This window comes from Glycomyces lechevalierae, assembly GCF_027622945.1.
Lineage (GTDB): Bacteria > Actinomycetota > Actinomycetes > Mycobacteriales > Micromonosporaceae > Glycomyces > Glycomyces rutgersensis.
The window spans coordinates 142603-257945 of the sequence record NZ_JAPZVQ010000006.1; the positions used below are offsets into that span (position 1 = coordinate 142603).

Genomic DNA, 115343 nt, shown 5'->3' on the forward strand with positions numbered 1-115343 from the left:
CCCCCCCCCCCGGGCGGGGGGCGCCGCCCCGGGGGGGGGGGGGGGGGGGGCCCGCCCCCCCCCCCCCCCCCGCCGGGTGTTGTGGAATCAAGCGTTACTTGCGGTTGTAGGCCCTGATCGTCAGGAATCCGAAGACCGCGATGAAACCGGCCGACCAGATCAGCGTCGTGGCGACGGAACCGGAGTCCACGTTCCCGTCGAACAGGCCACGCACGCCGTCGACCAGCTGGCTGATCGGCGTGTTCTCGACGACCGGCTGCAGCCAGCCCGGCATCGTCGACGGGTCCACCATGATGTTCGACAGGAACGTCAGCGGGAACATGATCGACATCGAGATCGACATGACGGTCTTCTCCGACCGCGTGATCAGGCCCAGCCAGGTCCACAGCCACGAGAACGCGAAGCAGAACACCAGCAGCAGCCCCACGCCCAGCAGCACGCCCGCCGCGCCGCCCTCGGGCCGGTAGCCCATCACCAGGCCCGTGCCGAACATGACCGCTCCCGCTGCGGCGTAACGGAACACGTCCGCCAGCAGGTACCCGACCATCGGCGCGGCCCGCCAGATCGGCAGCGTCCGGAACCGGTCCGAGACGCCCTTGTTGATGTCGATGTTCACGCTCATGCCCGTGTACATCGTGGTCATCACGATGCTCATCACCATGATCCCCGGCAGCAGGAACTGCAGGTAGTCGCCGGTGCCGCCCGCGATCGCGCCGCCGAACAGGTACGTGAACATCAGCAGCATCATGATCGGGAACAGCAGGATGTCGAAGGCCTGCTCCGGCACGTGCTTGATCTTCAGCATCGAGCGCCAGGCGAACGCCCGCGCGGAGGTGAACGCGCTCGGCGGCGCCGGGCGCTCCCCGGTCGCCAGCAGGCGCCGCAGGTGCTCCCGCTCGACCGGCGCCGGAGCGTCGGCATCGGACTTCGTCGTGGTCTGGGTGACGGTCATGTGCTTCTTCCTTCCTTCGAGTCGTGGGAGCTAGGCGTCGACGCGGCCGGTGAGCGCGAGGAACACCTCGTCGAGGCTCGGCTGGCCGAGCGAGAAGTCGTCCACGAGGACGCCCGCGCGGGCCAGCTCGCCGAGCGCGTGCGAACCCTGCACGGCCGTGTCCTGCCCCGGGGCCAGGCGCGCGGTGAGCGCCACCGGGTCGTCGTCGAGCGCGACCTCCCCGGCCAGCGCCTCCACGAGGACCTGCCGCGCGTGGTCGCGCTGGTCGGCGTGGTGCAGCCGCACCCGGATCGAGCCCGCGCCCACCGAGGACTTGAGCTGGCCGGGCGTGCCCTCGGCGATGACCCTGCCGGTGTCGATGACCGCGATGCGGCTCGCCAACTGGTCCGCCTCCTCGAGGTACTGGGTCGTGAGCAGCACCGTGGTGCCCTCGCCGACGATCGTGCGCACCACGTCCCACACCTGGTTGCGGCTGCGCGGGTCCAGGCCCGTCGTCGGCTCGTCCAGGAAGAGGAGCTTCGGGGTGACGATGATCGACGCGGCGATGTCCAGGCGCCGGCGCATGCCGCCGGAGTAGGCCTTGACCTGCTTGCCGCCCGCGTTGCTCAATCCGAACGCCTCCAGCAGGTCCCCAGCGCGGTCGCGCGACGCCGGCTTCGCGTACCCGTACAGCCGCGAGAGGAGCACCAGGTTCTCGAACCCGGTCAGATCCTCGTCCAGCGACGCGTACTGGCCGGTCAGGCTCACCTGGGACCGCACCGAGGCGGCGTCACCCACGAGGTCGCGGCCGAACACGGTCGCGCTCCCCGCGTCCGGACGCAGCAGGGTGGCCAGCATCCGAACCGTGGTGGTCTTCCCGGCCCCGTTCGGGCCGAGCACGCCGTACACCGTGCCCGCCGGGACCTCCAGGTCCACGCCGTCCACGGCCTTGACGTCCTTGAAGTGCTTGACGAGCCCTTCGGCTCGGATCGCGAGTTCGCGCTGCGACATGTCCGCCTCCTTTAGGTCAGCTGCTCTCACCCAGAAGGCGCTACGGACACGCCACGGCCCCCGCTACATCCGATGTAGCGGGGGCCGAAACAATGGTCAGTCCTTGAGGTGCTTGGGCCGCACGACCAGCCAGAACAGCAGCGCCGCCACACCCGAGCCGACGCCGATCGCCGCCACCGTGGTGTTCCACACGCCCGGCAGCTCCAGCTCGTAGAAGTCCGCGAGCGGCGGGATCGACACCACGGCCACGAACGACGCCGCGCAGACCCCGACCAGCAGGAACTTCCACCACACGTACGGGCGCGCCACGATCGCGAGCGCCGTCAGCGCCAGGCAGAACAGCGTGATCGCCGCGGTCGTCTGCGGCAGTTGCGAATCGGTGCCGTCGTGCGCGAGCGACAGCAGGTACACGATGAACGTCGGCACCGCGCAGCAGATCCCGGCCGGGATCGCGAACTTGAGCACGCGCCGCACGAAGTTCGGCTTGGCCCGCTCGAACGTGGGCGCGAGCGCCAGGAAGAACGCCGGGAGCCCGATCGTGAACAGGTTGATCAGCGACTGGTGGATCGGCAGGAACGGGTACGGCAGCGGGTCGTTGCCCAGCATCCACGCCGAGATCGCGCCCACGGCGATGAACAGCGCCAGCGAGATCGCGTACACGGTCTTCGTGAGGAACAGGTTCGAGACCCGGCCGATGTTGCCGAGCACGCGGCGGCCCTCGTCGACCACGTGCGGGAGTGTCGCGAACTCGTCGTCGAGCAGCACCACCTGCGCGACCGAGCGCGCCGCCGCCGAACCCGAGCCCATGGCGATGCCGAGGTCGGCGTCCTTGAGTGCGAGCACGTCGTTGACGCCGTCGCCGGTCATCGCGACCGTGTGGCCGCGCGACTGGAGCGCCTTCACGAACGCCTGCTTCTGGTGCGGCTTCACCCGGCCGAAGATCGTGGCCCGCTCGAGCAGGTCCGCGAGCTCCTCGGGGTCCTCGGGCAGGCGGCGCGCGTCGACCGTGTCGGCCGCGCCGTCCACGCCGAGCTGCGCGGCGACGGCGCCGACGGCGGCGGGGGAGTCGCCCGAGATGATCTTGACCTTGACGCCCTGCTCCTTGAAGTAGGCGAGGGTCGCGGCGGCCGTGCCGCGCAGGCGCTGGCGCAGGACGACGAGCGCCTGCGGCTTGACGCCGGTGACGCCGCCCGTGGTGGACGCGGACTCGGCGGTGACGAGCGCGAGCACCCGCAGGCCCTGGGCGGCGAGCACGTCCGCTTCGAGGGCCACGGGGTCGCCGTGCTCGAGGAGGATGTCCGGCGCGCCGAGGAGCCAGGTGCCGTTGTCGGTGAAGCGGGTGCCGCTCCATTTGCGAGCGGAGGAGAACGGCATGACGTCGATGACGCGCCAGCTCGGGTCGGCGACGCCGCGCTCCTCGAGGTGCGCGGCGACGGCCTGCATGGTCGGGTTCGGGCTGTCGTCGGCGGCCCGGAGCGCGGCGAGCGCGACCCACACGGCCGCGTTGTCCGAGCCGTTGATCGGCCGGATCTCGTCGACGTCCATGCCGCCCTCGGTGAGGGTGCCGGTCTTGTCGAGGCACAGCACGTCGGTGCGGGCGAGCCCTTCGATGGCGGGCAGTTCCTGGACGAGGACGTGGCGGGCGCCGAGGCGGATGACGCCCACGGCGAACGCGACGGAGGTGAGGAGCACGAGGCCCTCGGGGATCATCGGCACGATGCCGGCGACGGTGCGGACGATGATCTGGCGCCAGTTGGCGGCGTCGGCGAGCTGGCTGATGATGAGCAGCAGCGCGATCGGGACGATGAGCCAGTTGATGAGCTTGATGAAGCGGTTGATGCCCTCGCGCAGCTCCGAGCGGGCCAGCGCGAACTTGCTGGCCTCTTCGACGAGCTTGGCGGCGTAGGAGTCCGCGCCGATCTGCTCGGCCCGGAAGAGCCCGGTGCCGGCGACGGCGAACGAGCCGGAGCGGACCTCGTCGCCGGGGGCCTTCGCGACCGGGTCGGCCTCGCCGGTGAGCAGGGACTCGTCGATCTCGAGGTTGCGGGATTCGACGACGGGCCCGTCGACGACGATGCGGTCGCCCGGCTCGACGTAGACGAGGTCGTCGCGGACGATGCGGGCCGGGTCGATCTCCTGGACCTCGCCGTCGCGCAGGACCTTCGCGTTCGACCGGTTCATCAGCGAGAGCTTGTCGAGGGTGCGCTTGGCGCGCAGTTCCTGGATCGTGCCGATGGCGATGTTGGCGATGATGACGCCCGCGAAGAGGCCCTGCTTCAGGCCCTCGAGGAAGCCTTCCTCTACTGCGGTGAAGCCGATCGCGATCGCGGCGAGCACGGCGATCACGGCGTTCAGGGGCGTGAAGAAGTTCGCGCGGAGAATCGCGGAGAGCGGTCGACTGGTGTGGCGCTTCGCCTCGTTGACGGCTCCGGCCTCGACGCGTTCGGCCACCTCGGCGGCAGTCAGGCCGCGGTCACCTGCCAGCATGGGTGTTGTCACGTCGACAGCTTATGCGACAGCCGCCCTGATTTATCACCGCAGAAGGACCGAAGCCCCGATTCGCGCCTCGGTCCTTCGGCCGAGGAGACGCGGCCCGCACGCGCCTTATCCGATTGCGGCCCCATAGGGCCCGACCTCTAGAATCGCTGATTATGGCCAATGTACTCACACCGCAGGGCGAGGACTTCCCTCGCTGGTACCAGGACGTCATCGCCAAGGCCCAGCTGGCCGAGAACGGCCCGGCGAAGGGCTCGCAGGTGATCCGACCGACCGGTTTCGCCCTGTGGGAGCGCATGGTCGACGAGATGGACGCCCGCATCAAGGAGACCGGCACGGAGAACGCGTCGTTCCCCCTGCTCATCCCCGAGTCCTACTTCACCCGCGAGGCCGACCACGTCGAGGGCTTCGCCCCCGAGCTGTGGATGGTCACCCACGGCGGCGGCAAGGAGCTCGAGGAGAAGCTGGCGATCCGGCCCACCTCCGAGACCATCATCGGCGAGTACATGTCGAAGTGGGTCAACTCCTACCGCGACCTGCCCCTCCAGCTCAACCAGTGGTGCAACGTCATGCGCTACGAGCTGCGCACCCGCCTGTTCCTGCGCTCCTCGGAGTTCCTCTGGCAGGAGGGCCACACGGTCCACGACTCCTATGAGGACGCCCACGCGTTCACCCTGCGCATCCTCCACGAGGTCTACGCCGACTTCATGGAGAACGTGCTGGCGCTGCCGGTGCTGCGCGGCATCAAGACCGAGGCCCAGCGCTTCGCCGGGGCCCTCAACACCTTCGCGGTCGAGGCCCTGATGCGCGACGGCAAGGCGCTCCAGATGGGCACCTCGCACGAGCTCGGCCAGAAGTTCGCGAAGGCCTTCGACATCCAGTTCCAGGGCAAGGACGGCAAGCAGGCCTTCGGCTGGACCACCTCCTGGGGCACCTCGACCCGCATGGTCGGCGGCCTCATCATGGGCCACGGCGACGACGCGGGCCTCCGCGTGCCGCCGAAGCTCGCGCCCGTGCAGGCCCTCGTCATGGTCGTCAAGGACACCGACGAGGTCCAAGCCGCCGCGCGCAAGGTCTACGACGAGCTCAAGGACGACGGCGTGCGCGTCAAGCTCGACGACCGCGGCGACGTGGCCTTCGGCCGCCGCGCCGTCGACGCCGAGCTCAAGGGCTACCCCGTGCGCATCGAGATCGGCCCCCGCGACCTCAAGAACGGCGAGGCGACCATCGCCAACCGCGTCGAGGGCACGAAGCAGACCGTCCCGATCGGGATGCTCGCCGAGGCCGTCGCCGCCGCCCTCCAGGAGGCCCAGGACCAGCTCTGGGACGAGGCCGTGGCCTTCCGCGAGGAGCACACCGTCGACACCTCCACGGTCGAAGAGGCGATCGAAGCCGCCCAGACCGGTTACGCCCGCCTCCCCTGGGACGCCTGCGGCCTCGAGGGCGAGGCGAAGGCCGGCGAGTCCGCGGTGTTCGTGCGCGTGCTCCAACGCGAGGACGGCTCGGTCCCGGACTCCCTGGATGAGTCCGGTCTCATCGCCTACCTCGCCCGTCAGTACTAGGCACCTGGTGCGCTAGACTCGGTCGCTGTACATGAGCTTTGGGACGGAAGCCCTCTCAACTACCGTGACGCAAGGCCAAGTTTCAGCGCGAGCGAAATCCGGAGTAATTCCCCTGGACGTCGTGCGCGCTAACGTGATCCTTACTACAGGAGTAACAAAACGTGGCAGTTAAGATTCGCCTCACGCGAATGGGGAAGATCCGTACTCCCCAGTACCGTATCGTCATCGCCGACTCGCGCGTCAAGCGCGACGGCAAGGTGATCGAGAACGTCGGGATCTACCACCCGAAGGAGAACCCGTCCCGGATCGAGGTCAAGTCCGACCGCATCCAGCACTGGCTCTCGGTGGGCGCCCAGCCGTCCGACACCGTCAAGGCCATCCTCCGCAAGACCGGCGACTGGCAGCAGTTCAAGGGCCTGCCGGCCCCGGCTCCGCTGAAGGTCGCCGAGCCCAAGCCGGAGAAGGAATCCCTGTACGTGGCCGCCCTCAAGGAGTCGGGTATCGACCCCTCGAAGGCGTACGTCTCGGAAGAGGCCGCCAAGGCCGCGCCGAAGTCGAAGAAGTCCGCCGCCAAGGCCGACGAATCGGCTAAGACTGAAGAGGTCGAGGCCGCTGCCGACGAGGCCTCTGAGACCAAAGGGGAGTAATCGTGCTGCGACCGGCGCTTGAACACCTTGTCAAAGGCATCGTCGACAATCCTGACGACGTCCGTGTCCGTCTGGTCGATTCCCGCCGCGGCAAGCGGCTCGAGGTCCGGGTCAACCCGGACGACCTCGGGACCGTGATCGGCCGCGGGGGTCGCACCGTCAACGCGCTGCGCCAGGTCATCGGCTCGATCGGCGGCAAAGGCATTCGTGTCGAGGTCGTCGATTCCTACTGAGTCTTTCGGAACGGCCCCGAGGTTCTCCTCGGGGCCGTTCCGGTGTTCTACTCTGCTGTTCTTAAAGAGGGATTTCTCTTGTCACAAGTGGTGGTCGGCCGGATCGTGCGCCCGCACGGGCTGCGCGGCGAGGTCGTCGTCGAGGTCCGCACCGACGATCCCGAACTGCGCTTCCAGCCCGGCGTCGAGTACCAGACCAAGGGCGGCCAGCTCAAGGGCGCGCCGCTCAAGGCCGTCACAGTGCGCTGGCACCAGGGCCGGCCGATGATCGGCTTCGAGGGCCACTCGGACCGCAACGCCTCCGAGCTGCTGCGCGGCGTCCTGCTCAGCGTCGAGGTCGACGAGGAGGAGCTGGTCGCGGAAGAGGACGAGGTCCACGACACGCTGCTCATGGGCCTCACCGTCGTCGACAAGGAAGCGGGGGAGGTCGGCACCGTCAGCCGCATCGACCACGGCGCCGCCTACGAGACCCTCGTCGTCAAGCGCAAGGGCCAGACGCCGGCGCTCATCCCGTTCGTGGCCGACATGGTCGTCGAGGTCGACCTCGAAGCCGGGGTCATCAACGTGGACCTGCCGCCGGGCCTGCTGGAGCTGTAATGAAGATCGACGTCGTCACGGTCTTCCCCGAATACCTGCAGCCGCTGGACCTCTCGCTCATCGGCCGCGCCCGCGAGCGCGGGATGCTCGACCTCAACGTCCACGACCTGCGCCGCTGGACCCACGACGTGCACCACTCGGTGGACGGCGCGCCCGCCGGCGGCGGGGCCGGGATGGTCATGAAGCCGCAGCCGTGGGGCGAGTGCTTCGACGAGCTCATCCCAGGCGAGGCGAAGCCGCGCCTGCTCGTGACGAGTCCCGCCGGGCGGCCCTTCACGCAGGCCATGGCGCACGAGCTGGCGGCCGAGCCCTGGCTCATGTTCGCTTGCGGCCGTTACGAAGGCATCGACCAGCGGGTGGTCGACTACGCGGCCGAGCGCATGGAGGTCACCGAGGTCTCCATCGGCGACTACGTGCTCTTCGGCGGCGAGGTCGCGGTCCTCGCGATCATCGAGGCCGTCACGCGGCTCGTGCCGGGCGTCCTCGGCAATGCCGCGTCGCTCGACGACGAGTCGCACAACGCCGGGGTCCTGGAGGCCCCCGCGTACACGCGCCCGGCCGAATGGCGCGGCCACGAGATCCCGCCCGTCCTCCTCTCGGGGGACCACGGCAAGGTCGACCGCTGGCGGCGTGAGCAGGCACTCCTGCGCACGGCGCAGGCCCGCCCGGATTTGCTGGAGCGGCTCGACCCGGGTAGCCTCGACAAACGTGACCGGCTCCTCCTCGAAGGGGCCGGGTTCAGCCTGCCCGGACCGGGTGTGGCAGAGTAGGTGAGTTCCCGTGACGTGCCGTTCGTTCAAGCGGTACCTCTCCCGGTAGAACTTCTGAGCGTTACCAACCTAGAGGACCCAAACCAATGAACATTCTGGATGAGCTGAACGCCGCCTCCATGCGCGCCGACGTGCCGGACTTCCGTCCCGGCGACACCGTCAAGGTGAACGTCCGAGTCCAGGAAGGCTCCCGGTCCCGTGTCCAGGTGTTCCAGGGCGTCGTCATTCGCCGCCACGGCGCCGGCCTCGGCGAGACCTTCACGGTCCGCAAGCTGAGCTACGGCATCGGCGTCGAGCGCACCTTCCCGGTGCACGGCCCCATGGTCGACTCGATCGAGATCGCCATGCGAGGCAAGGTCCGCCGCGCGAAGCTGTACTACCTGCGCGACCGCAAGGGCAAGGCCGCCAAGATCAAGGAGAAGCGCGAACTCTAAACCGCGCAACGAGTCTCCGAAAGACCCCGGGCATCGCCCGGGGTTTTTCGCTGCCCCCGCACTCGGCGAAGCTTGCGAGCCGGGCAGGAGCACTCGGCGAAGCTTGCGAGCCGAGCAGGGGCACGGTCGGATACCCTCGGCACATGAGTCCTGGTACCCCCGGCGGGGCGAAGGGCCCCCGCCGCATCGGTTGGGACCGCCTCCCCGGTCCCGGCGGCCCGGACGCCCCGCCCCCCGCAGCCCCGCCCCCTCCCGGCGCACCGCCGCCCGGCTCAGCAGCACCGTCGCACGGCCCAGCGGCACCGCCGCCAGGCCCGGCGGCGCCCCCTCCCGGTCCCGTCGCAGGCACCGGCCGCGGCGGCACCGACCAGACCCACCGCCTCCGCGACGACCCCGACGCGACCCGCACGTTCCGCCGCCCCGAGGGGCCCTCGGGCCCGCAGGACCGCGTGGCCGCCGAACGCGAGCGCGCGAGCGCGGCCGTCGAGCGGGCCAGCGGCGCCCACGACCAGGTCGACCCGCAGCCGAGCGGGAAGCACAAGGGCGGCAAGGGCGCCGAGAGCCGGCTCTCGCAGCCGCACAAGCGCCAGTACCTGTCGCTCTGGGTCGAGCTGCCGCTGCTGCTCGTCATCGCGTTTTCGGCGGCCGTGCTGCTGCGCACCTTCGCCGTGCAGCCCTTCTACATTCCGTCCGGGTCGATGGAGCAGACCCTCCAGGAGGGGGACAAGGTCCTCGTCCTCAAGCTCACCAGCACGCTGCGCACGCCGCAGCGGGGCGAGGTCGTGGTCTTCCGCGGCACCGACTCCTGGGACCCGGAGTACCGGCCTGCGACGGGCGACGACGGTGCGTTCTCGACCTTCACCACGGGCGTTCTCGATCTCATCGGCCTCGCGAAGCCCGACGAGAAGGACTTCATCAAACGGGTGGTCGCCGTCGGCGGCGACACCGTCTCCTGCTGCGACGCGGACGGCAACGTCGTCGTCAACGGCGTGTCCCTCCACGAGGAGGCGTACGTCTACGAGAACTCCCCGCTCGAGATCGAGCCCGGCGTGTGCGGCGCGCGGCGCTTCGAGGAGCTCACCGTGCCCGAAGGCGAGGTGTGGGTCATGGGCGACCACCGCGGCGACTCGTCCGACTCGCGGTGCTCCGGGACGGTGCCCGTGGAGAACATCATCGGCCGCGCGATCGCCCTCGTCTGGCCCACCGACCGCGCCCGCGAACTCGAGATCCCCGAGACCTTCGACGCCCTGGACGGGACCACCGGCAGCGCTTCCGACGAGGGCGAACCGTCCGCCGCGGGGACCGTGGGCGACGGCGTCCCGGCCGCCTGGAATACCGCCTGGCAGCAGCCGCCTTCCTTGCCCGGCACGGTGATGCTGGCACCTGGGGCCGGAGCGCGAGCGCGTAGACTCGGACCGTGATCGATGAAGGGCAAGCGCCCGGCGCTGAAGGCGAGAGCGCCGAGGAGACCTCCAAAGAACAGCAGCCCAAGAAGAAGGGATCGTTCTGGAAAGAACTGCCGATCCTGCTCGGCGTCGCCATTCTGGTGGCGATCGTGGTGCGGACCTGGGTCGTCCAGACCTACTACATCCCTTCCGGCTCGATGGAGAACACCCTCCTGATCAACGACCGGGTGCTCGTCAACAAGCTCGTCTACGACTTCTCCGAGCCCGAGCGCGGTGAGATCATCGTCTTCACCGCTCCGGAGTCCTGGCGTTCGGTCATGGAGGAGGACGAGTTCATCAAGCGGGTCATCGCCACGGGCGGCGACCATGTCGTGGCCGACGAAGAGGGCAACATCTCCGTCAACGGCGAGCCGCTCGAAGAAGAGTCCTATCTGTACACGAACCCGGTGACGGGCGAGCAGGACAAGTCCTCGCAGGACGCGTTCGACGTGATCGTGCCGGAGGGCCGCCTGTGGGTCATGGGCGACCACCGCTCGGCCTCGGGCGACTCGCGCGAGCGGTTCGTGCGCACGGGCGGCGACATCGAGGCCTCGACGATCTCGGTCGACGCGGTCATCGGCAAGGCCTTCGTGCTGTTCTGGCCCGTGGACGACTTCACCTGGTTCAAGATCCCCGAGACCTTCGACGACGTCCCGGCGCCGTCCTGATCCCATGCTCCGTCCAGTCCCCTCCCGCATCAGGCGCGACAGCGACCTGTACGCGCTGGAGGCCGCGCTCCATCGGCGCGGCCTCGGGCCGGTGGCCGGGGCGGACGAGGCGGGACGGGGCGCGTGCGCGGGGCCGCTGGTCGTGGCCGCGGTCCGGCTGCCGCCGAACGCGCGGTTCGAGGAGTTGAACGACTCGAAGCTGCTCACCGAGGCGGCGCGCGAGCGCGTCTTCGAACTGTTGCGCCGCTCGCAGGCCGACATCAGCGTCGTCGCCTACGGGCCCGACGAGATCGACCGGCGCGGCATCGCCGTCTGCAACCTCGAGGGCATGCGCGTCGCCGTGGCGCGCCTGCCCGAGCGGCCCGGATACGTCCTCACGGACGGCTTCCCGGTGCCGGGCCTGCCCGGCAGCCTCGGGGTCGTCAAGGGGGACAGGACGGCCGCGTGCGTCGCGGCGGCCGGCGTGGTCGCCAAGGTCACGCGCGACAGGATCATGACCGAACTCGACCGCGACCACCCCGAATACGGGTTCGCCGTCCACAAGGGATACAGCACGCCGATGCACGAGGCGGCCCTGGAGCGCTTCGGTCCGTGCGAGATGCATCGCAAGTCCTACGCGAACGTGGCCGCCCGAGCGGTCCCGGCCGCCCGGATTTGAGCGGGTTTGGCAACCCCGCCCAGGGTGAAACCCGGACAGCACGAGCAAGCCGCTAACGGGCCGGGGCACCCGCGCACTATCGTGGGAAGCGTCGTTGAGAAGGAGGAGCGTTGAGCGCCGAGGACCTCGAGAAGTACGAGACCGACATGGAGCTGCAGCTATACCGGGAGTACCGGGACATCGTGCGGCAGTTCACCTACGTCGTCGAGACCGAGCGGCGGTTCTACCTGGCCAACGCCGTCGAAGTCCACGTGCGGGGGACCGACGCCGAGACCTATTTCGAGGTCGAGATGAGCGACGCGTGGGTGTGGGACATGTACCGCCCGGCCCGCTTCGTGAAGCACGTGCGGGTATTGACCTTCAAGGACGTGAACGTCGAGGAGCTCGACAAGCCCGACATGACCTTGCCCTAGCCGCTCGGATCCGCCCCGCCCCTCAAGGCGGGGCTTTTTGCTTCCCGCCGTGACCTGCACCGGTGCCCGCTCGAGGACGGGGTCCGCCGCCCGGCCCGCCGCTAGTATTGGTCGGGTGTCCACTCTCCGCGACGTCATCAGCGCGCACACCGACCTGACCTCGAACTCCGCGGCCCACCTCCAGCGGCTCGTGGCCGAATGGCAGCTCCTCGCCGACCTCTCCTTCGCCGACTTCCTGCTCTGGGGCGCCGTCAAGGACCACCCGGGCCGGTACGTCTGCCTCGCGCAGGTCCGTCCCACCACGGGCCCGACCGCCTACGAGGAGGACCAGGTCGGCCGCATCCTCGAAGGCGAGGACGCCCAGCACCTCAACGTGGCCTTCACCGAGGGCCGGATCTTCCGCGAGGGCGACCCGGTCTGGCGCGGCGACGTCGCCGCCCGCCACGAGGCCATCCCGGTGCGCCGCCGCGACCGCCGCGAAGTGATCGCCGTGGCCGCCCGCGACACCAACCTCTCGGACACGCGCAGCCCCTCCCACCTCGAACTGAACTACCTCAAGACCGCCGACTACCTGGTGCAGATGCTCACCGACGGCGGCTTCCCGCCCCCGCTCCTGCCCGGCGAGCCGACCACCGCGCCGCGCATCGGCGACGGCCTCGTCCGCATCGGCTCCGACGGGCTCGTCCGCTACGCCTCGCCGAACGCGCTCTCCGCGTACCGCCGCATGGGCGTCACCGGCCACCTCCGCGACCGCGACCTCGCCGAGCTCACCCGCAGCCTGCCCTCCAACACCGACGTGGGCGCCGACGCGGCCCGCCGCATCGCCGACGCCCTCGCGGGAGGCACCCCGCGCCGCAAGGAGATCGAGTCGAAGGGCGCCACGGTCCTCATGCGCGCGCTGCCGCTGCGCCCGGGCGGCAAGGCCGCCGGCGCGCTCGTGCTCGTCCGCGACATCACCGAGGTCCGCCGCCTCGACCGCGAGCTGGTCACCAAGGACGCCACGATCCGCGAGATCCACCACCGCGTCAAGAACAACCTCCAGACCGTGGCCGCGCTGCTGCGCCTCCAGGCCCGCCGCGTCGGCTCCCCGCAGGCCCGGCAGTCCCTCGAGGAGTCCGTGCGCCGCGTCTCCTCGATCGCGCTCGTCCACGAGACCCTCTCCCAGTCCGGCGACGAGTCGGTCGGCTTCGACCAGATCGTCGACCGCGTCGCCTCCATGGCCGTCGAGGTCTCCGTCGCCGAGTCGAAGGTGACGCTCCGCCGCGAGGGCACCTTCGGAGTCCTGCCCAGCGAGTACGCGACCCCGCTCGTCATGGTCGTCAACGAGCTCATCCAGAACGCGGTCGAGCACGCCTACCCGCCCGGCCAGGACGGCGAGGTCGTCATCGGCGTCGAGCGCGCCGGCGACCACCTCCGCGTCACCGTCTCCGACCACGGCAAGGGCCTCCCCGAAGGCTTCCGCATCGCCGACTCCACCCGCCTCGGCCTCCAGATCGTCCACACCCTCGTCACCGGCGAACTGCGCGGCACGATCGACATGCGCCCCCGCACCGAAGGCGGCACCGAAGCCGTCGTCGACTTCGCCCTGCAGTGACGAAGGAACGGAACGGGCGAAGCGGGAAGCACTGCGCCCTGCAATAGCGACCACGACGCCGGGCCGGATCCCTCACCGGAGGGGTCCGGCCTTCGTGCGCTCCTGGCCTGTGACCGGGGAGTCCATGCAGCGGGACGACAGGTGTCATCGGCTGAGATGTGTGGCATGCTTGCAGGCATGTCTCGCGCACATGGGCTTCGACTGGTGGCACGCCGCCACGTCGACTTCTGCCGTGTGTTCAGCGCCGCCTGTCTGATGCGCCGCTAAATCCTTCCGGCTTTCTGCCGACGAACCACGCCACACCTGTGTCCGCATGAGGAGAACTGTGCCAACGCCAACGCGCAAACCGTCCCGCCCGAAGGGCCAAGGCCAGTGGGCCATGGGCCACCGGGAACCGCTCAACAAGAACGAGCAGTCCAAGAAGGACGACAACCCGCTCAACGTGCGGCAGCGCATCGAGGGTGTCTACGCCCACCGCGGCTTCGACTCGATCGACCCCGCCGACCTGCGCGGGCGCTTCCGCTGGTGGGGCCTGTACACCCAGCGCAAGCCCGGCATCGCCGGCGGCAAGACCGGCGTCCTCGAAGAGGAGGAGCTGGACGACAAGTACTTCATGATGCGCGTGCGCATGGACGGCGGCCAGCTCAACCTGGCGCAGCTGCGCACCATCGCCGGCATCTCCAAGGAGTTCGGGCGCGACACCGCCGACGTCACCGACCGCGAGAACGTCCAGTACCACTGGATCCGCGTCGAGGACGTCCCCGAGATCTGGCGCCGCCTCGAAGCGGTCGGGCTCGACACCCAGGAGGCCTGCGGCGACTGCCCGCGCGTCATCCTCGGCTCGCCCGTCGCCGGCGTCTCCACCGAAGAGGTCATCGACCCCACCCCGCAGATCCAGGAGATCTACGACCGCTTCATCGGCGACCGCAGCCTCTCCAACCTGCCGCGCAAGTTCAAGTCGACCATCGGCTGGCTGCCCGACAGCCCCTACGAGGTCAACGACATCTCGCTCATCGGCGCGCACCACCCCGAGCACGGCCCCGGCTTCGACCTCTACGTCGGCGGCGGCCTCTCCACCAACCCCATGTTCGCCCCCCGCCTCGGCGTCTGGGTCTCCCAGGACGACATCGTCGACGTGTGGGTCAACGTGGTCCGCATCTTCCGCGACTGGGGCTACCGCCGCCTGCGCACCCGCGCGCGCCTGAAGTTCCTCGTCAAGGACTGGGGCCCCGAGAAGTTCCGCGAGGTCCTCGAGTCCGACGCCTACCTCGGCCGCAAGCTCCCCGACCTCGAGCAGCCCCCGGTCCCCGAGAAGCTCCTCGACCACATCGGCGTCCACAAGCAGAACGACGGCAACTACTACATCGGCGTCGCCCCGGTCGCCGGCCGCGTCTCCGGCACGATCCTCGACCAGCTCGCGGACATCGCCGAGAAGTACGGCTCCGACCGCGTCCGCGCCACCCCGCTGCAGAAGCTCCTCGTCCTCGACATCCCCGAGAACAAGATCCGCGACGCCGTGGAGGACCTGCGCTCGATCGGCCTCGAGGCCGAACCGTCCCAGTGGCGGCGCAACACCATGGCGTGCACCGGCATCCAGTTCTGCAAGCTCGCCATCGTCGACACCAAGGACCGCGCCCGCGACCTCGTCGCCGAGCTCGAGAAGCGCGTCCCCGAACTCGACGTGCCGATCTCCATCCACGTCAACGGCTGCCCGAACGCCTGCGCCCGCACCCAGACCGGCGACATCGGCCTCAAGGGCCAGCTCGTCACCAACGCGGACGGCGAACAGGTCGAAGGCTTCCAGGTCCACCTCGGCGGCGGCCACGCCGCCGCGGCGAGCCTGGGCCGCAAGTCCCGCGGCCTCAAGGTCGCCTCGGCCGACCTCGGCGACTATGTGGAACGCCTCACCCGGCGCTACCTCGCCGCCAGGTCGGAAGGGGAGACCTTCGCCCAGTGGGTCCACCGCACCGAGGAATCGGAATTGCAGTGAGCGGCCGCGTCGTTCCCTACTACTGCCCCTACTGCGGCGAGGAGGACCTCACGCCGTACGAGCCCGAGGCCGACAGCGACGTCGACATCAAGGGCGGATGGCACTGCGCGGACTGCACCCGCGTCTTCGCCGTCAAATACCACGGGATGGAGGCCGCGACCACCTACGCGGCCCCGCCCACGGGCCGACAGCCCGAATGAAATACCCCCGATCGGAGTGAAGCAGCATGAGCAGCACAGGGAAAGAGAGAGACCCCTTCGAACTCCGTGACCTCGCGATGGCCGCGGGGGAGCGCCTGGAAGACGCCACGGCCCACCAGATCATCGAGTGGGCGGTCGGCGAGTTCGGCGAGCGCTTCTGTGTGACCTCCTCGATGGCCGACGCCGCCGTGGTCCACCTCGCCAGCGAGGTCGCCCCCGGCATCGACGTCGTCTTCCTCGACACCGGTCTGCACTTCCCCGAGACCCTCGAAGTCCGCGACTTCGTGGCCTCCACCATGAACGTCAACGTCCGCTCGATCCAGCCCGACCAGTCGGTGCTGGCCCAGGACGCGGAGTTCGGGCCGCGCCTCTTCGCGCGCTCCCCTGACGAATGCTGCTCCATGCGCAAGGTCCTGCCGCTCAACGCGGCCCTGGCCGACTACGACGGCTGGGCCACCGGCCTGCGCCGGGACGAGGGCCCGACCCGCGCCAACACGCGCGTCGTCGACTTCGACCTCTCCCGCCGCAAGGTCAAGGTCTCCCCGATCGCGAAGTGGACCGAGGCCGACCAGGAGGCGTACATCGAGCGCTACAACATCCCGGTCAACCCGCTGCTCAAGGACGGCTTCCGCTCGATCGGCTGCTGGCCCTGCACCCGGCGCACCGCGCCGGGCGAGGACCCGCGCGCCGGCCGCTGGGCCGCGTTCGACAAGACCGAGTGCGGACTGCATGTCTGACCAGCTCGACCCGGAACCCGACGCGGCCGCCGCGTCGGGTTCCGGCGTCTCACCCTCGGCGCGGCCCGTTGTGCTTGTCGCCCATGGCAGTCCCGACCCGCGCTCCCCGGAGGCCGTCCGCGAGATCGCGCTGGCGGCCGGGGCGCACGTGGGCTTCCTCGAGTTCAACGACCCGCACCCGGTCGAGGTCCTGACCGGCCTCGCCGATGCCGGCGTCGAGGACGCGGTCGCATTGCCGCTGCTGCTCACTGACGCCTACCACTCGCGCACGGACCTCCCCGAGGTCGCGAAGCGCGCGCAGGAAGGCCGACCGGGATTCGCCGTGCACGTGGGCCGCCCGGTGGGGGACCTGTCGCTGGCGCACGCCCTCATCCGAGATCTGCCCGACGACACCGACGGCCTGGTGGTCTGCGCTGCGGGCACCCGCGTCGACGAGGGCCGCGCGCATGTCGCGGCCGTCGCCGCCGAAGCCGGACGCCTGCTGGGAGTCCCGGCCGGACCGGGTTTCGCCTCGGGCCCCGGCCCGACCGCGGGCGAGACCGTCGCGGCATTGCAGGCCCAAGGCGCACAACGCGTGGCCGCCGTCTGCTACTTCATCGCTCCAGGTCTCTTGTGCGACAAGGCGATCGAGTCGGCCCGCGAGGCCGGAGCCGTCCACGTCGGCGAACCGCTCGGCACGGCACCGGAACTCATCGAGCTCATTCAAAAGCGCGCCGCCGCAGCGTGAAGCCGCTCAGCCGCAAAGGCGAGCGGCCGAGGTTCAGTCGCCCTGCCCGAACGGCTTGCGCTCGCCGAACCCGACGGCCCGCCGCGTCGGACCGCTGAGGACCAGCCCGATGATCGCCGCCGCGAGCGCCCAGGCCGCGATCCCGATGACCGGGTGGGCCGCCTCCCGGAGGTAGTAGCCGACCGGGAGCCAAAGGAGCCCTTGGAAGACCGTCTGCGCGATGGCGTCCTCCGCTCGCAGCAGCCGGCGGCCGAGGTACCAGTAGTAGAGCGCCCCGAGGAACGCGACGACGGCGACGCCGATGGCGCCGCCGACGGTGTCCACCTGGCCCATCACGATCTGTGCGAGGCCCCACACTCCGGCGGCCGCGAGTCCCGTTGCGAGGAGCCAGAACAGGATCGCCGCTGCGGTCAAGGTCCAAGGACGGTCACCGGAACCGGGGGTTTCGGTGACCGCGCCCATGTCGGGGTCGGTTTCGTTCACACGCCAACCGTATCCCGGGCTACGCTGCGCCTATGCGCGACCTGAAAGCAGCGCCACAGCGTGGTCTGCTCATCGTGAACCCGAAGGCCTCCACCGGCTCGCGCCGTCGCACGCGTTGGGTGAGGAAGAAGCTCGACGACGTGCTCGATCTCGACGTCGAGGTGACCCGCCGGCGCGACCACGGCGAGATCCTGGCGAAGCGCGGAGCGGACAAGGGTTACGACGTGGTCCTCAGCCTCGGCGGCGACGGCACCGTGAACGAGGTCGTCAACGGCCTGGTCGCCGACGGCCGACCCGCCGACGAGGCCCCCATCTTCGCGCCCATCCCGGCCGGCTCCACCAACGTCTTCGCACGGGCCCTCGGACTGCCTTGGGACCGCCGCAGGGCGTCGCTGGCGATCGTGTCCGCCATCGAGGAGCGGCGGGTGCGCACGGTGAGCCTGGGGCGGGCGACCGGCGACGACGTCGACCGGCTCTTCACGTTCTGCGCGGGACTCGGCTGGGACGCGTCGATCATCAAGAAGGTCGAGTCGTACCGGAAGAAGCGGAACCTCGGCGCGCACTACGCCCGCGCGGTGATGGCGGAGCTGAACGAGCATGGGGTGGAAGGCGACACGATTGAGGTGGAACTCTCCTCGGGTGAGGAGGACCTCTCCGAGGGGATGGTCGTGGTGCAGAACTGCGCACCGTGGACCTATCTCGGCACCCTTCCGGTGAATCTCAACGCGCGGGCATCCTTTAATGCTGGACTTGATGTCCTGATTCTGCGTAAACTTGGCCTGTCGGACGCCGCGATGACCGCCGCTTCACTGCTGGTCGGTCGGGACGGACCGGACGGCAAGCACGCGGTGACGCACCACGATCTCTCCAGGATCCGGCTGCGCGCCGCGCTGCCGCAGGCCTTCCAGCTCGACGGGGACTACCTCGGAGAGCGGACCGACATCGAACTCAGTTCGGTTCCGGAGGCGCTGCGGGTGGCCTGCTAACAACTTGGGAAAACCTCAAGGTGGGTGTTGACAAGTCGCCCGTGAGCAGGCAAGGTTGATTTCGCCATCCCTACCGGGACGGCACGAGACTTACAACCGAATATCGTATTTTCGGTGCGTATAGACCGGGCATTCGGTGGGTACCTCAGTCTTGGTGAAGCTTGCAAGCCGTAACTTAGCCAAGCCCTGGCGAGCTTCCCGACGTGGTAAGCAAGCCAACGTTGAGTACCAGTGTGTCAAACCGGTTCGACTCGCTGTCACCGACCCCGGTGTTTTCCGTTCGGGGGAGTGTGGCGGAGGCCGCCACGAGGATCCGCGGTAGGGATCCCGGCGGTGACATGGAACGTGTTCCATGAGTCTTCTTCGAGGTACAGCGCGGTGAGTTCACTCACTTCGGGCTGATTTCCGGAGTCGAACCCTTGACAAATCCCGAGCTTGTGAAAGTATTCACAAGATAGGTCGGGTCGAGGTGCGGACCTATTCAGTCGCCACTTGGGCGACCGACGCCGTAGGCGGGTGTGCTCCCCGATGCCCTGGCGTTCAGCAATGACGCTGATGCGAGAGTGCTCCGAACTCGCGGTGACAACGATTCCCTTTGCCGGGAAACGGGTTCCGTGCCGAGTACTCGCCGTGTCGCCCGCGAAGGTGCGACCGTCACACCGGTTTCCGTGACGGACGCGGTGCGACACTCGCGCGAAGCGACCTGAACGCCGCCGCGGTCCGCAACGGTCCGCAAGACGCCCGAACCGCAAGAGCTGTTCATAACACCGTGAAAGCGAAACGCTTGATGCTTAGCAAGGAGATGTTTTGATGGATTGGCGCCACGAGGCCATCTGCCGTGACGAGGACCCCGAGCTGTTCTTCCCGATCGGGGACACCGGACCGGCACTGACGCAGATCGAGCAGGCGAAGAACGTCTGCCGGCGCTGCCCTGTGACCGAGGAGTGCCTGCGGTGGGCGCTCGAGTCCGGTCAGGACGCGGGCGTGTGGGGTGGCATGAGCGAGATCGAGCGCCGCGAGCTGAAGCGTCGCTCGGGTGCGCTGCGCACCCTGGCGACCCAGGTCGTCGGCTAGCGGCAACGCGCAATCCCTTGATTTAGTCCATCCCTCGAATTTGTGACAACAGAAGCTTGGAAGGCCCGGCGGCCCCGCCGGGCCTTCAGGCTTGTCTGGATGTGAGAGCGCCTCGCGATTCGCGGCACCCCTTTCGAGCCAAACTATCCGAGGGGTACGACATTCTCCTCCGGCCCGATCCCAGGGCAGCACAACGCGACTCGCGCGGCGCTGGGAAGGGCCCCCGGTTGCAACGATGACGCGGGGGTACGACGATTCGGGCGGTTCCGCGGGGACCCGATCGGGTGAATTGCGGGGGATTGAGCGAGGCGAGCGGATCTGGTGGACGGCCGGGGACCGCGCCGGGGTCAGTAGATCTGGTGGCGCTGGGTGTCGGCGTCCGCCTCGGTGGGCGGGCGGCGCTGGGAGATCGTGATGGTGGTGGTCGAGCCCTCGACGTGGGCTTCGACCTCGTCAGTGAGGGCCCTGAGGACCTGCCACTGGTACGACCCGGAGTCGGGCAGGGGCTCGCCCTTGGGGCGGCTCAGCGCGATCTGGAGGGTCTCCTCGCCCACCGCGAGGCGGCAGTGCAGGGGCTGGTCGCTCGGCTTGCGGCGGAACGGACGCGAACGCCCGGGCTCGGCGGGGATGAGGAGCGCCACGGCGGCGTTCACCGCGGCCCGAAGGTCCTCGATCTCGTCGAGGGAGAACCCGAGTCTGGTCGCCACCGCGGCCGTCGCGGTCGGCAGGACCGACAGGTAGTCGCCCGTCGAGGGCACGTCGAGCAGCAGCACGTCCTCGCGCTCATCGCTCACCGGCATCGCCGCTTCCTGTGACTGAGGGGCCGAAGGACTTCCGCCCTCTCGCTGCAAAGGATAATCCGGTCGGCTGCGCAGCGAGGAACACCCCGCCTGAAATCCCGCTCAAGGGGACGCCGGAGACGTCTGAGCACCGGTGAGAGACGCCTGAGACGTCTGAGCACCCGTGAGGGACCGCCGGAGACGACGAAGCGCCCGCCGCCGCTGGTCGCGGTGGAGGGCGCTTGTCACGTGTGCGACCGCGGGCGCTCAGGCCTGCTTGGTCTCCCAGAAGATCTTGGCGATCTCGTCGATCTTCGCCAGCAGCTCCTCGGCGACCTTCGGGTCGGCGGAGCCCTTGGAGCCCGAGGCCCCGGCCAGCTTCGTCGCCTCGTTCACGAGACCGTGGAGCTGCGGGTACTTCTCGAAGTGCGGCGGCTTGAAGTAGTCGGTCCACAGCACCCACAGGTGCTCCTTGACCAGGTTCGAACGCTGCTCCTTGATGATCAGGGCGCGCGTGCGGAACTCCGGGTCCTCGTTGGCCTGGTACTTCTCGCAGATGGCCTTGACGGACTCCGCTTCAATGCGGGCCTGCGCCGGGTCGTAGACCCCGCACGGCAGGTCGCAGTGAGCCGAAGCCGAGATCTGCGGCATGAGCCGCTTGAACAGAGGCTTGAACATGTGCCCCTCCAGCTTCTTTCCAGTGGGTGTGATTCCATGCCGACCCTACCTCTCCTAGGGTCGATTTCGGCCCGGCCCCTACAGTTAGAGACGCACGACAGTCCCGCACGGAACACCATGTTGGACAGTGCAAACGCCGTCGGCACGACCCTCGGCCCGCCAAGCGCCGCAAAGATGGAGGTCAATCCAGATGCTCGCCGCCTACGCCAGTGGAGTGAACCCCGACGACCCGTTCGCCGCCCTCTCGGTGGGTGAGATCGACCCTCCGGCCGTTCCCGAGGAGTGGACGCGAGTCCCCCTCGTGGCGGCCTCGCTCAACCACCACGACCTGTGGTCGCTCGCCGGCGTCGGCCTGCGCGCCGACCAGTGCCCGATGATCCTCGGCACGGATGCCGTGGGGCGCACCGAGACCGGCGAGGAAGTCGTGATCTACCCGGTCATCGGGGACGCCTCGCTCGCCGACGAGACCCTGGATCCCAAGCGGACACTCCTCTCGGAGCTGTACCCGGGGACGCTCGCCGAGTCCGTCGCGGTGCCCGAGCGGAACCTCGTCCACGTCCCCAAGGGATGGACGGCCGCCGAGGCCGCCTGCCTGCCCACCGCGTTCCTCACGGCCTGGCGGATGCTCACCACCCGCGGCCGCCTCCCCGCCGAAGGGGTCGTGCTCGTGCAGGGCACCGGCGGCGGCGTGGCCACGGCCGCGATCGTGCTCGCCAAGGCCCTCGGGGCGCGCGTCTACGCCACCGGCCGCGACCCGGAGCGCCGCGAGAAGGCCGAGGCGATCGGCGCGATCCCGATCGAGGCGGGCGAGCGCCTGCCCGAGCGCGTCGACATCGTCATCGACTCCGTGGGCGCGCCGGTCATGGCCCACTCGATCAAGTCCCTCAAGCCCGGCGGGCGGCTCGTGAGCTGCGGCGTGACCGGCGGCCCGATCGCCGAGGTCGACATGCGGCACGTCTTCTTCAAGCAGCTCGAGATCCTCGGCTCGACCATGGGCACCCGGGATGAGCTGCTCGAGGTCATCCGCTTCTGCGCCGAGCGGGAGGTCAAGCCCGTCATCGACTCCACGTTCGCGCTCGCCGACGCCGAGCGGGCGCTGCGGCGCCTGCACTCGGGCGAGGCGTTCGGCAAGGTCGTCGTCACGATCGACTAGAACCCCAACGTCGTAAGTACGACAGTGGAGCCGCTTTCTGGCGGGTTCGCCCTACGGGCGGGCCCGCCTGCGTTCACCCTGTAATGGATGTCACCGCCGAAAAGGTTCGCGGTGCACAAGGGGGAGAGCGGCCATGTCAGTTATGGGTCGGGTCAAGGGCGGGTTCAAAGCCGCCGCCGGGAGCACGTGGGTCGTCACCAAGAAGCTCCTGATCAGAGTCGCGGTCGCGGCCGCCATCATGGTCGTCGCCATCGTCCTGGCGAGGCACGGGGAGAGCGCCGCGTCCGAGACCACCGGGGGCCTCGAGACCTCGAGCACCGACGCGCATCCGATCAGCGCGCAGCGGGCGATCCTCTCGGAAGGCTGGACCGACGAGCAGCTCTTCCTCTGCAATTACCGCGTGGACGCCACGTTCGGCGTCTCGATCTTCACGGACACCGACTGGAGCTCGCGCCGCCTCGCGCGCCTGCTCAACGGCACCGAGGTCGAAGGCTCCTGCACGTCCACCAAGGGCGAGAAGTCATTGGGCTGCCAGGGCCTGGAATGGGAGACCGAGTGGATCCACGTGCGCCACGGCGATACGGTCGGCTACGCGCCGGCCTCCTGCCTCGCCAGCGACGGGATCTTCTAGCGCCGCAGCGCGTCCGGGGGCGTGAAAAAGCGGGGCCCGGCTTCGGCCGGACCCCGCTTTCACGTGCAGCGGGCTACTTCAGGCCGACGCCGGCGACGCCCTTGACGATCTGCTTCTGGAAGATCAGGAAGACGATCAGCAGCGGCAGCGCGCCCAGGATCGCGGCGGCCATGTTCTGCGCGTAGAACAGGCCGTAACCGCCCGAGACGACGCCCAGGCCGACGGGCAGGGTCATCATCGACGGGTCGGTGGCGACCAGCAGCGGCCACAGGAAGTTGTTCCACGAGCCGATGAAGGTGAAGATCCCGACCGCGGCCATGATCGGGCCCGAGAGCGGCAGGATCACGTTCCACAGCACCCGCAGGTGCCCGGCGCCGTCAAGCTTCGCGGCCTCCTCGTAGTCGCGCGGGATCGCGTCGAAGAACCGCTTGAGGATGAACACCATCACCGGCGCGACCACCTGCGGCAGCGCCAGACCCCAGTAGGTGCCCGCCAGGTGCAGGTCGTTGACCAGGTCGAACAGCGGGATGATGAGCGCCTGCCCCGGCACCATCAGGCCGGCGATGATCGCGCCGAAGATGATCTTCTTGCCGGGGAACTCGAACCGGGAGAACCCGTAGGCGGCCGAGACGCACAGGACCAGCGTCAGGACGGTGACGATGGTCGAGACGATCGTCGAGTTGATCATCCACGTGAGGTGGTCGCCGCGTTCGAACAGCGTCTTGTAGCCCTCGAGCGACCAGTCCTGCGGGATCCAGTGGATGTCCTGGCCGAGGCTCGCCTCGGTCTCCACCTTGAAGGAGGTGGACAGCGCCCACAGCAGCGGCAGCAGCCAGAGCACGGCGAGCGCGGCGGCCGCGACGTACACGATGACGGCGCCCACGGACGGCTTCTTCAAGCGCCTGCGGCGGACCTCGGGGCGCGCCGACGGGGCGGCGGTCTGCTTCTCTTGCACTGCGGTCATGTCAGTCCTCCTTCCGGGAGAACAGCCGGAACTGGAAGATGGAGATGATCAGGATGAGGATGAACAGCACATAGGACAGCGCGGACGCGTAGCCGATGCGGTACCCCTCGAAGCCGGAGATGTAGATGTAGTGGATGGCGACCTCGGTGGCGCGGTCGGGACCGCCGCCGGTCATGAGGTACATCTGGTCGAAGATCCGCAGCGAGGCGATGAGCTGCAGGACGATCACCAGGGCCGTGGTGCGCTTGAGCAGGGGCAGGGTGAGGTGCCACAGCTGGCGCCACCAGCTCGCGCCGTCGATGCTCGCCGCCTCGTAGACGTTCGGGTCGATGGTCTGGAGCGCGGCGAGGTAGAGGAGGAAGTTGAAGCCCATCGTCCACCACACGGTGGTGACGACGACCGACCACATCGCGGTGTTCTTGTCCTGCAGCCAGAGTGTGGGCGCCGCGGCGTCCTGGATGCCGAGGAGCTGCAGGTAGTGGTTGAGCAGGCCGCCGTCGGGCTGGTAGATCCAGATCCAGATCATGGTGACGACGGAGACGGGCACGACGAACGGCGCGAAGAACGCCATGCGCAGGAACCAGCCGAGCTTGCGGGCCCGGTTCACCAGGAGCGCGAAGACGATCGCGAGGACGACCAGCGGCGGCGTCGAGTACAGGGTGAACTCGGCGGTGTTGCCGAGCGCGGCCCAGGCGCGCTCGTCGCCGAAGGCCTCGGCCCAGTTCTCGAGGCCGACCCAGCTCGCGGGGCGGCCGGTCAGGCTCTTGTCGGTGAAGGAGTAGTACAGGCCGAGGAAGGTCGGCCAGACCAGGAAGAGGGCGTAGAAGGCGGCGAAGGGGAGCACGAACCAGAGTCCGGCCCACTGCTGCTTCTTCGCCCCGTTGGGGGTCGGGGGCCGCGTCATCGCGGCCGGCGCTGCGGGCGCCTCGGTGTTCACAGTCATCGGGAGTCCTAATGCAACGTTTCAGTCGACCGGGTTGGGAAGGGCCAGAAGCGCCTCGATCCGCGTCTTGATCTCCGCGAGGGCGTCCTCGGGAGTCATCTGCAGACCGTAGACCTGGTTGAAGATCGCGCCGGTCTCGTCGAAGAGGCGGGCCGCGGACCCGGAGAACCACGCGTCGGGGTCGAACTGGACGTTCTCGACGACGCCGGAGTACTCGGCGTTGGGCTGGAGGGCCTGGTAGTCGGCGCCTTCGGTGACGGGCAGGTAGGCGGGGGTGTGGCCGCCGCCCTCGCCCCAGCGGAAGCTGTGCTGGAGCATCCAGGCCGCGTACTCGATCGTGGCGTCGCGGACGGCGGGGTCCCAGCTGTTGTGGTGGGGCAGGACGAACGAGTGGCAGTCGCCCTGGGTGCGGCGGTTGCCGAAGAAGTCGGGCATCTCGGTCATGGAGAACCACTCGGGGTTGTCGCCGCCGAAGAGCTTGAAGCGGTTGAGCTCCCAGTTGCCGACCTGCACGAACGCGGAGGCGGCGTTCTCGAAGTTGGCCGCGCACTGCCCGCCGTCGGCGAACTGCGGGCACAGTCCCTCCTCCGACATCTTGTACATGACCTCGATGGCCGCGAGCGCCTTGTCGTCGTCCATCTCGTAGTCGCCGTCGGTGAAGGTCATCTCGCCGTCGGCCTGGCGGTACCAGGCCCAGAACTGCCGCCAGCCGCCGAGCGTGTCGAGGGAGGTGCCGTACTGGCCGGTGATGGCCTTGGCCTCGCGGAGGATGTCGAGGTAGGCCTCGACGCCGCTGGTCTCGATGAGCCTGCCGTCGGCGTCGAGCACGCCGATCTGCGCGCACAGGTCCTTGTTGTAGTAGTTGACCAGGGCGTGCGTGTCGAGGGGGACCGCGTAGAGCTCGTCGTCGACGAAGCACTTCTCCCAGATCTTCTCGGGGAAGTCGGCCGGGTCGAGGCCGTGGGCCTGGAGCTCGTCGAGGGTGATGGGGTCGAGGAGCGTGGCGGGCGAGACGCTCTTGAGCCGCGAGAGGTGGATCGTGGCGATGTCCGAGGCGTTGCCGCCGGAGGCGCCCATGACCAGGCGGGTGTAGAACGGGGTGCCCCAGCCGAAGGTGGTGGCCTGCAGTTCGATGTCGGGGTGATCGGCCGAGAAGTCGTCGTGCATCTCGGTCATGACCGCGCCGTCGGCGCCGGCGAGGAGGTTCCACTGCTTGACGCGGGTCTTGCCGCTCAGGCCTCCGGCGACCGAGCCGCATCCGGCCAGTCCGAGACCGGCGGCCGCCGCGGTGCCGGTGAGGAGTGCCCTTCTGGAAACGGCTCCGAGAGGAGCGCCAGGGGGCGAGGGATGATTCGGCATCAATGCATCACTCCAATGTGATTCTTTGTCGGGGAGGCCGGTCGGGGGGTGGGCCGTGGAGCCATTGTTATCGTTCTCATCTGCACGGTCAAGGGCGGACATGCGAAGAAAACAATATTGCAATCTGCGTAAAGTTCCTTGGCGCCGAAACGTTATCGGTAAAGTTCCCCGGGAAACGGAAAGGGGAGGCCATGAGGCCTCCCCTTTCCCTTGCGTGCTCGCTACTGCGGCTGCGGGACCGCCACGTCGACCAGCGCCTGCTGCTCGACCTCGTGGACCTTCGGCGAGCCGGTGGACGGCGCGGCGGCGGCCGGGCGGGAGATGCGGCGCAGGTGGACCCCGCCGAGCTGCTCGAGCAGGTTGAGCGCGATGTGCGACCAGGCGCCCTGGTTCGCCGGCTCCTCCTGGACCCACGCGGTGTCGGTCGCGTTCGGGAACGCCTCGAGGGCGGCCCGCAGCTCTTCGGCCGGGAGCGGGTAGAGCTGCTCGACGCGCAGGATCGCGGTGTCGGTGACGCCGCGGTTCTCACGGGCCGCGGCCAGGTCGTAGTAGACCTTGCCGGAGCACAGGAGGACGCGCTTGACGTTCTCGGCCTTGATCTGGCCGCTCGCGACGGCCGTGTCGCGCAGGACCGGCTGGAAGCGGCCGGTGGTGAACTCCTCGAGCGGGCTGACGGCGGCCTTGTGGCGCAGGAGCGACTTCGGCGTGAAGACCACGAGGGGCTTCTTGACCGGGTCGAGGGACTGGCGGCGCAGCAGGTGGAAGTAGTTCGCCGGGCTCGTGGAGTTGACGACGCGCATGTTCTCGTCGGCGCAGAGCTGCAGGAACCGCTCGATGCGGCCCGAGGTGTGGTCGGGGCCCGCGCCCTCGTGGCCGTGGGGGAGCAGCAGGGTCACGCCGGAGTGCTGGCCCCACTTGGCCTCGCCGGAGGAGATGAACTCGTCCGTGATGGTCTGGGCGCCGTCGACGAAGTCGCCGAACTGGGCCTCCCAGAGGACCAGCATCTCGGGGTTCTCGACGGAGTAGCCGTACTCGAAGCCGAGGGCGGCGAACTCGGAGAGCAGCGAGTCGTAGACGAAGAACTTCGCGGCCTGCTCGCCGAGGTGCGCCAGCGGCGTGTACTCGGCGCCGGTGGCCTGGTCGACGACGACGGCGTGGCGCTGCACGAAGGTGCCGCGGCGCGAGTCCTGGCCGGCGAGGCGGATCGGCTTGCCCTGCATGAGGAGCGAGCCGAACGCGAGGGTCTCGGCGTAGGCCCAGTCGATGGCGCCCGAAGTGGACATCTCGCTGCGCTTCTCGAGGACCTTGCGCACCGCCTTGTGGGGGCCGAAGCCCTCGGGCAGGGTGGTGTGGGCCTTGCCGATCATCGCGATCGTCTCGGCGTCGACCGAGGTGTCGATGTCCGCGACCGGCTCGGGCTGGTGGCGCCACGGGAGCGGGCCGGTCTGCCCGGCCAGGGCCTCCTTGGTCTCGCGGAAGACCCGTTCGAGCTGGGCCTGGTAGTCCGCGAGGGCCTCCTCGGCGTCCTCCATCGTGATGTCGCCGCGGCCGATGAGCGCGCGGGTGTAGAGCTTGCGCACGGACTGCTTGCCGTCGATGACCTGGTACATCTGCGGGTTGGTCATCTTCGGGTCGTCGCCCTCGTTGTGGCCGCGGCGGCGGTAGCAGACCATGTCGATGACGACGTCCTTGTTGAACTGCTGCCGGTACGCGAAGGCGAGCTTCGCGACCTCGCACACGGCCTCGGGGTCGTCCCCGTTGACGTGGAAGATCGGCGCCTGGATCATCCGGGCGACGTCGGTGCAGTACAGCGACGAGCGCGAGTGCGCCGGCGCGGTGGTGAAGCCGACCTGGTTGTTGACGACCACGTGCACGGTGCCGCCGGTGCGGTAGCCGCGCAGCTGCGAGAGGTTCAGGGTCTCGGCGACGACGCCCTGGCCCGCGAAGGCCGCGTCGCCGTGGATCGCCACGGGCATGACGGTGAAGCCGTCCTCGCCCAGGTTGAGCCGGTCCTGCTTGGCGCGCACGATGCCCTCGAGCACCGGGTTCACGGCCTCCAGGTGCGACGGGTTCGCGGCGACGGACACGACGGTCTCGTTCTTCCCGTCCGGTGAGGTGAACTTGCCGGTCAGGCCCAGGTGGTACTTGACGTCGCCGGAGCCGCCGATGCTCTTGGGGTCGATGTGCCCCTCGAACTCGGTGAAGATCTTGGAGAGCTTCTTGCCGACGATGTTGGCGAGCACGTTGAGGCGGCCGCGGTGCGGCATGCCGATGACGACCTCGTCGATGTCCGCGCCGGCGGCCTCGTTGAGGACGCGGTCGAGCAGCGGGATGAGCGATTCGCCGCCTTCGAGGCTGAACCGCTTCTGGCCCACGAACTTCGTCTGCAGGAAGGTCTCGAAGGCCTCGGCGGCGTTGAGCCGCCCGAGGATGTGCTTCTGCTCCTCGACCTTCGGCTTCTCGAACGGGACCTCGATGCGGCGCTGGATCCACGCGCGCTCCTCGGGGTCCTGGATGTGCATGTACTCCACGCCGACGCGGCGGCAGTAGGAGTCGCGGAGCACGCCGAGGATGTCGCGCAGCTTCATGCGCTGCTGGCCCGCGAAGCCGCCCACCGGGAAGGTCCGGTCGAGGTCCCACAGGGTGAGGCCGTGCGACAGGATGTCGAGGTCGGGGTGGCGGCGGATCTCGTAGTGCAGCGGGTTCGTGTCCGCCATGAGGTGGCCGCGCACCCGGTACGCGTGGATGAGCTCGATGACGCGGGCGTTCTTGTCGATCTGGCCCTCGTGGGTCTTCGACACGTCGCGGACCCAGCGGACCGGCTCGTAGGGGATGAGCAGCGAGCGGAAGACCTCGTCGAAGAAGCCGTCGCCGAGCAGCAGCTGGTGCAGCGTCGCCAGGAACTGGCCGGACTCGGCGCCCTGGATGATGCGGTGGTCGTAGGTCGAGGTCACGGTCATGATCCGGGAGACGCCCAGGTCGGACAGGGTCTCGTCGGAGGCCCCGGCGAACTCGGCGGGCACCTCCATGGCGCCGACGCCGACGATGAGGCCCTGGCCCTTCATGAGGCGCGGCACGGAGTGGACGGTGCCGATCCCGCCGGGGTTCGTCAGCGTCAGGGTCGCCCCGGCGTGGTCCTCCATGGTGAGCTTGCCGTTGCGGGCCTTGCGGACCAGGTCCTCGTAGGCCTGCCAGAACTCGCGGAAGTCCATGGACTCGGTGTTCTTGATCGACGGCACGACGAGCGTGCGCGAGCCGTCGGGCCTGGCGAGGTCGATCGCGAGGCCGAGGTTGATGTGCTCCGGGGTGACGAGCTGCGGCTTGCCGTCTACGACCTTGTACGAGGCGTTCATGCCCGGGTGGGCCTTGACGGCCTGCACCAGCGCGTAGCCGATCAGGTGGGTGAAGGAGACCTTCCCGCCCTGGCCGCGCTTGAGGTGGTTGTTGATGACGATCCGGTTGTCGAACAGGAGCTTCGCGGGGACCGCGCGCACCGAGGTGGCGGTGGGGATCTCCAGGGACGCGTCCATGTTCTGGGCCACCTTGGCCGCGACGCCTTTGAGCGGCTTGGTGGTGCCGGGTTCGTTCACGACGGAGTCTGCCTTCTTCGCGGGTTCGGGGGTCGACGCAGCGGCGGGAGCCGGCTCGGGTGCCGGCACGACGGCCGGCTCCGGCTTCGCCTCGGCGACGGGAGCGGCCTGCACAACCGGCTCCGGCGCAGCGGCGGGCGCGGGTGCGGCCGGCTCGGCCTTGCGCTCGCCCTCGTCGGCGAAGGTCGCGCCCGTCGGATCGCCGCCGAAGAACTCGCGCCATCCGGCGCTGACACTGTCGGGGTTTTCGCGGTAACGCTCATACATCTCGTTGACCAGCCATTCATTGGCACCGAAATCGGTCAACGGATTGCCCGGAGTCGCACTCGACACGACTGAATCGCCTCTTCTTTGACGCTGCGTGGACGGGGACGGCAGTCCCCGGACTCAAGGGTAACCGGGGGGAGGAAAAAGTGTAGTACCGGTAACGCCGTTGCGGGGCCGGTCACTAGGGTCGTTGCGAATGTGCTGCGCAGCAGGCGGATACGCGTGCAAGTCTCGTTCGCCACACCGGCGTTTCGCACGAAGGCGGACGCCCGGTTGTGCGCGGAAAACCGGGTTTCCGGCCCGTCCCGGAACGCACGCGCGCCCCGGCGGGGCCGGGGCGCGGACGGTGAGAAAGCGTGATTCGCGAGCGGGCCTAGCCGGCCGCGCTGCGCTCCTTGCCCGAGAACGTCTCGGTCGGCTCCTCGAGCAACTCCTCGGCGCCGACGACGGTGAACAAGCGGGTGATGAAGCGGTTGGGGTTGACGACGGCCAGCGCGACGCCCATCTCGCGGGCGATCCGGTAGGCGACCACGATGGTGCCGATACCGGTGGAGTCGAGGACCGTCACCTTCGCGACGTCGACCCGGATGGCGGTGGCGCCGCCCGCCTCGAGAGCGTTGGTGATCGTCTCGCGGATCTGCGGCGCGGTCGCGTAGTCGACTTCGCCCGCCAGCTCGACGGTGACGACCCCGGCGTCGGTCGTGGCGGTCTCGATTGACAGCGTCATGAACTCACCTGATTCGGTAGGGTCCCGAGCGCATTACGTGCTCGGCTGCGACACAAAGTCTATCCGACCCGTACGACGGAAAACAGTTCGCGCGCGCCAGTTTCCCGCATAGCCCCACACTCCTCAGATAAAGGTCACTCGATCGTGTTCCGAGCGGGTGCGCAGCGTCACCGCCGGAGGCCGTGCCCGGCCGCGGACCGCTTGGCACGTCCTGGCCGCGGGCGTATGCTTCACAACCACCCGTGACCTGCGGACCGCTGACCCGCCGAAACCTGTGAGAGGCCCATGCCGCTTTCGACCAGCCAGCCGAACGCCGAGACCGAGGCCACCCTGCTCGTCGTCGAGGACGAGGAGAACATCTGCGAACTCCTGGCCACGTCGCTGCGGTACGCGGGATTCGCCGTCCACGCCGTCGGCACCGGTGACGAAGCCCTCCGCTCCATCGCCCGGCACCGCCCCGACCTGGTCGTCCTCGACGTCAACCTCCCCGACTTCGACGGATTCGAGGTCGTGCGCCGCATGCGCTCGGGCTCCGACCACACCCCCGTGCTCTTCCTCACCGCCCGCGACGACACCGCCGACACCGTCACCGGCCTCTCCGTGGGCGGCGACGACTACATCACCAAGCCCTTCGCGCTCGAAGAGGTCGTCGCCCGCATCCGCGCCGTCCTGCGCCGCTCCTCCGGCGAGCTGCCCCGCCCCTCCCGCCTGCAGTACGCCGACCTCGAACTCGACGAGGAGACCCACGAGGTGTGGCGCTCGGGCAAGGCCGTGCAGCTCTCGCCCACCGAGTTCAAGCTCCTGCGGTACTTCATGATCAACGCCGGGCGGGTGCTCTCCAAGGCCCAGATCCTCGACCACGTGTGGCGCTACGACTTCCGCGGCGACGACGGCATCGTCGAGTCCTACGTGTCCTATCTGCGCCGCAAGATCGACACGGGCGAGCCCAAACTCATCCAGACCCTCCGCGGCATCGGCTACGTCCTCCGGGAGCAGCCTCGTTGAGCGCCGTACTCGAAGGGGTCCGCGACAAGTGGGACCGGACGCCGCTGCGGGTCCGCCTCACGGCGGCCGTGCTCGTTCTGGTGGCGGGCTCCCTCAGCCTGATCAGCGTCTCCACGATCCTCGCGCTGCACTCCTACTTCCTCGGCACCGTCGACGACGAGCTGCAGACGCAGCTGACCGGCTGGAAGCCGGACACGTTCGGCCCCATGGGCGCCGAGGACGACGACGAGTCGCCCGGCCTGCGGCCCGAGCAGTACCTCCTCAGCGTCGTGTACCCGGACGGCACCCGCGAGGACCGCACGAGCTACCACGCCGACCTGCCGGCGTTCGACTACGAGCAGGTCGCGGCCTCCAACGGCGAGGCGTTCACCGCGCTCAGCGCGGACGGGGTGACGCGCTGGCGGGTCCTGGGCCTGCCCGGCTCCGAAGTGGGCAGCAAGGACCCCGACTACGTGCCCGAGGAGCACGACCTCGACCCTGACGCGTACTACGTGCTCTCCTACAAGCTCTCGCACTTCGACAAGACCGTGGCCGGGCTCGTGTGGGTGGACCTGCTCATCGGCGCGGGCGTGCTCGCGGGGCTGGCGGCGATCGGCGTGGGACTGGTGCGCGCGAGCCTCTCGCCGCTACGGCAGATCGAGAACACGGCGGCGATGATCGCGGCCGGGAACTACTCGCGGCGCGTGCCCGACCACGACCCGAACACCGAGGTCGGCCGGGTCGGGCGCGCCATCAACTCGATGCTGACCAAAGTAGAGGGTGCGATCCGCGCCCGGGAATGGTCCGAGCAGCGCGCGCACGACTCCGAGGAGCGCATGCGCGAGTTCATCGCGGACGCCTCGCACGAGCTGCGGACGCCGCTGACGAGCGTGCGCGGGTACGCGGAGCTGGTGCGCACCAACCCGCAGATGCCGGAGGCCGAACGGCAGCAGTACGTCGGCCAGATCGAGGAGGCCGCCAAGCGGATGGGCCTGCTCGTGGGCGACCTGCTGCACCTGGCCCGGCTCGGGCAGGAGCGGCCGGTCGAGACCGAGCCGGTCGACCTGGCCGTGCTCGGCCACGAGGCGGTCGCGGCGCACGCGGTGACGGCCGAGGACCACGAGTTCCGCTTCACCTGCGTCCCCGGGTCGTCCACTGTGGTCGCCGCGGACCGGGCCCGGATGCGGCAGGTCCTCGACAACCTCCTCTCGAACGCCGTGCGCCACACCCCGGCGGGCACGCACATCGACGTCGAGGTCGCCGCCGAGGACGCGTCCGTGCGGCTCACCGTCGCCGACGACGGCCCCGGCATGACCCCCGAGATCGCCGAACGCGTCTTCGAGCGGTTCTTCCGCTCCGCCTCCAACCCCGGTGTCTCCCACCCCGGCTCGGGGCTGGGCCTCGCGATCGTGGCCGCGATCGTCAAGGCCCACGGCGGGACCGTCCAGGTCGCCTCCGAGCCCGGCGAGGGCACGGCGTTCACCGTCGTCCTCACCGCCGAGCCGCCTGTGGACGAGCCCGCGACCGACGCCCCCGCCGACTAGGGAAGCTTGGAAAGCTTTAAAGACCGTCGATGCCTCACCCGCCCGCCGCGGCGGTCCCGACCCCGCTGACCAGTGCGCCCGCATCTGAAACCGTCGCGAAGCATTAAAGGGTTTTAAGGCGTTTTCGCAGCGGGCCGAGAGCTGGGCGCGGCATGCTGCCTTACATGAGCAGCACTGAGAGCACCAAGGGCCCCGAGGGGACCGAACCGCAGGGCCCCGACGGGCCTCGCACCCCCGACGCCGCACCCGAGCCGGTGGCCGACCCCGTCGCCCCGGCCGCCGAGCAGGCCGCGAGCCTGTCCCCGAGCACCACGCCCGCCGACGACACCGCCGTCCTCGGCACGCCCGGGCCCGAGCACCAGCCGCACCCGGCCGCACCGCACGCGGCGCCGCAGGCCGCACCGGCCTACCCGGGCGCAGCGCCGCAAGCCGCCGCACCGGGCTACCCGGCCGGCTCCGCATCGCAAACCGCTGCGCCGCACACCGGGCAGACCCAGGTGATCCAAGGCGCGCCCGCTCCGGCACCCGCCGGGGCCCCGCACATGTCCGCCCCCGCTTGGCAGCCCGGCGGCCCCGTCCCGCCCATGTACCACCAGCCCGGCGCACCCGTCGGCCCGCCGCCGCGGCCCCGCGGCCGCGGCAAGATCGTCGCCGGGGCGCTCGCCTTGGCGCTCATCGCAGGCGGCGCCGGCGGCATCGCCGGATGGTTCCTCAACGACGGCGACGGCGGCATCACCACCGTCCAGTCCGTCTCGATGGACGCCGGCCAGGGCATGACCTACACCGAGATCGTCAACAAGGTCAGCCCCTCGGTCGTCACCATCGTGACCGACGCGGCCGAAGGCTCCGGCGTCGTCTACTCCAAGGACGGCTACATCGTCACCAACAACCACGTCGTGGACGGCGCGCAGTCCGTCCAGGTCCGCTTCTCGGACGGCACCACCGCCGACGCGTCCATCGTGGCCACCGACGCCACCCAGGACCTCGCCGTCATCCAGGTCTCCGGCGTCGACGACCTCACGCCCATCACCTTCGCCGACTCCAGCGGCGTCCAGGTCGGCGACGTCGCCGTCGCGATCGGCTCGCCGCTCGGACTCGAAGGCACCGTCACCACCGGCATCGTCTCCGCCCTCGACCGGTCCATGACCGTCTCCGGCGAGCCGGGCGGGGGCCAGCAGTCCAGCTCGACCCTGAGCGGCCTGCTCCAGACCGACGCGGCCATCAACTCCGGCAACTCCGGCGGCGCGCTCGTCAACGGCGACGGCGAGCTCATCGGCATCAACACCGCCATCGCCACCACCGACTCGGGCTCGATCGGCCTCGGCTTCTCGATCCCGTCCAACACCGTCAAGGACACCGTCGAGCAGCTCATCAAGAACGGCTCCGTGGAGCGCGGCTACCTCGGCGTCTCCGTCAGCGACACCGACGGCAACGGCGCCATGGTCCTCAGCGTCGAACCCGACTCCCCGGCCGCCGAGGCCGGGCTCAAGGAAGGCGACGTGATCACCGCGATCGACGGGACCCCCGTCACCACCGCGTCCGAAGTGGTCGCCGCCGTCCAGGGCACCTCCTCGGGCACGGAGATCGCCATCACCTACACCCGCGACCAGCAGGAAGCCGAGACCACGGCGACCCTCGCCGCCTCATAATCGCGAGCACGAACGCGGCCCCGAGCCTCAGGCTCGGGGCCGCGGACGTGCTCAAGGGCCGTTGAGCACGCGTCTCAAATGCCATGGCGCCATGTCGCGATCACGGCGCCAGGCGATCGGGGATCACTGCGCGGCGGTCGTCGCGCTCGTCTCGAGCGCGGCCTGGACCGGACGCAGCTCCGGCGGGGCCACACCCGTGTCGATCCACTCCGCCAAGCGCTCGCGGTCGACGATGAGCACGCCGAGCTGCGCGGCCACGGCCTCATTGCGCGCGGCGTGGTGCATCCAGTGCAGGTTCGCGTTGGTGATGAGCACGCCCGCGTCGCAGTCCCAGCGGGCCTTGATCTCCCCGCCGAGGATCTGCACGTGGCGGTTGCCGTTGCGCCGCCGCATCGTCTTGTCGTCCTTCTTGGCGCGCACGATGATGCGCTGGCCGTTGTTGAAGGTGACCACGAAGTTGCAGCCGAGGTCGTTCTTGCGGTGGCCGAACTTCTTGACGCGCTTGGCGTCCAGACCGACCAGGAGCTGGCCGGCCATGGCGTCGAAGGCCGGGATGTTCATCTTGTCGACGCTGCGCATGAGGGCGTGCCGCTCGGCGGAGACCGCGCGGTCGCGGTGCTCGTGCCCGCGGCTGCGGAACAGGATCCAGCCCGCGAGTGCGGTGCCGCCCAACAGGATCGCTATGGACGCGAACCAGGCCCAGTGGTCCGCTATGAATCCGAGAACGAAGTAACCGAGGATGAGAACGGCGATTCCCGCTCCGACTCTGAGAATCACGGACAAGGCGGCCTCCACTGGGTTGAGAGGGCTCGACAGGTTCACGGCCCGCGGCGTCGCCGCGAGACGTCTAGCGTCTAGCTTTATGTCACCTGTGATGTCGCAGTGCAAATGTCACGGCTCGCAAGCGTCGCCTGCAGTGCCAATGCATGGCTCGCAAGCGTCGCCATGACGTGTCAGCTCATGGCTAGCAAGCTTCGCCATGACTATGAGTATCCGTTACCGTTCGCTCACGCGTAAGGTCACTGTCCGGTACCCGACAGCTTGGCCCGGCATCCTGCATGTGCGGCCCGTCCCGACACGGTCACCGAGCCGGTGCCCCGCCCTCGTTGGTGGGGGATACTGGCCGGATGTCGACATCTTCAACGGGCGTTTTGGTGCTTCTCGGTGCGCCCCTGGGAAATCCAGAGGACGCCTCGTCTCGGCTCCGGACCGAGCTGGCCCGCGCCGACGTCATCGCCGCAGAGGATACCCGGCGGCTGCGGCGGCTCCTCAGCGAACTGGATGTCGTTCCCACCGCGCAGATCACGTCGTATTTCGAGGCGAACGAGGCGGGGAAAACGTCAACCCTTCTCGAACAATTGTACGATGGAAAACGGGTCGCCGTCATCACCGACGGCGGCATGCCCTCGGTCTCCGACCCGGGTTTCCGCCTGGTGAAGGCCGCGATCGACGGCGGGGTGGCGGTGACCTGCGCGCCGGGCGCGAGCGCGGTGACGACGGCGCTGGCGCTCTCGGGGATGCCCTGCGACCGGTTCTGCTTCGAGGGGTTCGCGCCGCGCAAGGACGGCGAGCGGCGGCGCCTCTTCGGCGAACTCGCCGAGGAGAAGCGCACCATGGTCTTCTTCGAATCGCCGCGGCGCGTCGAGGACACCTTGCGCGCCATGGCCTCCGTCTTCGGCGGCGACCGGCCCGCGGCGCTCTGCCGCGAGCTCACCAAGACCCACGAGGAGATCCGCCGCGGCGGCCTCGCCGAACTCGCCGAGGGCGCGGCGGCCGACCCGCCGCGCGGCGAGATCACCCTGGTCGTCTCGGGCTGGACCGGCCCGGACGCGAGCGACGCCACCCCGGAGGCGATGGCCGCAGCGGTGGCCGCGCTCGAAGCGGCCGGCACCGACCGGAAACTCGCCATGAAAGAAGTCGCGGTCCGCTACGGCGTCAGCCGGCGGGACGTCTACGACGCGGTCCTGAAGGCGGACTGAGCGGCATCAAGCAGAAGCCATAAAGCCAAACAAGAGCTTCCGCCAGTAGGCGATCGGATGCGTGTGCGCGTTCGACCCCGGGAACGAGTGTCGGTGGGACCCCCTACTCTCCGGACTGACTGGTGATCAAGTGTGACCACCACTTCCGACTGAAGGGGCGCCCCAGCATGACCAGTATCTTCACCGTGTCCGTAGATTCGGTCGAAGGCTCGACACTCCGTGGGAGGGTGCACGTCATCAACCCCGACGTCCCATTTGTGCCACAGGAGACCGTCTTCCCCCTGTCTCTCCTGGTGGACGCCTGGTGGCACCTGGATAACGGGTTTCTGCACAACGAAGACGATGAGGAGGGCGGCGGAGAGCGATACCCCTTCACCGACGAGCAGGGCAAGGCCATCGCAGCAGGCATGCGGCTGAAGGACGAGTTCTGGAAGCTCTACGAATTCATCCTCGGTAAGGAGATAAGGGTTACCAAGGATGGGTACCTGCTCGCGGACGACGGCAAGACCATCCTCGAGCCCAGGCGCAAAGCGGAGGACGTGTACAAGCTGAGCGGGGGCAGCCGCCCCGGCTATTCCGTGTTTACTTCCGGCAACGCCGAGGAGTTCTCACAATGCGCCGCCGACATCGTGACCTCCTACGACATCAGCCCCTACCGGAACGCCCCGCACCTGAGCGAGGCCGCAGTGCTGGAGGATCCGGAGGAGCTGGACGTATGGGATGGGCTGGAGCTGGAGGAGGACTACTCCTTCGCTGAGATCCCTTACGCAGAGATTGTGGTGACCGTCAGCGACGCGGGCTACCTGGAACACATGGTCGCCGGCATGCGCTGGGACACGACCATGACAGGGCATGTGTGCTGAGAACTCGTAACATGATGGTTCCCACGCATTCGATGACCTACTGGCGGACGCTCTAAGCGGATATATGCCCCTAAGGGACCCCTGGCGCAAAAGTACCCGCATAGTCCGACGATCCGGCCTCGTGAGCGGGGCTCACAGCTCGTCGAACTTGAAGGTCTTCCACGAGACGAACGCGACCACCGCCGCGAAGGCGGCGAGGAAGCCGATCTGCGGCAGGACCGCCGACGGCGGCTCGCCGTAGACCACGACCGACTGCAGCGCCTCGTTCAGGTACCGCATCGGCGACGCGTACGAGATCCACTGCACCCACTGCGGCGACAGCGCCAGCGGGTAGAACGCGCCCGACACGAACGCCATCGGCATCGTCACCAGGTTGCTCAGCCCCGCCGCGGCCGGGCTCGTCTGCGCGATGCCGCCGATGACCACGCCGATCGCCAGGAACGCGAGCGTCCCCAGCAGCACCAGCGGCGCCGCGAACCACGTCCACGCCGAGAGCCGCAGCCCGAACCCCAAGGCCGCCACCGTCAGGAACACCGCGGTCTGCCCGAGCGCCACCACGAGGTTCACCGAGACCTTCGCACCCAGGAACGTGCGCACCGAAGCGGGCGTCAGGCGAAGCCGCCGCAGCAGCTTGTCGCGCTTCCAGTCCACGATCGTGCCGGCCGCGCCGAACACGCCCGAGATCGCCACGCCCCACGCCAGGATGCCCGGCGCGAGGTACTGGATCGGCTGCAGCGCACCGCCGTCGGCCTCCTCGACCTCGGTCGCCAGCACCGGCTCGCCCGGGGCCGCAGCCGAGAGGACCTCGACGTTCACGTCGTCGACCAGCGCCGAGAGCCGCCCCTCGGCGATCGCGCCCGACGTCGAGCTCGTCCCCGACGGGTAGATGCGCACCGTGGAGCCGTCCTGCACCACTGCGGCGTCCGCGTCGCCCTCGCGCAGCATCGCCAGCGCCGCGTCCAGGTCGGCCGCCTCGGTGACGGTGAACTCGCCTTCGTCCGCGCCCTCGAGCACCGCGACGTCGCCGACCGCGACGATCCGCGAGGCCGCGGTGTCGCCGGAGCCGAACACGCTCGCCAGCAGCACCATGAACATGAGCGGCAGCAGGATGGTGAAGAAGATCTGGCTGCGGTCGCGGATCCATCCGCGACCCAGCGCCTTGAACAGGCTCAGGTATGCGCGGCCCCCCGCACGCTCGGCGCGCTCGGTACGCGCTTCGGCCGTATCCAGGCTCATGCCCGCCACTCCCGTCCGGTCACGTGCAAGAACACGTCCTCGAGGTTCGCCGTGCGCACCGCCAGGCCGTCCAGGGCCCCGTCCGACGCCAGCTCGGTGAGCAGTTTCCGCGGGTCGCGGGTCTCGAAGACGACCGCGGCCTCGTCGGCGGTCCACGGCTCTCCGGCCGCGAGCGCCTGGACGCGCTCGCCGCTGAGCTGCCCGGCGGCCACGGTCACCTTGGTGGGCGCGTCGAGGCTCCGCACGAACCCGGCCGGCGAGTCGACGGCGCGGATCTTCCCGGCGTCCATGATCGCGACCCGGTCGCAGAGCGCCTCGGCCTCCTCCATGTAGTGCGTCGTCAGCACCACCGTGCGGCCCTCGGCGTTGATCGAGCGCATGAGGTCCCACAGGTTCCGCCGGGCCTGCGGGTCGAGCGCGGCGGTCGGCTCGTCGAGGAACACCAGCTCGGGGTCGCCCACGAGCGCGCACGCGATGGAGAGCCGCTGCTGCTGGCCGCCGGAGAGCTTCTCGCAGCGCACGTTCGCGTGCTCGGTGAGGCCCACGAGCTCCAGCATCTCGGCCGCGCGGGCCTTCGACGCCCCGTAGAGCTGCGCGAACGTCTCGATCTGCTCGCGGGCGGTCAGGAACTCGAAGAACGCGGACGCCTGGAGCTGCACGCCGAGGCGGCCGGTCAGCTCGGGGGAGTGCGGCCACGGCGAGAGGCCGAGGAGGCGCACCGTCCCGGAGTCGGGTTTGCGCAGGCCCTCGACGATCTCGAGGGTCGTGGTCTTCCCGGCCCCGTTCGGGCCGAGGATGCCGAAGAACTCGCCGCGCTCGACGCGGAAGCTCACGCCGTCGACCGCGCGGACCTCACCGGTCCCGCGGCCGCGGTAGGTCTTGCGGAGGTCGGCGACCTCGATGGCGGCGTCCATAGCCGTTAACGCTATGCCATGGGCCTCTGTGACTGGGTTCTCGCCTCACGGGTGTACGCGGACCGGGCTCGTACACCCGGGGTTGCAAGCAGGCCGGCAAGCGCTCCTTTCACACCCTCCGTAACAAGACCGTGAGCCGAACTTCATCGCACCGGCACAGGTGCCGCACAACCAGGCAACGACGCTCCGTGAATGTAGTGCCCATGACATCGACTCTGACGCAATCGACGGCTGAAAAGCCCACCGCTGCCCGCAAGGGCTGGATCGCCGACTGGCGCCCGGACGACGAGGCCTTCTGGAAGGCGACCGGCAAGTCGGTCGCCAGGCGCAACCTCATCTGGTCGGTCGTCGCCGAGCACCTGGGCTTCTCCGTATGGGTGATGTTCAGCATCATCACCCCCTACCTGGCCGCGGCAGGGTACGACTTCACCGTCAGCCAACTGTTCTGGCTCACCGCGGTGCCGAACCTCGTCGGCTCGTTCCTGCGCATCCCGTACACGGCCGCCGTGGCGATCTTCGGCGGACGCAACTGGACCATCATCACGGCGATGCTCCTGGTCATCCCGACCACGCTCCTGGCCTACTGCGTCATGACGCCCGGCACGCCGTACTGGCTGTTCATCGTCGCCGGCGTCACCGCCGGATTCGGCGGCGGCAACTTCGCCTCCTCGATGGCGAACATCTCCTACTTCTACCCGGAGCGCGCCCGCGGCACGGCCCTCGGCATCAACGCCGCGGGCGGCAACATCGGCGTCCCGGCCGTGCAGTTCATCGGCCCGTTCCTCATCGTCGCCGGCGTCGCCGGGACCTCCCAGGGCGTCAACGACGCGGGCAAGAGCATCTTCCTGCACAACGTGCCCATCCTCTGGATGCTCCTGGCCGTCTTCGCCGCGTTCATGGCCTGGCGCTTCATGGACAACCTCTCGGTGGCGCGCACTCCGATCAAGGAGCAGCTGCCCGCGCTGACACGCAGCCACACCTGGATCATGAGCCTCCTCTACATCGGGACGTTCGGTTCCTTCATCGGCTACTCCTTCGCGTTCCCCCTGGTCATCAAGCTTTCCTTCCCGGAGTTCAACGCTCTGTGGATCGCCGCCCTCGGCCCGCTCGTAGGCTCCGTCTTCCGCCCCTTCGGCGGCTGGCTCGCCGACAAGCGCGGCGGCGCCCCCATCACCAGCATCGCGTTGATCCTCATGGGCATCGGAGCGCTCGGCGCGATCTGGGGCATCAACAGCCACTCGTTCCCGCTGTTCTTCACCTCCTTCATGGTGCTGTTCCTGATGAGCGGCATCGCCAACGGCTCCACCTACCGGTCGATCCCGGCGATCTTCCAAGCCGAGGCCAACGCCGCGGCCGGGGGCCAGGCCAGCGAGGTCGAGATCGTCAAGGCCAAGAAGCTCACCGCCGCGGCCCTCGGGTGGATCGGCGCCATCGGCGCCTTCGGCGGGTTCCTCGTCAACCAGGGCTTCCGCATCGCCAACGAGGAGACCGGCTCGGTCGTCCCCGCCATGTGGGTCTTCGTGGGCGGCTACGCGGTCTTCCTGGTCATCAACTGGTGGTGCTACCAGCGCACGGTCTTCCTGGAGAAGGCCCCCAGCCTCGCCCACGCCAAAGTCTGACCCGCAACCTCGAACACGGCAGAGTCGCCGTCGAGCCCCACGGCCCGCAATCGTCTCCTACGGACGATTGCGGGCCACTTAGCATTCCGGAAACATTGCTCACGTGACGCCGAAACGACGCGCGGTCACACTCGCCGCATGACCGTTCGCGCCGCCCTCCCCGTCGTCCGCACCGCCGACACCCACTGCCCGTACTGCGCCCTGCAGTGCGGCATGCGGCTGGAAGAGGACACCGAAGGCAAGGTCACCGCCTCCCCGCGCGGTGGCGGCATGTGCAAGAAGGGCTGGACCTCGCCCGAGCTCCTCGACCACCCCGAGCGGCTGATGACCCCGCTGCTGCGCGGCGAGCCCGTCTCGTGGGAGACCGCCCTCGACCACGTCGCCGAGCGGATCCGCGCGGTCCAGGCCGAGCACGGGAAGGACGCCGTGGGCGTCTTCGGCGGCGGCGGCCTCACCAACGAGAAGGTCTACCAGCTCGGCAAGTGGACCCGCCTCGCCTTGGGCAGCAAGCACATCGACTACAACGGCCGGTTCTGCATGTCCTCGGCCGCCGGGGCCCTCAACCGCTCCTTCGGGATCGACCGCGGCCTGCCGTTCCCCAAGGAGGACCTGAAGGACGCGGACGTGATCGTCCTCGTCGGCGCCAACCCCGCCGAGACCATGCCGCCGCTCATGCGGTTCCTCACCGGCGCCGAACTCATCGTCATCGACCCCCGCCGCACCGCCACCGCCGAACAGGCCCAACTGCACCTCCAGCCCGCCCCCGGCACGGACCTGGCGCTGGCGAACGGCCTGCTGCACATCGCGATCGAGCAGGGCTACCTCGACCACGACTACATCAAGGCGCACACGAACGGCTTCGACGAGGTCCGCCAGACCGTCGCCGGCTACTGGCCCGCGTTCGTCGAGCGCATCACCGGCGTCTCCGTCCCCGACCTCTACGCCGCGGCTCGTCTGATGGCGGGTAGGAAAACCGCGATCCTCACCGCGCGCGGCTCCGAGCAGCACGCGAAGGGCGTCGACACGGTCACCGCCTGGATCAACCTCGCCCTCGCGCTCGGCCTGCCCGGCAAGCCCAGCTCCGGGTACGGCTGCATCACCGGCCAGGGCAACGGCCAGGGCGGGCGCGAGCACGGCCAGAAGGCCGACCAGCTCCCCGGCTACCGCATGATCACCGACCCGGCCGCCCGCGAGCACGTCGCCGCGGTGTGGGGCGTCGACCCCGAGATCCTGCCCGGCGCCGGCGTCTCCGCCGTCGAGCTGCTGCGCAAATGCGGCGACGAGGTGAAGATGCTGTTCGTGCTCGGCTCCAACCCGGTCGTCTCGGCCCCGCGCGCCGCGCGCGTCGCCGACCGCCTCAAGGACCTCGACTGCCTCGTCTCGTTCGACTTCGTCATGTCCGAGACCGCGCGCCTCGCCGAAGTCGTGCTGCCCGTGACGCAGTGGGCCGAGGAGGACGGCACCATGACCAACCTCGAAGGCCGCATCATCCGCCGCCGGTCCCTGCGCGGCGCCCCCGACGGCGTCCACTCAGACCTGTGGATCATGAAGGAGCTCGCCGCACGCCTCGACGCCCCCGGCGCCTACTCCACCGATCCCGAGGCGATCTTCGAGGAGCTCGGCCGCGCCTCCGCCGGCGGCAAGGCCGACTACTCCGGCGTCTCCTATGAGCGCCTTGAGGAGCAGACCTTCCAGTGGCCCGTCCCCGGCCCCGACCACGAGGGCACCCCGCGCATGTTCGCCGACTTCAAGTTCCCCACCCCGGACGGGCGCGCCAAGTTCATCGCCGTCGACCACCGCCACCCGGCCGAGCGCCGCGACCGCTCCTACCCGCTGTACCTCACCACCGGCCGCGTCCTCACCCAGTACCAGTCGGGCGCGCAGACCCGCCTCATCGCCTCCCTCGACGGCCCGGACGCGGAGCAGTTCCTGCAGATCCACCCGGACACCGCCGTGCGCCACGGCATCGGCGAAGGCGACTGGGTCCGCGTCACCTCCCGGCGCGGCTCCTACACCGCCCCCGCGCGCCTGACCGTCGACATCCGGCCGGACACGGTCTTCAGCCCGTTCCACTTCCCGGGCGCCGCGAACGCGAACGCCGCGGTCTCGGACGTGCTCGACCCGATCAGCCGCATGCCCGAGTTCAAGGTCTGCGCCGTCAAGATCGCCCCCGCCGCGAGGCCCTGAGCGCGCTTCGGCCCCAACGGCAACGAACTGGTGCATATCCGGTTACGGTGCTAGCTTTTCGAGGTGCCGACACTCTCCTCCCGGCTGCGGTCGCTCCTCCCCGATCCCGGACCCGCGCGAGCGCTCACGATCGCGTCGTTCCCCTCCTCGATCGGCCGGGGCCTGTTCATCACCGCCTCCGTCGTGTTCTTCACGAAGTCCGTGGGCCTGTCCCCGTTGCAGGTCGGCACCGGCCTGACGATCGCCGCGTGCATCGGCCTCCTCGCGGGCGTCCCCATGGGGCACCTGGCCGACCGGATCGGCCCGCGCACCATGACGATCGTCTTCGGCCTCGTCGTGGCCGGCGTCATCAACCTGTACTTCCTCGTCTCGACCTGGCCGCTCTTCGTGGCCGTCGCGAGCCTCGTCTCCGTGGGCCAGTCGGCGTTCCAGGCTTCGCGCGGCGCGCTCATCGCCGGCAGCGTCCCGTCCGAGCAGCGCGTCCGCACGCGCGCCTATCTGCGCGTGGTCACCAACGTCGGCTGGATGGTCGGCTCCCCGCTCGCGGGACTCGCCCTCTTCTTCGACACCCGCGCGGCCTACGCCTCCGTGATCGCGGCGACCGGCGCGGTCACCGCGCTCGGCGCGCTGCTCTACCTCCGCGTGCCGCCAGTGGTGCCCCAGCACGCCTCGAAGCGCGAATCGATCAGCGCGGCCCTGCGCGACCGCCCGTACGTCGCCCTCACCGTGCTGAACGCGGTCCTGACCATCCACTTCGGCATCACCAACGTCGCCATCCCGCTGTGGGTGCTCGAACGCACCGAGGCCCCGGCCTGGGTCGTCTCCGCCCTGTTCGTCGTCAACACCATCATGATCGTCACCCTCCAGGTACGCACCAGCCGCGGCAGCGCCACCGTCCCCGGAGCCGCACGCGCCCAACGAGTCGGCGGCCTCCTCCTCGCCGGCGCCTGCATGCTCTACGCCCTCAGCGCCGGCTGGCCCGCCTGGGCGGCCGCCGCGATCCTCGTCGCCGGCGCCGCCGTCCACGCCTTCGGCGAGCTCTACATGGCCGCCGGCGGCTGGGGCCTCTCCTACGAACTCGCCCCCGACCACGCCCAAGGCCAGTACCAAGGCCTGTACAACACCGGCTTCCAAGTGGCCGACATCGTCGCCCCCGCCGTCCTCTCCGTGGCCGTCATCGGACTCGGCTGGCCCGGCTGGGTCCTCATGGCCGCCTGCTTCGCCACCGCCGGACTCCTGGTCCCCGCGGCGGCCCGCTGGGCCGTCCGCACCAGGCCCGTCACCAGCGAACCCGTTCCCACACCCTGACTTTCGTCCGAAACACCGCCCGCGTATCTCGGTCCAAAGACGGAGACGGTTCGGACAGAAGACCCATGCGGCCGAGGCCTCCGCGTTTCTACCGTGGAATGGCGGCCCGGTCCCGCACAGCGACCGGGCCGACCACTCCCATTCGAGACCAGGAGCTTGACTTGCAGCGAACACTCAAACGCGCCCTGCTCGGCACGACCGCCGCGGCACTCGCCGCCGCCGGCGGCGTCTTCGCGATGACGACCGCGAACGCCGCGACCGAGGACCCGCAGCCCGCGCAGGAGGCGCTGGCCATCCCCGTGCCCGGCGGCGAGTTCGCCACCGGCACCACCCAACTCCACCTTGTCGACGAGGGCCGCCCCGATGTATGGGTGCCCGAACGGGACCGGGAGCTCATGGTCACCATGTGGTACCCGACCGACGAGACCGAAGGCGCGACCGCGCCGTACATGACCGCCGAGGAGGGCGAGCTGTTCGGCAAGCAGCTCAACCTGCCCGGCGAACTGCTCTCCACCGTCGAGACGAACTCGATCACCGACGCCGAGCCCCTGGCCGACGACGGCAGCCTGCCGCTCGTCGTCCTCTCGCCCGGCTTCTCGTTCCCGCGCGCCACGCTCACCGGCGCGGCCGAAGAGCTTGCGAGCCAGGGCTATGCGGTGGCCGCGGTCGGCCACACCTACGAAGCGCCGATCAGCTTCCCGGACGGCCGCACCACCGAGTGCCTGACCTGCCTCCAAGACGACCTCGACGACGAGACCCTGGTGCCGAACCGGGCCGCCGACCTCTCCTTCGTCCTCGACGAACTCACCGGAGACGACCCGGCCTGGGAGGACGCGGGCGTTCTGGACGATGATCGAATCCTGGTGGGCGGCCACTCCATCGGCGGCGCGAGCAGCCACCGCGCGATGCAGACCGACGACCGCTTCGACGCCGGCTTCAACCTCGACGGGACCTTCTTCGCCCTCGACCCGCACAAGCTCGACCGGCCCTTCCTCATGGTCGGCGGCGGCGACGACCACGGTTCCCCCGGCCAGGACGACACCTGGGACAAGGCCTGGAAGAAGCTCGACGGCTGGAAGCGCTGGATCTCCGTCACCGGCACCACCCACAGCTCCATGACCGACTTCGGCCCTCTGGGCGAGCAGGCCGGACTGAACCAGGACGACCTGGACGGCAACCGCAGCAACGAGATCGCCCGAACCCTCATCACGGCCTTCGCCGACACCCACCTCCGAGGCGAGGACGTGGCTCCGGCCCTCGACGGCCCGAACGAGGACTGGCCCGAGCTGGTCTTCCACAACCCGTAAGCACCAAGTGAAAAGGCCCGGCCGCGCGCAAGCGCGGCCGGGCCCGTAAGACTGGAGAGGAGCGAACGTGAGGTCAGGAGCCGTCGCGGAGGTCCGGCAGGGTCTCCTGCTTGAAGGCGATGTCGCTGAACCGGACCGTGCAGCCCTCGCCTTCGGGGGCCTGGACGCCGAAGCCGGCCTTGACCGGGCCTTCGACCCCGAAACCGAAGCAGCGCACGAACTCCCAGCGCTCGCCGTCGTTCGAGGAGTGGAAGGCGAAGCCCTCGCCGATGCGGCTGACGCGCATCCAGACCGAGTCGCCGTCCACGACCCAGGCGTTGGCGTCGTCGGAGACGTCGCGGGTGACGACCGAGACGACCATCGCCTGCCCGTCGGGCGAGTACTCGAAGCACAGCTTCGACCAGTGGCTTTCATCGGCGAAGAGGAAGAGGGTGCCGGCGTCGTACTTGCCGTTGAAGCCGACGGTGATCCGGGCGCTGAACTGCCAGTCGCCCTCCGGTGCCGGGCCGAGGAGGCGGGCCCCGTTGGCCGGGGCGTGGTTCACCGGGTCGGGGGCGTGGACGTACCAGTCGGTGCGGGCCGCGGCGGTCGCTTCGAGGCCGGTGTCGGTGACCTGCCAGCTCGGCGGTTCGACGGCGTCTTCCCAAGCGAGGGGGAAGGGAAGGGCGGGAATGTTCACGATCATGCGGTCAGCCTAGCGGCCGACGCGAGAGACGCAGCCGGCTTTATTCAATGGTTGAGAGAAGGGAGGGAACGCGCTTGGTGCTGACCGCGAGCCTTTCCTCGGCGGCGGCGGAAGGGGGAAGACCGAGCAGCCGCAGACCCGAGCGCCAGTGAGTGGGCGGTGAGGGAGCGAGTAGCCGCGAACCCGCCCGCCGGTAGACGGGCGTTGCGCGAGAGAGGAGCAGCGGGCCGTCAGCGAGGGCGGTTCGCCGCGGAAGGCCGGAGGCGTTGGGGGAGTAGGAACTCCTGGGTCTCGTGGGTGTGGACCCGTTCGACGATCTCGATCGGGCCCAGGGCCGCAAGGGACCGCACCACTTCGTCGACCAGTTGCGGCGGCGCGGAAGCCCCGGCCGTCACGGCCACGTTCGCGGCACCGGCCAACCAGGCCGGGTCGATCGCGGCGGCGTCCTCGATCAGATGTGCCGAGACGCCCGCGTTCCTGGCCAGCTCCACCAGGCGGTTCGAGTTGGAGGAGTTCGCGGAGCCGACCACGAGGACGAGGTCCGCTTCGTCCACGACCGCGGCGACCGCCGCTTGGCGGTTGCTCGTGGCGTAGCAGATGTCCTCGGCCCCTTGGCCTTTGATGTCCGGGAAGCGCCGCTTCAAGGCTTCGGCGATGGTCTCGACCTCGGTCACCGCGAGGGTCGTCTGGCTCAGGTAGGTGAGCCGCGCCGGGTCGGGGACGTCCAGTGCCGCGACCTCGTCGGTGCTCTCGACCAGCAGGGTCCGGTCCGGGGCGACGCCGATGGTGCCGACGACCTCCTCGTGGCCTTCGTGTCCGATGAGGATCACCGTGTCGCCGCCTTCGGCCGCCCGCTTGGCCTCGGCGTGCACCTTCGCGACGAGCGGGCAGGTCGCGTCGACCGCGTCGAGCCCGCGCGCGGCCGCCTCCCGCTCCACCGCCGGCGCCACGCCGTGGGCGCTGAAGACGACGAGCGCGTCGTCGGGGACCTCGTCGAGCTCGCCGACGAAGACCGCGCCCCGCGACTCCAGGTCCGCGACCACATGCGCGTTGTGCACGATCTGATTGCGCACGTAGACAGGCGGGCCGTGCTCCTCGAGCAGGCGCTCGACGATCTCGATCGCCCGCTCCACCCCGGCGCAGAACGACCGCGGCGCGGGGAGCAGCACACGGCGGGTCGCGGTCGCCTGTGGCTCCTGCATCATGAATCAGCCTTCCGGCAGCGTCGTTCGCGGGAGATCGGTCGGTGCATCCGATGCGGCTCAGGAGCGTCGAACGCGCCCGCCCGGCAATGCTTGCGGGCCGTCGGTCGGCCCTCTCGGCGGAGCTCGCGGGCCATCAGTTGGCTCGGTGGACCGTACTCGCGGCCAGGTCCGTCAGCTCTTCCACGGCCTCGGCCCGGAGACCTTCCACGCCAAGGCTGTCCGTCGCCGCCTCGGTGAGCATCTCGGCGGCCCGCCGGCTCGCCTGCCGTCCGCCGCAGGCCTCCACGAGATCGGCCGCGCGGCGCAGCTCCGCTTCCGTGAGCTGGCCGGTGGCGTTGTAGATCGCGGCGAGCTCGGGCGCGTCCGGGTGCCCTGAACCGAGCGCGGCGGTCACCGGGAGCGACTTCTTGCGGTTGCGCAGGTCCGAGTAGACGGCCTTGCCGGTGACGGCCGGGTCCCCCCAGATGCCCAGCAGGTCGTCCACGTGCTGGAACGCCAGCCCGAGCCGGAACCCGAAGTCCCGCAACGCGTCCACCTGCTGCGCCGTGCCGCCCCCGAAGAGCGCCCCGAGCGCGGTCGCGCAGCCCATGAGCGACGCGGTCTTCGCCTCGGACATCGCCACGCACTCGGCGAGCTCGACCTGCTCGCGCGTCTCGAACCGCGTGTCCGCTAGCTGCCCCTCGATGAGCGCCCGCACGGTCTGCGCGAGGAGGCTCGTGCCCGCCGGGACCCGGTCGCAGCCGGACTCGGCGATGACCTCGAACGCCAGCGCGTGCAGGGCGTCCCCGACGAGGATCGCGTCGTTCACGCCGTAGACCTTCCACGCGGTCGGGCGGTGCCGGCGCAGGCTGTCGCGGTCGATGATGTCGTCGTGGATGAGGGAGAAGTTGTGGACCATCTCGACGGCCACGGCCGCCGGGACGGCCTGCCGCCAGGCGTCCTCGCCGCCGACCGCCTTGGCGGCCAGCAGGGTCAGGAGCGGCCGGAGGGCCTTGCCGGAGTTGGCCTGGACGGGTGAGCCGGAGGCGTCGGTCCAGCCGAAGTGGTAGGCCGCGATGTGCGCGGCGGGTGCGGGGAGCCGGGCGGCGGCGGCGCGGAGTCCCGCGTCGACGGCCTCGCGGGCGGCGGTGTGGTCGGTCAGGACGGTCATGCGGGGCCTCCCTGGGCGCGGGGTCTGCGGGGTTCGGTTCGCTGCGGGTCGGGGCCCGGGCGGCCGCCTGAGTGCGAAGGCGGCCGCCCGGGGTTTCTCAGCGTCCGATCTCGACGTGCTCGAGGATGCCGAGCGCGTCGGGGACCAGGACCGCGACGGAGTAGTAGGCGCTCACGAGGTAGGACATGACGGCCTTCTCGTCGATGCCCATGAACCGCACGGAGAGCCCGGGCTCGTACTCGTCGGGCAGGCCGGTCTGGTGGAGGCCGACGACGCCCTGGTTGTCCTCGCCGAGGCGCATCGCCAGGATCGACGTCGTACCGGCGGAGGTGATCGGGATCTTGTTGCACGGCAGGACGGGTACGCCCCGCCACGCGACGGCCTCGCCGCCCTGGAAGGAAGTGAGCGGCGGGTAGAGGCCGCGCTTGTTGAGCTCGCGTCCGATCGCGGCGATCGCCTTGGGGTGCGCCAGGATCACGCGGGTGTCGCGGCGCCGGGAGATGAGCTCGTCGAGATCGTCCGGCGTGGGCGGGCCCGAGCGGGTCGGGATGCGCTGGTTGAGCGCGGCGTTGTGCAGGAGCCCGAACTCCTTGTTGTTGATCATCTGGTCCTCCTGCTGTTCGCGGAGGGCCTGGACCGTGAGGCGGAGCTGCTGCTCCATCTGGTTCATCGGCTGGTTGTACAGGTCGGCGACGCGGGTGTGCACGCGCAGCACCGTCTGCGCCACCGACAGTTCGTACTCGCGCGGCTTGAGCTCGTAGTCCACGAACGTCGTCGGCAGGTCCGGTTCGCCGACGTGGCCCACGGCGATGTCGATCGCGGACTCGCCGTGCTTGTTCGTCTTCGCCGAACGCCCGGCGCGGTACTGCGACAGGTGCGCCTCGAGCTCCGGGATGCGCTCGATGAGTTCGGCGACGGCCCCGGTCGGGAGCGTGAGCACCGTGACGGGGGTGGCGGCGATGACGTCGTTGCCCCAGACGGGCCCGGACTCGGTGAGGACTTCGTCGCCGAAGTGGTCGCCGTCGACCATGACGCCCAAGGAGAAGCGGTCGCCGAACTTGCCCTCGCCGAACCGCTCGACGCGGCCGTGCGCGATGAGGTACAGCCCGTCGATCGGGGCGCCCTGCTGCGCCAGGTGCTCCCCGGCTCGGACCTCGCGCTGCTCGAAGCGGTCGGCGAGCGCGGTCAGCACGTCCTCGTTTTTGATGCCGCGCAGGTGCGCGATCTCGCCGAGCTCGGTCGGGATGACGCGGACGGCGTCGCCCTCGGTGCTGAACTCGACGCGGCCGTCGCCGATCGTGTGGGTCAGGCGCCGGTTGACGCGGTAGGCGCCGCCCTGGGTCTGGACCCATGGCAGGACCTTGAGGAGCCACCGGGAGGTGATCTCCTGCATCTGCGGGGCGGATTTGGTGGTGGTGGCGAGGTTGCGGGCGGCGGCGGTGCTGAGGCTGGTCTGGGGTTGCTGTCCGTTAGCGGACTGCTGGGGGATGGCAGGGGTGCTGTCGACGACAGAGTCGGTCATACTCACACTTCCTCACGTTGAGGCGGTTAAGGCTCGAAGAGCATCTTATTGACATTCAAGGCACGAATGCCAATAATTCACTCAAAAGAGTTGTTCTTGATCATAGTTCGCATCGATCGCGTCGAATCGCTCGATCGCGATCTCGTACGCCACGGGGTCGGTCGCGCCGCTCCGGCTGAACGGGTACTCGAGCTGGTACGTGGCGAACAGCATCAGCGCGACCATCCCGGAGACGAGTCCCACCAGCACGAACTGGTACTTCCTGGTGGGCGTCCCGAGGGTCAGCATCACTGCGAAGACGAGGATCGCCCCCGGCACCAGCACCGTCCACATCGCCGCGCTCAGGCCGCTCTGGGCCGCGAACAGCCGCTCGGTCCGGTACTCCGAGACCGCCAGGACGCCGTCCTCGGTGGCGTCGAGCCGCGACTGGACCACGTCGTCATCGGTCCGGGCGCCGGCGACCGGCGCCCGCATCTCGTCGAGCAGCATCAGCCCCTCGGCGGTGACCGGCTCCTGGTCGCGCATCGCGGGCCACTCGGCGTCGATGACCTCGTTCGTGTAAGCCCGCACCGAGTCCCGCACCTGGTCGCGCTGCTCGGGGGCGAGCGCCGCCGCCGACCAGTACACGTCGACCAGCTCGTTCGCCTCCCGGTAGGTGACCTGCCCGGCCTCGTTCTTGTTCTCCCATGCGGTGATGAGCACGAACGCCAGCACGATCGCGTACAGGACCGTCAACAGCTCGAAGATCGTCGTGCCCAGCTCGTTGTTGTGGGCGCGGTCGGTCGGCGGCGCGAACTTCTGCAGCAGCGCGACGACCACGCATGCCAACGCGACTATCGAAAGAGTGAACAGCAGTCCTTGCAACCAGATGGGCATTGATCTCACCAGACTTCATGAAGCAGAATATGAGGTATGAATCGTGATGAACAACGCAAAACCCTGCGGAGGGATACGTGCGCCGCCTAGTGGCCTTGGTCATCGCGGCGGCGGCGCTGATCCTCTTCTCGGGCCTGGCGCTGGCCTCCGAGCCGCCGCCGGAGGCCGGTCCGGAGCGACTTTCGGTGCACGCGGCCCTGGGGGTCGAGATCTGCATCGAGCTCCCCGTGATCGACCTGCCGGACCTGCCGCCCCTGCTGCACTGCCCGGACCCCGAGCCGTCCGAGCCCCCGCCTTCGAGTCCCCCGCCTTCCCCGACGCCCCCCGAGCCCACGGACGCCACGTCGTCGCCCGAACCGTCGGCGGAGCCTGAGCCCACCGACCCCGCGCCGACGAACCCGGCGTCTCCCGCGCCCGCGCCCTCCGCCGCACCGTCCCCGACCGGGGAGCCGCCGGCCGAGGAGGCACCGAGCGAAGCACCGACGAGCGAGGCACTGTCGAGCGAGGCACTGCCGAGTGAGGAACTGTCGAGCGAGGCGCCGTCGAGCGCGGACGAGCCGCCTCCGGCCCCCGGCCCGCTGCCAGAGGCCTTCGAAGTCGAAGAGGCGGCCGCTGCCGCCGAAGCGGCCGACGACGACTCGGCGACGCTTAAGAAGCGGTTGATGGTCGTCATGTTCGCGTTCGCGCTCGCGATCGGCGGCGGAGCGGCGATCTCGGGCCGCGCGGGCAGGTAGTCCCGCCACGACGGCGGCCGCAGTCCAGCGGTCGCCGTCGCTGGCAGCGTGAACGCCTTCGGCTCCTCTGTGGTGGCGCCCGCTTCGAGGAACCGGCCGACGCCGTGGGGTGCGGTCGATCCGGGACCGAAGTCGTGCTGCCGGCGGAGGGTCGACGCGGCGTACCGGTCGGTCCCGTCCAGGTGCCACTTGTGGATCGCGGCGATCCAGTTCTTCAAATCCTCTACATAGGATTCGACGGCGGTCTTGGCGTCGGCGTCGAGCCCGTACTCTTCCGCGACGCCCGGCAGGTCGTTCGCCTCGACCGTCTCGAACTGCTCGATGCGCGCATTTGCGAGCGCCGCCGCGATCCGCACCGCTTCGGCCCGCTCGACGCCCAGGTACTCCTCGATCACGACCACGCCGTTGACGAGCTGGCCTTCGTACTCGATCTCCTTGTGGTACGAGACCACGTCGTTGAGCAGGCACACCGCGTCCATCGCCGCGGCCTCCATCCACTTGAGCGGCCGCGCGTTCCAGACCTCGTCCGGGACCGTCCGGCCCGCGCGCAGGCGCGCGAGCGACATCGTCAGGTCCGACCCGAACGCATCGCGGCGCATCTCGACGTAGTCGACCGGGTCGGGGACGCGGTTCTGCCCTTCGGTGTGCAGCTCCCACAGCCAGCCTTCGAGCATGCGCTCCACGGCGGTGCGGAACTCGGCGCGGGCCCGCTCGTCGAAGTTCGCGGCGGTCCGCCGCCACAGGTCGACCAGGCCCAGCTCCAGCGGGTTCACCGGCGGCGGCGCGGCGCCGAGTTCCAGCGGCATGCACTCGAGCAGCCTGCGGTGCTGCACGATCGCGGCGCTCAGATCCCTGCCCCGGCCGAACGCCGCGGGGTAGTAGTCGTCGCCGTACGTGCCCCACGCGAGCCAGTCGCTCGACGTGTCCAGCTCCGCTTTCGTGCCGACCGGGTCGATCCCGGCCGAGCACAGGGCGAAGTCGAAGCCGATGAACTGGCGGCGGTTCCACAGTCCCGAGCCCGGCAGCGCCGGGTCGGGCGCGAGGAAGCCCATGCGTTCGGCCCACTCGACCGCGTGCTCCCGGCTCGCGTCCAGATTCGGGTTCAGCCTGAGCTCGAACGGCTGGTGGAACACCGGCAGCGCGGTCGGCCCGACCTGCCGGAACGGCGTCCGGAGGTGCTGCTTCAGGCCCGACGCCGCGATGCGCGCCGCGCTCGTTCCGATCCCGTTGGGGCCGCCAAGGACCCGGTCCGCGGCGTCGTTCATGTACCGGCTCGACCGCATGTGCCATTCGTGCCCGCCGGCCTGCCAGTCCTGGAGGCCCTTGGCGTACAAGGCGATCGCGGTCTGCTCGACCGGGCCGAGCCCCTTGTCGGCGCACAGCACCGGCAGTTCGGTGAGCACCGTGTTCTCGAACTGGTGCAGCCGCGAGGTGAGCACGTCGTTGACGAGCTCGGCGCAGCGCTGCGTGTCGTAGCCCAGGAACCGCTCGAAGACGAGCACCGCGTTCGCGTTCTCGCCTTCATCCGTGACCTCCCGCTCGTACGAGAACAGGTCGTTGCGCAGGTGCACCGCGTCGCTGAACGTGTCGCGCAGGACCTTGAGGGGCCGCTCGTGGGCGACCTTGTCGGGCACTTCGGCGCCGACGGCGTACTCGACGATCCCCGCCGACCACGGCGCCCCGCCGACCTTGCGGCGCATCTCGATGTACTCGATCGGGTTCGCGACGCGGTCGGTGGTGATGTTCGTGAGCTCCCACAGGGACTCGAACAGCAGGTTGATCGTGCTCTGGAGGAACCGCTGCCGCCACCCCATCGACATCGCCGGGGCCGTGCGCTGCCACAGGTCCCTGAGCCCCAGTTCGACCGGGTTCTCCGGCTCCGGCATCGCCCCCAGGTCCAGGGGCATGAACAGCGGGATGCGGTCGAGGTACGCCTTGGCGCCCTTCATGTCCCGCGTGCGCTTGAACGCGTCGAGGAAGTGGTCGTCGAAGAAGAACACCCACACGTACCAGTCGGTGACCAGGTCGAGCGCGGGCGCGTCGCAGTCGGGGTGCGTGTACGCGCACAGCAGCCCGTAGTCGTGCCGATCCAACTCGGCCTCATCCCAGATGACCCCGCCCCCCTCGGCCGGGGCGTCGAGCATCCCCATCTCCTTCGCCCACACCCGCGCGTGCACGCGAGCGCCCTCGACATGCGGATTCAACCGCGCGGGGTACGGAAGATAGAAGACGGGCAACACGAACGGGTGATTTTCTGCCATATCACTCCTTGGGGTTGAAACCGGCGGTTTGCACCGCGACTCACTGTAAGCCTTTGGCTGCGAACCCGCTACCCCCAGACGGGTGGTGTTGGCGAACGGCCAGTGAATCCCGCGACCGCCGCTCGGGACGCGCGTACGGCAGATCGAATCGTTCGCTTCCGCCGATCGGCGGGACGGCGGGCCGCTACCTCGTGTGCGGCGGCGTTCACAAGCTGTCCAGTCGTAGGGGGCGAAGCGTGCGGACTACTTAGCACACGCGAAACATTGCCCGCTCGATCGCGTAACAGGTGCGGGTGAATCTAGACGCCAGTCGGGGACTGACAGCGTCGTCGCCCAGACAGCGCGCGGCGGGCGGGCTTGCGGGAACAACGCGAGTTTGTGAGCCCACCGCCGCCTACGCAGTCAGTCCAGTACCGGGAGGTCCAGCGCGTGAAGGTCGCGATCGTCGGTTACGGCATGGCCGGGGCCCGCATCGCCCGCGAGCTCGGGCGGCGCGGGGTCGACGTCACCGTCTTCGGTGACGAGCCCCAGGCCGCTTACAACCGCATCCTGCTCTCCAGCATGATCGCGGGCAAGCAGACCGAGGACGAGATCGCCCTGCCGGTCCCGCCCGAGCACGTCGAGCTCCGCCTCGGCGAAGCGGTGGAGACCGTGGACCTCGAGAAGAAGGTCGTCAACGGCGTCTCCTTCGACAAGCTGGTCCTCGCCACGGGCGCCGGCGCCTTCGTGCCCCCCATCCCCGGGCTGCTGCCGCTGCCCACCGGCGCTTATGTCCTCAGGACGATCGAGGACGCCCGCGCGATCCTCGACGAGGCCGCGAACCGCGCCAGCGCGATCGTGCTCGGCGGCGGGCTGCTCGGCCTGGAGGCCGCGCGCGGCCTCGCCAAGCGCGGCATGGACGTCACCGTGGTCCACGCGGCCGGGCATCTCATGGACCGGCAGCTCGACCCCCTGGGCGCCAAGGTCCTCGCGGACTCGTACGCCGAGGTCGGCGTCAACTCGATCGTGGACGCGCAGACCACCCGGGTCATCCACGGCGACGACGGCCTGACCCTCGTGCTCGCGGACGGTCGCACCATCACCGGCCAGCTCATGGTCGTCTCGTGCGGCATCCGCCCCAACATCGAACTGGCCCAGGCGATCGGCGTCGAGTGCGGGCGCGCGGTGAAGATCGACGACCAGTGCCGCACCTCCCACCCGGACGTGTTCGCGGTCGGCGACTGCGCCGAGCACCGCGGCATCCCCTACGGGCTCGTGGGCCCGGCCTGGGAGCAGTCCGACGTCGTGGTCGACCTGCTCTCCGGCGTGAACCCGGACGCGGCCTACGAGGGCTCGCGCCTGGTCACCCGCTTGAAGGCCTCGGGGATCGAGCTCGCCGCGATGGGCGAGGTCGAGGGCGACGAGGTCGTCTCGTTCGCGGACCCGACGCGGGGCACTTACGCCCGCTTGGTGATCGACGAGGAAGGCCGGCTCGCGGGCGCGGTCATGCTCGGCGACAACCCGATGGTGGGCCAGGTGGTCCAGTTGTTCGACACCGGCGACCCGGTGCCGCACGACCGCCGCACCCTCCTGATGGGCCGCCCCGGCGAATCCGTGTCGGTGGCCCCCAATACTCCGGCGTCCATGCCCGAAGAGGTCGTGGTCTGCCGCTGCAACAACGTCACGAAAGGGGCCCTCGGAAAAGCGTTCCTCAACGGCGCGCGCACCCCCGAGGCCCTGTCGGAGGCTACGCAGGCCTCGACCGGCTGCGGCACCTGTGCCGAGGACGTCGCGGGCCTGTGCAAGTGGCTGAACAGCACCGTCGCTGGAATCGGTCAGGCTGCCGAGCAATTGAATGAGGTGTCAGCATGAGCAAGTTGGTAGTCATCGGCGACGGCATGGTCGGCCGCCGGTTCCTGGAGGCGGTCACCCAGCGCGACCCGTCCTGGGAGGTCACGGTCCTCTGCGAGGAGCCGCGTCCCGCGTACGACCGGGTGCGCCTGTCGGCGTTCTTCGACGGGGTCAGCGCCGAGGAGCTGTCGCTCGCGTCGGAGCTGCCGAACGTCGAGGTGAAGCTCGGCGAGCCCGCGGTCTCGATCGCGCGTACCAGCAAGGTCGTGTACTCCGACAAGGGCGAGTACCCCTACGACAAGCTCGTGTTCGCCACCGGCTCTTACGCTTTCGTGCCCCCGATGGAGGGCGCGGACCTGGAGGGCGTGTTCGTCTACCGCACGATCGACGACCTCGAGGCGATCAAGGCCCACTCCGCGGGCAAGCGCCACGGCGTGGTCATCGGTGGCGGTCTGCTCGGCCTGGAGGCCGCGAACGCGTTGAAGCTCCTCGGTCTCGAGACGCAGATCGTCGAGTTCGCCCCTTGGCTCATGGCCCGCCAGCTCGACGAGGCCGGCGGCGGCATCCTCAAGCAGCACATCGAGAAGCTGGGCATCGGCGTCGACTGCGGCACCGGCGGCACCAAGATCGAAGCCGTCGACGGCCGCCTCCGCATGGAGACGAACCGCGAGGACATCGCCTACGACACCGACCTGATCATCTTCGCGGCGGGCGTGCGCCCCCGCGACCAGCTCGCCCGCGAATGCGGCATCGAGGTGGGCGAGCGCGGCGGCATCATCACCGACCTCTCCTGCGCCACTTCGGACCCGGACGTGTACGCGATCGGCGAGGTCGCGGCCATGGAGGGCATGTGCTACGGCCTCGTGGCCCCCGGCTACTCGATGGCCGAGGTCGTCGCGGACCGCCTCGCCGGCGGCGAGGCGACGTTCCCGGGCGCGGACATGTCGACGAAGCTGAAGCTCCTCGGCGTGGACGTGGCCCAGTTCGGCGCGATGGACGGCCCGCTCTCCACCACGTACCTGGACCCGGCGCACGGCACCTACGCCAAGCTGATCCTCTCGGACGACGCGCAGACGCTCCTGGGCGGCATGCTCGTGGGCGACGCGGAGGCCTACCCGCTGCTGCGCGCCTCCGTCGGCGGCAAGGTCCCGGGCAAGCTCGCGGACCTCCTCGGCGGCGGCGAGATCGAAGGCTCGCTCCCGGACGGCGCGCAGGTCTGCTCCTGCAACGCGGTCACCAAGGGCGACATCATGAGCGCCATCCACGAGGACGGCTGCTCCGACGTGCCGGCCCTCAAGGCCTGCACCAAGGCCGGCACCTCCTGCGGCTCGTGCGTCCCGATGCTCAAGCAGCTCTTGAAGGAAGGCGGCGTCGAGGTCTCGAACGCGGTCTGCGAGCACTTCACGCAGTCCCGCGCCGAACTCTTCGACATCGTCAAGGTCACCGGAATCACCACCTTCTCGGAGCTCATCGCCCGCCACGGCACCGGCGCCGGCTGCGACCTCTGCAAGCCCACGGTGGCCTCGATCCTCGCGAGCCTCTCGAACGGCCACATCCTCGAAGGCGAGCAGGCGTCCCTCCAGGACACCAACGACCACTTCCTGGCGAACATGCAGCGCAACGGCACCTACTCGGTCGTCCCGCGCATCCCCGGCGGCGAGATCACCCCGGACAAGCTCATCGTCATCGGCGAGGTCGCCAAGGAGTTCGACCTCTACACGAAGATCACGGGCGGCCAGCGCATCGACATGTTCGGCGCGCGCGTCGAGGACCTGCCGAAGATCTGGCGCAAGCTCGTGGACGCCGGCTTCGAGTCGGGCCACGCCTACGGCAAGGCCCTGCGCACCGTCAAGTCCTGCGTCGGCACCGACTGGTGCCGCTACGGCGTCCAGGACTCGGTGAAGATGGCCATCGACCTCGAACTGCGCTACCGCGGCCTCCGCAGCCCGCACAAGCTCAAGTCCGCCGTCTCCGGCTGCGCGCGCGAATGCGCCGAGGCCCGCGGCAAGGACTTCGGGATCATCGCGACCGAGCACGGCTGGAACCTCTACGTGGGCGGCAACGGCGGCTTCACGCCCCGCCACGCCGACCTGCTCCTGTCCGACGTGGACTCCGAGACGCTGGTGCGGACGATCGACCGGTTCCTGATGTTCTACATCTCGACCGCCGACCGGCTCCAGCGCACCTCGAAGTGGGTCGAAGGCCTCGAAGGCGGCATCGACTACCTCCGCGAGGTCATCGTGGACGACAAGCTCGGCATCTGCGGCGAGCTCGACGCGCTCATGGAGAAGCACGTCGAGAACTACGCGGACGAGTGGAAGGGCGTCATCGACGACCCCGAGAAGCTCGAGCGCTTCGTGTCCTTCGTCAACGCCCCCGAAGCCCCGGACCCGACGATCGAGTTCGAGGAGGTGCGCGGCCAGAAGTTCCCGGCCGGGACCACCGCGCGCTCGCACAGCACGCCCGTCGCACTCGGCACGCCCGTTAGCCTCCGCTCACAAGGGAAGTGATCAGCATGCAATCCATCTGCGCATTCGACCGGATCATCCCCGGCCGCGGTGTGGCCGCCCTCCTCGAGGACGGCACCCAGGTCGCCGTGTTCCGACTCCACGACGACAGCCTCTACGCGGTGTCCAACCTGGACCCGTTCATGGACGCGAACGTCATGAGCCGGGGCCTCGTGGGCGACCGCGGCGGCGAACCGATCGTCACCAGCCCGCTGCTCAAGCAGGCGTTCTCGCTCAAGACCGGCGCCTGCCTCGACGACGAGCTGGTCGCGCTGGAGGTCTTCGCCGTCGAAGTCCTCGACGGCGAGGTCCGCGTCGGCGTCAACTCGGAAGTGAAAGCGAGCGCCTGATGGTCGCAGCCCAAGCCCCTTCCCGTGAAGTCGCGGTCGCAGCTGATTCGGCGCTCGCTCCGCTGACCGGCTACACCGTGGCCGTGACCGCGCAGCGCCGCGCCGACGAGCTGGCGACCCTCCTCGAGCGCCGCGGCGCCCGCACGGTGGTCGCCCCGACGCTGCGCATCGTCCCCCTCCCGGACGACGAGGCGCTGCGAGCGGCCACAGTGGAGCTCATCCGCGAGGCCCCTGACCTCGTGGTGGCGACCACGGGCATCGGCTTCCGCGGCTGGCTCGAAGCGGCCGAGGGCTGGGGCATGGGCGACGACCTGCTCACCGTGATGGGCCGCGCGCGCATCCTGTGCCGCGGCCCCAAGGCCCTCGGCGCGGTGCGCGCGGCCGGGCTCACCGAGGAGTGGACCGCCCCGAGCGAGACCGGCGACGAGGTCGTCGAGTACCTGCGCGAACGCGGCGTCAACGGCCAGAGGGTCGCGATCCAGCTCCACGGCGACCCCGCCGAGGACTTCATCCAGACCGTGCGCGACGGCGGCGGCGCAGCGGTCGCCGTCCCGGTCTACCGCTGGACCCTGCCCACCGACATCACGCCGGTGCAGCGTCTCGTGGACGCCATCTGCGCACGCCGCATCGACGCGGTGACCTTCACCTCCGCGCCGGCCGCGAACGCGCTGCTGCGCATCGCGGGCGACCAGGCCGCCGACATGCTCGAGGCGTTCCGCGCCTCCGCGGAGGACAACGGCGTCCTCCCCGTCTCGGTCGGCCCGATCACGGCCGCGCCGCTCACGCGCCTCGGCGTCGAATCGGTGCAGCCGCAGCGCGCCCGCCTCGGCGCGCTCGTGCGCACCGTCGCCTCGGCCCTGCCGAAGCGCTCGCGCAAGCTCCAGCTCGCGACCGGGCACAGCATCGAACTGCGCGGCCACATGGTCCTCCTCGACGACCAGCCGTTCCAGCTCCCGCCGGCCCCGATGGCCGTGATCCGGGCGCTGGCCTCGGCGAACGGCAAGGTCCTCTCGCGCGCCGAGCTGCTCGGGCACCTGCCGCGCGGCGCGGACGGCCACGCCGTGGAGATGGCGGTGACGCGCCTGCGCGACGCCGTGCACCTCCGGTCCTGTGTGGAGACCGTGATCAAACGCGGCTACCGGTTGAACCTCGAAGTCTGATTTCCGCTGCTCGCGCCGCCCTGGTCCAAGGATCAGGGCGGCGTTCACCGTGGCTCGCAGCCTGCACCGGCCATTGAGGATGGGTGGCGGGACGGTTCCCGACTCCGTACGATGAGGGTCCTGAGACCGTTACGCCCGCTTGCTCGAGAATCGGAGGCCGCCATGGCATACCCGCCGGCGCCGCAGTATCCGCAGTCGCCCCCGCCGGGGCCGAAGACCAGGCCCGCGGTGGTCACCGCCGTGGTGTGGACCCAGATCCTCACCGCCGTGCTGCTCGTGGCCAGCGGCATCGCCATGTTCTCGGTGATGTCCTCGGTGGAGGACACCGTCAAGGACCAGCTGCTCAGCGACCCCGAGCTGGCGAACTCGGGCCTCACCGACGACAACGTCAACTCGCTCATCACCTTCACGTTCGCGCTCATCGCGGGCGTGTACGTGATCATGGCGATCTTCTACGTCGTCCTGGCCCTGCTGGTGAACAAGGGCAACCGGGCCGGGCGCATCCTGAGCTGGATCCTCTCCGGCATCGGCCTGCTGTGCTGCGGCATCGGCGGGCTCGTCGGCCAGGTCGGCTCGATGACCGCGAACGTGAACGGCCAGGAGTACCAGGACGAGGCGACGCAGGCGATCGAAGACGCCACGCCCGCCTGGGTGAACGCGATCGACTGGGCCACGCTCATCGTGCTCATCGTCGGCTCGCTGGTGATCATCATCCTGCTCGCCGTCCCGGCCGCGAACGAGTTCTTCCGCAAGGAGGAGCAGCCGATGGGCCCGTACATGGGCCAGCCGCCGTACGGGCAGCAGCCGGGCCAGCCGCCCTACGGCCAGCAGCCGCCGGGCGACCAGCCGCCCTACGGGCAGCAGCCGCCGCCTCCGCCGCAGCAGTAACGAGAGTTGAAGGGCCCCAACGCATCAGCGTTGGGGCCCTCGCCTTGTCCTCAGCCCTCGTATTTGAGGTTCCCCGGCTCCGGGACGGTGAAATGCCGCTCGCCCTCGTGGTGCGCGACCCGATCGGGATCGCGGTGCCAGGCGGCCAGCACGGCGTTCTCCTTCTCCCGGGTGAGTCCGGCCTTCAACTGCGGCGCTTCGGCGTTCGCGTCCCACCAGCGGTTCACGGTGACGTCCAGGGGCGACGCCCGGAAGCCGGCCGCGGCCGCCGGCCCGCCGGGGCGGCCCTGCATCCCGTCGTATTCGGGCGAAGGCACCCACATGCCGAGCGAGTCCGGCCCGGCCCAAGGGTTGACGCCGTGCTCGGCCAGGAACTCCTGCGGCACCCAGGTCAGGTTCGGGCGCTCGGCGATGACACCTCGCTCGATGAGCACATCGGCGACGCCGTCGAGGAAGGCCCCGAAGGCGAGCGGTTCGCCGATGGCGTCGATCGTCCCGGTGAGGCCCGTGTCGGCGGCATCGAGCAGCCAGGCCGCGTAGTCCTCGACGTCGATCCACTGGACCCGCCGTTCAGGCGTACCGGGGGCGAGTACTTCGCCCCCCTCAGCGAAACGCAGCGGCCAGTACCCGAGGCGGTCGTTTCGGTCCCGCGGACCGACGATGAGGCCGGGCCTGGTGATGAACCCCTTGTCTCCCATGCGGTCGCGCACGAGCTGCTCGCAGGCGACCTTGCTGGCGCCGTAGATCTCCCAGCCGGGGTCGGTCGAGTCGGGCGCGGTCGGCTCGTGGAGCTCGTCGCTCACGACGTCGTTTCGCGCGTAGACGGAGATCGTGGAGACGAGCGACCAGTGGCCGGCGTGATCGGCGAGGGCGTCGAGCACGGGGCCGATGTACCCGGGGACGCGCGCGACGTCGAAGACGGCGTCGAACTCCTCGCCGCGCAACGCGTCGAGGCCTTCACCGGTGGCGCGGTCGAGCTTGACGAACCCGGCGCCCTCCGGCGGTTCGCCGGTGGTGCCGCGGGAGGCGACGGTGACGCGGTGTCCGCGTGCGACGGCGTGCTTCGCGATGGCCTCGGACAGGAACACGGTCCCGCCGAGGACGAGGACGTTCTTCTCAGTGCTCATCACCCGAGCATGGACGCCTGCCGGCCGGCTGGCAAGAGCGGTTCGCCCTGAGCGGATCGGGTACCACTGTGCTTCGGGTACGACCGTGCTTCGGGTACCGCTGTGCTTCGGGTACGACCGTGCGGATGTGCAAGCCGCAGCGGCGCAATACGATGGAAGACCAGGGAGTGGAGGCGCGATGACCGACGACGGCAGCGAATTCGACGAGTCCTTCTTCGCGTCCCTCGAATCCGGGCCCGACGAGCCCGACGACGCGGCACCGGACGACACGCTCGACTTCGACCTCGAAGGCGACGGCGGCGTGGAGGAGTTCCTGTACGAGGCCGAGGGCGACGGCAGCTTCGAGACCGAGGCCGGCGAGGAGCCCGACCTCGACGGCGGCCAGAGCTCCTTCTACGGCTTCGACGGCGACTGAGCACCGTTCTCGTTCGTAGGTGCCCGCGACCGGTCCGCGGCTTTCGTTAGGCTTTCGGCGTGAGCGATCAACCCCGAGCCGCCTATGCCCGCCTGCCCCGCGACGAGGCCGAAGCGGTCGCCATGCAGACCGAGCTGGCCGGATGCGTGGTCGTCGCCGACGACGACACTCCTATAGAGACGATCGCCGGACTCGACATCGCCTACGACAAGGACAGCGACACCGCCGTCGCGACCGCCGTCGTCATGCGCCGCGCCGACCTCGAAGTGCTCGACGAGACGATCGTGCACGGCGCCTCCGACTTCCCGTACGTGCCCGGGCTCCTCGCCTTCCGCGAACTCCCGTTGCTGCTCAAGGCGATCGAAGCGCTCTCGGTGACCCCCGACCTGTACGTGTGCGACGGCTACGGGCTCACCCACCCGCGCCGGTTCGGCCTCGCCTGCCACCTCGGCGTCGTCCTCGACGCGCCCGCGATCGGCGTCGCCAAGAACCCGCCGCATCTGCCCTGGGAGGCCCCCGCGCCCGAACGCGGCGCGTGGACGGCGATCACCGCGAGCGGCGAGACCGTCGGCTGCGCGCTGCGCACCCAGGACGGCGTCAAGCCCGTGTACGTCTCCGTGGGGCACCGCAGCACCCTGCCGACCGCCCGCGACCTCGTGCTCGAACTCGCCCCGAAGTACCGGCTCCCCGAACCGATCCGCGCCGCGGACCAGTTGGGCCGCAAGCAACTCGCCGCCACCGAATGACCACGCGGTAGGGTCCGCCTTACCCCGCGCGGGGACGCTCGCCGGATGGATCGCGCTCCCGTCCGCCGATAGCGTCGACGCCATGGAACAACCCGAAACCGTCAAGAACGCCACCCTGCTGTGGGCCACCGCGATCACGGCCGGGATCGTCGAGACCGTGCTCGCCGTCAGCGAGATCGCCAAGGACTCCGGTCTGGACTCCGGCGTCTGGATGAACATCGGCGTCCGCTCGGCCGTCTACCTCGGCGCCTTCGTCCTCGTGGGCTTCTTCGCGCGCGGCCGCCGCTGGGCCCGCGTCAGCCTCGCCCTGCTGCTCTCCGTCGTCGGCCTCGCAGCGATGGTCGTGCCCTCCGCGATGCAGCTCAGCGACGGCGAATCGCTCATCGCGGCCGTGGGCGGCGACGGCGACTTCGCCATCGCCTTCTTCGTGGTCCGGCTCCTGCACATCGCCGCCGTCCTCCTCGCCACCGGCCTCATGTTCAGCCCCGGCGCGAACGCCTACTTCCGCAAGCCCGAACTCGCCACCGCCTGAAACAGAACTGCCTGAAAACGGGCGCCCCCTGAAACGGCGCTGCCCCGGCCTTCCCGGCCGGGGCAGTCCTCTCTATGCGTCGAAGTTGCCGCGCAGCCATTCGCGTTCGCCCGGCGGCAGCTCGGGCGCCTCCAGGACCACCGGGACGAGGTCCTTGTCGCCCATCGCGGCCCGGAAGAACATCGCGGCCGTCACGCCGTGGTCGGGCCGGTGCACGACCTCCAACTCGGCGCCCGCCTCCACGAACCCCGGCTCGACGACCCGCATGTACGGGCCCGGCCGGGCCTCGCGGGTGAACGTCTTCAGCCAGCCGCGCTCGGCGATCCAGCCCCGGAACGTCCCGCACGGGATCCGCGCGCCGGTCACCTGCAGCACCAGCCCGCCCGGGCCGGCCCACCGCTCGCCGATGAGCGCCGCGTTCACGTCGTACCCGGTCGTCGTCAGGTTCTCCCCGAACGCACCCGGCCCGAAGTCCCGGCCCACGAGCCCGTTGAAATGCGCGTAGTCCTCCGAGCCGTAGACGTACACGGCCTGGTTCGTGCCGCCGTGGTGCTGCACGTCCCCGACCTTGTCGCCCGCGAGCCCGACCGAGCCGTCGCCCTTCGGGCCCGGCGAGGTCACGCGCACGGGACCCTCGACCGGCTGCTTGTCGATATAGGTGGCCGCGAGGCCCTTCCACGGGTTGTCCCGAGGCTTCCCCACGTTCACGCTGATGATCTTCACGGGTCGAGAGCCTAACGAGCGCCCGCCCGCGCCTCAACCCCATTTGTCGTGTCGGACCCTCCGGCTACGCTTGCGGCGTGGGGGTGAGCACTCGGAAGCTGTTCCGCGACGACGCGGTCGTTCTGCGCACCTTCAAACTCGGCGAGGCCGACGCGATCGTGTCCCTCCTCGGCCGCCAGCGCGGCCGCTACCGCGCCATGGCCAAGGGCCTGCGCCGCACCTCCTCCAAGTTCGGGGCGCGACTCGCCCCCTTCAGCCACGTCGACCTCCAGCTCATCGAGGGCCGCGCCGAGCTGCACACCGTCACCCAGGCTGTCGGCCTGCACCTCTCCGGCGGCGCGATCGCAGCCGACTGGCCCGCGTACACCGCCGCCTGCGTCATCGCCGAGGCCGCCGAGCGGCTGGTCCCCGAGGACCACCAGCCCGACCTCGACGTCTTCCAGCTCACGCTCGGCGCGTTCCGGGCGCTGGCCGAGACCGACCTGCCGGCCGTGCTCGTCATGGACTCGTACCTGCTGCGCGGCATGAAGTCCGCCGGGTGGGCGCCGTCGCTCGACCAATGCGCGAGCTGCGGTAAGGACGGCGAGCACCGCGCGTTCGCGGTGGCCGCCGGCGGCGCGGTCTGCGGCGACTGCCGCCCGGGCGGCGCGACCGTGCCGAAGCCGGCCTCGCTGGAACTCATGCGCGCGTTGGAGAAAGGCGACTGGGCGAGCGCGAGGGCCGCGGACGCGCGCCAGCGCTCCGAGGCCGCCGGCCTCATCGCGGCGCACTTCCAGTGGCACTCCGAGCGGCCCCTGAAGACCCTGAAGTACGTGCCGCACCAGTCCTGACGGCGCTACATGGTGCGCAGCAGGAACTCGGCGGTGAGGTCGACCAGCGCCGCGCGGGCGGGCACGGTCTCGAAGCAGTGGTCGAGGTCCTCGAAGAGGTGCAGTTCGAGCCGGTCGGCGTAGATCTCGCGGTAATGATCGATCACGTCGTCGGGGAAGAGCTCGTCCTCGGTGCCGGCCGCGAGCAGGACCGGTCCGGTGAATGCGGCGGCCTTGGTCCACGAATCGATGCCGAAGCCGTCCTCCGTGAAGCGCCGGGTCACCGGCTGCCCGAAGAGATCGTCGTAGCCCTTCTCGACGATCTCGGGCCAGTACTCGACCTCGTCGGGTTCGTTCGCCTCGACGGCGAGCGCGGCCGGGGCCCACAGCGCCAGCGTCCGGACCGGGTTCTCAGTTGCGGCCAGGGACGCGGTGAGCCCGCCGAGGCTCATGCCGAGCAGCGACAGGCGATCGGGGTCGAGCGCGCGGTGGGAGGCCAGGGCTTCGAGGACGGCGCCGACCTGCGCGACCTGGTTGGTGACGGTGAGCTCGGCGAAGTCGCCGTCGGATTCGCCGCAGGCCGCGAAGTCGAACCGGTAGGCGGCGACTCCCTGCGCGGCGAGGTCGCGGGCGAGTTTCACGAAGATGTTGCCGAACTCCATCCGGTTGGCGCCGAAGCCGTGGCAGAGGACGACGGCGGGCACGGGGGCATCATGCGGCCGGGGGAGGTGGAGGACGCCGCGAAGGGTGCGGCCGGCGTGCTCGACGTTGAGAGGTTCCACGGGCCGAACGTAACAGAGGGCACATGGATGCGCCACGGGGAGAAGGTGAGCGCTGCGCGGGTTCGTAATCGCCCCCGTTTTCGATAGTGCGCCGAGGGTCCGACAAGACGGCGGGACCAGGCCGGTGGGGCCCGAGCGATGGGGACTCGACCGATGGGCCTGAGCGAGCAGCGCGCCGGAGGCGAGCGGATCGGCGCGCGTTGCGACCGGTTGTCGGCGGGCGTGGTCCTGGCCTCGCGTGGGGGCGGATTAGTATCGAGGCCCCCGTTGACGACTTGGCCGCCTGGAGGTCCTGTGAGCCGCACGTACGAGCCGCCGAAGCCGCACCCGTCGGGCGCGAAGCCGCCCGCGCTGCCGCGTGAGCTCGTCCCCCGGCACGTGGCGCTCGTGATGGACGGCAACGGTCGCTGGGCCAAGGAGCGCGGCCTCAAGCGCACCGAGGGCCACACCATGGGCGAGGCCTCCCTGTTCGACACCATCGAGGGCGCGATCGAGATGGGCATCGGCACCCTTTCGGCGTACGCGTTCTCGACCGAGAACTGGCGCCGCAGCCCCGACGAGGTCCGCTGGCTCATGGGCTTCAACCGCGACGTCATCCACCGCCGCCGCGACGAGCTGCACGCCATGGGCGTGCGCATCCGCTGGGCCGGTCGCCGCCCGAAGCTGTGGAAGAGCGTCATCAGCGAACTCGAAGTGGCCGAGGAGATGTCGAAGAAGAACGACAAGATCACGCTGCAGTTCTGCGTGAACTACGGCGGCCGCGCCGAGATCGCCGACGCCGCCGCCGCGCTGGCCCGCGACGTGAAGGCCGGGCGGCTCAACCCGGAGCGCATCACCGAGAAGACCTTCGCGAAGTACCTGTACAACCCGGACCTGCCGGACGTCGACCTGTTCCTGCGCCCCTCCGGCGAGCAGCGGACCTCGAACTTCCTGCCCTGGCAGTCCGCGTACGCCGAGATGGTCTATCTCGACGTCCTCTGGCCCGACTTCGACCGCCGCCACCTATGGCATGCCTGCGAGGTCTACGCGAGCCGCGACCGCCGCTTCGGCGGAGCCGAGCCCAACCCCATCCAAGTGTGACAGTCGCCGGGGCGAATCCCCGTGCCCGCTATCTGAACGGCGTGAAGCCCCGGCCGCGTTCCTGCTCGGCCTGGAGCTTGTCGACCGTGACCTGCAGCTTGTCGATCCGGTCGAGGATGATCGCGGTGTCCGCCGAGATCTGTTCGTCTATGTCGTCGAGGCGCTGCGCCTCCTCCATCGACGCGAGCACCACGCCGAGCAGCAGGTTGACCAGCACGAACGCACCGAACAGGATGAACACCAGGTAGTACGGCAGCGTCCACATGTTGTGCTCCATGCTGTTGCGCATGACGTTCCCCATGTCGTCGAACGCCACCAGCTGGAACAGGTTCAGCAGGGCCTTCCCCACGGTCCCGAAGTGCGCGGGGTCGCTGGAGCTGAACGCGATCCAGCCGACCATCGCCCACAGGTACATGACCACGCCGGTCAGTGCGAACACGCCCGCGGACTTCGGCAGGGCCTTCCCGGCCGCGACCAGGATGATCCGCAGCGACGGCAGCGACCGGAAGATCCGCACGATCCGCGCCAGGCGCAGCATCCGCAGGATCGTCACGTTCTCGCGCAGGCCGGGCATGAACGACGCGAAGACGATCACGAAGTCGAAGATGTTCCAGCCGTCCCGGAAGAACCGCAGCGGCCGCCGTCCGAACGACAGCAGCCCCGCCAGCACCTCGAACGTGAAGAACCCCAGGCACACGTGGTCGACCCAGTGCAGGAAATCGGCGACCTCGGTCGTATGCGGGAACGTCATCGCCCCCAGCGCGGCCGCGTTCACGAGGATGACCACCATCGACACCATCTGGAACCGCGGACTCGCGAGCAGCGCCCGGCAAGCGGCCGGGATCCGGCTCGGGTCGGTACCTAGGGTGGGAACACGCACCGCACAAGAGTAATAAAGAGAATCACTCTGCTACTGGTGGGTTGTGCAAGGCAGCCGTTCCCTCACCGGAGCCATGCCGCACAATGACTGCGTGAGCGCCGAACTCGCCGATACCCCGCCCCCAGCCGAGACATCGGCCACTCCCGCGCCCCCACGCGAACCCGCGAGCCGCCGCCGCGGGCTCACCTCCATCGAAGCGCTCGCGCTCCTGCTCATCTTCGGACTCACCGCCCGGCCCGGCCTCACCGAGATCTTCGCCGCGCCCGCCGCGCAGGCCTGGTCCGCCCGGTTCGTGGCGGTCTGCGTGCAGGCCTTCCCGTTCCTCGTCCTCGGCGTGGTCCTCTCGGCCGCCATCGCCGCGTTCGTCCCCGCCGGGTTCTTCCACAAGGTCGTCCCCAAGCGCACCGCGCTCGCCGTCCCCGTCGCCGGGGTCGCCGGGGCCGTGCTGCCCGCCTGCGAATGCGCGTCCGTGCCCGTCGCCGGCGCGCTGGTACGCCGCGGCGTCGCCCCCGCCGCCGCGTTCACCTTCATGCTCGCCTCGCCCGCGATCAACCCGATCGTCGTCGTCTCCACCTTCGTGGCCTTCCCCGGCGACCCGCGGATGGTCGTCGCGCGCGTCGCCGCCTCTCTCGCGGCCGCGATCGCGATCGGCTGGCTCTGGGCCAAACTCGGCAAGACCGAATGGCTCAACCTGCCCAAGCACCACCACCACGACGACGGCAAGTGGGCCGCGTTCTGGTCGGCGATCCGCCACGACTTCCTCCACGCCGGCGGCTACCTCGTCATCGGCGCGGCCATCGCCGCGAGCCTCAACACGCTCGTGCCCGAGACCTGGCTCCAGCCGATCGCGGACGACCCCGTGCTGGGGGTGCTCGCGCTGGCGGTCCTCGCGGTGCTCGTCTCGATCTGCTCGGAGTCGGACGCGTTCGTGGCCGCCTCGCTGACCCAGTTCTCGCCCACGGCGAAGCTGGCGTTCATGGTCGTGGGCCCGTTCATCGACGTGAAGCTCGCGGCCATGCAGGCCGGGACGTTCGGCCGCCGGTTCGCCCTGCGCTTCGCGCCGACCGCGTTCTGCGCGGCCGTGCTCGCGGCCGTCCTGATGGGAGTGCTGCTGCTGTGAGACGCGATGCGCAGGCGGTCATCCTGCTCCTGGTCGGCGGCGGGATGCTGCGCCTGGCCGCCACGGGCGATTACCTCAACTATGTGAAGCCGTACGCCTTCTGGCTCATCGTGCCCGCCGGGGCCATTCTCGTCGCGGTCGCCGCCATCACTGCCGTGAACACTTGGCGCGCAAAGAAAGACGCCGACGACGGGCACGGCCACGGCGAGCCGAAGGTGGCGTGGCTGCTGCTCGCGCCCGTGGTCGGGATGCTGCTCGTGGCCCCGGACGCGCTCGGGTCCTACGAGGCCGAGCGCACCGGCACCGTAGTCGGCGCCGAGGAGAACCGCTCGACCTATCCGGAGCTGCCCGACGACGTCGACCCCGTGCCGCTCACGCTCCTCGACTACGCCGCGCGCGCGATCTTCGACGACGGCGCGACCCTCGAGGGCCACCGGATCCAGCTCCGCGGGTTCATCCTCTACGAAGGGGACGAGCCGCAGCTCGCGCGCATGGTCGTCTCGTGCTGCGCGGCCGACGCGCGCCCGGTGAAGATCGGTTTCGATGGCGATCTTCCCGCGAACCTGGAGCCCGACCAGTGGGTCGAGGTCGTCGGCGAGTACACCGACCGCCAGGGCCGGGACGAGATCAACGGCGAGCTGGTGCCGTACATCGCGGTCGAGTCGATCACGAACATCCCGACGCCGGAGAACGAGTACCAGTAACGGCGCACGCCGCAGGTCGACGGAGGCCGGCGGGTTGGGCCCCCGGTTCTCAACGATGCCCGCAGGGTCCGACAATTCGGCTACCGCGGGCGCGGCGTTCATCCGTTCGCGTGATACCCGTCATCGCGACTCGAGGCCTCCGGTGGGACGGGAGTGGTGTTCGCGCTGCTGGCGAGGGACGTTCCGATTCGAGGAGCCACATATTAGATGTTGACAATGATTGTCATGACTGGGCAAGCTTCCATCATGCGCCGTTCCCGATTCATCCTCGCCCCCATCGCCGGCCTCGCCGCGGCCGCCGCCCTCACCGCCTGCGGCTCCGGCTCCGACGACCCCGCCGCCGACGGCGAGATCAGCGTCGTCACCGCCTTCTACCCCCTCGCCTTCGCCACCGAGCGCGTCGGCGGCGACCACGTCTCGGTCACCAACCTCACCCCCGCCGGCCAGGAGCCCCACGACCTCGAGCTGGCCCCCTCCGACATCGCCGCGATCGAAGAGGCCGACTACGTCGTCTACCTCAAGGGCTTCATCCCCGAACTCGACGCCGCCGTCGAGGAGTACGCCGCCGACAAGTCCCTCGACGTGCTCACCGCCGTCGACACCATCGGCTACGACTCCACGCAGGTCTTCGAGGACGACCACGCCGAAGAAGAGCACTCCGAGGAGCCCACCGAGGCCGAAGAAGAGGGCGAGCACGAGCACGAGGAGCTCGAGGGCACCGACCCCCACGTCTGGCTCGACCCGATGCGCTACGGCCAGATCGGCACCGCCATCGGCGAAGGCCTCGCCGGCCTCGACGACGCCAACAAGGCCGACTACACCGCGAACGCCGAAGCCCTCGCCGCCGACCTCACCGACCTCGACGCCGAGTTCACCGACGGCCTCGCCGCCCGCACCTCCGACGCGATCGTCACCTCCCACGCCGCGTTCGGCTACCTCGCCGACCGCTACGGACTCACCCAGGTCGCCATCTCCGGCCTCAGCCCCGACCAGGAGCCCGACAGCCAGCGCATGGCCGAGGTCGCCCACTACGTCGAGGAGAACGGCGTCACCATGATCTTCTTCGAAACCCTCGTCTCGCCCGACATCGCCGACACGCTCGCGGCCGAGACCGGCGCGCAGAGCGCCGTCCTCAACCCGCTCGAAGGCCTCACCCAGGAGCAGACCGACGCCGGCGCCGACTACTTCACTGTGATGCGCGAGAACCTGGCCACGCTGCAGACGGCCCTCGGTGCGGCATAAGGCAGCATTAGCCCAATGCCCGTTCTCAACGTCCGCGGTGCGACCGTCTCCTACGGCGGTCGCGCCGTCGTCCGCGGGGTGGACCTCGCCGTCGAACCCGGGGAGGCCGTGGCCCTCATGGGCGCCAACGGCTCCGGGAAGTCCACGCTGATCAAGGCCGTCGCCGGGCTCGTCCCGCTCGCGAGCGGCTCGATCGAGCTCTTCGGCACCCCCCAGAAGCGCTTCCGCGCCTGGAAGCGCATCGGCTACGTGCCCCAGCGCACCGGCGCCGCCTCGGGCGTCCCCTCGACCGCCGCCGAGGTCGTCTCCCAGGGCCGCCTCGCCCACCGCTTCCTCGGCATGCCGCCGAGCCGCGCCGACCGCGACGCCGTGACGCAGAGCCTCGCCGAGGTCGGTCTCGCCGACCACGCGCACTGCTCCGTCGACACCCTCTCGGGCGGTCAGCAGCAGCGCGTCCTCATCGCCCGCGCCCTCGCCACCGACCCCGACCTGCTGATCATGGACGAGCCCACGGTGGGCGTCGACGCCGAGACGCAGGCCGCGCTGGCCGCAGTCGTGGCCGACCGGATCGACGCCGGCTGCGCGGTCCTCCTCGTCACGCACGAACTCGGCCCGCTCACCGACCGGCTCGACCGGGCCGTGGTCCTCGCCGACGGCAAGGTCGTGCACGACGGCGCCCCGCCGCGGCCCGTGGGCGAGCACGCCGACCCGCACCACGAGCACGCGCACCCGCACGCCAACGGCGACACCGCCGACGAAGCCATCTGGGGCGGCAAATGAACCTGGACCTGTCGATCCTGGACTACTTCCAGTACGAGTTCATGCAGCGCGCCCTCATCAGCGCGCTCGTCGTTGGCCTGTGCGCGCCGGCCGTGGGCGTGTTCCTCGTCCAGAAGCGCCTGGCGCTCATCGGGGACGGCCTCGGCCACATCGCGCTCACCGGCGTCGCCATCGGCTTCCTCACCGGCGTCGCGCCGATGTGGACGACCCTCGCGGTGACCGTCGCCGCCTCGGTCGTCATGGAGATCCTGCGCAGCCACTCCAAGACCTCCGGCGACGTGGCGCTGGCGATGATGTTCTACGGCGGCATCGCCGGCGGCGTCTACCTGACCGGCATCGCCTCCGACAAGGGCGTCGCGAACCTCCAGCAGTACCTGTTCGGCTCGCTGCTCACCGCCGGGTGGGACGAGGTCTGGACGATCGCGATCGGCGGCGCGGTCGTCGCGGTCCTCATGCTCGTGCTCCGGCCCTGGCTCACCGCGATCTGCGCGGACGAGCAGTACGCGCGCGTCTCGGGCCTGCCCGTCGCCGGGCTCAACCTGCTGCTCCTCATCACCACGGCCGTCACCGTCTCGGTCTCGATGCGCGCGGTCGGGCTGCTCCTCGTGAGCGCCCTCCTCGTCATCCCGGTCGTCACGGTCCAGCAGTTCACGCGGTCGTTCAAGGCCACGATGTTCGCGGCGATGGGCGCGGGCCTGCTCATCGCCGGCACGGGCGTCGTCGCCTCCGCCGCGAAGGACGTGCCGCCGGGCTCCACGATCGTGCTCATCGGCGTCGCCGTCTTCGTCGTCACCGCCCTCCTGGCCGCGCTCGTGCGCCGCGTCCGCCGGGTCCGCCGCGCCCACCTCCCGCCCGAAGGCGAGCCGCTCGAGGTCGAACTGCCCGCCGCGAGCGCATGACCGGAGCGGGACCCGCGACACCTGGACCCGCGAACGGACCCGCGACGCGATATTTTTGCGGAGTGCGGACCGAGACCGAGCCAACCGAAGCCACCCCAGCCGACTATGAGGCGGCGGGGGAGCTGCTGCGCGCGCTCGCCGCGCCCCTGCGCATCGCGATCGTGATGGAACTGGCCGCCGGGCCGAAGTTCGTGCACCAGATCGTCGAGACCCTGCGCGTCACGCAGCCGCTCGTCTCCCAGCATTTGCGGGTGCTCCGGGGAGCGGGTATCGTGCGCGGCACCCGTTCGGGGCGCGAGATCTCCTATTCGCTCATCGACGACCACATCGCGCACATCGTCACCGACGCCGTCCACCACGCCCGAGAGGAACGCTAGTGGCCATCAAGCCTCCGGCCGAGAACATGGCCCGCTCCACCAAGCAGCGGACCGCGATCCTCGAACTGCTCGAGCACGACGACGCGTTCCGCTCCGCCCAGGACGTCCACGCGATCCTCCGTGAGACCGGGTCCAAGATCGGCCTCACCACCGTCTACCGGACCCTCCAGGCCTTCGCCGAGGCCGACATCGTCGACGTCATGCGCCTGCCCGGCGGCGACCACCTGTACCGCCTCTGCTCGGCCGAGGAGCACCACCACCACCTGGTGTGCCGCTCGTGCGGCAAGACCGTGGAGGTCGCCGGGCCCACCGTCGAGCGCTGGGCCAACAAGGTCGCGGCCGACCACGGGTTCACCGAGGTCGGACACACGCTCGAACTCCACGGCCTGTGCGCCGAGTGCTCGAAGTAGGCTGGGCGCCGTGCTGGTTGTATATCGTTTCGCCGTAACCGAAGGCGAGACGGAGGCCTTCGCCCGCGATGCCGAAGGCGCGCTCGCGGCCCTGGCCTCCTGCGCGGGCTACGAACGCGGCGGCCTGGGCCGCGCGCTCGACTCGTTCACCGACGGCGAGGACACCGCCTGGATGCTCTGGACCGAGTGGAGCGACGTCGGCTCCTACCGCCGGGCGCTCTCGAACTTCCAGGTCAAGATGGCCACCCCGCTCCTCTCCCGCGCGCTTCCCGAGGCCTCGGGCTTCGAGGTCCTCGCCGAATGCGCGCCCGGCGGCGAGCCGCGCCGCACCGGCTCCGACCGCGCGCCCGACCCTGACGAGGCTCGCCGGGAGGCCGCCCGATGACCGACCGGCCGAACCCCGAACGGGTGAGTTCCGAAGGCCCGGAATCGGAGCGCGAAGCGGAGCCTGCGACCCCGGAACCCGCGTCCCCGGAGCGGTCCGGTTCGCCGTCGACCCCGGACTCCGTCGAGTCCCCGTGGCCCGAGCCGCCGCCCCTGTCGGTCCCGATCGAGCCCATCCCCGTCGAACCGACCCCGCCGCTCCCGACGTCGACCGCCGAGCCGGCTCCCGAACCCGAGTCGTCGCAGCCGCGCGAAGAGGTCGAGGCCGAGCCGCACACGTCCGTGGCGGCCGTCGCCGAACCGGCCGCGCCGCCGCAGATCGCGCCCGAACCGGGCCGCCCGCCGATCCCGATGGAACCCGAGCCTTCGGTCCCCGACCCGGTCTCGCCCGAACCGGCGGCGCCCGTCGCCCTCACCGCCGAGACCGACGAGACGCTCGCGCTGCCGCCCACGACGAAAGAGGTCGAGCCCGCCCCCGCGCCCTCGGCCCCGCCTCCGCCGCCCACCGGCGTGCCGGTCCCGTTCGCGGCCCCGCCGACCGGCCACTCCCGCTTCTTCGGCCTGAAGCTCGGCCTCGGCATTACCGGCGGCGCGCTCGGCATCATCGGCGTCGTCACCGCCGTCGTCATCGCCATGATCGTCTTCACCAACTCGATCACCGACAAGGTCGAGAGCACCGCTGAAGAGTTCATCGGCGCGATCGCCCACGACGACTGGGACACCGCCTACGCGATGCTCTGCGACTCCTACCGCCAGCGCCCCGCCGAGGACTACGTGCCCGAATGGGACTCCTGGGACACCGAAGGCGCCGACGTCCAGGCCATGAACGCCTCCACCGGCAACGTCAGGGTCGAGTTCGACGACGGCACCGCCGTCGAACTCGTCATCGCGATCGAGCAGACCCCTGACGCCCTCAACACGAGCGTCTGCGGCTGGCGCGACGTCTAGTTCCGCTGCCTCGGCACCGGATACGCCTGCGGCGCAGCCGGAACCGCGCATTCGCCGGAATCGTTCAGGTCATCGCCTGTCTCGGGGTCAGTACTGCGGCGGATACTGCTGTTGTTGTTGCGGGTATCCGCCCTGCTGTTGGCCGTACGGGCCGGTCTGCTGCGGCTGCGTTTGCGGTTGCCCCATGGGGACCATCATGATGAGCGCGGTGGCGGGTTTGCCCGGGGTCCAGGCCTTGACGCCGGGAGTCAGGGCGGCGATGAACGCGACGAGGATCAGCGCCAGCAGGGCGTAGTTGCGAACGAGGACGATGATCCAGTTCGTGCGGGCCTGCGGCAGCGCGAGGTCCAGGAAGTGGACTGCTTCCATCGTGATGCTGAACGTCGAGAAGCCCGCTGCGAGGAACAGGATCGGTGTCCAGACGAGCGTGAAGACGCGTCCGCCGGCCTTGCCGCGCTGGATGGCGATCGCCGAGATCAGCGCGCAGATGAGGACGAGGACCGCTGCCAGGCCTTCCATGAGCGGCAGGCGCGACCCGTACAGCAGGGCCGGGTCGTTGAAGTCAGTGCCGAACGTGTTGTTGAGCATCAGCAGGGATCGGATGGTGCCGTAGAGGGTCCACACGCAGATCGCCAGGATCAGGCCGAGCGCCACGAGCATGAAGGTGGCCGCGCCGGGCCGGGTCTGCGGCCGTTCGGCCGGGCCCTGCGGTGCCGCGCCGAACGCGTTGCCGGGCATGCCGTTCATAGCGCCCACGGGCATGCCGGGCACCTGCACTTCGCCTCTTTGGATGCGGTGCATGAGGATCCACTGGCGCGCCGACTTGGAGCAGAGGAGTCCGAGGAGCGTGCCGTAGAGGCCGGCGAGCGGGACCCCGATGAGGAGCGTGATGTCGCCGCCGGTGTCCCAGTAGATGATGCCCCAGACGTCCATGGCGGCGGCCAGGACCAGGCCGAGGATCGCGCTGACGAGGGACCAGATCCACGCCCAGCGCTTGCCTCGGGCGATCTGGACGCCGCTGGCGAGGGACTGGATCGCCGAGTAGACGGCGAAGGCGAGGCCGATGAGGCTGAACGGGTTGAAGAACTCGACCATGCTCATGACCGAGAAGACGTTCCCGATCGCGCTGACGGCCAAGAAGATGTAGAGGATGACCTGGATGCCGGTGATCGTGCCGGGCTTGCTCATCGACAAAGCGGGCATCTGCCCTGGAACGGGCTGTTCGGGGGCGTACTGCGCCGGGCCGTACGCGCCGCCAGGGCCCATCTGCTGCGGCCCGGGCTGCGGGGGCGGGGCGGGCTGGTACTGGAGGTGCATCCGGTCCGGGGGCGGGGGCGGCATGGTCATTCGGGCATGTTCCTCTTGCTCTGGGGCTTCGGTAGCGGTCACCTTACCGGACCTGTCCCATTCGCGGTGGTGCACAATCGGGTGGTCCGCGCCGGTTCACGCGGATTCGCGCGTGTCCGCCTGCACGTTCACGGCTCGCGAGCTTCGCCGTGGGCCGCAGGGCCTCCGCGTCCCTGTTCGTACTGAGGGTCCTTTTCACGCGTTCCCGGGATGCGGCGGTTTGCTAGTCTGACTGACGCCGAACGACCTCCGAGTGAAGCAGGACGCGCTGTGGTTGAGACAACGCCCACTTCCCATACCTTCCAAGTGGACCTGCGCGGCCTGGTGGACCTCCTGTCCCACCACCTGTACTCCTCACCGAAGGTCTATGTGCGCGAACTGCTGCAGAACGCGGTGGACGCGATCACCGCGCGAGCCCAGATCGAACCGGGCTTCCATGCTTCGGCGCAACAGGTCTCGATCGCCACGGACGGGAAACGCCTGCGGATCACCGATCCCGGTGTGGGCCTGACGATCGAGGAAGTCCACCGTCTCCTCGCGACGATCGGCGGCTCCTCCAAACGCGACGAGGAGATCGAGGGCGCCCGCCGAGACTTCTTGGGCCAGTTCGGGATCGGGCTCCTCGCGTGCTTCACCGTCGCGTCCGTCATCACCGTGACCTCGCGGTCGGCGAAGGACCCGGCGGCGCCGGTGGTCCGCTGGGCCGCGCGCGACGACGGCTCGTACACCGTCACGGAGGTCCCGCTCGGCGAGCACCCCGAGCCCGGCACCACGGTCGAGCTCGAGGCCCGCCGCGGCGAGGACTGGTTGCAGCCCAAGCGGGTCGTGGATCTCGCGCGCGAGTACGGCTCGCTGCTTCCGGTGCGCGTCACCGTCTCCGACGGCGGCACGCCCGTCGCCGTCTCGGACACGCCGCCGCTGTGGGAACGGGAACATCCGACCCCGACGGCCCGCCGCCTCGCCCTGAACGCCTACTGCGAGCAGGTGCTCGGCTTCCCGCCGCTCGACGTGATCGACCTCGACGTGCCGCTCGCCGGCATCAAGGGCGTCGTGTTCGTCCTCCCGCACGCCACCTCGCCCTCGACCCGCCCGGCCCACCGCGTGCACCTCAAGCGGATGCTGCTGACCGACACCGCGGACAACCTCGTCCCCGAGTGGGCGTTCTTCGTGCGCTGCGTCATCGACACCGATGCGTTGCGCCCCACCGCTTCCCGCGAGTCCCTGTACGACGACGAGGCGCTGGCGGTCGCCCGGGACGCGATCGGCGCTCAGATCCGGGAGTGGATCTCCCGCCTCGCCGCCGAGGACCCGACCCGCCTCGAGGCCTTCCTCGCCGTGCACGAGCTCGGCGTGAAGGCCCTCGCCCGCCACGATCCGGAACTGCTCGCGGCGATGCTGCCGTGGCTGCGGTTCGAGACCACCGCCGGGCAGACCAGCCTGCCCGAGTTCGCCCGCGCCTACCAGCCGGTCTACCTCGCCTCCAGCGTGGACGAATACCGGCAGGTCGCGCAGATCGCCGCCGCGCAGGGCATCGGCGTCGTCAACGGCGGCTACACCTACGACGCGGAGCTCGTGCAGGCCCTGCCGCGCCTCGACCCGCAGGTCAAGGTCGAGCACCTGCAGCCGGGCGTCATCTCGGCGAGCCTCGACCCCGTCGACACCGGCACCGAGCTGGCGCTGCGGTCCTTCCTGAACGCCGCCCGCGCCCGCCTCGACAGCGTCGACGTCGACGTGGTCGTGCGCGAGTTCAACCCCGTCTCCGTGCCCGCGCTGCTCCTCGACGACCGCGAGTCGCGCCGCGAACGCCAACGGGCCGAAGCGGAAGCGCAGGCCGACGACCTGTGGAGCGGCATCCTCGCCTCGATCAAGCAGCACGCGCCGCGCGCCCAGCTCGTCCTCAACCACCGCAACCCCACCGTGCGCCGCATCGCCGCCATCGGCGACCCCGAGCTCGCGGGCACCGCCGTCGAGTCCCTCTACGGGCAGGCGCTCCTCATGAGCCACCGGCCGCTGCGCAGCGCCGACACCGCGCTCCTCAACCGTTCCTTCATGAACCTGCTGGAACACATCACGCAGGACTGAGCCGCTCCCCTCTCCACCGTCTAAGAGCGGCGGCTCACTCCTCACATAGGACAGTTAAGGACTGGTATGGCCACTCCCGACCCCGACGAGATCTGGCGACTGCTCAACGAGGCCCGCTTCGAAGAGGCCAGTGAGGCGAAGGTCGCGGCCCTCGAGCGGGCCGTCGAGGCCGCCGACGCCGTCGGCGACCCCGAGCTGCAGAACTACGCCCTCAACGGCCTGGTCGACGCCTACGAGTTCTCCCGCGACTCCACCCGCCTCCTCGTCCCCTTCGCCAGGCTCCTGCGCAACTTCGACTCCCAGCCCGCGCACTTCGACGCCTACCTGACGCGCTCCCTGTACTGGACGTTCAAGTGGATCGTCGACACGATGATCGAGCAGCCCGACGTGCCGCTCGAATCCATCGAGCACTGGCTCGAGGAGATGCGCCGCCGCTACGCCGAGGCCGGCTACTCCATGCACGCCCCGGCCGCCTACGAGATGCAGCTCGCCTACCACGTGGGCGACTACGAGCGGGTCGCCGCCGCCATCGAGGCCCTCGGCGAGGCCGAGGAGGACGAGATGTCCGACTGCACCGCCTGCCAGTACACCTCCCTGGCCACCATCGTGTTCTACGCCGAGGAGGACTCCGCCGACGCCGCCATGGAGATGCTCGAACCGGTCCTCTCCGGCGAGCAGACCTGCGCGCACGAACCCCACTACGGGCTCGCGCTCTCCCTGCTGCCCCTGGTCGAACTCGGCCGCATCGACGAGGCCCGCGCGAACCACCTGCGCGGCTACCAGATGTGCAAGGGCAAGGAGGACATGGTCCAGATGTGGGCCCTCCACGTCGAGTTCTGCGCCCTCACCGGCAACGAGCACCGCGCCGTCGAGATCCTCGCCGACCACGCCCGCTTCCTCGACCTCGACCTCGGGGTGCGCGACCGCCAGCGCCTCATGGAGGTCACCGTCCTCACCTGCCGCCGCCTCATCGCCCTCGGCTTCGCCGACACCGCGATGCCCGGGCCCGGCGGCACCGAATGGACCGCCGCGGCCCTGCTCGACTGGGCCGAGGCCGAGCGGACCGCGATCTGCGCCCGCTTCGACGCCCGCAACGGCAACGACCACCACTCCCGGATGTCCGCCTGCGTCATCGAGTCCACCCCCTACGACAAGCCGGTCCACCTGGGCCTCAAGGAACCCCAGCCGCGACCGGTCGTCGAGCCGCCCGCGCCCGGGCAGGTCCAGGGCCCCGACCTCGACGCCGCGATCGACGCCGCGTACGCCGCGTACGACGACTGCTCGCCCGACACCTGGAAGGCCTGGCTGCGCGTCGGCGCGCTCGCGGACGCGCTCGGCATCGAGCTCATCGCCGAGCACCGCGCCGAGATCGCCCACGCCGAATCCGCCCAGTCCGACGACCCCGAGACCGTGGCCGACGGCCTCACCCGCGCCATCGAGCTGTTCGGCGCGGCCGGCCAGCCCGGCCGGGCCCTCGTCGCCGAGTCGTTCCTGCTCATCCACCGCTCCGAGGCCGACCCCGAGGGCGTTCCCGAAGGCGCCGAACGCATCGCCGCGACCGCCCGCGCCCTCAGCGCCGAGCAGCGCATCGACGACCGCAGCTTCCACACCAGCCAGGTCCTCGCCATGCGCGCCGAATACCTCGCCGCGACCGCCAGGCCCGACCTGCTCCCCGCCGACCTGAACGAACGCGCCCGGACCCTCGAAACCGAACTCGCCGCATTCCCCGACCGCCGGTACGCGCTCATCCGCCGCTGCGACCTCCTCGACCTCCGGGCCCGCCTCGAACGCGACCCGGCCGCGAAGACCTCGCTCCTCACCGCCCAGATCGACGTCGCCCGCGAGGCCGAGGCCGGCTGGGCCGTCGCCCGCGCCAGCGCCGACCTCGCCGACCAGGTGGGCCTCACCGGCGATTTCGAAGCGGCCCTGGCGATCTGCCGCGAAGGCCTGGCCGCGCTCGGCGGCGAGCCCTCCCACACCGTGGCCGCGAAGCTCCACCTCCAGGCCGCCGAGTTCACCATGCGCGCCGCCGACCACGCCGCCACGTACGAGCACGCGCTGGCCGCGTCCATCCACTGCGACGCCGCCGGGATGACCGTCCCGGCCGCCGTGGCCCGCCACCTCATGGGCGTGGCCCTCGTCGAGCTCGACCGCCGCGCCGAGGCCGTGCCCCTCCTCGAGGCCGCGCTCGAGGACCTCCCGGGCGACGAGCTCTGGCGGATCTGCAATGTGCGCTTCAACCTCGCCGAGTCCTACGACCGCCAGGGCGACACCCGCCAAGGCGTCGAGCACGGCCTCGCGGCCCTCGCGCTCATGGAGTCCGCCGAGGAGGACTACCTCGTCAACCTGTACGCGGACACGCTGTTCCTCACCGGAGAGCTGCTCGAGAAGCTCGGCGAGCACGACCACGCCCTCGAGGTGTACTCCCGCGCGATCGAGGCCGCGGACGCCGTCGGCGACCTCGCCTCCTGGACCCGCGTCAGCCGCGCCCGCGCCTGGCTCCTGCGGACCATCATGGGCGACAGCGCGTTCGGCGAGGGCCTGCAGACGATGGCGCAGATCGCCGCCCGCCTGCACGCCGTGCGCGCGGACGCCGAAGCGCCCGAGACCCAGCGCGAGGCCGCCCGCTTCGAGCTCGGCGAGACCTACCGGCAGCACGCCCAGCTCACCTTCCAGTTCCTGGAGAGCCAGGCCGGCGAGCAGGGCCTGCACCGCGACGAGGCCGAGCCGGTGCTCGACCTGCAGCGCCGCGCCCTGGCCGTGTTCCGGGAGGGCCCGCTGCTGCTCGAACGGGCGAGCCTGACCGCGCACCAGACGATGTGGCTGCTCGCCGAGCTCGGCGACGCGCAGGGCGCGATCGAGGTGGGGGAGGACGCCCTGACCTGGCTCACCGCACCCGAGTCCGCCGAGGCCAGGGAGGGTTTCGAGCAGCACCTCGCGGACCTGCGCCAGGGGGCGGCGGAGGGTTGACGGGCGCGACTCGCTGAGCGGGGCGCGGGCAGTCCCGCGACTACTGCGAGGTACGCTTGCTCACTGGCGGGCCACGTCTTCCGTGTGCTCCGGGGATCGAATCGGTCGTGAGAACCGAGTCGACAACGGGCCGCCGCTCGGACAGTCTGGTCCGAGAGAAAACCATCCGCAGTCTCACCGACCGCCAGCCGGATCGAGAGGAATCATCGTGTCCCAAGACCGCACCGAAGCGCTCATCAGCCTGTCCAAACGCCGCGGCTTCGTCTTCCCAAGTTCGGAGATCTACGGAGGCACCCGCTCCGCTTGGGACTACGGCCCGCTCGGTGTGGAGCTGAAGGAGAACATCCGCCGCGAGTGGTGGAACGCGATGGTGCGCGAGCGCGACGACGTGGTCGGCCTCGACTCCGCCGTCGTCCTCAACCCGCAGGTGTGGGTCGCCTCCGGCCACCTCGAGGAGTTCACGGACCCGCTCACCGAGTGCCAGTCCTGCCACAAGCGCTACCGCGCGGACCACCTCATCGAGGCCTACCAGGAGAAGCACGACGGCCGCGAGCCCGAGAACGGCCTCGCCGACCTCACCTGCCCGCACTGCGGCGCCCGCGGCTCCTTCACCGAGCCGCGCATGTTCAACGGGATGATGAAGACCTTCCTCGGCGCCACCGAGGACACCGAGAACACCCACTACCTGCGTCCCGAGACCGCCCAGGGCATCTTCGTGAACTTCACGAACGTCATGACCGCGTCCCGCCGCAAGCCCCCGTTCGGCATCGCCCAGACCGGCAAGTCCTTCCGCAACGAGATCACGCCGGGCAACTTCATCTTCCGCACCCGCGAGTTCGAGCAGATGGAGATGGAGTTCTTCGTCGAGCCGGGCACCGACGAGGAATGGCACGAGTACTGGCTCCAGCAGCGCTGGGACTGGTACGTCGACCTCGGCCTCAAGGAAGAGAACCTGCGGCGCTACGAGCACCCGAAGGACAAGCTCTCCCACTACTCGAAGCGCACCGTCGACATCGAGTACAAGTTCAACTTCGCCGGCAGCGAGTTCGGCGAGCTCGAGGGCATCGCCAACCGCACCGACTTCGACCTCTCGACCCACTCGAAGCACTCGGGCGCCGACCTGTCCTACTTCGACCAGGCCAAGGGCGAGCGCTGGACCCCGTACGTGATCGAACCCGCCGCGGGCCTCACCCGCTCGGTGCTGGCCTTCCTCATCGAGGCCTACGACGTGGACGAGGCCCCGAACACCAAGGGCGGCGTGGACAAGCGCACCGTGCTCCGCTTCGACCCGCGCCTGGCCCCGGTCAAGGCCGCGGTGCTCCCGCTGAGCCGCAACGAGGACCTCTCGCCCAAGGCGAAGGACCTGGCCGCGACCCTGCGCAAGCGCTGGAACGTCGACTTCGACGACGCCGGCGCGATCGGCCGCCGCTACCGCCGCGCCGACGAGATCGGCACGCCGTACTGCATCACCGTCGACTTCGACACCCTCGAAGACCAGGCCGTGACGATCCGCGACCGCGACTCCATGAAGCAGGAGCGCGTCGCCATCGACCAGGTCGAGCGCTTCCTGCTCGAGCGCCTGTAACCAGCGCACTGCTCAGTACCTGCTGGGGCCGACTTCGATCCGATCGAGGTCGGCCCCTTCGGGTATCCAGTCCTCGGTCACGTCCACGTACTGCTCCGACTCGCCCGCCGGGATCGTCCGGACCGCCCCCAGGTAGTCGTCGTAGCCGCTGTCGGCCGGCAGCCCGCCCAGCAGCGTCCCCTCGCCGTCGCGGAACAGCACCGAGATCTGCGCGTCCGTCTCCGCCGGCGCCTCGGCCGTGAAATGCACCCGGTACCCGGACGGGCTGGCCAGCGGCTCGAGCCCGGTGAACTCGAAGCTCGGCAGCGGGTCGATCGCGATCCCGCCCTCGACGGCGTCCAGGTACTCCGCGGGGTACAGCATCGCCGGATCGGTCTCCTCCAGCGACAGGTCCTCCACCTCGACGTCCCCGAGGCCCACCGACATCACGTACCCGACCGCCGTGGTCGAGTGCGGCGGCAGCTGCCCGATGTACATCGTGTCCAGGTTGACCGGGTAGCCGCGCTTCGTCTCCGTGAAGATCGCCAGCCCGCCCGGGACGAGCTCGCCGTCATGCGGATTGCTGATCACGACCGCGACCAGCACATACTCCTCGCCGCCGTCCAGAGTCACCTTGCTGAACCCGTACTCGACGATCTCCAGCTCCACCTGCTCCTCGGTGAACGCCGGCTCGTCCGTGTACTCCTCGGGCACGGCCGAGGTCTGCTCCTCGACCGCGACGGTCCGCGCGTCGGTCCCCGGACGGTGCTCGACCGCGACCACCAGCGCCACCGCCGCGACCACGAGCGCGATCACGAACGGCAGGCGCGGCAGCATCTCCGCCCGCATATGGGCATGGATCGCCGTGTCGCGCAACGCACGTGCGATTCGCCGGGTCCACCGGTTCGAGGGCATGGGGTTCCTAGCCGAGGCCGCTACACTTTCCTCAACCAAGGTAGCAGCCGAGCCACAGGAGCGAGCGTGTCCGATTCCGCCTCCCCGCAGCGGTGGGGCGAGGAGCACATGATCGACCTCGGCGCCGTCGGCGGCCCCGCCGCGACCGCCGCCCCGGACCCCGGACCCGCCCCCTCGCCCGCCCGCCGCTTCCCGCGGATCCACAACGCCGCCTTGGCATACGCCGCCATCGCGATCGCGCTGGCCGCCGCGGTCGTCACCGTCGTGAAATGGTCCCCATTGCACCGGCCGCTCGCCGAGGCCGCGGTCGCCGACTTCCTCGAAGCGGTCCACGAGGGCGATGTGGAGGCCGCGCTGGCCCTCACCGACCAGGCGGACGCCGAAGGCGCGTTCCTGGTCCCCGAAGCCCTCGACTCCCGTTGGGAGATCAGGAGACTCGCCCAGGTCGCCTACGAGGACCTCGGCGACGGCAAGGCCGGCGCGCAGGTCTACGCCGAGATCGCCGTCGGCGACGAGTCCGTCGTCGGCCACCGGTACCAGGTGGCGATCGACCGCGGCGAGGCCCAGATCGTCGACGCGATGCCCGAGAGCGAGGCCTGGGGTTCCCTCGAGTACCTGGACCTCAACGGCGTGCGGCAGCAGATCGACCTCACGGGCGCCCCGACCTACATCCTGCTCCTGCCGGGATACTACGAGTTCTACCCGGACCTGCCGCCCGTGCTGGACTTCGAGGGCGGCGGCGGCTCGATGCTCGTGCTGGGGGACGAGTTCCTCGCGATCGAGGACGGCTTCATCGACACGTGGATGCCCACGCCCTGGATCATCGTCAACGAAGAGGGCGAGGACCAGGTCAACGCGGCCCTGCGCGAGTTCTACGACGCGTGCGAGCTCGATCCCGCGATCGAGGGCTGCCCCTTCGGCTTCCCTGAGGACCCCGAGCGGGACGTGGCGCTCGCGCCCGGCGCGCACTGGCAGGTCACGGCCTATCCCGAGGTGCGCGCCGAACGGCTCTGGTACGAGCACGGCGCAGGCTTCGGGCTCGAGTCCTCACTCCCCGGGGAGGCTCGGGCGCAGGTGGAGATCACCGAGGACGGCGAGACGCGCTCGGCGCTGGTGAGCTGCCCGTTCTGGGTGTACGGGCTCTACGCGGCCTTCGACGGGGAAGCAGCGTTCTCGATAGATCCCGGCACGGACATGTACCAGGACGGGTGCCGCTCGATCGTCGAGGTCGAGGACTAGCGATCGCGCAGGATCGCTCGGCCGGGAGAAGGCCGACCGGTCATTCGGAGTGAATGACGCAGCCGCAGTCGATCCAGTCGTGCTCGACCTTCTCGGTGTGCGTGATGGAGTAGTTCGCTCGGCTCTCGGACGCCCAGAGGGCGGCGGGGCTGGCGGGCACGTCTGCGGCGTTCGCGAGCGGGTTGGGCTCGCTCTGCTCCACGGGCGATTGTGCCGGGGCGGACTCCAATTGCTGGGCCATCGCATCTCCACTCAAGTACGGCTCGGAATCCTCACCGAGCCGCTCCATCGGTCATCGAGTCAAACGCAGGAGGAGCTCACATGGTTCCGGGCTTGAGAGCAGTCTCACAGCGCACTCGCAACGCCCACCATAGCGCCCTCTTGCGACGGTCGTATAACGCTTTCATTCCATGGAGTCGCAAGAGGGCGCCGACCAGGAGCGGCATTTGCCCGGTGTGCGGGGAATTACTACCAGGACGCTTTTCGCAGACCGGGCAATTCGCCGCGGTGCGCCATCGCCCTGAGTCGGACACGCGACAGTCCGAACCTGCGGTTGAACCCGCGCGGGCGCCCGTCCACGACGTCCCGGTTCCGCAGCCGCGTCGCCGAGGAGTCCCGGGGGAGCCTCTGGAGCTTCGCCACGGCCGCCTCCCGCGCCTCCGGGTCGGTGCCCGGGTGGGCGATGAGCCGCTTCAGCTCGGCACGCTGCTCGCGGTACCGCTCGACCAGGATCTCCCGCTTCTGCTGCTTCGCGATCATGCTCTTCTTGGCCACTGCCGGTCCTCTCTGCCGTGCTTCATGCTCCGGGTCGTCACTAGCGTTCCTCCCGGCTGTGCTTCATGCTCCGGGTCGTCACTAGCGTTCCTCCCGGAAGTCGACGTGCTTTCGCACCACGGGGTCGTACTTCTTGAGGACCATGCGGTCCGGGTCGTTGCGGCGGTTCTTGCGGGTCACGTACGTGTACCCGGTCCCCGCGGTCGACCGGAGTTTGACCACCGGCCGGACGTCAGTGCTCTTGCTCGCCATCTCAGATCCGCTTCCCTTCCGCTCGCAGCCGCGCCACGACGGCCTCGATCCCGTCGCGGTCGATCACTTTGATGCCCTTCGTCGACACCCGCAGCCGCACGTGCCGGCCCTCGCTGGGCAGGTAGTACCGCTTGTGCTGCAGGTTCACGTTCCATTTGCGCCGGGTCTTCTGCTTCGACCACGGCACGTTGTTGCCGAAGCCGGGACCGGCGCCGGTCACCTCGCATGTTCTGGACACGGTCGTCCTCCTCTCGTGTCGACCAGTATAATGACAATCGTTTTCAAATAGATCGGAGGCCTCATGAGCCAGCTCGCCCAGCCCGGATCCTCAATCTCGCCAGCCGACCTGCGACCGGCGCTCACCCTTCTCACGGGATTCGCCCCCACGGCGACCCGCGAGGCCGCCGACCTCCTCACCCGCGCCGACCCGAGCCTCCTCACCGTCACCTACGACCTCGCCGAACTCCTCGTCGCCGGCACCGTCCGCCGCACCGTCCGCGACGGCCGCGGACTCGTCGAAGACGAACGCGTGACCCTCGAGCACGGGTGCATCAACTGCACGATCCGCGAAGACCTCCTTCCCGCTCTCGTGCGCCTCGCCCGCTCCCGGCCCGCCGGCGACCTCGTCCTGCTCCTCCCGCCCTCCATGGAGCCCGAGGCCGTCACCACCGCCTGCGGCTGGAGCCACGTCGACGGCGCGCCCGTCACCGACGCCCTCCGCATCGACTCCGTCGTCGCCGTCTGCGACCCCGGCACCCTCCTCGAGACCCTCGACTCGGACCAGGACCTCGCCGACCGCCGCCTCCAGGCCGCCGACGACGACACCCGCTCCGTCTCCGAGGTCGCCGCCCGCCAGATCGAGTTCGCCGACACCGTGCTCCTCTGGGCCCCCGACTCGGACCTCGACTACGAGCACACCCGCCTCGCCGTCCTCCTCCAGCGCCTCAACCCCTGGGCCCGCCACCTCGTCCTCGACCTGCCCGAACCGTCGGACTCGGCGACGCTTGCGAGCCGTAAATCGGCGGAGTTCTCGAGCCGCATCCGCCGCACCGGCCGCTTCGACCCCGAAGCGCCCGAGCCCTACGGCCGCGGCATCGAGGGGTACGCCGTCGGCTGCCACGAGCCCGAACCCGACTGCGGGGTCGTCGCCGCCCTCTACCGCGCCCGCAGGCCCTTCCACCCCGACCGCCTCCACCAGGCCCTCCCGACCCTCGCCGGCAGCACCTTGCGCGGACGCGGCCACCTCTGGCTCGCCGGGCAGCCCGACGTGATCGTGGCCTGGGAGTCCAGCGGCGGCGGCGTCTCCATGGGCGACATGGGCCGCTGGCTCGCCGCGACCCCCGACGAGGAGTGGGAGGAATCGAGCCCCGAGCGGCGCGTCAACGCCGACCTGCACTGGGACGCCGAATACGGTGACCGCGAGATACAGCTCGCGTTCGTGGGTATCCACTTCGAAGCGGACGAGATCGCCGCCCTGCTCGACGCGTGTCTGCTGACCGACGCCGAAGCGGCCGAGGGACCCGCCGCCTGGCGGGAATACCCCGACCCCTTCGAAGGTTGTTTCGAAAGCAAGGAGAGGAACCAGTAATGAAGCAAGGTATTCACCCGAAATACGACTACGTCGTCTTCCGCGACCGCGCGGCCGACTTTTCCTTCCTCACCCGGTCCACGGTCAGCTCGGCCGAGACCGTCGAGTGGGAGGACGGCAAGACGTATCCGGTGATCGACGTCCAGATCTCCTCGGCCTCGCACCCGTTCTGGACCGGCAAGAGCCGCGTCATGGACGACGAGGGCCGGGTCGCCAAGTTCTACAAGAAGTACGGCAAGACGCCCGCCGAGTAGGCGAGCGGCACACGGACTAAGGGGGACCTCCCGGCACCGGAGGTCCCCCTTTTCCGTGCCTCGGCTTGCTTCGGCACAGGTTCGTTTGGTTTCATGGTCCTTGCTCCGGGGGGAACCGGTTTCGACCGTGTTCGGCAGACCGCGCCCACTGCATCCCGATCCCAGAGGTATTGAGCCAGATGGACGACACCGCCTCTCCGTTCCCCTCCCACGAGAAGCTGGCGCGGCTCCTGCCGGGCTACGCCTTCGACCCCGAGCCCCTCAACACCAGCAACATGAGCCAGGTCCACCTCGCCACCGACACCCGGCTCCACCACCGCAAGGTCGCCGTCAAGATCATCGCCGACTACCTCGCCGCGCACCCCGTCTACCGCAAGCGCTTCCTGCGCGAGATCCAGCTCATGGCGAGCCTCGAGCACCCCAACATCATGTACGTCATCACGGCCGCCGCCGAGGACGGCGAGCTGCTGTACTTCGTCATGCCCCGCGCCGAACGCGACCTCAAGACCCTCCTCGCGGCGGGCCGGCTCGACCTCGCCAAGACCGCCGACGTGATCGCCCAGGCCGCCAGGGCGCTCGACCACGCCCACGACCGGGGCGTCGTCCACCGCGACGTCAAACCCGGCAACCTCCTCTTCGGACCCGACGGGCATGTCTACCTGACCGACTTCGGCGTCGCCAAAGAACACTTCGGCGAAGACCTCACCACACTCGGCGAATCCATCGGCACCCGCGGCTACACCGCCCCCGAGGTCTTCGCGGCCGGCGCCGCCGAAGCCGCGACCGCCGACCCGCCCGCGGTCGCGCGGATGCTGCCGTGCACCCCGCGCGAGCGCGCCGGCGACGTCTATTCGCTCGGCGCCGTGATCTACCACTGCCTCACCGGTCGCCGGCCCTTCGACCAGCCCGACGAGAACGCCGCCCTCGAGGCGCAGCGCAGGGGCGACCTCGCGCTCGTGAGCGCCCGCCGCCACGGGCTCCCCGCCGGACTCGACGCCGTGGTCGCCAAGGCGATGCACCTCGACCCGGACCAGCGGTACGACACCTGCGGCGAACTCGCCGCGGCGCTCACCCAGGCGCTCGGCCTCGCCAAGGACGGCATGGCGCTGCCGATCCTGCGCGACATCCAGGACCGGCTCCGCACCGACGCGGCGCAGCGCGACGACGCGACCGCCTACGCAGGGGCCATGCCGGCTCCCGACACTGGACCGCGCCGCGACCAGACTCGGAACATGCTGCTCAGCCTGGTCGTCGCGGTGCTCGCCGTCGCGCTCGCGGGAGGCCTGCTGCTCTACCAGTTGTTCCAGCCCGAGGACGCCGAAGCCGGGAGCGCCGGGGAGGGCGCCTCCACCGCATCGCCGTCCGCGACGGCCTCGCCGACCGCGAACCTCGATCCTCCGTCGCCCACAGTGGAGCCGGTGGCGGGCGACGAGCAGGTCACACGCTATCCAACCGAAGGCGAATGCCTCAGCGACGACCCCGACTACTACGTCGTGGTCGCGTGCGACTCCCCGGCGGCGACCGAGGTGGTCTACCGGATCGTCTACAGCCCTGAGGATCCGAACCCGTCGCAGCCCGAACACGAGGACGCCGCCTGGATCGCGTGCGGCGGCGGGGACATCGACTTCGAGTACCGGTGGCGCGATTCCGACTCGGACGCGGACGAGGGCGAGGAGGCCGTCTGGGACCCCGCGACCGACAGGATCTACTGGATCATGTGCTACCGCTACCTGTAGCCGACTCTAGGCGGCGCCGGCTGCTTCGGCGCGGTCGAACGGCTCGATGTCGGCGGGCGTGAGCGTCGTGCTCTGGAGCAGGGCCCGGATCAGGTTGTCGTTGAGCGCGTTGCCGAGCGGTTCGCCGAACACCTCGCTGCGCCGCAGGCCGTAGACCCGGTGCCGGTAGTCCGGGGCGGACAGGCGCTCCCGCACGGCCGCGACGACGCGTGCGGTCGTGCGCTCGTTCCATTCGCGGTCCTTCGGCCCCGGCAGCCGGTCCATGTCCTCGGCGACCCGCTTCCATGACACCGGTTGCGGGTGCGCCACGCCGCGCAGGTAACGCTGCGCGAGCGAGGCGACGACGAGCCGTTCGACGCGACTCAGCTTGTGCACCACCGGGATCACGGTCTCGTCCTCCGGGGCGGCCTCGCCGTCGGGACGCCTGCCGCCGATCACGCGCACCTCCAGGAAGTGCACCTCGGCCCGGGGGTCGCCGATGTAGATGGGCGTATAGGCGTCCTCGACCAGGCGTTCCTGCCCTTGCAGGAGCATCGTGTCACCGGGGAAGAGCATCGGCAGCTTCCCCTCGTTGCGCACGGTCCACTCCCGGCCGTGGCAGACGAGTCGCCCGTGGCAGCGGCTGATCCGCTGGTCGTTCACACCGAGCGGGATGTGGACGTCGTCCCCGGCCCGTCCGAAGGTGAGTTCGTACGGGCGCGGCGGCACGGCCCAGCCGAGGTGCGCCGAGAGCGCGAGGACCGTGCCCAGGGGCGGGGGTGGCAGCGGGTCCGCGTCGTCCGGCGGGGCCGGCACGCCGGCGGCGAGGCTGCGCACCCAAGGCGGCAGCACTCGTGGGAAGAACGCCTGTTCGGGCATGGGGAACCGTCCTCTCCGAGGTCTTCGGGGCTCGGTTCCCATTGTGCCGACAGGAGGGGCGGGACCCCTCCCGGTCAGCCGCCCGAGGAGTCGATCTCGGCGCCTTCGGGGACGGTGAGGTCGTCGCGCTCGTCGAGCCAGCCGTCCGGGAGGGTCACCTTGCCGGGGCTGTTCGTGCGCCCGCGCGGCTTGCCGATGGTCGACTCGGGGAACGGCGCGGCCGCGTCGAGCTTGCCGAGGAGGTCTTCGAGCTCGTCGAGGTGCGAGACCATCGAGAGCTCGCGGCGCAGCTCGCCGCCGACCGGGAAGCCCTTGAGGTACCAGGCCACGTGCTTGCGGAACTCGCGGCAGCCGTGCTCCTCGGCGTCGATGTTCCGCCGCGCCTCGTACGATTCGGCGCCCGCGATCCACTCGACCAGCAGTTCGGCGTGGCGGTACATGACCTTCGCGACCTCGCCGAGCGACGGCATGATGCGGCGCTGTTTTCCGTTGAACGCGGCTTCGAGGTCCCCGAAGAGCCACGGCCGACCGAGGCAGCCGCGGCCGACCACGACGCCGTCGCAGCCGGTCTGCTCGACCATGCGCAGCGCGTCGTCGGCCTCCCAGATGTCGCCGTTGCCGAGCACCGGCAGGTCCAGGTGCTCTTTGAGGGTCGCGATGGCGTCCCAGTCGGCGGTGCCCGAGTACCGCTCGGCGGCGGTGCGGCCGTGCAGGGCGACCCACGCGACGCCCGCGTCCTGGGCGATCCTGCCCGCTTCGAGGTAGGTGAGGTGGTCGTCGTCGATGCCCTTGCGCATCTTGACGGTGACGGGGATGGTCCCGGCCGCGTCGACGGCGGCGGTCACGATCTCGCGGAACAGCCGCCGCTTCCACGGCAGGGCCGAGCCGCCGCCGCGGCGGGTCACCTTCGGCACGGGGCAGCCGAAGTTGAGGTCGATGTGGTCGGCGAGGTCCTCGTCGGCGACCATCTGCACGGCCTTGCGCATCCCGGCCGGGTCGACGCCGTAGAGCTGCAGGCTGCGGGTCGTCTCTTCAGGGTCGAACTCGATCAGCCGCATGGTCTTCGGGTTGCGCTCGGTGAGCGCCACGGTCGTGATCATCTCGCACACGTAGATCCCGGCGCCCTGCTCTCTGCAGAGCTTGCGGAACGGCAGGTTGGTGATCCCGGCCATGGGGGCCAGCACCACCGGCGGGTCGACCGGGGCGCCTGCGAGCGAGAGCTGCGTTGTCACCGGTCCATTATTCCAGCGGTCCCGCGCTCCCGCCCGGGCCGGTGACGCGCTCCACCTCAGTCGTCGGTCGCGAGGCGACGGATTCGGATGTGGGTGATGGCGTGCTGCTCGACCTCGACGACCTCGAACTCCCAGCCCGAGAGGCGCACCTTGTCGCCGGGGACCTCCGGGAGCCGCCCGAGCCGTGCGAGCAGGAGGCCCGCGACGGTGGTGAAGGTCCCCTCGGGCCGGCCGACCAGTTCGATGCCGAGGTCTTCGAGGTCGTGGATCGGGAAGGTGCCTGGCACGGTCATCACGCCGTCCGCGCGGTGCTGCACGGCCATCACGTCCCGGTCGGTCTCGTCGTAGATCTCGCCCACGAACTCCTCCAGGAGGTCTTCGAGGGTCACGATGCCGTCGATCCCGCCGTGCTCGTCCACGACCACCGCGAACTGCTCGTGGTCGGTCTTGAAGCGCCGCAGCGCATCAGAGACGCGCAGCGAGTCGGGGAAGACCACCGCGGGGCGCATGACCGAGGTCAGCTCGCCCGAGTCGTCGAGGAGGTCGCGCAGGTGGACCACGCCGAGCACGTCGTCCAGGCCCGTCTCGCCCGTGACCGGCGCCCGCGAGTGGCCGGAGTCGGCGAGGGCCGCCCGCGCCTCCGCGATGCTCATGTCGGACGGCAGGATGAACACCGCGCGGCGCGGCACCAGCACCTCGCGCAGCCGCCTGGCGTGGATCTCCAGGGCACCTGTGATGATCTCGCGCTGCTCGGGGTTGAGCGCCCGCTGCCCGGACACGAGCTCGCGCAGTTCGGAGGGGCTCATCTGCTCGCCGTCGGTCTCGTTGCCGCCGCCGAAGACCCGCACTACGAGGTTCGTGGACTTGCTGAGCGCCCACACGGCCGGGCGGGCGGCAGTGGAGAGGAAGTCGAGCGGCTTGGCGGCCATGAGCGCCCACCGCAGCGAGTACTGCATCGCGAGCCGCTTCGGCGCGAGCTCGCCGAACACGAGCGTGAAGAACGTGAGTACCACGGTGACCAGGCCGACCGCGACCGCGTTCGCGGCCCCGCCGAGGAAGGCGAGCAGCGGCACGAGCGGTTCGGCCAGCGACACCGCGGCCGTCGCCGAGGCCAGGAACCCGGCGAGGGTGATGCCGATCTGGATCGTCGCGAGGAACCGGTTCGGGTCCCGCGCGAGGCGCACGAGCGTGCTCGCGCCCTTGCCCGGTTCGCGCTCGAGCGCTCGCAACTGGCCCTCGCGCAGCGACACCAGCGCCATCTCGCTGCCCGCGAAGAGCGCGTTCAGGAGCACCAGCACGCCCACCAGCGCGAGGTTCCATCCGTAGTCCATGACCATCCGTCTCTGAGAAGTTGAATCCGCACAAGGTACCCGATATGCCGAAGGCCGCCCGGCGCTGCGCCGGGCGGCCCTCGATCGGGTCGAGATCTATTCGAGGTCCACGGTCACCGATGCGCCCCACGGGTTGCCGGCGACCTCGTAGGCCCCGGCGTAGGAGAACCCGTCGTCGCCGACCGTGGCGCCGCCCGGAATCGTGGCCTGGCCGTCGAGGTACGAGTGGAGCTTCTGGCCGGTGTAGTCCGAGACGAGGACCATCGCGGCGGTGCCGTCGTAGCCCTTCGCGTTGAGCGCGGGGGTCTCGGAGGCGCACAGCGGGTCGGACATGCGGGAGTCCGCGAGCTCCTTCTCGACCTTGCCGCCGGACACCCAGCTGACCTTGGCCTCGCCGCGGCTGGTCGCGATGAACGCGCCGCTCTGGGCGCCCACGACCAGGCAGGTCGGGTTGGCGCCGACCTCGGTCGCGGCCGTCTCTTTGAGCGAGCCGTCGAGTTCGTGCACGGTGCCGTCGGCGGTCGCCACGGCCGAGGCGGACTCGGTCGCGGCCACGTCGGCGACGCCGCCGTCGAAGCCGACCGCTTCACCCGCGGCCGCCTCGAACGTGAACTCGGCGCCGTCGTAGTGCTGGGCCGCAAGGCCTTCGAGCGTGGAGGCGAGGTCCACGGTCGCTACCTGGCTGGAGCTCAGGTCGCCGACGATCGCGTAGCCGGCGGTCGCGACCTGGTCGCGACCGGCGCCGTCCGCCACGTCGTTGCGCGACTCCGAGAGCGACCCGCCCGAGTTCGACCACGCGTCGACCGAGGTCGGCGCGGTGAACGGCAGCACGACGGTGCCCACGATCTCGGCGGTGCCGAAGTGGCCCGGGTTCGGCAGGCCGGGGTAGGACTCCGACCAGCTCGACTGGTACGTGCCCTTCTTGTCGCCCAAGGCGATCACGACGAGCGAGCCGGTCTGCGACTCGGGCGTCCACGTGGTGACGAGCGCGAGCTCGTTGCCGTCGGTGAGCGCCACGTCCGTCGGGACCTGCCCGTCGGGGAGCTGGAGGCAGGTGCCGCCCTGCGCGCCGCTGATGCCGGCGGTGGCGATGACGCCGGAGGAGAACGCGATCACGGAGTGCGCGTTGACCTCGGCGCTCTGCTCGGGTCGGGCGAGGGCGACCGGCTTGCCGAGTTCGCCGCCGAGCCCGGCGACGCAGTCGGCCGTGGTGCCTTCCTGCAGTTCGAGTTCGGGTTGGCCCTCGTCGGTGAACCGCCCGCCCGCGCGGGGCGTGAGGCCCAGCGCGGTGTCGGTGGACTCGACGACGGTGACGTGGTCGATGCCGGTGAGGCCGGATTCGTCGGTGACGTACCCGAGCTGCCCCTGGATGCTGCGGTCGGCGTCGCCGAACAGCGGTTCCGCGGCGAGCGCGTCGCCGCTGGCGGCCGCGAGCTCTTCCGCGCCGTTCTCGCCCGCTTCGCCGTAGCGCCAGGAGAACCACTCGGCGGTGCCGGCGGCGGCCGCGAGTTCGCCGTAGCGCTCGGGGGTGAGGGCGTCGTCGGCGCCGCTGTCCTCGCTGGCGTCGCCGCCGTCCTCGCCCGGTTCGCTCGGCTCCTCGGGGGGAGCGGCGCCCAGCATGAGGACGATGCCGATGATGAGGCCCAGCGTGATGAGGCCGCCGATGCCGTAGATGGCGTAGCGGACGCCGCGGTGCGTCGGCGGGGCGACGCGCACGTTGCCCGCCGGCTCGGCCGGGGCCTCGGGCTGCTCGGTCTCCTCGCCGGTGCGTTGCGCGGGAACGGCCTCGGGCGCGGCGGCCTGCTGCGATCCCTGGTCGGCGTAGGCGGACTCGGGGAACGTCTGGTCGTTGTAGGAGCTCTGGTCGCCGTACGCGGACGGCGGCGCGGCGTACGGGTCCTGTTGGGAGGAGAAAGGTTGCTGCTGTGCGGGTTCGGCGGTCGCGGCCCCGGTCGGGCCGAACGCGTCGCTGCCCGAACCGAAGGTCGCGCCGTTGCGGGGCTCCCCATAGGAGCCCTGCTGCGGCACGGGCGGGAACGGCTCGGCCTGCTGCTGGGCCTGGTACTCGGCGCGGGCCTGCTGGGCCTCGGCCTGCAGCCGCTCGGCCTGGTACGGGTCGGACTGGTAGAGGTCCTGGCCGCCCGCTTCGCCGCGGTACTGGTTGTGGCCGTAGACGTCCGCCTCGTACGGGTCGGAGCGCAGCTCGGGGAATTCGAGGCCTTCGCCCTGGGCGGGCTGGCGCGGCGCGTCGTAGGTCGGCGGGTCGAACCCGGGGGCCTGCGGCGCGGCGCCGAACGGGGAACCGCCCTGCTCGGGCTGGTACTGCGGCTCGGCCGGCGCTTCGGGAGCGGCGGCGGGCGGCGGGGCCTCGCCAGTGCCGTTCCAAGACGCGCCGCCGGTCAGGCCCCAGCCGGTCTGCGACTGCTGGTGCATCCAGTCCTGGCTCGATTTCGGCGGCCAGTCGGGCGCTTCGCCCCAGTCGCCTTGCTGCGCGGCGTCCTGCCGCGGCGGCTCCTGCTGCGACTGCTCTTGGAAGCCCTGGTAATCGGACTCGGGGTAGACGGGGTCGGGCGCGCCGCGCTGCGGCGTCTGGCCGTACTGCGCCTCGTCTCGCTGCGGCTGGCCGTGCTGCGCTTCCCCGTACTGGGCCTCGCCGTACGGCGCGTTCCCGTACTGGGGCCCCGACTGCTGCGGCACCCCCGGCGTGGCGTCGTCGAACGCGCCCCATTCACTGCGGCGCGCTTCGGGGTCGAGCTCTTCGTAGGGTCCGGTCTGCTGCGGCGGGCGCAGGAACCGTTCGGCCGCCGACGGCTCGTCGTCCGGCGCTGTGGAAGGCAGGTGGCCCACTCCGCGCGCGGTGATTCGGGGCGGATTGGTGGGTGTGGCCGCCGGTTCACTGGTGGGAGGCCAGGAGGGCGGCTGCTCGGGCGATGGGTCCGGCATGATAGGCGACTCTAGCGGATCGGACCGCGCACGCGTGAGGCGTGGTCGGGAAAATTCCTGACGGGAACCGTGGTACAGCGGGCCGTCGCACCGGTTCTGATCTGCGCCAACGGTTTCCGTGAGGCCGGTGCGGGACGTGACCTCCGCGACCCGTCCATGGTGGCCGATCCCTCACCTGCGATACCGCACCGGGGTCGGGGCGTCACGCAGCGCTCGCGGGGCCGGGGCGCGCCGAGTTCGGGGCTCACACCGGGCGGCGTCTGCGAGCGGGCTGTCAGGGGGACCGGGCAGAATGGTGGAGCAGCGAAAAGAGGTGAACAGTGGCGGGGCGAATCCGGGACGCCGATATCCAGCTCGTGCGCGAGCGCGTGGATATCGCCGATGTCATCGGCGAGCGCGTCACCCTGCGCAACGCCGGTGGCGGCAATCTCAAGGGCCTGTGCCCGTTCCACGACGAGCGCTCGCCGAGCTTCAACGTCACGCCCGCGCGCGGCGTCTACCACTGCTTCGGCTGCGGCGTCGGCGGTGACGCCATCACCTTCCTCACCGAGCTCGACGGCCTCACCTTCGTCGAGGCGGTCGAGCGCCTCGCCGCCCGCGCCGGCCTGAAGCTCACGTACGAGGACGTCGACGGCCGCGTCCAGCGCGGCCCCTCGGGCGCGCCCGGCCTCAAGCAGCGCCTGCTCGACGCCCACACCGCCGCCGCCGAGTTCTACACCGCGAAGCTCCTCTCGCCCGAGGCCCTCACGGCCCGGCAGTTCCTCACCGCGCGCGGCTTCGACCGCGACGCCGCCGCCACCTTCGGCTGCGGCTACGCCCCCGACTCGTGGGACGCGCTCGCGAAACACCTGCGCGCCAAGGGCTTCACCGCCGAGGAGCTCAACACCGCCGGGCTCGCCAAGCCCTCGCGCACCGGCAACCTCATCGACCGGTTCCGCCGCCGCCTCGTGTGGCCCATCCGCGACTCGTCCGGCTCCGTGATCGGGTTCGGCGCGCGCAAGCTCTTCGACGACGACCAGGGCCCCAAGTACCTCAACACCCCCGAGACGCCGCTGTACAAGAAGTCCCAGGTCCTCTACGGGATCGACTTGGCGCGCAAGGACATCGCGCGCACCGGCCGGGTCGTCATCGTCGAGGGGTACACGGACGTCATGGCCTGCCACCTCGCGGGCGTCCCCATGGCGGTCGCCACCTGCGGCACCGCGTTCGGGCCCGAGCACATCCGCATCCTGCGGCGCTTCCTGTTCGACTCCGAGACCGCGGACGGGCGCATCATCTTCACGTTCGACGGCGACGAGGCCGGCCAGCGCGCCGCCCTCAAGGCCTTCGACGAGGAGCAGCGCTTCGTCTCCCAGACCTACATCGCCGTCACCCCCGGCGGCCAGGACCCCTGCGAGCTGCGCCAGAGCGCCGGGGACGCGGCCGTGCGCGAGCTCATCGAGCGGCACACGCCGCTCGTCCAGTTCGCGCTGGAACGCGCGATCGCCAAGCACGACTTGGACACCGCCGAGGGCCGCCTGCACGCGACGCGCGCGATCGCGCCGCTCCTGGCCCGCGTCAAGGACCGCGGCCTGGTCGAGGAGTACATCGGCGTCTACGCCGGACGCCTCGGCAAGGAGAAGGCCGAACTCCGCCGCGCCGTCCAGGGCGCGGCCGCCGGCCAGCAGCCCGAGGCCCCCGCGGGCCCCAAGCGCGAGCCGCGCGCCGACTCGACCCAGCTCCGCGCCCAGCGCGAGGTCCTGAAGGTCGCGCTGCAGCAGCCGCAGGTCGCCGGCCCCTACTTCGACGCGGTCGACGCCACGCCCTACACCGACCCGAACTACCGGGCGGTCCGCGAGGCCGTCGCCGCCGCCGGGGGAGCGGCGCACGCGGCCGCGGGCCCCAACTGGATCGCCGCGGTCCAGAACGCCTGCACCGAGATCGCCGCCGGCGCCCTCGTCAGCGAACTCGCCGTCGAGGAACTGCGCCTCGCGGGGGAGCCCGACGGCCTCTACGTCCGCACCATCCTCGCCCGCATCCAGCGCCCCGTGGTCGAAGCCGAGGTCGCCGACCTCAAGCGCCGCCTCCAGCGGATCAACCCCAGCACGGACAAAGACGAGTACATGAAGCTCTTCGGCCAGCTCATGGGGCTGGAACAGCACGTCCGCTCCCTCCGCGACCAAGCCGCGAACGCCTTCGAGTAGCGCCCGGAACCCCGCGGTATCCGAGACAGCCTCGAATTCTCGTGTTGTGATGCGGTAACAGGTACGTCTCTACGGCCGGGTGCTCGACGGCCGTGATCGGGGGGATCATGTCCCAACCGCCTGCCTCGCCGCCGCCCGAACCGCCTCCGGGGCCTCCGCCGTACTACCCGCCGCCGCCCGTGCCGGGCGGCTCATACCCGCCTTCGGAGAACTCCAAGACCATCTCGGTGCTCGCCCTGGTCTTCGGTGGCTTGTCGCTGCTGTTCGGCCTCATCCCGATCGCCGGAATCTTCATCGGCGGCCTGTTCGGGATCGCCGCGATCGTGCTCGGCATCATCGGGATCTTCAAGTCCCACAGGCTGTTCGCGATCATCGGTATCGCGCTGGCCGTCGTGGGCCTGATCGTCGCCGTGATCATCACCGTCGCGGTGGGCCGCTCGGCCGACGAGATCATCGAGGACTGGCCGACCGATTACGGGGACTCGTCCGGCGAGGACGAGGGCCACGGCGACGCGCCGCAGGACCAGGTCGTCGACGGCACGGACCCGACGGCGCCGCTCCCGGCGGGCAGCGAGGTCACCACCGGCAACTGGACGGTGGTCGTGAGCGAGGTCGTGCCGGACGCGACCGAGCAGGTGCTGGCCGCGAACGAGTTCAACGTGCCCCCGGCTGAGGGGTTCCAGTACTTCATGTTCCAGGTCGCCGCGACCTACCAGGGTGAGGAGTCCAGTATCGCCTGGACGGACCTGCTGTTCGGGGTGTACGTCGACAGCAGCGTGTACTCCGAGCCGTGCGGGATCATCCCCGGCGACCTCGTGGGCGCCCCCGAGGTGTTCGCGGGCGGGACGGCGTCGGGGAGCCAGTGCATCGCCGTGCCGACCGCCGGGCTCGACACCGCCGCGATCGGCGTCCAGGACTTCTGGGGCTCGGGCCAGCGCCTCTTCGTCGCGGCCTCGTGAACCGAACGAAACAGCCGCCCGCGGGTCCCCGCGGGCGGCTGTTCTCGCTGTCTTAGAGCTTGGCCTTCGCCGCGTTGCGCAGCGGTTCGCCGTGGGCGTGGAGTTCGCCGAGGGCTTCCTTCCAGGACTGGATGAGACCGGTCGCGTGGTAGGGGATCTCCTTCTCCTTGCAGAACTCCTCGACGATCGGCTGCGCCTTGGCGAGGTTCACCGAGGGCATGGCCGGGAAGAGGTGGTGCTCGATCTGGTAGTTCAGGCCACCGAGGGCGAAGTTGGTGAACCAGCCGCCCTTGACGTTGCGGGAGGTCAGGACCTGCTTGCGCAGGAAGTCCAGCTCGGTCTCGCCGACGAAGGTCGGCATGCCCTTGTGGTTCGGCGCGAAGACCGAGCCCATGTACAGGCCCCACACGGCCTTGTGCACGAGGAGGAAGACGACGGCCTTGCCGGGGGAGAGCACGATGAACAGCGCGCTCAGGTAAGCGGCCCAGTGGATCGCGAGGAACAGGGCCTCCCAGCCGCGGTTCTTCAGGCCCGGCTTGAGGACCGACTTGATGCCCGACCAGTTGAGGTTGAGGCCTTCGAGGGTGAGGATCGGGAAGAACAGCTGCGCCTGGTACTTGCCGAACCAGGTGGTGATGCCCTGCGCGAAGCCGGCCTGGCGCTTCGACCAGACGAAGAGGCCCGGCGAGACGTCGGGGTCGAGCTCCTCGTGGTTGGGGTTGGCGTGGTGGCGGTTGTGCTTGTCGTTCCACCAGCCGTAGCCCATGCCGTTGGCGAGGTTGCCGGTGAACCAGCCCATGCGCTCGGAGGTGGCGCGGCTGCGGATGACCTGGCGGTGCGCGAGGTCGTGGCCGAGGAACGCCACCTGGGTGCTCACGAGGGCCATGAAGACGGCCGTGAACATCTGGAGCCAGGAGTTCCCGATCAGCGCGAAGGCGGTCCAGCCGCCGACGAAGACGACTGACATGAGCGCGAAGCGGATCACGTAGTACGCGGGGCGGCGGTCCATCAGCCCGGCCTGGTTGATCCGCTTGCCGAGCTCGGCGAAATCGCTGCCGGTGCGCGGTCGCGGCTCTGCGACGGGCGTGGCCTTCTCGGCGATGAGCGTCATGTAATGCGTCCGATCTGTCGGGAACTATCGACAACTGCAAGTCTTCCCGTCAAGCGCTTTTTTGTCGCTACCGCTGACCCCTCAATAGGGGTAGGGCAAGCACTACCTTTACTGGCCGGTATTTATGAAGGATTCGCTTCAAAAACGGTTGTACTCTGTCGGTGCCCGGGCTTAGGGTTGCCCCATGCCACATGACGATGAGATCCTGGTGCGCGCCGCGGACCTGCGGAAAAGCTACGGCGAGCACGAGGCGGTGCGCGGCGTCGACTTCGAGATCCGGCGCGGCGAGGCCTTCGGCTTCCTCGGCGCGAACGGCGCCGGCAAGTCCACCACGATGCGGATGATCGGCTGCGTCTCCCAGCCCACCGGCGGCGAGCTCGAGGTCTTCGGCCGCGACCCCCACACCCAGGGCGCCGAGATCCGCGCCCGCCTCGGCGTCGTCCCCCAGGACAACACCCTCGACGGCATGCTCACCGTCTTCGAGAACCTCGTGGTCTACGCCGGCTACTTCGGCATCAAGAAGAAAGTGGCGAAGGTCAAGGCCGCCGAGCTCCTCGAGTTCGTGCAGCTCTCCTCCCGCGCCAAGGACCAGGTCAGCGAGCTCTCCGGCGGCATGCAGCGCCGCCTCGCCATCGCCCGCTCGCTCATCAACGAGCCCGAGCTCGTGATCCTCGACGAGCCCACCACCGGCCTCGACCCGCAGGCCCGCCACCTGGTGTGGGAGCGGCTGTTCCAGCTCAAGCACCGCGGCGTCTCGATCCTCCTCACCACCCACTACATGGACGAGGCCGAGCAGCTCTGCGACCGGCTCGTCGTCATGGACGAGGGCCGTATCATCGCCTCCGGCTCCCCCCGCGAGCTCATCGACACCCACGTCACCAAGGAGGTCGTGGAGCTGCGCTTCGGCCCCGCCCACACCACCGAGCTCGCCGAACTCGCCTTGACGCTCAACGGCATCGGCGCCCAGATCGAGGCCCTGCCCGACAAGATCCTGGTCTACACCGACGACGCGGACGACACGAACGCCGCGCTCGAGGCCCGCAAGATCCACCCCACCTCGGTCCTCGCCCGCCGCGCCACCCTCGAAGACGTCTTCCTGCGCCTCACCGGCCGCGCCCTCGTGGAGGACGAAGCGTGACCACCGTGGACCGCTCCGCGCCCACCCCGGCGCAGGCCGCCCGGCGCGCCTTCAACCTCCAACTGGCCCTGTACAAGCACGTCTGGCACGGCACCGTCTTCACCTCCGGCCTCCTGCCGATCCTCTACATGGTCTCGATCGGCATCGGCGTCGGCGCGTACATCGACTCGTCCGCCGTCGGCGGCCTCACCTACGCCGAGTTCATCGCCCCCGGCCTCGTCTGCTCCGTCGCGGTCATGATGCTCGGCAACGACATGGTCTTCCCCGTCTTCGGCGGCTACGCCGACTGGGGCGGCCACTACCTCGCCCAGCGCGCCACCCCGCTGAGCCCCGTCGACATGCTCAACGGGCACCTCCTGTACGCGGTCGTGTTCCGCCCCTTCACGAACTGCGCGATCGTCGCGCTCGTCCTGGCCTTCTTCGGGGTCTACCCCAACGGCTGGTGGGCGGTGTTCGCCGTGATCGCCGCCGCGCTCGTCGCGGCCGCCCTCGCGCCCTGGCTCCACTTCTGGGCCTCCAGCCTGAAGAACGACGCGAACCTCAACATGATCTTCCGGTTCGCCGTCATACCGATCTCGCTGTTCTCCGGGGTGTTCTTCCCCGCCAGTGAGATGCCGGTGTTCCTCCAGCCGCTCGTGTGGGCCTCGCCCCTCTGGCACGGCACGGAACTCGCGCGCGCCGCCACCGCGGACGTCGCGCCCGCACTGCCGCCCGCCGCCCACATCGCCTACCTGGCCGCGCTGGCCGTCACCGGGTGGTTCGCCGCCCGCTGGCGGATCCAGAAGCGCCTGAACTTCTAGGAGCCCAACGAATGTCGGTCATCGCCTACGGCGCCGCCCGCGCCTCCCTGAAGTCCTCGGGCGCGCTGCTCAACCGCAACTGGGTCGCCATGCGCCGCGCCTGGATCCTCATCATCTCCGGCGCGGTCGAGTCCCTGCTCTTCCTGTTCGCCTTCGGGTTCGGCGTCGGCGCCCTCGTCGGCGACATCACCCTCCCCGACGGCACCACCATCTCCTACACCGCCTACGTCGCCCCCGCGATCCTCGCGAACGCCGCCATGATGGGCGTGCTCGCCGAGACCTCCATCAACGTCTTCGCGAAGTTCAAGTGGATGAAGGTCTACGACGGCATCCTCGCGACCCCCTTGCGGCCCTGGGACGTCGCCCTCGGCGAGGTCTGGTGGGCGCTGATCCGCGGGGGCACCTACATCGCCGCGTTCGTGGTCGTCATGGGCGCCTTCGGCCTCCTCGACTCCTGGTGGTCGCTGCTCGCCGTGCCCGCGTGCGTGTTCATCGCGCTCGCCTTCGCCGGCATCGGCCTCACGCTCGCCACGCTCTTCCGCGACTGGCCCGACTTCGACTGGATGAACGCCGTCGTCTTCGCCATGTTCCTCTTCGGCGGCACCTTCACGCCCGTCGAGGCCTACCCGGCGTTCGCGCAGCCGATCGTCTACATCATGCCGCTCTACCACGGCATCGAGCTCGTGCGCGGCCTCAGCCTCGGCCAGCTCGGACCGATGATGTTCGTGCACATCGCCTACCTCATGGCACTGTGCCTGGCGGGCATGTGGATCGCGCAGAAGCGGCTGGCGAAGGCCTTGTACAAATAGAGACGGTCAAGCAGCAGGCCGCGCTCCGCAGGGAGCGCGGCCGACCCGTCCCGCTGGTCCGGCGCCGTCCAAGAAGCACCACTGTAAGAAGAATTTCTTCAAATGTGACCTTCACAACGAAGAATTTCTTCGATACCGTCCTGTTATGGAACAGCGCTTCACCTTCCGATCGCGCCGAAGGCGCGTCGCACTCCTCGTCGCCGCGCTCCTCACCGCGGCCGCAGCGGCCTTCGCCCCGACCATCGTCGCCAACGCCCAGGACGTCTCCATCCAAGCCGTCACCCACAAGAGCCCCTTCAACTGCAACAAGACCTTCAACGCCAACAACTGGTCCGGCGGGCACAACCCGTCCAACACCATCGACTGGCAGGACTACGGCGGCGACGACATCAACGGCGAGAACGTGCGCGCCACCGCGGCCGGCACCGCCACCTTCTACGACGCCGGCAGCACCAGCTACGGCAAGTGGGTCCAGATCGTCCACTCCGACGGCTCCCGCACCCGCTACGCCCACCTCGCCAGCATGGTCGGCGCCGTCGGCACCTCCAAGACCGTCTCCCAGGGCACCGTCATCGGCACCGTCGGCTCCACCGGCGGCTCCGACGCCCCGCACCTGCACTACGAACAGCGCAACGCCTCCGGCTCCGTCGTCACCCCCGTCGTCGAAGGCGTCCAGGTCCCCCTGGGCACCAAGAAGGCCATCAAGTCCACCAACGCCTGCGGCAGCACCAACCCCTACACGCCCGAAGAGGTCTGCGGCTCCGGCTACAGCGTCATCGACTCCCAGGCCGTCACCGGCGGCCGCGTCTACCTGCTGTACAACAGCGGCAACGGCTACAACTGCGTCACCACGATCAAGAGCACCAGCATCGGCACCGCCTCCGCCGTCTCGGCCAGCCTCCAGGTCGAGGGCGGCACCATGACCACCGACTCGGGCAGCTTCGCGTACTACGCCGGGCCGATCCGCAAGTCCGCGGCCGACGACTGCGTGAAGTGGGGAGGATCGGTCGGCTCGAGCTCGTACCTGAGCGGTTTCGAGCACTGCACTTAAGAGCCGATAGGCTGGGCGCGTGAGAACCCTGCTGCGACTGTGCACCATCGTCGCGCTGGCCTGCGCGCCCGCCTTCGCCCCTTCGGCCGCCTTCGCCGCCGGAGGGCCGCAGGTCCTGGTCGTCTCGACCGGGAACGCCGCGCAGGACGTGGCCGACTACGCGGTGGAGCGCCTCCAGATGGAGGCGCGCCGCTGGAACTTCACGCTGACCGAGGGCGCCCCCGAGGACCTCGAGGACCTCGGCGACTACGACGTGGTCATGCTCCTCAACACCGGCGGCGACTTCCTCGACGACCGCCAGCAGGAGTCCCTCGAGACCTTCGTGGAGCAGGGCGGCGGCCTCGTCGCCACCGACTCCGCGATCGAGAGCGAGCCGGACTGGGACTGGTTCCACGAGACGCTGGGCGCGACGGCGCTCCCGCCGGCGGAGGCCGCGACCGAGGAGTCCGTGACCTTCAACTCGGGCTCGCAGATCACCGAGGGCCTGGACGACGAGCTGAAGCTCACCGAGCACTGGTACTCGTTCGATCCCGCACCGGCGCAACCGGGTTCGACGATCCTGGCCCAGTTGAGCTCGGGCGGCGCGGTGGCCTGGGTCAACGAGGGGCTGCCGGTCTTCTACGCCTCGCCCGGCGGCGAGGGCAAGACCTGGGGCGACCGGGACTTCCTGCAGCTGATCCGCCAGGCGATCTGGTGGGGCGCCGGCGAAGAGGGCGCGCTGGTGCAGAACTCCGACGACGCCGCGCCGGCCTGGCCGTACACGCTCACGTTCGTGCTGTTCGTGGTCGCGGTCGCGGGCGGCGGTTCGATCGCCGTGTGGCGCTTGGACAAGGCCGAGACCGAGAAAGAGGCCGCCGCAAAGGCGTAAGCAGTCGATCGGGCGGGCCGTCTCGAACTGCGGCCCGCCCGATCGGAAGCGATCCGCGCGGTGCACCTCCTGCGCCTGACACGGCGCCGGACCGGCTCGAAGGGAAGTTCCCACGACCCACGCTCTGGACGGTCATGTCGTCAAGAGGCCGAGCCTTGGTCCGGCACCGCGCGGATCGCAGTTTAGGGGATCCTCCGGCGCCCCTAAATCCGCCCCGTCACAACAGTGGTAACGGGGGCGACGCCGTTGTCGAATGGCAGGTCCTCGTCCTCCGGCTCCTCCACGGGCGGGCCCGAGCGCTGCTTGATGGAAACCTCCTCGAGCGGGATCGCCAGGAGCGCGGACATCGCGTTCTCCTTGTCGTTCGCCTCCCGCGAGCGCTCTGAGCGGCCTTCGGCCATCCGGTCGATGAGGGCCTTGAACACCGTCCACCGCTCGTCCGCGTCGGTGACGAGCTTCGCGTTGGCGTGCACCACGACCGAGCGGTAGTTCATGGAGTGGTGGAACCAGCTCTTCGAGAACACCAGTCCATCCACAATGGTGGCGGTGGCGCTCACGGCGAACTCCTCGCGCCCGCCCAGGCCCATGCTCGACCCGGTCGAGCCGTGCACGAAGAGCGTGTCCCCAACGCGCACATGGAAGGTGGGGAGCACCCGCGGCGCGCCGTCGGGTCCGACGAAGGCGAGGTCGCAGAACAGCGCCTCGTCGAGCACCCGGTACGCGGCCTCCCGCTCATAGGTGACCCGCTCGCGCGAGCGCTTCGGGGTGGTCCGCTCGGTCGGGGTGAACTGGCCGCTGTAAGGGCATTCGAGGGCGGACATCGGGGGTGGCTCCTATCGCGTTTTTGTACTGATACAATGCTTCAGTTATGTCGGTACAGTATCAGATCACCGGATCGGCGGCAACCGAGATCGCCGCCAGCATCGAGTCCGGCGTGCGCTCGGGGCAGCTCGCGCCCGGCCGCACCCTGCCTCCCGTCCGCAAGCTCGCCGCGGACCTCGGCGTCGCCCCCGGCACCGTCGCCTCCGCCTACCGGCGCCTGCGCGAACGCGGCGTGGTGGAGACCGGCGGCCGCGCCGGCACCTTCATCCGGCAGCGCTCCGCCTTCACCCCCGCCGGAACCCTCACGGTCCCTTCGGGAGTGCTCGACCTCGTCTCGGGCGAACCCGACCCCGACCTGCTGCCCGACCTCGCCTCCCTCATGCCGCGCGTCGAGATCTCGCCCGGCAACTACCGCGACGGCGGCCCCTGCCCCGACCTGCTCGACCTCGCCCGCGACCGCTTCGCCGCCGACGGCGTGCACGGCGATCTCACCGTCACCTCCGGCGCACTCGACGCATTCGAACGCGGCCTCGCCGCCCGGCTCGAACCCGGCGACACCATCGCCGTCGAGGAGCCCACCTGGTCGAACGGCCGGGACCTGCTGCTCTCGGCCGGATACCAGGTCACGCCCGTCGCGATCGACGGTGAAGGCCCGCTGCCCGACGAGCTCGCCGCGGCGCTCGCCGCCGGCGCGAAAGCGTTCATCCTCACCTCGCGCGGCCAGAACCCCACGGGCGCAGCGGTGTCCGCCGAGCGCGCCGCCGCGCTCCGCGAGGTCATCGCCCGCCACCCGGGCGTCTTCGTCATCGAGGACGACCACTGGGCGGAGCTCTCGCAGCTCCCGCTGCACTTCGTGGCCGACGCCGCCGAGCGCTGGATGTTCGTGCGCTCCGCGTCGAAGCCCTACGGCCCCAACCTGCGCTGCGCGCTCGTCGCCGCCGATCCGGAGACGAAGGCCCGTATCCAGGGACGCATGCAGATGGGCCACGGCTGGGTCTCGCGCATCCTGCAGCACTTCGTGATCGCCGCCTGGACCGACGACGCCGTGGAGGCGCAGGTCGCCCACGCGGGCCGCGTCTACGCCGAACGTCAAGCGGCCCTTCGCGAAGCGCTCGCCGACCGCGGCATCGACGTGTGGGGCCGCTCCGGGCTCAACGTATGGGTCCCGGTCGCGGACGAGACCGCCGCCGTGGTGGCCCTGCGCGACGCCGGGTTCGCCGTCGCGCCCGGCCGCGCCTACTCCTTCCACGGCCACCAGGGCATCCGCGTGAGCACCTCCCGGCTCGACCCGAAGCTCGCCGGGGCGGTGGCCGACGCCATCGCCCAGGCGTCAGGACCGGCGGCACCGCCGATCTGACCGGCCGGACCCCACTGATCCGGCCGACAACTCCAGAAAGGACCGACCCTCGTGACCAGCACCCTCCCCGAAGACGCCCCGCCAGACCGCACCGTCCCCGACACCGCTCCCCTCCAGAAGCGCGTCCTGCGCACGCTCTTCATGACCCAGATCCTCGGCGGCCTCGCCGTCGGCATCGGCATCGCCGTGGGCGCCCTGCTCGTCGAGGAGATGACGGGCTCGGCGACGTTCACCGGGCTCGCCCAGAGCCTCTTCGTGGGCGGCTCGGCGCTCGTCGTCGTCCCGGCCGTGCGCATCACCGAGCGGTTCGGCCGCCGCGGCGGCCTCGCCTTCGGCTACGGCTGCGCGGTCATCGGCACGCTCATCGTCGCCTCCGCGATCCACCTCGAGAACGCCGTCCTCGCGGTCGTCGGCTACTTCCTGCTCGGCGCGGCCTCCTTCGCCGGGCTCCAGTCGCGGTACGCCGCAGCGGACCTCGCCCCGGTCGCGCGGCGCGGCTCGCACCTGGCGCTCATCGTGTGGGCCACCACGATCGGCTCGGTCGCGGGCCCGTCCCTCGCCGGGCTCGCCGAGCGGGTCTGGACGGGCTGGTTCGGCGGCCCCGCGTACGTCGGCTCGATGGCCGCCATCGGCGTCCTCTGCCTGATCACGGCCGCGGTGATCCTCGTGTTCCTGCGCCCCGACCCGCTCCTCACGGCCCGCGAGATCAGCGGTGAGACGGACGCGCCGAAGCGCTCGATCGCGGACGGCTACCGCACCGCGAAGGCCAACCCGGCCGTGCGCACCGGCGTGATCGCGGCTGCCTTGGGCCACTTCGTGATGGTCGGCGTCATGGCCATGACGGCCGTGCACATCAAGCACGGCATGGCCGACCCGGAGGAAGCCCTCAGCGTCGTCGGCGTCATCCTCGGCCTGCACATCGGCGGCATGTACGCGTTCGCGCCGATCATCGGCCGCCTCGTCGACAAGTACGGCGCGCGCCCGATCCTCATCGCGGGCACCGCGGTCCTCGTCGCCGCGTGCGCGGTCTCCGGCTCCTCGCCCGCGAGCGACCACGTGCGGCTCTCGGTCGGCCTGGTCCTGCTCGGCCTCGGCTGGTCGGCCATGACCGTCGGCTCGGCCGCGCTCGTCACGAGCGCCATCACGCCCGCCGAACGCCCCTCTACGCAAGGCTTCTCGGACCTGATCATGGGCCTCGCCGCGATGGCCGCCGGGCTCGCCTCAGGGCCGATCGTCGAATACGCCAGCTACGGCATGCTCTGCGTCTTCTGCGCCGTCGTCGCCCTGCTCGTGTTCCCGTTCCTGATGGGTCGGCTGACCGGCCCGAAGCCGGTCGAAGAAGCCGCCTGACCGCCGTCTAGTAGCCGTACGCGCTGGGCGCGTTCTGGCCGCCGTCGACCGGGATGACCGCGCCGTTGATCGCCTTCGCCTTGTCCGACAAGAGGAAGGCGATCACCTCGGCCACGTCGCGCGGGTCGAGGAGCTCCCGGTTCGGGAACTCCTCGAGGAACGCCTCGTAGCGCCCCGGGTCGGCCACGCGCAGGCGGTCCCAGTTGCGGTCGGGGATGAGCATCGAGCCGGGCGCGACGGCGTTGACGCGCACGCCGCTCGGGCCCAGCTCGCGGCCCAGCACCGTGGCGGCGTGATTGAGCGCGGCCTTCGTCGAGCCGTACGCGAGGCCGGGGGAGGGCTTGGAGCCGGAGATCGAGGAGACCAGGACCGCCGAGCCGCCGGTCCGTCGCAGTTGCGACAGGGCCGCCTTGAGCGCGGTCATCGCGCTGGTCACGTTGACGCTCAAGGAGTACGCCCAGTCGGCGGGCTCGGTGTCGACGATGCTGCGGCCCCGCGAGCCGCCCACGTTCGCGACGACGCCTTTGAGGTCGCCGAGGCGGCGCTGGGCCTCGTGCACGAACTCGATCATCAGCTCGGTGTCGTTCACGTCGAGCGCCCTGGTGGCGACCGGGACGTCGAACTCGGCGCGCAGCTTCTCGGCGAACTCGTTGAGCGGGGCGGCGTTGCGGGCGCAGAGCGCGAGCGGCACGCCTTCGGCGGCGAGCACCGAGGCCGTGGCCATGCCCAGGCCGTGGCTGGCACCCGTGATGAGAACAGGGCTATTCAGATGCATGTTGTACATAATGGCTCGCCCCGTCTCGTCCCCGCACCCGCCGGGTGGCGGGGTTCGGCGGGGCCGGCCCTCGCCGGCCGGCCCCGGGTCCGGATCAGCGCCAGGCGGCCAGGGGGTTGTCGAGCCTGCCGGCGTAGATCAGGCTCTCCTCCTGGTTCTCGAGGTCGACCATCTGCAGGTTGTTCTTGAGCTGCAAGCGGTTCAGGCATGAGAGCGTGAAGCCGTCCTCGAACAGCGGGAACCGCGCGAACGCCTCGGCCAGCTCGGGGTGGGCGGCCTGGTAGTCCTTCAGCGACTCGGCGGCCACGCGCCAGAACTCGTCCTCGCTGAGCACGCCGTCGAGGTGCAGGTGCCCGGCGAGGAACCGCAGGAAACAGTCCACGACGTCGGTGAGGATCGACAGGGCCCGCACGTCGTCGGGCACCTCGGCGCGGATGCGGCCGATCGCCTCGGGCACCGGCGTCGTCGCTTCGAGGACCGCGCACTCCTCGCCGATGTCCTTGAAGAACACGCGCTCGACGGCGCCGTCCTTGAGCACCAGGATCACGTTCTCGCCGTGGGGCATGAACACCAGGCCGTACCGGTACAGGCAGTGCGCGACGGGCACCAGGTACGCGTCGAGGTAGCCGCGCAGCCAGTCGGCCGGACGCAGGCCCGAGCGGCGGATGAGCGCGGACGCGAGCGGCTTCCCGTCACCGTCCACATGCAGCAGCGAGGCCATGGTCGCGACCTGCTCGCCCTTGGCCAGCTTCGGGATCGGGCTCTCGCGCCACAGCGCGGCGAGCATCTTCCGGTACGGCGAGCCCTTCGGCGCGCCGGCGGTGTAGGCCGGGTGCCGGTAGCCGACGGCCGCGCGCTCGCGCAGGACCGTCGCGCCGTGCCGCTTCAGGGTCGGGTCGCCGTGCACGAGGTCGGCCACGAAGTCGCTGATCGCGGGCGTGACCTCCATGTACTCGGTCGAGAGGCCGCGCATGAAGCCCATGTTGAGCACCGAGAGCGCGGTCTTCACGTAGTCGGCCTCGGGCCGGGAGCGGTTGAAGAACGTGCGGATCGACTGCTGCGCCTGGAACTCGTCGTGCCCCTCGCCCAGCGGGATGAGCCGCCCGGCGGCGATCTCGGGCGCGAAGGTCACCGAGATCTTGTTGCGCCACTGCCACGGGTGCACCGGGATCAGGAAGACGTCCTCATAGGAGAGTCCGCGGTCGGTGAGCATGGACGCGAAGTACTCGCGCGAGTCCGCGTCGAGCTGCGTCTCCAGCAGCCACGCGAAGTCGAGTTCCGGTGCGGCCGCGAACATCGCGTGCTCGCGCCGCGCCGCCAGCCACATGAGCCGCACGCCCGCGCCGGTCTCGGGCGCGTACGCCCGGTAGTCCTCGGAGGTGAACCCGAGCCGGCCGGACCCGGCCACGAAGCACGGGTGCCCGCCGGTCATGCCCGCCTCGATCGCCTGGAACCCCTCGTCCACGAGCGCCGCCGCACTCGGCAGGCCCTCGCCGAGCTGGTACGCCCCGCGGTTCACCGTGGCGGCGACCTCCTCGAGGTACACCGGCAGCACCGCGTCGCTCAAACCGAGCTCGCCCCTGAACGCCAGGAAGAACGCGGCCGCGTCCAGCTCCAGCTCGACAGTGCTTCCTTCAACTGCGGTGCTTCCTTCAACGGTGCTTCCTTCAACTGCGGTGCTTCCTTCAACGGTGCCTCCTTCAACTGCGGTGCCTCCTTCAACAGCGGTGCCGTCGGTGCGCTCGATCGACGCGGGGTCGACCACCCAGTGGTCGAGCTTGAAGCGGTGCGCGGCGAACCGGTACCGCTCCGCGCCGGCCGCGAGCGCGTACCGCTCGCCGTCCTTGACGGGCACCAGCAGCCGCTCGTGGGCGAACTCGCCGATGGCCTTGGCCAGCAGGTTCCTGGTGGCCTGCTGCCACAGGTCCGGGGTGAGGTGGTCGATGGCGCTCACGCGTGCACTCCTCTCGCGGCGGACCGCTCGAAATCGATTCGGGTGCAGAAGCTCAACAGCGCCTGCTTGTCCTTGAGGTCCACGCTTCGCTCGGGCTTGAAGCCCACGAACTCGTTGAGGCGGTGGATGGCCTCGTTGCCCACGTCCGGCTCCACGACGACCCGCTGCGCACCGAACCCGTCGAACAGCAGGTGCATCACGGTGTCCATGACGCCCTTGGTGAATCCGGGGATCGGCTGCTCCGCGGGCGCGGTCAGCACGTGCATGCCGACATCGCCCGGCGCCGGGTCGTACACGCCCGCGAGTTCCGTCCCGGCCGGGTCGTACACCTCGACGAGGAACCGCGCCCGGTAGTGGTAGAGCCCCATGTACGCGAAGTGGCGCGGGTTCGCCTCGATCTCCTCGTGCTCGGCGAGCACGTCCGCGACCGAGGCCTCCTGCATCATCCAGTACTTCGCCTTCGGGTGCGTCACCCACTCGTGCAGCAGCGGCGAGTCCGTGGGCGGGTCGACCGGGCGCAGGCCGAAGTCGCCCAGCTCGGGGTGCAGGTAGTAGAAGCTCGTGGGCGGCTGCGGACTCATCACTCCGGTGCTCCGAATTCCTGGAAGCCGATGCGGCGCTCGATGGGGTAGACCTCCCGGCCGGTCAGCGACCGGATGATCCAGGAGTTGCGGTAGGCGGCCATGCCGAGGTCGGGCGAGACGAACCCGTGCGTGGCGAGTTCGGCGTTCTGGACGAAGACCTCCCCTTCGCCCGCGGCGTCGACGCTGTAGTCGCGGCGGGCCTCCAGGCGTCCGGTCGCGTCGAAGCGCAGCCGGTCGCGGACCTCGTCCATGAAGTCGGGGACCCGGTAACTGTAGCCGGTCGCCAGGACCAGGCCCTCGGTCTGGAGCTCGAACGAGCGGTCCTGCTCGTGCTGGCGCACGGAGAGCCGCACGCTCCCGCACCCCGCCGCCTTCTCCACGGTGCAGTTGGTGAACAGCCGCGTCGGCACGGACCCGCGCTCGAACCGCTTCTGGTACAGGAGGTCGAAGATCTCGTTGATGAGCTCGGCGTTGATGCCCTTGTACAGGTTCTTGTGCTCGGCGTTCAACTCGTCGCGCTTCGCCGAAGGCAGCCCGTGGAAGTAGTCCACGTACTCCGGGCTCGTCATCTCCAGGGTCAGCTTCGTGTACTCGAGCGGGAAGAACCGGGGCGAACGGGTGACCCAGTTGAGCTCGTACCCGCCCTCCTCGATGTCGCCCAGGAGGTCCCGGTAGATCTCGGCGGCGCTCTGCCCGCTGCCCACCACCGTGATCGACCCGCACTCCCGCAGCCGCTCCCGGTGCTCCAGATAGGCGGAAGCGTGGCACACGGTCGGGCTCTCCAGCTCCCGGCACGCCGGCGGAATCCAAGGGGGCGTGCCGGTCCCGAGCACGAGCCGGCGCGCGTAGTCCGTCGCGGCCCCGCCCGGGCCCTCCGAGCGGACCGCGTACACGCCGTCCTCCCACGCGACCGAGACGACGTTCCGCTCGAAGCGCAGGTTGTCCAGCTTCTCGGCCGCCCAGCGCAGGTAGTCCTGGAACTCGGTGCGCAACTGGAAGAACGACTCGCGGATGTAGAACGGGTAGATCCGCCCGCTCTCCTTGAGGTAGTTCAGGAACGAGTACGCCGAGGTCGGATCCGCGAGGGTCACGAGGTCGGCCATGAACGGCACCTGCATGGTCGTGCCCTCGATGAGCATCCCCGGGTGCCAGTCCACGTTCGGCTTGCGCTCCAGGAAGATCCCGTCGAGATCCTCGATCGGCGCGGTCAACGCGGCGAGCCCGAGATTGAACGGCCCCAACCCGATCCCGATGAAGTCGTGAATCACAGTGCCGCTTGGTTCGATGGAGCTCACGCCGCCTCCTGCGCCTTCTTGCCGTGGCGCGCCAGCGCCTCGAGCACCGGCACGATGTGCGCGAGCGTCGTCTCCGGGTTCAGCAGCGTCAGCTTCAACGCCGTCCGCCCCTCCACCTTCGTCGCCGCGACCATGCCCTCACCGGAGGCCGCGAGCGCCTCGCGCGCCCGCCGGTGCGTGTCGTCGTCCGCCCCGGCGAGCCGGAACAGCACCGTCGAGAGCTGCGAGGGCGGCGCGGCCACCTCGAAGCGCGGGTCCGAGGCCAGCCAGTCCCAGGTCTGGTCCGCGAGCGCGCACACCCGGTCGAACATCGCGCCCAGCGCGTCAGGTCCCAAGGTGCGCAGGGTCATCCACAACTTCAACGCGTCGAAGCGGCGCGTCGTCTGGAGGCTCTTGTCCACCTGGTTCGGGAACACCGCCTCGGCCGGGTTGAGGTAGTCGGCGTGGTGCGTGACGTGCCGCAGCGAGGCCCGGTCGCGCACGATGAGCGCCGAGGAGCTGACCGGCTGGAAGAACGACTTGTGGTAGTCCACAGTGACCGAATCGGCGTGCTCGATGCCGCCCAGCAGCCCGCGGTGCCGCTGCGAGACGAGGATCCCGCACCCGTACGCCGCGTCCACGTGGAACCAGACCCGGTGCGCCGCAATGACCTCCGCGATCGGCCCCAGCGGGTCCACGGACCCGAAGTCGGTCGTCCCGGCGGTCGCGACCACCGCGGCCGGCACGAGCCGCTGCTCCCGGCACGTCTCGATCGCCGCGTCGAGCGCCGCCGGATTCATGCGGAACCAGTCGTCCGCGGGCACCGTGACCACGGCCTCCTCCCCGAGGCCGAGCAGCCGGGCCGCCTTGACGACGCTGAAGTGCGAGTGCGGCGAGGCGAACAGCCGCAGCCGGGGGAGCACCTCGACCCCGCGCAGCGGCGTGCCCACCTCCAGCCGGTGCTTCAGCAGCACCTGCTCGACGGCCTCGTCCCGCGCCAGTAGCAGCGCCTGCAGATTCGACTGCGTCCCACCGGAAGTGAAGATCCCGTCCGCGTCCGGCCCGAGCCCGATCCGCCGCGCGGTCCAGTCGATGAGCCGCTGCTCGATGAACGTCCCGCCCGCGCTCTGGTCCCACGTGTCGACCGAGGTGTTGACGGCGGCCAGCACGGTCTCGGCGGCCACGGCCGGCAGCGCGACCGGGCAGTTCAGGTGCGCGAGGTACCGCGGGTGGTGGAACCAGACCGCGTCCTTCAGATACAGCTCGCCGATCTCGTCGAACGCGTCCTCGAAGGACGCCAGCGGCCGGTCGAGATCGACCGCGGCGATGGCCGGACCGAGGTCCGCGGGGGCCGCGCCGGTCCAGGGCCGGTCGACGGCGGCGAACCGGTCGGCAAGGCGGCCTGCGACATCGGTGATCATGCCGCGGTAGGCGGCGGCCGAGTCGCGGCCCAGGAGGGCCGGCGGGCCGGCGCTGGCGAGTGGCGCGGGAGCCGGACGGAGGTCGGCGCTTGTCAGCACGGAGGGTCCTTTCGCGTGGACGGTCTCGGAGGGAAGCCGGGGAACGTGTAGGTTAGGCTAACCTAAATCACGATCGCGCAGAAGGGGTCATCCCGAATGGTGACGTTCTCCACGAATTCTTGCGGAATCATCCGCGATAAGGCATTTGCGAAGGGCGCACGCCCTCAATGAAGTCCATTGTGGAATGAAAAAAGGCACTGCGTCCCGATCGAATCGATCGGGTGCAGTGCCTGAAAGCAA

At 70.0% G+C, this 115343-nt stretch carries 103 protein-coding genes and 1 pseudogene; 63 read left to right on the top strand and 41 right to left on the bottom strand.

Features of this window, described 5'->3' with window-relative positions; translation table 11 throughout:
* Positions 1-94: 94 nt before the first annotated feature.
* The 3 genes from O2L01_RS12385 to O2L01_RS12395 all read right to left on the bottom strand — a co-directional run bounded on the left by O2L01_RS12385 (position 95) and on the right by O2L01_RS12395 (position 4441).
* A complete protein-coding gene (locus O2L01_RS12385) occupies positions 95-952 on the bottom strand; it encodes an ABC transporter permease (RefSeq protein WP_270122247.1) in 858 nt (285 codons plus the stop codon).
* A 30-nt stretch (positions 953-982) separates the two neighbouring features.
* Positions 983-1942 (bottom strand): ATP-binding cassette domain-containing protein, encoded by a 960-nt coding sequence (locus O2L01_RS12390; protein ID WP_270122248.1) that lies wholly within the window; start codon positions 1940-1942, stop codon positions 983-985.
* A 96-nt stretch (positions 1943-2038) separates the two neighbouring features.
* Positions 2039-4441 carry an HAD-IC family P-type ATPase gene (locus O2L01_RS12395; protein WP_270122249.1) on the bottom strand — a complete coding sequence of 801 codons (2403 nt, stop codon included), beginning with the start codon at positions 4439-4441 and terminating at the stop codon, positions 2039-2041.
* A gap of 152 nt (positions 4442-4593) precedes the next feature.
* Between O2L01_RS12395 and proS the strand changes: the two genes are divergently transcribed.
* From proS to O2L01_RS12470, 15 genes are all read left to right on the top strand, one after another.
* A complete protein-coding gene (gene proS, locus O2L01_RS12400; protein WP_270122250.1) occupies positions 4594-6000 on the top strand; it encodes a proline--tRNA ligase in 1407 nt (468 codons plus the stop codon).
* 161 nt (positions 6001-6161) lie between these two features.
* Positions 6162-6647, top strand: coding sequence for a 30S ribosomal protein S16 (gene rpsP / locus O2L01_RS12405; protein WP_270109069.1), 486 nt, complete (start codon positions 6162-6164; stop codon positions 6645-6647).
* On the top strand, positions 6647-6880 hold the full coding sequence (locus O2L01_RS12410) for an RNA-binding protein (RefSeq protein ID WP_344469432.1): 234 nt from the start codon (positions 6647-6649) through the stop codon (positions 6878-6880). Before rpsP ends, O2L01_RS12410 begins: the two co-directional genes overlap by 1 nt.
* 87 nt (positions 6881-6967) lie before the next feature.
* Complete coding sequence (rimM, locus tag O2L01_RS12415) at positions 6968-7477, top strand: ribosome maturation factor RimM (RefSeq protein ID WP_270122372.1); 510 nt, start codon at positions 6968-6970, stop codon at positions 7475-7477.
* The gene (trmD, locus tag O2L01_RS12420) at positions 7477-8247 is read left to right on the top strand and encodes a tRNA (guanosine(37)-N1)-methyltransferase TrmD (RefSeq protein ID WP_270122252.1); all 771 of its coding nucleotides are present in this window, start codon (positions 7477-7479) and stop codon (positions 8245-8247) included. Before rimM ends, trmD begins: the two co-directional genes overlap by 1 nt.
* Positions 8248-8333: 86 nt before the next feature.
* Positions 8334-8681 (top strand): 50S ribosomal protein L19, encoded by a 348-nt coding sequence (rplS, locus tag O2L01_RS12425; protein WP_208496327.1) that lies wholly within the window; start codon positions 8334-8336, stop codon positions 8679-8681.
* 143 nt (positions 8682-8824) lie between these two features.
* Positions 8825-10102 carry a signal peptidase I gene (gene lepB, locus O2L01_RS12430; protein WP_270122253.1) on the top strand — a complete coding sequence of 426 codons (1278 nt, stop codon included), beginning with the start codon at positions 8825-8827 and terminating at the stop codon, positions 10100-10102.
* Positions 10099-10794 (top strand): signal peptidase I, encoded by a 696-nt coding sequence (lepB, locus tag O2L01_RS12435; RefSeq protein ID WP_270122254.1) that lies wholly within the window; start codon positions 10099-10101, stop codon positions 10792-10794. Before lepB (O2L01_RS12430) ends, lepB (O2L01_RS12435) begins: the two co-directional genes overlap by 4 nt.
* Before the next feature lie 4 nt (positions 10795-10798).
* Positions 10799-11452, top strand: a complete 654-nt coding sequence (locus O2L01_RS12440) for a ribonuclease HII (protein ID WP_270122255.1) — start codon at positions 10799-10801, stop codon at positions 11450-11452.
* A 110-nt stretch (positions 11453-11562) separates the two neighbouring features.
* A complete protein-coding gene (locus O2L01_RS12445; protein ID WP_270122256.1) occupies positions 11563-11865 on the top strand; it encodes a DUF2469 domain-containing protein in 303 nt (100 codons plus the stop codon).
* Positions 11866-11980: 115 nt separating this feature from the next.
* Complete coding sequence (locus O2L01_RS12450) at positions 11981-13459, top strand: sensor histidine kinase (RefSeq protein ID WP_270122257.1); 1479 nt, start codon at positions 11981-11983, stop codon at positions 13457-13459.
* A 313-nt stretch (positions 13460-13772) separates the two neighbouring features.
* A complete protein-coding gene (locus O2L01_RS12455; protein ID WP_344469420.1) occupies positions 13773-15449 on the top strand; it encodes a nitrite/sulfite reductase in 1677 nt (558 codons plus the stop codon).
* Complete coding sequence (locus tag O2L01_RS12460) at positions 15446-15649, top strand: hypothetical protein (RefSeq protein WP_270122259.1); 204 nt, start codon at positions 15446-15448, stop codon at positions 15647-15649. The genes O2L01_RS12455 and O2L01_RS12460 overlap by 4 nt, the downstream gene beginning before the upstream one ends.
* Positions 15650-15675: 26 nt before the next feature.
* Complete coding sequence (locus tag O2L01_RS12465; protein ID WP_270122260.1) at positions 15676-16386, top strand: phosphoadenylyl-sulfate reductase; 711 nt, start codon at positions 15676-15678, stop codon at positions 16384-16386.
* Positions 16379-17113 (top strand): sirohydrochlorin chelatase, encoded by a 735-nt coding sequence (locus O2L01_RS12470; protein ID WP_270122261.1) that lies wholly within the window; start codon positions 16379-16381, stop codon positions 17111-17113. Before O2L01_RS12465 ends, O2L01_RS12470 begins: the two co-directional genes overlap by 8 nt.
* 33 nt (positions 17114-17146) lie before the next feature.
* On the opposite strand, the gene O2L01_RS12475 is transcribed toward O2L01_RS12470, so the two are convergent.
* Positions 17147-17596: a hypothetical protein gene (locus O2L01_RS12475; RefSeq protein ID WP_270122262.1), complete on the bottom strand. Its 450-nt coding sequence runs from the start codon at positions 17594-17596 to the stop codon at positions 17147-17149.
* 32 nt (positions 17597-17628) lie between these two features.
* Here O2L01_RS12475 and O2L01_RS12480 point away from each other — a divergent pair, with 32 nt between their 5' ends.
* A complete protein-coding gene (locus tag O2L01_RS12480) occupies positions 17629-18582 on the top strand; it encodes a diacylglycerol/lipid kinase family protein (protein WP_270122263.1) in 954 nt (317 codons plus the stop codon).
* 810 nt (positions 18583-19392) lie between these two features.
* Complete coding sequence (locus O2L01_RS12485) at positions 19393-19656, top strand: WhiB family transcriptional regulator (protein ID WP_205326283.1); 264 nt, start codon at positions 19393-19395, stop codon at positions 19654-19656.
* 347 nt (positions 19657-20003) lie between these two features.
* Here O2L01_RS12485 and O2L01_RS12490 read toward each other — a convergent pair whose 3' ends face one another.
* Entirely contained in the window at positions 20004-20456 is a 453-nt protein-coding gene (locus tag O2L01_RS12490) for an ATP-binding protein (RefSeq protein WP_270122264.1), read from the bottom strand.
* A gap of 246 nt (positions 20457-20702) precedes the next feature.
* The gene (gene sodN / locus O2L01_RS12495) at positions 20703-21113 is read right to left on the bottom strand and encodes a superoxide dismutase, Ni (RefSeq protein WP_270122265.1); all 411 of its coding nucleotides are present in this window, start codon (positions 21111-21113) and stop codon (positions 20703-20705) included.
* A gap of 190 nt (positions 21114-21303) precedes the next feature.
* Between sodN and O2L01_RS12500 the strand changes: the two genes are divergently transcribed.
* Together O2L01_RS12500 and O2L01_RS12505 are read left to right on the top strand one after the other, a co-directional pair.
* On the top strand, positions 21304-22266 hold the full coding sequence (locus tag O2L01_RS12500; RefSeq protein ID WP_270122266.1) for a zinc-binding dehydrogenase: 963 nt from the start codon (positions 21304-21306) through the stop codon (positions 22264-22266).
* Positions 22267-22399: 133 nt separating this feature from the next.
* Positions 22400-22897: a hypothetical protein gene (locus O2L01_RS12505; RefSeq protein WP_270122267.1), complete on the top strand. Its 498-nt coding sequence runs from the start codon at positions 22400-22402 to the stop codon at positions 22895-22897.
* Between the two features lie 73 nt (positions 22898-22970).
* Here O2L01_RS12505 and O2L01_RS12510 read toward each other — a convergent pair whose 3' ends face one another.
* The 5 genes from O2L01_RS12510 to O2L01_RS12530 form a co-directional block, all read right to left on the bottom strand.
* The gene (locus O2L01_RS12510; protein ID WP_270122268.1) at positions 22971-23861 is read right to left on the bottom strand and encodes a carbohydrate ABC transporter permease; all 891 of its coding nucleotides are present in this window, start codon (positions 23859-23861) and stop codon (positions 22971-22973) included.
* Between the two features lies 1 nt (position 23862).
* A complete protein-coding gene (locus O2L01_RS12515; RefSeq protein ID WP_270122269.1) occupies positions 23863-24804 on the bottom strand; it encodes a carbohydrate ABC transporter permease in 942 nt (313 codons plus the stop codon).
* Between the two features lie 21 nt (positions 24805-24825).
* Entirely contained in the window at positions 24826-26163 is a 1338-nt protein-coding gene (locus O2L01_RS12520; protein WP_270122270.1) for an extracellular solute-binding protein, read from the bottom strand.
* 221 nt (positions 26164-26384) lie between these two features.
* Positions 26385-30086: a multifunctional oxoglutarate decarboxylase/oxoglutarate dehydrogenase thiamine pyrophosphate-binding subunit/dihydrolipoyllysine-residue succinyltransferase subunit gene (locus O2L01_RS12525; protein WP_270122271.1), complete on the bottom strand. Its 3702-nt coding sequence runs from the start codon at positions 30084-30086 to the stop codon at positions 26385-26387.
* Between the two features lie 307 nt (positions 30087-30393).
* Positions 30394-30747 carry an STAS domain-containing protein gene (locus O2L01_RS12530; RefSeq protein ID WP_091053583.1) on the bottom strand — a complete coding sequence of 118 codons (354 nt, stop codon included), beginning with the start codon at positions 30745-30747 and terminating at the stop codon, positions 30394-30396.
* 285 nt (positions 30748-31032) lie between these two features.
* Here O2L01_RS12530 and O2L01_RS12535 point away from each other — a divergent pair, with 285 nt between their 5' ends.
* From O2L01_RS12535 to O2L01_RS12545, 3 genes are all read left to right on the top strand, one after another.
* Positions 31033-31752 carry a response regulator transcription factor gene (locus O2L01_RS12535; protein ID WP_270122272.1) on the top strand — a complete coding sequence of 240 codons (720 nt, stop codon included), beginning with the start codon at positions 31033-31035 and terminating at the stop codon, positions 31750-31752.
* The gene (locus tag O2L01_RS12540; protein ID WP_270122273.1) at positions 31749-33275 is read left to right on the top strand and encodes a sensor histidine kinase; all 1527 of its coding nucleotides are present in this window, start codon (positions 31749-31751) and stop codon (positions 33273-33275) included. Before O2L01_RS12535 ends, O2L01_RS12540 begins: the two co-directional genes overlap by 4 nt.
* Before the next feature lie 164 nt (positions 33276-33439).
* Positions 33440-34924 (top strand): S1C family serine protease, encoded by a 1485-nt coding sequence (locus O2L01_RS12545; protein WP_270122274.1) that lies wholly within the window; start codon positions 33440-33442, stop codon positions 34922-34924.
* A 123-nt stretch (positions 34925-35047) separates the two neighbouring features.
* Here O2L01_RS12545 and O2L01_RS12550 read toward each other — a convergent pair whose 3' ends face one another.
* Complete coding sequence (locus O2L01_RS12550) at positions 35048-35701, bottom strand: restriction endonuclease (protein WP_270122275.1); 654 nt, start codon at positions 35699-35701, stop codon at positions 35048-35050.
* A gap of 350 nt (positions 35702-36051) precedes the next feature.
* Between O2L01_RS12550 and rsmI the strand changes: the two genes are divergently transcribed.
* Positions 36052-36903, top strand: coding sequence for a 16S rRNA (cytidine(1402)-2'-O)-methyltransferase (rsmI, locus tag O2L01_RS12555; protein ID WP_270122276.1), 852 nt, complete (start codon positions 36052-36054; stop codon positions 36901-36903).
* Between the two features lie 167 nt (positions 36904-37070).
* Entirely contained in the window at positions 37071-37766 is a 696-nt protein-coding gene (locus O2L01_RS12560; protein ID WP_270122277.1) for a hypothetical protein, read from the top strand.
* Positions 37767-37898: 132 nt separating this feature from the next.
* Here the strand turns inward: O2L01_RS12560 and O2L01_RS12565 are convergent, their stop codons facing one another.
* Entirely contained in the window at positions 37899-39002 is a 1104-nt protein-coding gene (locus O2L01_RS12565) for an ABC transporter permease (protein WP_270122278.1), read from the bottom strand.
* Positions 38999-39916, bottom strand: a complete 918-nt coding sequence (locus O2L01_RS12570; protein ID WP_270122279.1) for an ABC transporter ATP-binding protein — start codon at positions 39914-39916, stop codon at positions 38999-39001. The genes O2L01_RS12565 and O2L01_RS12570 overlap by 4 nt, the downstream gene beginning before the upstream one ends.
* Before the next feature lie 203 nt (positions 39917-40119).
* On the opposite strand from O2L01_RS12570, the gene O2L01_RS12575 reads away from it, so the two are divergent.
* The 4 genes from O2L01_RS12575 to O2L01_RS12590 all read left to right on the top strand — a co-directional run bounded on the left by O2L01_RS12575 (position 40120) and on the right by O2L01_RS12590 (position 46337).
* On the top strand, positions 40120-41535 hold the full coding sequence (locus O2L01_RS12575) for an MFS transporter (RefSeq protein ID WP_270122280.1): 1416 nt from the start codon (positions 40120-40122) through the stop codon (positions 41533-41535).
* A 138-nt stretch (positions 41536-41673) separates the two neighbouring features.
* Positions 41674-43722 (top strand): molybdopterin oxidoreductase family protein, encoded by a 2049-nt coding sequence (locus O2L01_RS12580; RefSeq protein WP_270122281.1) that lies wholly within the window; start codon positions 41674-41676, stop codon positions 43720-43722.
* 63 nt (positions 43723-43785) lie between these two features.
* Positions 43786-45030 (top strand): MFS transporter, encoded by a 1245-nt coding sequence (locus O2L01_RS12585; protein WP_270122282.1) that lies wholly within the window; start codon positions 43786-43788, stop codon positions 45028-45030.
* A gap of 161 nt (positions 45031-45191) precedes the next feature.
* Complete coding sequence (locus O2L01_RS12590; RefSeq protein WP_270122283.1) at positions 45192-46337, top strand: alpha/beta hydrolase family protein; 1146 nt, start codon at positions 45192-45194, stop codon at positions 46335-46337.
* Positions 46338-46410: 73 nt separating this feature from the next.
* Here O2L01_RS12590 and O2L01_RS12595 read toward each other — a convergent pair whose 3' ends face one another.
* The 6 genes and pseudogenes from O2L01_RS12595 to O2L01_RS25660 form a co-directional block, all read right to left on the bottom strand.
* A complete protein-coding gene (locus O2L01_RS12595; RefSeq protein ID WP_270122284.1) occupies positions 46411-47022 on the bottom strand; it encodes a DUF1349 domain-containing protein in 612 nt (203 codons plus the stop codon).
* 230 nt (positions 47023-47252) lie between these two features.
* Positions 47253-48227: a 4-hydroxy-3-methylbut-2-enyl diphosphate reductase gene (gene ispH / locus O2L01_RS12600; protein WP_270122285.1), complete on the bottom strand. Its 975-nt coding sequence runs from the start codon at positions 48225-48227 to the stop codon at positions 47253-47255.
* A gap of 133 nt (positions 48228-48360) precedes the next feature.
* A complete protein-coding gene (locus O2L01_RS12605; protein WP_270122286.1) occupies positions 48361-49377 on the bottom strand; it encodes a polyprenyl synthetase family protein in 1017 nt (338 codons plus the stop codon).
* A gap of 97 nt (positions 49378-49474) precedes the next feature.
* The gene (locus O2L01_RS12610) at positions 49475-50899 is read right to left on the bottom strand and encodes a family 2B encapsulin nanocompartment shell protein (RefSeq protein ID WP_270122287.1); all 1425 of its coding nucleotides are present in this window, start codon (positions 50897-50899) and stop codon (positions 49475-49477) included.
* Between the two features lie 81 nt (positions 50900-50980).
* Positions 50981-51775: a bestrophin-like domain gene (locus O2L01_RS25835; RefSeq protein WP_270122288.1), complete on the bottom strand. Its 795-nt coding sequence runs from the start codon at positions 51773-51775 to the stop codon at positions 50981-50983.
* 895 nt (positions 51776-52670) lie between these two features.
* Positions 52671-54770, bottom strand: a pseudogene (locus tag O2L01_RS25660) (terpene synthase family protein); the annotation flags it as partial.
* Between the two features lie 429 nt (positions 54771-55199).
* Here O2L01_RS25660 and O2L01_RS12625 point away from each other — a divergent pair.
* From O2L01_RS12625 to O2L01_RS12645, 5 genes are all read left to right on the top strand, one after another.
* The gene (locus tag O2L01_RS12625; protein ID WP_270122289.1) at positions 55200-56621 is read left to right on the top strand and encodes an FAD-dependent oxidoreductase; all 1422 of its coding nucleotides are present in this window, start codon (positions 55200-55202) and stop codon (positions 56619-56621) included.
* Positions 56618-59110 carry a nitrite reductase large subunit NirB gene (gene nirB, locus O2L01_RS12630; RefSeq protein WP_270122290.1) on the top strand — a complete coding sequence of 831 codons (2493 nt, stop codon included), beginning with the start codon at positions 56618-56620 and terminating at the stop codon, positions 59108-59110. The genes O2L01_RS12625 and nirB overlap by 4 nt, the downstream gene beginning before the upstream one ends.
* Positions 59111-59115: 5 nt before the next feature.
* Positions 59116-59457, top strand: coding sequence for a nitrite reductase small subunit NirD (gene nirD / locus O2L01_RS12635; RefSeq protein ID WP_270122291.1), 342 nt, complete (start codon positions 59116-59118; stop codon positions 59455-59457).
* Positions 59457-60617, top strand: a complete 1161-nt coding sequence (locus O2L01_RS12640) for a uroporphyrinogen-III synthase (RefSeq protein ID WP_270122293.1) — start codon at positions 59457-59459, stop codon at positions 60615-60617. The genes nirD and O2L01_RS12640 overlap by 1 nt, the downstream gene beginning before the upstream one ends.
* Positions 60618-60779: 162 nt before the next feature.
* Positions 60780-61505 carry a YrzE family protein gene (locus tag O2L01_RS12645; protein ID WP_270122294.1) on the top strand — a complete coding sequence of 242 codons (726 nt, stop codon included), beginning with the start codon at positions 60780-60782 and terminating at the stop codon, positions 61503-61505.
* Positions 61506-61555: 50 nt separating this feature from the next.
* Here the strand turns inward: O2L01_RS12645 and O2L01_RS12650 are convergent, their stop codons facing one another.
* The gene (locus O2L01_RS12650) at positions 61556-62632 is read right to left on the bottom strand and encodes an NAD-dependent epimerase/dehydratase family protein (protein WP_270122295.1); all 1077 of its coding nucleotides are present in this window, start codon (positions 62630-62632) and stop codon (positions 61556-61558) included.
* A 178-nt stretch (positions 62633-62810) separates the two neighbouring features.
* Here O2L01_RS12650 and O2L01_RS12655 point away from each other — a divergent pair, with 178 nt between their 5' ends.
* The 3 genes from O2L01_RS12655 (at position 62811) to O2L01_RS12665 (ending at position 64325) form a co-directional block, all read left to right on the top strand.
* Positions 62811-63047, top strand: coding sequence for a hypothetical protein (locus O2L01_RS12655; protein WP_270122296.1), 237 nt, complete (start codon positions 62811-62813; stop codon positions 63045-63047).
* A 59-nt stretch (positions 63048-63106) separates the two neighbouring features.
* The gene (locus tag O2L01_RS12660) at positions 63107-63793 is read left to right on the top strand and encodes an endonuclease V (protein WP_270122297.1); all 687 of its coding nucleotides are present in this window, start codon (positions 63107-63109) and stop codon (positions 63791-63793) included.
* A gap of 82 nt (positions 63794-63875) precedes the next feature.
* Positions 63876-64325, top strand: coding sequence for a hypothetical protein (locus O2L01_RS12665; RefSeq protein ID WP_270122298.1), 450 nt, complete (start codon positions 63876-63878; stop codon positions 64323-64325).
* A gap of 72 nt (positions 64326-64397) precedes the next feature.
* Here O2L01_RS12665 and O2L01_RS12670 read toward each other — a convergent pair whose 3' ends face one another.
* Complete coding sequence (locus O2L01_RS12670) at positions 64398-65048, bottom strand: MOSC domain-containing protein (protein WP_270122299.1); 651 nt, start codon at positions 65046-65048, stop codon at positions 64398-64400.
* Positions 65049-65125: 77 nt separating this feature from the next.
* Between O2L01_RS12670 and recO the strand changes: the two genes are divergently transcribed.
* Positions 65126-65878 carry a DNA repair protein RecO gene (recO, locus tag O2L01_RS12675; RefSeq protein ID WP_270122300.1) on the top strand — a complete coding sequence of 251 codons (753 nt, stop codon included), beginning with the start codon at positions 65126-65128 and terminating at the stop codon, positions 65876-65878.
* A 5-nt stretch (positions 65879-65883) separates the two neighbouring features.
* On the opposite strand, the gene O2L01_RS12680 is transcribed toward recO, so the two are convergent.
* Entirely contained in the window at positions 65884-66639 is a 756-nt protein-coding gene (locus O2L01_RS12680; protein ID WP_270122301.1) for an alpha/beta hydrolase family protein, read from the bottom strand.
* A gap of 294 nt (positions 66640-66933) precedes the next feature.
* On the opposite strand from O2L01_RS12680, the gene O2L01_RS12685 reads away from it, so the two are divergent.
* The gene (locus O2L01_RS12685; protein WP_270122302.1) at positions 66934-67719 is read left to right on the top strand and encodes an isoprenyl transferase; all 786 of its coding nucleotides are present in this window, start codon (positions 66934-66936) and stop codon (positions 67717-67719) included.
* Between the two features lie 28 nt (positions 67720-67747).
* Here O2L01_RS12685 and O2L01_RS12690 read toward each other — a convergent pair whose 3' ends face one another.
* Positions 67748-68599 carry an ion transporter gene (locus O2L01_RS12690; RefSeq protein WP_270122303.1) on the bottom strand — a complete coding sequence of 284 codons (852 nt, stop codon included), beginning with the start codon at positions 68597-68599 and terminating at the stop codon, positions 67748-67750.
* 73 nt (positions 68600-68672) lie between these two features.
* Between O2L01_RS12690 and O2L01_RS12695 the strand changes: the two genes are divergently transcribed.
* The 9 genes from O2L01_RS12695 (at position 68673) to O2L01_RS12735 (ending at position 75463) form a co-directional block, all read left to right on the top strand.
* Positions 68673-69719 carry a permease gene (locus O2L01_RS12695; protein WP_374727646.1) on the top strand — a complete coding sequence of 349 codons (1047 nt, stop codon included), beginning with the start codon at positions 68673-68675 and terminating at the stop codon, positions 69717-69719.
* Positions 69716-70423, top strand: a complete 708-nt coding sequence (locus O2L01_RS12700) for a TIGR03943 family putative permease subunit (RefSeq protein ID WP_270122305.1) — start codon at positions 69716-69718, stop codon at positions 70421-70423. The genes O2L01_RS12695 and O2L01_RS12700 overlap by 4 nt, the downstream gene beginning before the upstream one ends.
* A gap of 246 nt (positions 70424-70669) precedes the next feature.
* The gene (locus O2L01_RS12705) at positions 70670-71665 is read left to right on the top strand and encodes a metal ABC transporter solute-binding protein, Zn/Mn family (RefSeq protein ID WP_270122306.1); all 996 of its coding nucleotides are present in this window, start codon (positions 70670-70672) and stop codon (positions 71663-71665) included.
* A gap of 15 nt (positions 71666-71680) precedes the next feature.
* Positions 71681-72445 (top strand): metal ABC transporter ATP-binding protein, encoded by a 765-nt coding sequence (locus O2L01_RS12710; RefSeq protein WP_270122307.1) that lies wholly within the window; start codon positions 71681-71683, stop codon positions 72443-72445.
* A 17-nt stretch (positions 72446-72462) separates the two neighbouring features.
* A complete protein-coding gene (locus O2L01_RS12715; protein ID WP_374727675.1) occupies positions 72463-73344 on the top strand; it encodes a metal ABC transporter permease in 882 nt (293 codons plus the stop codon).
* Positions 73345-73406: 62 nt separating this feature from the next.
* Positions 73407-73721 (top strand): ArsR/SmtB family transcription factor, encoded by a 315-nt coding sequence (locus tag O2L01_RS12720; RefSeq protein ID WP_270122309.1) that lies wholly within the window; start codon positions 73407-73409, stop codon positions 73719-73721.
* A gap of 26 nt (positions 73722-73747) precedes the next feature.
* Positions 73748-74131 carry a Fur family transcriptional regulator gene (locus O2L01_RS12725; RefSeq protein WP_344469428.1) on the top strand — a complete coding sequence of 128 codons (384 nt, stop codon included), beginning with the start codon at positions 73748-73750 and terminating at the stop codon, positions 74129-74131.
* Between the two features lie 10 nt (positions 74132-74141).
* On the top strand, positions 74142-74516 hold the full coding sequence (locus tag O2L01_RS12730; protein WP_270122311.1) for an antibiotic biosynthesis monooxygenase: 375 nt from the start codon (positions 74142-74144) through the stop codon (positions 74514-74516).
* The gene (locus O2L01_RS12735) at positions 74513-75463 is read left to right on the top strand and encodes a hypothetical protein (protein ID WP_270122312.1); all 951 of its coding nucleotides are present in this window, start codon (positions 74513-74515) and stop codon (positions 75461-75463) included. Before O2L01_RS12730 ends, O2L01_RS12735 begins: the two co-directional genes overlap by 4 nt.
* Before the next feature lie 87 nt (positions 75464-75550).
* Here O2L01_RS12735 and O2L01_RS12740 read toward each other — a convergent pair whose 3' ends face one another.
* Complete coding sequence (locus O2L01_RS12740) at positions 75551-76810, bottom strand: hypothetical protein (RefSeq protein WP_270122313.1); 1260 nt, start codon at positions 76808-76810, stop codon at positions 75551-75553.
* 270 nt (positions 76811-77080) lie between these two features.
* On the opposite strand from O2L01_RS12740, the gene O2L01_RS12745 reads away from it, so the two are divergent.
* The 3 genes from O2L01_RS12745 to O2L01_RS12755 all read left to right on the top strand — a co-directional run bounded on the left by O2L01_RS12745 (position 77081) and on the right by O2L01_RS12755 (position 83447).
* Positions 77081-78892 carry an HSP90 family protein gene (locus O2L01_RS12745; protein ID WP_270122315.1) on the top strand — a complete coding sequence of 604 codons (1812 nt, stop codon included), beginning with the start codon at positions 77081-77083 and terminating at the stop codon, positions 78890-78892.
* A gap of 66 nt (positions 78893-78958) precedes the next feature.
* Positions 78959-81862 carry a tetratricopeptide repeat protein gene (locus O2L01_RS12750; RefSeq protein ID WP_270122316.1) on the top strand — a complete coding sequence of 968 codons (2904 nt, stop codon included), beginning with the start codon at positions 78959-78961 and terminating at the stop codon, positions 81860-81862.
* A gap of 208 nt (positions 81863-82070) precedes the next feature.
* Complete coding sequence (locus O2L01_RS12755) at positions 82071-83447, top strand: glycine--tRNA ligase (RefSeq protein ID WP_270122317.1); 1377 nt, start codon at positions 82071-82073, stop codon at positions 83445-83447.
* 12 nt (positions 83448-83459) lie between these two features.
* Here the strand turns inward: O2L01_RS12755 and O2L01_RS12760 are convergent, their stop codons facing one another.
* A complete protein-coding gene (locus O2L01_RS12760; RefSeq protein WP_270122318.1) occupies positions 83460-84275 on the bottom strand; it encodes a hypothetical protein in 816 nt (271 codons plus the stop codon).
* A gap of 132 nt (positions 84276-84407) precedes the next feature.
* On the opposite strand from O2L01_RS12760, the gene O2L01_RS12765 reads away from it, so the two are divergent.
* Complete coding sequence (locus tag O2L01_RS12765) at positions 84408-85580, top strand: hypothetical protein (RefSeq protein WP_270122319.1); 1173 nt, start codon at positions 84408-84410, stop codon at positions 85578-85580.
* A gap of 40 nt (positions 85581-85620) precedes the next feature.
* On the opposite strand, the gene O2L01_RS12770 is transcribed toward O2L01_RS12765, so the two are convergent.
* From O2L01_RS12770 to rpmB, 4 genes are all read right to left on the bottom strand, one after another.
* Complete coding sequence (locus tag O2L01_RS12770) at positions 85621-85821, bottom strand: hypothetical protein (protein ID WP_270122320.1); 201 nt, start codon at positions 85819-85821, stop codon at positions 85621-85623.
* A gap of 227 nt (positions 85822-86048) precedes the next feature.
* Positions 86049-86354 (bottom strand): 30S ribosomal protein S14, encoded by a 306-nt coding sequence (rpsN, locus tag O2L01_RS12775; RefSeq protein ID WP_270122321.1) that lies wholly within the window; start codon positions 86352-86354, stop codon positions 86049-86051.
* A gap of 81 nt (positions 86355-86435) precedes the next feature.
* Positions 86436-86606 carry a 50S ribosomal protein L33 gene (gene rpmG, locus O2L01_RS12780; RefSeq protein ID WP_208496430.1) on the bottom strand — a complete coding sequence of 57 codons (171 nt, stop codon included), beginning with the start codon at positions 86604-86606 and terminating at the stop codon, positions 86436-86438.
* A 1-nt stretch (position 86607) separates the two neighbouring features.
* A complete protein-coding gene (rpmB, locus tag O2L01_RS12785) occupies positions 86608-86844 on the bottom strand; it encodes a 50S ribosomal protein L28 (protein WP_270122322.1) in 237 nt (78 codons plus the stop codon).
* Positions 86845-86907: 63 nt separating this feature from the next.
* Between rpmB and O2L01_RS12790 the strand changes: the two genes are divergently transcribed.
* From O2L01_RS12790 to O2L01_RS12800, 3 genes are all read left to right on the top strand, one after another.
* Positions 86908-88194, top strand: a complete 1287-nt coding sequence (locus tag O2L01_RS12790) for a CobW family GTP-binding protein (protein WP_270122323.1) — start codon at positions 86908-86910, stop codon at positions 88192-88194.
* Complete coding sequence (locus O2L01_RS12795) at positions 88194-88448, top strand: type B 50S ribosomal protein L31 (protein WP_270122324.1); 255 nt, start codon at positions 88194-88196, stop codon at positions 88446-88448. The genes O2L01_RS12790 and O2L01_RS12795 overlap by 1 nt, the downstream gene beginning before the upstream one ends.
* Before the next feature lie 179 nt (positions 88449-88627).
* Positions 88628-90184, top strand: a complete 1557-nt coding sequence (locus O2L01_RS12800; RefSeq protein WP_270122325.1) for a serine/threonine-protein kinase — start codon at positions 88628-88630, stop codon at positions 90182-90184.
* 6 nt (positions 90185-90190) lie between these two features.
* On the opposite strand, the gene O2L01_RS12805 is transcribed toward O2L01_RS12800, so the two are convergent.
* From O2L01_RS12805 to O2L01_RS12820, 4 genes are all read right to left on the bottom strand, one after another.
* Positions 90191-91042, bottom strand: a complete 852-nt coding sequence (locus O2L01_RS12805) for an FHA domain-containing protein (protein WP_270122326.1) — start codon at positions 91040-91042, stop codon at positions 90191-90193.
* 74 nt (positions 91043-91116) lie between these two features.
* Entirely contained in the window at positions 91117-92274 is a 1158-nt protein-coding gene (gene dusB, locus O2L01_RS12810) for a tRNA dihydrouridine synthase DusB (protein WP_270122328.1), read from the bottom strand.
* A 56-nt stretch (positions 92275-92330) separates the two neighbouring features.
* The gene (locus O2L01_RS12815; protein ID WP_270122329.1) at positions 92331-93605 is read right to left on the bottom strand and encodes a hemolysin family protein; all 1275 of its coding nucleotides are present in this window, start codon (positions 93603-93605) and stop codon (positions 92331-92333) included.
* A 96-nt stretch (positions 93606-93701) separates the two neighbouring features.
* Positions 93702-96548, bottom strand: coding sequence for a hypothetical protein (locus tag O2L01_RS12820; RefSeq protein ID WP_270122330.1), 2847 nt, complete (start codon positions 96546-96548; stop codon positions 93702-93704).
* 320 nt (positions 96549-96868) lie between these two features.
* On the opposite strand from O2L01_RS12820, the gene dnaG reads away from it, so the two are divergent.
* Together dnaG and O2L01_RS12830 are read left to right on the top strand one after the other, a co-directional pair.
* A complete protein-coding gene (dnaG, locus tag O2L01_RS12825; RefSeq protein ID WP_270122331.1) occupies positions 96869-98731 on the top strand; it encodes a DNA primase in 1863 nt (620 codons plus the stop codon).
* Between the two features lie 107 nt (positions 98732-98838).
* Complete coding sequence (locus O2L01_RS12830) at positions 98839-99690, top strand: hypothetical protein (RefSeq protein WP_270122332.1); 852 nt, start codon at positions 98839-98841, stop codon at positions 99688-99690.
* A 52-nt stretch (positions 99691-99742) separates the two neighbouring features.
* On the opposite strand, the gene O2L01_RS12835 is transcribed toward O2L01_RS12830, so the two are convergent.
* On the bottom strand, positions 99743-100801 hold the full coding sequence (locus O2L01_RS12835) for a fatty acid desaturase family protein (protein ID WP_270122333.1): 1059 nt from the start codon (positions 100799-100801) through the stop codon (positions 99743-99745).
* A gap of 184 nt (positions 100802-100985) precedes the next feature.
* On the opposite strand from O2L01_RS12835, the gene O2L01_RS12840 reads away from it, so the two are divergent.
* From O2L01_RS12840 to O2L01_RS12860, 5 genes are all read left to right on the top strand, one after another.
* A complete protein-coding gene (locus O2L01_RS12840) occupies positions 100986-101939 on the top strand; it encodes an ABC transporter ATP-binding protein (protein WP_270122334.1) in 954 nt (317 codons plus the stop codon).
* On the top strand, positions 101936-102739 hold the full coding sequence (locus tag O2L01_RS12845; protein WP_270122335.1) for an ABC transporter permease: 804 nt from the start codon (positions 101936-101938) through the stop codon (positions 102737-102739). The genes O2L01_RS12840 and O2L01_RS12845 overlap by 4 nt, the downstream gene beginning before the upstream one ends.
* Positions 102740-102750: 11 nt before the next feature.
* Positions 102751-103548: an ABC transporter permease gene (locus O2L01_RS12850; RefSeq protein WP_270122336.1), complete on the top strand. Its 798-nt coding sequence runs from the start codon at positions 102751-102753 to the stop codon at positions 103546-103548.
* A 145-nt stretch (positions 103549-103693) separates the two neighbouring features.
* A complete protein-coding gene (locus tag O2L01_RS12855) occupies positions 103694-104599 on the top strand; it encodes a M23 family metallopeptidase (protein WP_270122337.1) in 906 nt (301 codons plus the stop codon).
* Between the two features lie 19 nt (positions 104600-104618).
* The gene (locus O2L01_RS12860; protein ID WP_270122338.1) at positions 104619-105467 is read left to right on the top strand and encodes a ThuA domain-containing protein; all 849 of its coding nucleotides are present in this window, start codon (positions 104619-104621) and stop codon (positions 105465-105467) included.
* A gap of 203 nt (positions 105468-105670) precedes the next feature.
* Here the strand turns inward: O2L01_RS12860 and O2L01_RS12865 are convergent, their stop codons facing one another.
* Positions 105671-106288, bottom strand: coding sequence for a pyridoxamine 5'-phosphate oxidase family protein (locus tag O2L01_RS12865; protein ID WP_270122339.1), 618 nt, complete (start codon positions 106286-106288; stop codon positions 105671-105673).
* Positions 106289-106335: 47 nt separating this feature from the next.
* Here O2L01_RS12865 and O2L01_RS12875 point away from each other — a divergent pair, with 47 nt between their 5' ends.
* Both O2L01_RS12875 and O2L01_RS12880 read left to right on the top strand, forming a co-directional pair.
* Positions 106336-107646 (top strand): aminotransferase class I/II-fold pyridoxal phosphate-dependent enzyme, encoded by a 1311-nt coding sequence (locus tag O2L01_RS12875; RefSeq protein ID WP_344469416.1) that lies wholly within the window; start codon positions 106336-106338, stop codon positions 107644-107646.
* A 51-nt stretch (positions 107647-107697) separates the two neighbouring features.
* Positions 107698-108996, top strand: a complete 1299-nt coding sequence (locus tag O2L01_RS12880; protein ID WP_270122340.1) for an MFS transporter — start codon at positions 107698-107700, stop codon at positions 108994-108996.
* Between the two features lie 7 nt (positions 108997-109003).
* Here O2L01_RS12880 and O2L01_RS12885 read toward each other — a convergent pair whose 3' ends face one another.
* The 5 genes from O2L01_RS12885 to O2L01_RS12905 all read right to left on the bottom strand — a co-directional run bounded on the left by O2L01_RS12885 (position 109004) and on the right by O2L01_RS12905 (position 115103).
* Positions 109004-109771: an SDR family NAD(P)-dependent oxidoreductase gene (locus O2L01_RS12885; RefSeq protein ID WP_270122341.1), complete on the bottom strand. Its 768-nt coding sequence runs from the start codon at positions 109769-109771 to the stop codon at positions 109004-109006.
* Positions 109772-109865: 94 nt separating this feature from the next.
* Positions 109866-111725, bottom strand: a complete 1860-nt coding sequence (locus tag O2L01_RS12890) for an IucA/IucC family protein (protein WP_270122342.1) — start codon at positions 111723-111725, stop codon at positions 109866-109868.
* Entirely contained in the window at positions 111722-112306 is a 585-nt protein-coding gene (locus tag O2L01_RS12895) for a GNAT family N-acetyltransferase (RefSeq protein ID WP_270122343.1), read from the bottom strand. Before O2L01_RS12895 ends, O2L01_RS12890 begins: the two co-directional genes overlap by 4 nt.
* Entirely contained in the window at positions 112306-113604 is a 1299-nt protein-coding gene (locus O2L01_RS12900; protein ID WP_270122344.1) for a lysine N(6)-hydroxylase/L-ornithine N(5)-oxygenase family protein, read from the bottom strand. Before O2L01_RS12900 ends, O2L01_RS12895 begins: the two co-directional genes overlap by 1 nt.
* Positions 113601-115103, bottom strand: a complete 1503-nt coding sequence (locus O2L01_RS12905; RefSeq protein WP_270122345.1) for a pyridoxal phosphate-dependent decarboxylase family protein — start codon at positions 115101-115103, stop codon at positions 113601-113603. The genes O2L01_RS12900 and O2L01_RS12905 overlap by 4 nt, the downstream gene beginning before the upstream one ends.
* Between the last annotated feature and the right edge of the window lie 240 nt (positions 115104-115343).

What these genes read in the sequence shown, in the direction of transcription:
- O2L01_RS12605 (WP_270122286.1), bottom strand. Translation starts at nt 49,377, where the DNA reads ATGACCGTCCTGACCGACCACACCGCCGCCCGCGAGGCCGTCGACGCG.
- O2L01_RS12505 (WP_270122267.1), top strand. Translation starts at nt 22,400, where the DNA reads ATGTCAGTTATGGGTCGGGTCAAGGGCGGGTTCAAAGCCGCCGCCGGG.
- O2L01_RS12545 (WP_270122274.1), top strand. Translation starts at nt 33,440, where the DNA reads ATGAGCAGCACTGAGAGCACCAAGGGCCCCGAGGGGACCGAACCGCAG.
- O2L01_RS12465 (WP_270122260.1), top strand. Translation starts at nt 15,676, where the DNA reads ATGAGCAGCACAGGGAAAGAGAGAGACCCCTTCGAACTCCGTGACCTC.
- O2L01_RS12515 (WP_270122269.1), bottom strand. Translation starts at nt 24,804, where the DNA reads ATGACTGTGAACACCGAGGCGCCCGCAGCGCCGGCCGCGATGACGCGG.
- O2L01_RS12885 (WP_270122341.1), bottom strand. Translation starts at nt 109,771, where the DNA reads ATGCATCTGAATAGCCCTGTTCTCATCACGGGTGCCAGCCACGGCCTG.
- O2L01_RS12610 (WP_270122287.1), bottom strand. Translation starts at nt 50,899, where the DNA reads ATGACCGACTCTGTCGTCGACAGCACCCCTGCCATCCCCCAGCAGTCC.
- O2L01_RS12510 (WP_270122268.1), bottom strand. Translation starts at nt 23,861, where the DNA reads ATGACCGCAGTGCAAGAGAAGCAGACCGCCGCCCCGTCGGCGCGCCCC.
- O2L01_RS12645 (WP_270122294.1), top strand. Translation starts at nt 60,780, where the DNA reads ATGGCATACCCGCCGGCGCCGCAGTATCCGCAGTCGCCCCCGCCGGGG.
- O2L01_RS12820 (WP_270122330.1), bottom strand. Translation starts at nt 96,548, where the DNA reads ATGCCGGACCCATCGCCCGAGCAGCCGCCCTCCTGGCCTCCCACCAGT.
- O2L01_RS12895 (WP_270122343.1), bottom strand. Translation starts at nt 112,306, where the DNA reads ATGAGTCCGCAGCCGCCCACGAGCTTCTACTACCTGCACCCCGAGCTG.
- O2L01_RS12710 (WP_270122307.1), top strand. Translation starts at nt 71,681, where the DNA reads ATGCCCGTTCTCAACGTCCGCGGTGCGACCGTCTCCTACGGCGGTCGC.
- O2L01_RS12865 (WP_270122339.1), bottom strand. Translation starts at nt 106,288, where the DNA reads ATGTCCGCCCTCGAATGCCCTTACAGCGGCCAGTTCACCCCGACCGAG.
- O2L01_RS12490 (WP_270122264.1), bottom strand. Translation starts at nt 20,456, where the DNA reads ATGCCGGTGAGCGATGAGCGCGAGGACGTGCTGCTGCTCGACGTGCCC.
- O2L01_RS12770 (WP_270122320.1), bottom strand. Translation starts at nt 85,821, where the DNA reads ATGGCCCAGCAATTGGAGTCCGCCCCGGCACAATCGCCCGTGGAGCAG.
- O2L01_RS12815 (WP_270122329.1), bottom strand. Translation starts at nt 93,605, where the DNA reads ATGGACTACGGATGGAACCTCGCGCTGGTGGGCGTGCTGGTGCTCCTG.
- O2L01_RS12725 (WP_344469428.1), top strand. Translation starts at nt 73,748, where the DNA reads ATGGCCCGCTCCACCAAGCAGCGGACCGCGATCCTCGAACTGCTCGAG.
- O2L01_RS12665 (WP_270122298.1), top strand. Translation starts at nt 63,876, where the DNA reads ATGGAACAACCCGAAACCGTCAAGAACGCCACCCTGCTGTGGGCCACC.
- O2L01_RS12570 (WP_270122279.1), bottom strand. Translation starts at nt 39,916, where the DNA reads ATGGACGCCGCCATCGAGGTCGCCGACCTCCGCAAGACCTACCGCGGC.
- nirB (WP_270122290.1), top strand. Translation starts at nt 56,618, where the DNA reads ATGAGCAAGTTGGTAGTCATCGGCGACGGCATGGTCGGCCGCCGGTTC.
- O2L01_RS12440 (WP_270122255.1), top strand. Translation starts at nt 10,799, where the DNA reads ATGCTCCGTCCAGTCCCCTCCCGCATCAGGCGCGACAGCGACCTGTAC.
- O2L01_RS12650 (WP_270122295.1), bottom strand. Translation starts at nt 62,632, where the DNA reads ATGAGCACTGAGAAGAACGTCCTCGTCCTCGGCGGGACCGTGTTCCTG.
- O2L01_RS12835 (WP_270122333.1), bottom strand. Translation starts at nt 100,801, where the DNA reads ATGACGCTCATCGCCGAGAAGGCCACGCCCGTCGCAGAGCCGCGACCG.
- O2L01_RS12480 (WP_270122263.1), top strand. Translation starts at nt 17,629, where the DNA reads ATGCGCGACCTGAAAGCAGCGCCACAGCGTGGTCTGCTCATCGTGAAC.
- O2L01_RS12575 (WP_270122280.1), top strand. Translation starts at nt 40,120, where the DNA reads ATGACATCGACTCTGACGCAATCGACGGCTGAAAAGCCCACCGCTGCC.
- O2L01_RS12750 (WP_270122316.1), top strand. Translation starts at nt 78,959, where the DNA reads ATGGCCACTCCCGACCCCGACGAGATCTGGCGACTGCTCAACGAGGCC.
- O2L01_RS12530 (WP_091053583.1), bottom strand. Translation starts at nt 30,747, where the DNA reads ATGACGCTGTCAATCGAGACCGCCACGACCGACGCCGGGGTCGTCACC.
- O2L01_RS12805 (WP_270122326.1), bottom strand. Translation starts at nt 91,042, where the DNA reads ATGCCCGAACAGGCGTTCTTCCCACGAGTGCTGCCGCCTTGGGTGCGC.
- O2L01_RS12830 (WP_270122332.1), top strand. Translation starts at nt 98,839, where the DNA reads ATGTCCCAACCGCCTGCCTCGCCGCCGCCCGAACCGCCTCCGGGGCCT.
- O2L01_RS12565 (WP_270122278.1), bottom strand. Translation starts at nt 39,002, where the DNA reads ATGAGCCTGGATACGGCCGAAGCGCGTACCGAGCGCGCCGAGCGTGCG.
- O2L01_RS12595 (WP_270122284.1), bottom strand. Translation starts at nt 47,022, where the DNA reads ATGATCGTGAACATTCCCGCCCTTCCCTTCCCCCTCGCTTGGGAAGAC.
- O2L01_RS12470 (WP_270122261.1), top strand. Translation starts at nt 16,379, where the DNA reads ATGTCTGACCAGCTCGACCCGGAACCCGACGCGGCCGCCGCGTCGGGT.
- O2L01_RS12705 (WP_270122306.1), top strand. Translation starts at nt 70,670, where the DNA reads ATGCGCCGTTCCCGATTCATCCTCGCCCCCATCGCCGGCCTCGCCGCG.
- O2L01_RS12500 (WP_270122266.1), top strand. Translation starts at nt 21,304, where the DNA reads ATGCTCGCCGCCTACGCCAGTGGAGTGAACCCCGACGACCCGTTCGCC.
- O2L01_RS12795 (WP_270122324.1), top strand. Translation starts at nt 88,194, where the DNA reads ATGAAGCAAGGTATTCACCCGAAATACGACTACGTCGTCTTCCGCGAC.
- trmD (WP_270122252.1), top strand. Translation starts at nt 7,477, where the DNA reads ATGAAGATCGACGTCGTCACGGTCTTCCCCGAATACCTGCAGCCGCTG.
- O2L01_RS12640 (WP_270122293.1), top strand. Translation starts at nt 59,457, where the DNA reads ATGGTCGCAGCCCAAGCCCCTTCCCGTGAAGTCGCGGTCGCAGCTGAT.
- O2L01_RS12535 (WP_270122272.1), top strand. Translation starts at nt 31,033, where the DNA reads ATGCCGCTTTCGACCAGCCAGCCGAACGCCGAGACCGAGGCCACCCTG.
- rplS (WP_208496327.1), top strand. Translation starts at nt 8,334, where the DNA reads ATGAACATTCTGGATGAGCTGAACGCCGCCTCCATGCGCGCCGACGTG.
- O2L01_RS12655 (WP_270122296.1), top strand. Translation starts at nt 62,811, where the DNA reads ATGACCGACGACGGCAGCGAATTCGACGAGTCCTTCTTCGCGTCCCTC.
- O2L01_RS12390 (WP_270122248.1), bottom strand. Translation starts at nt 1,942, where the DNA reads ATGTCGCAGCGCGAACTCGCGATCCGAGCCGAAGGGCTCGTCAAGCAC.
- rsmI (WP_270122276.1), top strand. Translation starts at nt 36,052, where the DNA reads ATGTCGACATCTTCAACGGGCGTTTTGGTGCTTCTCGGTGCGCCCCTG.
- O2L01_RS12760 (WP_270122318.1), bottom strand. Translation starts at nt 84,275, where the DNA reads ATGCGGGCGGAGATGCTGCCGCGCCTGCCGTTCGTGATCGCGCTCGTG.
- lepB (WP_270122253.1), top strand. Translation starts at nt 8,825, where the DNA reads ATGAGTCCTGGTACCCCCGGCGGGGCGAAGGGCCCCCGCCGCATCGGT.
- rpmG (WP_208496430.1), bottom strand. Translation starts at nt 86,606, where the DNA reads ATGGCGAGCAAGAGCACTGACGTCCGGCCGGTGGTCAAACTCCGGTCG.
- O2L01_RS12800 (WP_270122325.1), top strand. Translation starts at nt 88,628, where the DNA reads ATGGACGACACCGCCTCTCCGTTCCCCTCCCACGAGAAGCTGGCGCGG.
- O2L01_RS12875 (WP_344469416.1), top strand. Translation starts at nt 106,336, where the DNA reads ATGTCGGTACAGTATCAGATCACCGGATCGGCGGCAACCGAGATCGCC.
- O2L01_RS12580 (WP_270122281.1), top strand. Translation starts at nt 41,674, where the DNA reads ATGACCGTTCGCGCCGCCCTCCCCGTCGTCCGCACCGCCGACACCCAC.
- proS (WP_270122250.1), top strand. Translation starts at nt 4,594, where the DNA reads ATGGCCAATGTACTCACACCGCAGGGCGAGGACTTCCCTCGCTGGTAC.
- O2L01_RS12790 (WP_270122323.1), top strand. Translation starts at nt 86,908, where the DNA reads ATGAGCCAGCTCGCCCAGCCCGGATCCTCAATCTCGCCAGCCGACCTG.
- O2L01_RS12735 (WP_270122312.1), top strand. Translation starts at nt 74,513, where the DNA reads ATGACCGACCGGCCGAACCCCGAACGGGTGAGTTCCGAAGGCCCGGAA.
- O2L01_RS12455 (WP_344469420.1), top strand. Translation starts at nt 13,773, where the DNA reads ATGAGGAGAACTGTGCCAACGCCAACGCGCAAACCGTCCCGCCCGAAG.
- sodN (WP_270122265.1), bottom strand. Translation starts at nt 21,113, where the DNA reads ATGTTCAAGCCTCTGTTCAAGCGGCTCATGCCGCAGATCTCGGCTTCG.
- O2L01_RS12485 (WP_205326283.1), top strand. Translation starts at nt 19,393, where the DNA reads ATGGATTGGCGCCACGAGGCCATCTGCCGTGACGAGGACCCCGAGCTG.
- O2L01_RS12840 (WP_270122334.1), top strand. Translation starts at nt 100,986, where the DNA reads ATGCCACATGACGATGAGATCCTGGTGCGCGCCGCGGACCTGCGGAAA.
- O2L01_RS12560 (WP_270122277.1), top strand. Translation starts at nt 37,071, where the DNA reads ATGACCAGTATCTTCACCGTGTCCGTAGATTCGGTCGAAGGCTCGACA.
- O2L01_RS12850 (WP_270122336.1), top strand. Translation starts at nt 102,751, where the DNA reads ATGTCGGTCATCGCCTACGGCGCCGCCCGCGCCTCCCTGAAGTCCTCG.
- ispH (WP_270122285.1), bottom strand. Translation starts at nt 48,227, where the DNA reads ATGATGCAGGAGCCACAGGCGACCGCGACCCGCCGTGTGCTGCTCCCC.
- O2L01_RS12740 (WP_270122313.1), bottom strand. Translation starts at nt 76,810, where the DNA reads ATGACCATGCCGCCCCCGCCCCCGGACCGGATGCACCTCCAGTACCAG.
- O2L01_RS12855 (WP_270122337.1), top strand. Translation starts at nt 103,694, where the DNA reads ATGGAACAGCGCTTCACCTTCCGATCGCGCCGAAGGCGCGTCGCACTC.
- O2L01_RS12385 (WP_270122247.1), bottom strand. Translation starts at nt 952, where the DNA reads ATGACCGTCACCCAGACCACGACGAAGTCCGATGCCGACGCTCCGGCG.
- O2L01_RS12695 (WP_374727646.1), top strand. Translation starts at nt 68,673, where the DNA reads ATGCCGCACAATGACTGCGTGAGCGCCGAACTCGCCGATACCCCGCCC.
- O2L01_RS25835 (WP_270122288.1), bottom strand. Translation starts at nt 51,775, where the DNA reads ATGCCCATCTGGTTGCAAGGACTGCTGTTCACTCTTTCGATAGTCGCG.
- O2L01_RS12520 (WP_270122270.1), bottom strand. Translation starts at nt 26,163, where the DNA reads ATGCCGAATCATCCCTCGCCCCCTGGCGCTCCTCTCGGAGCCGTTTCC.
- nirD (WP_270122291.1), top strand. Translation starts at nt 59,116, where the DNA reads ATGCAATCCATCTGCGCATTCGACCGGATCATCCCCGGCCGCGGTGTG.